Origin of the sequence: Actinomycetospora sp. CA-053990 (genome assembly GCF_050948445.1) — a bacterium.
Taxonomy (GTDB): Bacteria; Actinomycetota; Actinomycetes; order Mycobacteriales; family Pseudonocardiaceae; genus Actinomycetospora; species Actinomycetospora callitridis.
The window spans coordinates 4,308,757-4,422,073 of the sequence record NZ_CP192043.1; the positions used below are offsets into that span (position 1 = coordinate 4,308,757).

At 74.2% G+C, this 113,317-nt stretch carries 108 protein-coding genes, 2 tRNA genes, 1 pseudogene and 1 riboswitch (2 of these 112 running past the window's edge); of the genes and pseudogenes, 57 read left to right on the top strand and 54 right to left on the bottom strand.

Annotated features, from left to right (window positions below):
• The 3 genes and pseudogenes from ACQPYN_RS22170 to ACQPYN_RS22180 form a co-directional block, all read right to left on the bottom strand.
• Nucleotides 1-994, bottom strand: partial view of a GTPase domain-containing protein gene (locus ACQPYN_RS22170; RefSeq protein WP_433027725.1) — the 5' portion only. Its footprint begins 323 nt before the window's first position; 994 of the gene's 1,317 nt are visible here — the first part of the coding sequence; its start codon is at nt 992-994; its stop codon lies beyond the left edge, outside the window.
• A gap of 41 nt (nt 995-1,035) precedes the next feature.
• Nucleotides 1,036-1,494 (bottom strand): annotated as a pseudogene (locus tag ACQPYN_RS22175) (dynamin family protein); the annotation flags it as partial.
• 95 nt (nt 1,495-1,589) lie between these two features.
• The gene (locus ACQPYN_RS22180) at nt 1,590-2,849 is read right to left on the bottom strand and encodes an IniB N-terminal domain-containing protein (protein ID WP_433027728.1); all 1,260 of its coding nucleotides are present in this window, start codon (nt 2,847-2,849) and stop codon (nt 1,590-1,592) included.
• 263 nt (nt 2,850-3,112) lie between these two features.
• Here ACQPYN_RS22180 and ACQPYN_RS22185 point away from each other — a divergent pair, with 263 nt between their 5' ends.
• From ACQPYN_RS22185 to ACQPYN_RS22205, 5 genes are all read left to right on the top strand, one after another.
• Nucleotides 3,113-5,008, top strand: a complete 1,896-nt coding sequence (locus ACQPYN_RS22185; RefSeq protein ID WP_433027731.1) for an Hsp70 family protein — start codon at nt 3,113-3,115, stop codon at nt 5,006-5,008.
• Nucleotides 5,005-6,507, top strand: coding sequence for a helix-turn-helix transcriptional regulator (locus tag ACQPYN_RS22190; RefSeq protein ID WP_433027734.1), 1,503 nt, complete (start codon nt 5,005-5,007; stop codon nt 6,505-6,507). Before ACQPYN_RS22185 ends, ACQPYN_RS22190 begins: the two co-directional genes overlap by 4 nt.
• Nucleotides 6,508-6,626: 119 nt before the next feature.
• A complete protein-coding gene (locus ACQPYN_RS22195; RefSeq protein ID WP_433027737.1) occupies nt 6,627-6,968 on the top strand; it encodes a hypothetical protein in 342 nt (113 codons plus the stop codon).
• Nucleotides 6,968-7,978, top strand: coding sequence for a WXG100 family type VII secretion target (locus ACQPYN_RS22200; protein WP_433027740.1), 1,011 nt, complete (start codon nt 6,968-6,970; stop codon nt 7,976-7,978). Before ACQPYN_RS22195 ends, ACQPYN_RS22200 begins: the two co-directional genes overlap by 1 nt.
• The gene (locus tag ACQPYN_RS22205; protein ID WP_433027743.1) at nt 7,975-8,235 is read left to right on the top strand and encodes a hypothetical protein; all 261 of its coding nucleotides are present in this window, start codon (nt 7,975-7,977) and stop codon (nt 8,233-8,235) included. The genes ACQPYN_RS22200 and ACQPYN_RS22205 overlap by 4 nt, the downstream gene beginning before the upstream one ends.
• Nucleotides 8,236-8,459: 224 nt before the next feature.
• On the opposite strand, the gene hemW is transcribed toward ACQPYN_RS22205, so the two are convergent.
• Nucleotides 8,460-9,695: a radical SAM family heme chaperone HemW gene (gene hemW, locus ACQPYN_RS22210; protein WP_433027746.1), complete on the bottom strand. Its 1,236-nt coding sequence runs from the start codon at nt 9,693-9,695 to the stop codon at nt 8,460-8,462.
• Between the two features lie 109 nt (nt 9,696-9,804).
• Here hemW and ACQPYN_RS22215 point away from each other — a divergent pair, with 109 nt between their 5' ends.
• From ACQPYN_RS22215 to ACQPYN_RS22255, 9 genes are all read left to right on the top strand, one after another.
• Nucleotides 9,805-10,845 (top strand): hypothetical protein, encoded by a 1,041-nt coding sequence (locus tag ACQPYN_RS22215; RefSeq protein ID WP_433027749.1) that lies wholly within the window; start codon nt 9,805-9,807, stop codon nt 10,843-10,845.
• 136 nt (nt 10,846-10,981) lie between these two features.
• On the top strand, nt 10,982-11,065 hold the full coding sequence (locus ACQPYN_RS22220) for a putative leader peptide (RefSeq protein ID WP_378014923.1): 84 nt from the start codon (nt 10,982-10,984) through the stop codon (nt 11,063-11,065).
• Nucleotides 11,066-11,098: 33 nt separating this feature from the next.
• On the top strand, nt 11,099-12,427 hold the full coding sequence (locus tag ACQPYN_RS22225) for an MFS transporter (protein ID WP_433027752.1): 1,329 nt from the start codon (nt 11,099-11,101) through the stop codon (nt 12,425-12,427).
• Between the two features lie 7 nt (nt 12,428-12,434).
• Complete coding sequence (locus tag ACQPYN_RS22230; protein WP_433027755.1) at nt 12,435-13,586, top strand: LLM class flavin-dependent oxidoreductase; 1,152 nt, start codon at nt 12,435-12,437, stop codon at nt 13,584-13,586.
• Nucleotides 13,587-13,651: 65 nt separating this feature from the next.
• The gene (locus ACQPYN_RS22235; protein ID WP_420791816.1) at nt 13,652-13,735 is read left to right on the top strand and encodes a putative leader peptide; all 84 of its coding nucleotides are present in this window, start codon (nt 13,652-13,654) and stop codon (nt 13,733-13,735) included.
• 109 nt (nt 13,736-13,844) lie between these two features.
• A complete protein-coding gene (locus ACQPYN_RS22240) occupies nt 13,845-15,617 on the top strand; it encodes a nitrite/sulfite reductase (RefSeq protein WP_433027758.1) in 1,773 nt (590 codons plus the stop codon).
• 139 nt (nt 15,618-15,756) lie between these two features.
• Complete coding sequence (locus ACQPYN_RS22245; RefSeq protein ID WP_433027760.1) at nt 15,757-16,485, top strand: phosphoadenylyl-sulfate reductase; 729 nt, start codon at nt 15,757-15,759, stop codon at nt 16,483-16,485.
• On the top strand, nt 16,482-17,399 hold the full coding sequence (cysD, locus tag ACQPYN_RS22250; RefSeq protein WP_433027763.1) for a sulfate adenylyltransferase subunit CysD: 918 nt from the start codon (nt 16,482-16,484) through the stop codon (nt 17,397-17,399). The genes ACQPYN_RS22245 and cysD overlap by 4 nt, the downstream gene beginning before the upstream one ends.
• Nucleotides 17,399-18,667 carry a sulfate adenylyltransferase subunit 1 gene (locus ACQPYN_RS22255; protein WP_433027766.1) on the top strand — a complete coding sequence of 423 codons (1,269 nt, stop codon included), beginning with the start codon at nt 17,399-17,401 and terminating at the stop codon, nt 18,665-18,667. Before cysD ends, ACQPYN_RS22255 begins: the two co-directional genes overlap by 1 nt.
• A 63-nt stretch (nt 18,668-18,730) precedes the next feature.
• On the opposite strand, the gene ACQPYN_RS22260 is transcribed toward ACQPYN_RS22255, so the two are convergent.
• Complete coding sequence (locus ACQPYN_RS22260; RefSeq protein WP_433027769.1) at nt 18,731-19,219, bottom strand: beta-class carbonic anhydrase; 489 nt, start codon at nt 19,217-19,219, stop codon at nt 18,731-18,733.
• Nucleotides 19,220-19,697: 478 nt separating this feature from the next.
• Here ACQPYN_RS22260 and ACQPYN_RS22265 point away from each other — a divergent pair, with 478 nt between their 5' ends.
• Together ACQPYN_RS22265 and ACQPYN_RS22270 are read left to right on the top strand one after the other, a co-directional pair.
• On the top strand, nt 19,698-20,810 hold the full coding sequence (locus ACQPYN_RS22265; RefSeq protein ID WP_433038995.1) for an LLM class flavin-dependent oxidoreductase: 1,113 nt from the start codon (nt 19,698-19,700) through the stop codon (nt 20,808-20,810).
• Nucleotides 20,807-22,015 (top strand): acyl-CoA dehydrogenase family protein, encoded by a 1,209-nt coding sequence (locus tag ACQPYN_RS22270; protein ID WP_433027772.1) that lies wholly within the window; start codon nt 20,807-20,809, stop codon nt 22,013-22,015. Before ACQPYN_RS22265 ends, ACQPYN_RS22270 begins: the two co-directional genes overlap by 4 nt.
• Here the strand turns inward: ACQPYN_RS22270 and ACQPYN_RS22275 are convergent.
• Nucleotides 22,006-22,344 carry a cupin domain-containing protein gene (locus ACQPYN_RS22275; protein ID WP_274195731.1) on the bottom strand — a complete coding sequence of 113 codons (339 nt, stop codon included), beginning with the start codon at nt 22,342-22,344 and terminating at the stop codon, nt 22,006-22,008. The genes ACQPYN_RS22270 and ACQPYN_RS22275 overlap by 10 nt on opposite strands.
• 131 nt (nt 22,345-22,475) lie before the next feature.
• Nucleotides 22,476-23,099: an NADPH-dependent F420 reductase gene (locus ACQPYN_RS22280; RefSeq protein ID WP_433027776.1), complete on the bottom strand. Its 624-nt coding sequence runs from the start codon at nt 23,097-23,099 to the stop codon at nt 22,476-22,478.
• Between the two features lie 111 nt (nt 23,100-23,210).
• Between ACQPYN_RS22280 and ACQPYN_RS22285 the strand changes: the two genes are divergently transcribed.
• Nucleotides 23,211-23,780 (top strand): TetR/AcrR family transcriptional regulator, encoded by a 570-nt coding sequence (locus ACQPYN_RS22285; protein WP_433027779.1) that lies wholly within the window; start codon nt 23,211-23,213, stop codon nt 23,778-23,780.
• 43 nt (nt 23,781-23,823) lie between these two features.
• Here the strand turns inward: ACQPYN_RS22285 and ACQPYN_RS22290 are convergent, their stop codons facing one another.
• Nucleotides 23,824-24,555 carry an alpha/beta hydrolase gene (locus tag ACQPYN_RS22290; RefSeq protein WP_433027782.1) on the bottom strand — a complete coding sequence of 244 codons (732 nt, stop codon included), beginning with the start codon at nt 24,553-24,555 and terminating at the stop codon, nt 23,824-23,826.
• Between the two features lie 539 nt (nt 24,556-25,094).
• On the opposite strand from ACQPYN_RS22290, the gene ACQPYN_RS22295 reads away from it, so the two are divergent.
• Genes ACQPYN_RS22295 through ACQPYN_RS22305 form a run of 3 tightly spaced genes read left to right on the top strand, consistent with a single transcriptional unit; the run spans nt 25,095 to nt 28,347 of the window.
• Complete coding sequence (locus ACQPYN_RS22295; RefSeq protein ID WP_433027785.1) at nt 25,095-25,796, top strand: GNAT family N-acetyltransferase; 702 nt, start codon at nt 25,095-25,097, stop codon at nt 25,794-25,796.
• 12 nt (nt 25,797-25,808) lie between these two features.
• Nucleotides 25,809-26,954 carry an LLM class flavin-dependent oxidoreductase gene (locus ACQPYN_RS22300; protein WP_433027788.1) on the top strand — a complete coding sequence of 382 codons (1,146 nt, stop codon included), beginning with the start codon at nt 25,809-25,811 and terminating at the stop codon, nt 26,952-26,954.
• Nucleotides 26,955-26,964: 10 nt separating this feature from the next.
• Nucleotides 26,965-28,347: an NtaA/DmoA family FMN-dependent monooxygenase gene (locus ACQPYN_RS22305; RefSeq protein WP_433027791.1), complete on the top strand. Its 1,383-nt coding sequence runs from the start codon at nt 26,965-26,967 to the stop codon at nt 28,345-28,347.
• A gap of 46 nt (nt 28,348-28,393) precedes the next feature.
• Here the strand turns inward: ACQPYN_RS22305 and ACQPYN_RS22310 are convergent, their stop codons facing one another.
• Together ACQPYN_RS22310 and ACQPYN_RS22315 are read right to left on the bottom strand one after the other, a co-directional pair.
• Nucleotides 28,394-28,576, bottom strand: coding sequence for a hypothetical protein (locus ACQPYN_RS22310; RefSeq protein ID WP_433027794.1), 183 nt, complete (start codon nt 28,574-28,576; stop codon nt 28,394-28,396).
• Entirely contained in the window at nt 28,573-29,289 is a 717-nt protein-coding gene (locus ACQPYN_RS22315) for an NAD-dependent epimerase/dehydratase family protein (RefSeq protein WP_433038997.1), read from the bottom strand. The genes ACQPYN_RS22310 and ACQPYN_RS22315 overlap by 4 nt, the downstream gene beginning before the upstream one ends.
• A gap of 321 nt (nt 29,290-29,610) precedes the next feature.
• Between ACQPYN_RS22315 and ACQPYN_RS22320 the strand changes: the two genes are divergently transcribed.
• The 7 genes from ACQPYN_RS22320 (at nt 29,611) to ACQPYN_RS22350 (ending at nt 35,497) form a co-directional block, all read left to right on the top strand.
• Nucleotides 29,611-29,925: a hypothetical protein gene (locus ACQPYN_RS22320; protein WP_433027797.1), complete on the top strand. Its 315-nt coding sequence runs from the start codon at nt 29,611-29,613 to the stop codon at nt 29,923-29,925.
• A 60-nt stretch (nt 29,926-29,985) separates the two neighbouring features.
• Nucleotides 29,986-31,194 (top strand): trans-sulfuration enzyme family protein, encoded by a 1,209-nt coding sequence (locus ACQPYN_RS22325; protein WP_433027800.1) that lies wholly within the window; start codon nt 29,986-29,988, stop codon nt 31,192-31,194.
• Nucleotides 31,195-31,247: 53 nt separating this feature from the next.
• Nucleotides 31,248-31,328, top strand: a complete 81-nt coding sequence (locus ACQPYN_RS22330) for a putative leader peptide (RefSeq protein ID WP_420791817.1) — start codon at nt 31,248-31,250, stop codon at nt 31,326-31,328.
• 82 nt (nt 31,329-31,410) lie between these two features.
• Complete coding sequence (locus ACQPYN_RS22335) at nt 31,411-31,884, top strand: OsmC family protein (RefSeq protein ID WP_433027803.1); 474 nt, start codon at nt 31,411-31,413, stop codon at nt 31,882-31,884.
• Between the two features lie 119 nt (nt 31,885-32,003).
• On the top strand, nt 32,004-32,981 hold the full coding sequence (locus ACQPYN_RS22340; protein ID WP_433027806.1) for an isopenicillin N synthase family dioxygenase: 978 nt from the start codon (nt 32,004-32,006) through the stop codon (nt 32,979-32,981).
• A 341-nt stretch (nt 32,982-33,322) separates the two neighbouring features.
• Entirely contained in the window at nt 33,323-34,453 is a 1,131-nt protein-coding gene (locus ACQPYN_RS22345; protein WP_433027808.1) for an LLM class flavin-dependent oxidoreductase, read from the top strand.
• 48 nt (nt 34,454-34,501) lie between these two features.
• Nucleotides 34,502-35,497, top strand: coding sequence for a zinc-binding alcohol dehydrogenase family protein (locus ACQPYN_RS22350; protein WP_433039000.1), 996 nt, complete (start codon nt 34,502-34,504; stop codon nt 35,495-35,497).
• A gap of 91 nt (nt 35,498-35,588) precedes the next feature.
• On the opposite strand, the gene ACQPYN_RS22355 is transcribed toward ACQPYN_RS22350, so the two are convergent.
• The gene (locus tag ACQPYN_RS22355; RefSeq protein WP_433039002.1) at nt 35,589-36,773 is read right to left on the bottom strand and encodes an acyl-CoA dehydrogenase family protein; all 1,185 of its coding nucleotides are present in this window, start codon (nt 36,771-36,773) and stop codon (nt 35,589-35,591) included.
• A 184-nt stretch (nt 36,774-36,957) separates the two neighbouring features.
• Nucleotides 36,958-37,173 (bottom strand): hypothetical protein, encoded by a 216-nt coding sequence (locus ACQPYN_RS22360; protein WP_433027811.1) that lies wholly within the window; start codon nt 37,171-37,173, stop codon nt 36,958-36,960.
• 358 nt (nt 37,174-37,531) lie between these two features.
• On the opposite strand from ACQPYN_RS22360, the gene ACQPYN_RS22365 reads away from it, so the two are divergent.
• Nucleotides 37,532-38,314 carry an enoyl-CoA hydratase-related protein gene (locus ACQPYN_RS22365; RefSeq protein ID WP_433027813.1) on the top strand — a complete coding sequence of 261 codons (783 nt, stop codon included), beginning with the start codon at nt 37,532-37,534 and terminating at the stop codon, nt 38,312-38,314.
• 92 nt (nt 38,315-38,406) lie between these two features.
• Entirely contained in the window at nt 38,407-39,375 is a 969-nt protein-coding gene (locus ACQPYN_RS22370; protein ID WP_433027815.1) for a hypothetical protein, read from the top strand.
• 101 nt (nt 39,376-39,476) lie between these two features.
• Here ACQPYN_RS22370 and ACQPYN_RS22375 read toward each other — a convergent pair whose 3' ends face one another.
• The gene (locus ACQPYN_RS22375) at nt 39,477-39,701 is read right to left on the bottom strand and encodes a hypothetical protein (RefSeq protein WP_433027817.1); all 225 of its coding nucleotides are present in this window, start codon (nt 39,699-39,701) and stop codon (nt 39,477-39,479) included.
• A gap of 58 nt (nt 39,702-39,759) precedes the next feature.
• Nucleotides 39,760-40,500: an alpha/beta fold hydrolase gene (locus ACQPYN_RS22380; RefSeq protein WP_433027820.1), complete on the bottom strand. Its 741-nt coding sequence runs from the start codon at nt 40,498-40,500 to the stop codon at nt 39,760-39,762.
• A gap of 110 nt (nt 40,501-40,610) precedes the next feature.
• Between ACQPYN_RS22380 and ACQPYN_RS22385 the strand changes: the two genes are divergently transcribed.
• Entirely contained in the window at nt 40,611-41,576 is a 966-nt protein-coding gene (locus tag ACQPYN_RS22385; RefSeq protein WP_433027823.1) for a quinone oxidoreductase family protein, read from the top strand.
• Between the two features lie 49 nt (nt 41,577-41,625).
• Here ACQPYN_RS22385 and ACQPYN_RS22390 read toward each other — a convergent pair whose 3' ends face one another.
• The 3 genes from ACQPYN_RS22390 to lepA form a co-directional block, all read right to left on the bottom strand.
• Nucleotides 41,626-43,587 carry an FAD/NAD(P)-binding protein gene (locus ACQPYN_RS22390; RefSeq protein ID WP_433027826.1) on the bottom strand — a complete coding sequence of 654 codons (1,962 nt, stop codon included), beginning with the start codon at nt 43,585-43,587 and terminating at the stop codon, nt 41,626-41,628.
• Nucleotides 43,588-43,704: 117 nt separating this feature from the next.
• Nucleotides 43,705-45,663 (bottom strand): DEAD/DEAH box helicase, encoded by a 1,959-nt coding sequence (locus tag ACQPYN_RS22395; RefSeq protein WP_433027829.1) that lies wholly within the window; start codon nt 45,661-45,663, stop codon nt 43,705-43,707.
• A 145-nt stretch (nt 45,664-45,808) separates the two neighbouring features.
• Nucleotides 45,809-47,719, bottom strand: a complete 1,911-nt coding sequence (gene lepA, locus ACQPYN_RS22400; RefSeq protein WP_433039004.1) for a translation elongation factor 4 — start codon at nt 47,717-47,719, stop codon at nt 45,809-45,811.
• A gap of 180 nt (nt 47,720-47,899) precedes the next feature.
• On the opposite strand from lepA, the gene rpsT reads away from it, so the two are divergent.
• Nucleotides 47,900-48,193, top strand: coding sequence for a 30S ribosomal protein S20 (rpsT, locus tag ACQPYN_RS22405; RefSeq protein WP_433027832.1), 294 nt, complete (start codon nt 47,900-47,902; stop codon nt 48,191-48,193).
• A 162-nt stretch (nt 48,194-48,355) separates the two neighbouring features.
• On the opposite strand, the gene holA is transcribed toward rpsT, so the two are convergent.
• The gene (gene holA / locus ACQPYN_RS22410; protein ID WP_433027834.1) at nt 48,356-49,387 is read right to left on the bottom strand and encodes a DNA polymerase III subunit delta; all 1,032 of its coding nucleotides are present in this window, start codon (nt 49,385-49,387) and stop codon (nt 48,356-48,358) included.
• A 156-nt stretch (nt 49,388-49,543) separates the two neighbouring features.
• Nucleotides 49,544-49,659: riboswitch (SAM riboswitch) on the top strand.
• Between the two features lie 14 nt (nt 49,660-49,673).
• On the opposite strand from holA, the gene thrC reads away from it, so the two are divergent.
• On the top strand, nt 49,674-50,933 hold the full coding sequence (gene thrC, locus ACQPYN_RS22415; protein ID WP_433027837.1) for a threonine synthase: 1,260 nt from the start codon (nt 49,674-49,676) through the stop codon (nt 50,931-50,933).
• A 115-nt stretch (nt 50,934-51,048) separates the two neighbouring features.
• Here the strand turns inward: thrC and ACQPYN_RS22420 are convergent, their stop codons facing one another.
• The 6 genes from ACQPYN_RS22420 to rsfS all read right to left on the bottom strand — a co-directional run bounded on the left by ACQPYN_RS22420 (nt 51,049) and on the right by rsfS (nt 56,397).
• On the bottom strand, nt 51,049-53,340 hold the full coding sequence (locus tag ACQPYN_RS22420; RefSeq protein WP_433027840.1) for a ComEC/Rec2 family competence protein: 2,292 nt from the start codon (nt 53,338-53,340) through the stop codon (nt 51,049-51,051).
• 118 nt (nt 53,341-53,458) lie between these two features.
• Nucleotides 53,459-54,379 carry a helix-hairpin-helix domain-containing protein gene (locus tag ACQPYN_RS22425; RefSeq protein ID WP_433027843.1) on the bottom strand — a complete coding sequence of 307 codons (921 nt, stop codon included), beginning with the start codon at nt 54,377-54,379 and terminating at the stop codon, nt 53,459-53,461.
• 278 nt (nt 54,380-54,657) lie between these two features.
• Nucleotides 54,658-54,975, bottom strand: a complete 318-nt coding sequence (locus ACQPYN_RS22430) for a hypothetical protein (RefSeq protein WP_433027845.1) — start codon at nt 54,973-54,975, stop codon at nt 54,658-54,660.
• On the bottom strand, nt 54,942-55,388 hold the full coding sequence (locus ACQPYN_RS22435; RefSeq protein WP_433027848.1) for a hypothetical protein: 447 nt from the start codon (nt 55,386-55,388) through the stop codon (nt 54,942-54,944). Before ACQPYN_RS22435 ends, ACQPYN_RS22430 begins: the two co-directional genes overlap by 34 nt.
• Nucleotides 55,385-56,002 (bottom strand): histidine phosphatase family protein, encoded by a 618-nt coding sequence (locus ACQPYN_RS22440; protein ID WP_433027851.1) that lies wholly within the window; start codon nt 56,000-56,002, stop codon nt 55,385-55,387. The genes ACQPYN_RS22435 and ACQPYN_RS22440 overlap by 4 nt, the downstream gene beginning before the upstream one ends.
• On the bottom strand, nt 55,999-56,397 hold the full coding sequence (rsfS, locus tag ACQPYN_RS22445; RefSeq protein WP_433027854.1) for a ribosome silencing factor: 399 nt from the start codon (nt 56,395-56,397) through the stop codon (nt 55,999-56,001). The genes ACQPYN_RS22440 and rsfS overlap by 4 nt, the downstream gene beginning before the upstream one ends.
• A gap of 112 nt (nt 56,398-56,509) precedes the next feature.
• On the opposite strand from rsfS, the gene ACQPYN_RS22450 reads away from it, so the two are divergent.
• Complete coding sequence (locus ACQPYN_RS22450) at nt 56,510-57,667, top strand: FIST signal transduction protein (protein WP_433027857.1); 1,158 nt, start codon at nt 56,510-56,512, stop codon at nt 57,665-57,667.
• Between the two features lie 48 nt (nt 57,668-57,715).
• Complete coding sequence (locus ACQPYN_RS22455) at nt 57,716-58,177, top strand: TIGR03618 family F420-dependent PPOX class oxidoreductase (protein ID WP_433027860.1); 462 nt, start codon at nt 57,716-57,718, stop codon at nt 58,175-58,177.
• A gap of 6 nt (nt 58,178-58,183) precedes the next feature.
• Here the strand turns inward: ACQPYN_RS22455 and ACQPYN_RS22460 are convergent, their stop codons facing one another.
• From ACQPYN_RS22460 to ACQPYN_RS22480, 5 genes are all read right to left on the bottom strand, one after another.
• A complete protein-coding gene (locus ACQPYN_RS22460) occupies nt 58,184-59,230 on the bottom strand; it encodes a hypothetical protein (RefSeq protein ID WP_433027863.1) in 1,047 nt (348 codons plus the stop codon).
• Nucleotides 59,227-60,513: a DUF6777 domain-containing protein gene (locus ACQPYN_RS22465; RefSeq protein WP_433027866.1), complete on the bottom strand. Its 1,287-nt coding sequence runs from the start codon at nt 60,511-60,513 to the stop codon at nt 59,227-59,229. Before ACQPYN_RS22465 ends, ACQPYN_RS22460 begins: the two co-directional genes overlap by 4 nt.
• 144 nt (nt 60,514-60,657) lie before the next feature.
• The gene (gene nadD, locus ACQPYN_RS22470) at nt 60,658-61,293 is read right to left on the bottom strand and encodes a nicotinate-nucleotide adenylyltransferase (RefSeq protein ID WP_433027869.1); all 636 of its coding nucleotides are present in this window, start codon (nt 61,291-61,293) and stop codon (nt 60,658-60,660) included.
• Nucleotides 61,294-61,315: 22 nt separating this feature from the next.
• Nucleotides 61,316-62,776, bottom strand: a complete 1,461-nt coding sequence (locus ACQPYN_RS22475; RefSeq protein WP_274195759.1) for a vWA domain-containing protein — start codon at nt 62,774-62,776, stop codon at nt 61,316-61,318.
• Nucleotides 62,777-62,789: 13 nt separating this feature from the next.
• The gene (locus tag ACQPYN_RS22480; protein ID WP_433027873.1) at nt 62,790-63,680 is read right to left on the bottom strand and encodes an AAA family ATPase; all 891 of its coding nucleotides are present in this window, start codon (nt 63,678-63,680) and stop codon (nt 62,790-62,792) included.
• Nucleotides 63,681-63,921: 241 nt separating this feature from the next.
• Between ACQPYN_RS22480 and nhaA the strand changes: the two genes are divergently transcribed.
• The 8 genes from nhaA to ACQPYN_RS22520 all read left to right on the top strand — a co-directional run bounded on the left by nhaA (nt 63,922) and on the right by ACQPYN_RS22520 (nt 75,181).
• On the top strand, nt 63,922-65,805 hold the full coding sequence (gene nhaA / locus ACQPYN_RS22485; RefSeq protein ID WP_433027876.1) for a Na+/H+ antiporter NhaA: 1,884 nt from the start codon (nt 63,922-63,924) through the stop codon (nt 65,803-65,805).
• A 49-nt stretch (nt 65,806-65,854) separates the two neighbouring features.
• The gene (locus tag ACQPYN_RS22490; RefSeq protein WP_433027879.1) at nt 65,855-67,981 is read left to right on the top strand and encodes a RecQ family ATP-dependent DNA helicase; all 2,127 of its coding nucleotides are present in this window, start codon (nt 65,855-65,857) and stop codon (nt 67,979-67,981) included.
• 912 nt (nt 67,982-68,893) lie between these two features.
• Nucleotides 68,894-69,763, top strand: a complete 870-nt coding sequence (locus ACQPYN_RS22495; RefSeq protein ID WP_433027882.1) for a hypothetical protein — start codon at nt 68,894-68,896, stop codon at nt 69,761-69,763.
• A gap of 10 nt (nt 69,764-69,773) precedes the next feature.
• Nucleotides 69,774-70,667 (top strand): MOSC domain-containing protein, encoded by an 894-nt coding sequence (locus ACQPYN_RS22500; protein ID WP_433027885.1) that lies wholly within the window; start codon nt 69,774-69,776, stop codon nt 70,665-70,667.
• 30 nt (nt 70,668-70,697) lie between these two features.
• Nucleotides 70,698-72,206 (top strand): acyl-CoA synthetase, encoded by a 1,509-nt coding sequence (locus ACQPYN_RS22505; RefSeq protein ID WP_433027888.1) that lies wholly within the window; start codon nt 70,698-70,700, stop codon nt 72,204-72,206.
• Nucleotides 72,207-72,357: 151 nt separating this feature from the next.
• Nucleotides 72,358-72,921 carry a helix-hairpin-helix domain-containing protein gene (locus ACQPYN_RS22510; RefSeq protein ID WP_433027891.1) on the top strand — a complete coding sequence of 188 codons (564 nt, stop codon included), beginning with the start codon at nt 72,358-72,360 and terminating at the stop codon, nt 72,919-72,921.
• 50 nt (nt 72,922-72,971) lie between these two features.
• Nucleotides 72,972-73,430 carry an SRPBCC family protein gene (locus tag ACQPYN_RS22515; protein WP_433027894.1) on the top strand — a complete coding sequence of 153 codons (459 nt, stop codon included), beginning with the start codon at nt 72,972-72,974 and terminating at the stop codon, nt 73,428-73,430.
• Nucleotides 73,431-73,543: 113 nt separating this feature from the next.
• Complete coding sequence (locus tag ACQPYN_RS22520; protein WP_433027896.1) at nt 73,544-75,181, top strand: N-acetylmuramoyl-L-alanine amidase; 1,638 nt, start codon at nt 73,544-73,546, stop codon at nt 75,179-75,181.
• Between the two features lies 1 nt (nt 75,182).
• On the opposite strand, the gene ACQPYN_RS22525 is transcribed toward ACQPYN_RS22520, so the two are convergent.
• Complete coding sequence (locus tag ACQPYN_RS22525) at nt 75,183-76,478, bottom strand: aldehyde dehydrogenase family protein (protein WP_433027899.1); 1,296 nt, start codon at nt 76,476-76,478, stop codon at nt 75,183-75,185.
• Nucleotides 76,479-76,620: 142 nt separating this feature from the next.
• On the opposite strand from ACQPYN_RS22525, the gene ACQPYN_RS22530 reads away from it, so the two are divergent.
• Nucleotides 76,621-78,573: a DUF222 domain-containing protein gene (locus tag ACQPYN_RS22530; RefSeq protein WP_433027902.1), complete on the top strand. Its 1,953-nt coding sequence runs from the start codon at nt 76,621-76,623 to the stop codon at nt 78,571-78,573.
• Nucleotides 78,574-78,601: 28 nt separating this feature from the next.
• Here ACQPYN_RS22530 and proB read toward each other — a convergent pair whose 3' ends face one another.
• From proB to ACQPYN_RS22605, 15 genes are all read right to left on the bottom strand, one after another.
• Nucleotides 78,602-79,804, bottom strand: a complete 1,203-nt coding sequence (proB, locus tag ACQPYN_RS22535; protein WP_433027905.1) for a glutamate 5-kinase — start codon at nt 79,802-79,804, stop codon at nt 78,602-78,604.
• Complete coding sequence (obgE, locus tag ACQPYN_RS22540; RefSeq protein WP_433027908.1) at nt 79,801-81,321, bottom strand: GTPase ObgE; 1,521 nt, start codon at nt 81,319-81,321, stop codon at nt 79,801-79,803. The genes proB and obgE overlap by 4 nt, the downstream gene beginning before the upstream one ends.
• A gap of 102 nt (nt 81,322-81,423) precedes the next feature.
• Nucleotides 81,424-81,693, bottom strand: a complete 270-nt coding sequence (gene rpmA / locus ACQPYN_RS22545; protein ID WP_274195774.1) for a 50S ribosomal protein L27 — start codon at nt 81,691-81,693, stop codon at nt 81,424-81,426.
• A gap of 11 nt (nt 81,694-81,704) precedes the next feature.
• A complete protein-coding gene (gene rplU, locus ACQPYN_RS22550; protein WP_274195775.1) occupies nt 81,705-82,004 on the bottom strand; it encodes a 50S ribosomal protein L21 in 300 nt (99 codons plus the stop codon).
• Between the two features lie 177 nt (nt 82,005-82,181).
• Complete coding sequence (locus ACQPYN_RS22555; RefSeq protein WP_433027912.1) at nt 82,182-85,508, bottom strand: Rne/Rng family ribonuclease; 3,327 nt, start codon at nt 85,506-85,508, stop codon at nt 82,182-82,184.
• A 198-nt stretch (nt 85,509-85,706) separates the two neighbouring features.
• Nucleotides 85,707-86,507, bottom strand: a complete 801-nt coding sequence (locus ACQPYN_RS22560) for a TIGR03936 family radical SAM-associated protein (protein ID WP_433027915.1) — start codon at nt 86,505-86,507, stop codon at nt 85,707-85,709.
• Entirely contained in the window at nt 86,507-86,728 is a 222-nt protein-coding gene (locus ACQPYN_RS22565) for a hypothetical protein (RefSeq protein WP_433027918.1), read from the bottom strand. Before ACQPYN_RS22565 ends, ACQPYN_RS22560 begins: the two co-directional genes overlap by 1 nt.
• 305 nt (nt 86,729-87,033) lie before the next feature.
• Nucleotides 87,034-89,067, bottom strand: a complete 2,034-nt coding sequence (locus ACQPYN_RS22570) for a TIGR03960 family B12-binding radical SAM protein (RefSeq protein ID WP_433027921.1) — start codon at nt 89,065-89,067, stop codon at nt 87,034-87,036.
• Between the two features lie 22 nt (nt 89,068-89,089).
• On the bottom strand, nt 89,090-89,923 hold the full coding sequence (locus tag ACQPYN_RS22575) for a DUF559 domain-containing protein (protein ID WP_433027924.1): 834 nt from the start codon (nt 89,921-89,923) through the stop codon (nt 89,090-89,092).
• Nucleotides 89,924-90,092: 169 nt separating this feature from the next.
• Nucleotides 90,093-90,497, bottom strand: a complete 405-nt coding sequence (gene ndk, locus ACQPYN_RS22580) for a nucleoside-diphosphate kinase (protein WP_274187654.1) — start codon at nt 90,495-90,497, stop codon at nt 90,093-90,095.
• A gap of 53 nt (nt 90,498-90,550) precedes the next feature.
• Nucleotides 90,551-90,919 carry a DUF4233 domain-containing protein gene (locus ACQPYN_RS22585; RefSeq protein WP_433027927.1) on the bottom strand — a complete coding sequence of 123 codons (369 nt, stop codon included), beginning with the start codon at nt 90,917-90,919 and terminating at the stop codon, nt 90,551-90,553.
• A complete protein-coding gene (gene folC / locus ACQPYN_RS22590) occupies nt 90,916-92,394 on the bottom strand; it encodes a bifunctional tetrahydrofolate synthase/dihydrofolate synthase (RefSeq protein ID WP_433039006.1) in 1,479 nt (492 codons plus the stop codon). Before folC ends, ACQPYN_RS22585 begins: the two co-directional genes overlap by 4 nt.
• A gap of 137 nt (nt 92,395-92,531) precedes the next feature.
• Nucleotides 92,532-92,807, bottom strand: a complete 276-nt coding sequence (locus ACQPYN_RS22595; protein ID WP_274195782.1) for a DUF6457 domain-containing protein — start codon at nt 92,805-92,807, stop codon at nt 92,532-92,534.
• Nucleotides 92,808-92,820: 13 nt separating this feature from the next.
• Nucleotides 92,821-92,928 (bottom strand): MFS transporter small subunit, encoded by a 108-nt coding sequence (locus ACQPYN_RS22600; RefSeq protein WP_433027931.1) that lies wholly within the window; start codon nt 92,926-92,928, stop codon nt 92,821-92,823.
• Nucleotides 92,925-94,316, bottom strand: a complete 1,392-nt coding sequence (locus ACQPYN_RS22605) for an OFA family MFS transporter (protein ID WP_433027934.1) — start codon at nt 94,314-94,316, stop codon at nt 92,925-92,927. Before ACQPYN_RS22605 ends, ACQPYN_RS22600 begins: the two co-directional genes overlap by 4 nt.
• A gap of 104 nt (nt 94,317-94,420) precedes the next feature.
• On the opposite strand from ACQPYN_RS22605, the gene fdhD reads away from it, so the two are divergent.
• Nucleotides 94,421-95,269 carry a formate dehydrogenase accessory sulfurtransferase FdhD gene (gene fdhD, locus ACQPYN_RS22610; protein WP_433027937.1) on the top strand — a complete coding sequence of 283 codons (849 nt, stop codon included), beginning with the start codon at nt 94,421-94,423 and terminating at the stop codon, nt 95,267-95,269.
• Nucleotides 95,270-95,364: 95 nt separating this feature from the next.
• Nucleotides 95,365-96,291, top strand: coding sequence for an alpha/beta hydrolase (locus ACQPYN_RS22615; RefSeq protein WP_433027945.1), 927 nt, complete (start codon nt 95,365-95,367; stop codon nt 96,289-96,291).
• 45 nt (nt 96,292-96,336) lie between these two features.
• Here the strand turns inward: ACQPYN_RS22615 and clpX are convergent, their stop codons facing one another.
• From clpX to tig, 4 genes are all read right to left on the bottom strand, one after another.
• Nucleotides 96,337-97,623 carry an ATP-dependent Clp protease ATP-binding subunit ClpX gene (gene clpX / locus ACQPYN_RS22620; RefSeq protein ID WP_133828291.1) on the bottom strand — a complete coding sequence of 429 codons (1,287 nt, stop codon included), beginning with the start codon at nt 97,621-97,623 and terminating at the stop codon, nt 96,337-96,339.
• Nucleotides 97,624-97,893: 270 nt separating this feature from the next.
• Complete coding sequence (locus ACQPYN_RS22625) at nt 97,894-98,550, bottom strand: ATP-dependent Clp protease proteolytic subunit (protein ID WP_274195786.1); 657 nt, start codon at nt 98,548-98,550, stop codon at nt 97,894-97,896.
• An 11-nt stretch (nt 98,551-98,561) separates the two neighbouring features.
• Nucleotides 98,562-99,161 (bottom strand): ATP-dependent Clp protease proteolytic subunit, encoded by a 600-nt coding sequence (locus ACQPYN_RS22630; protein ID WP_274188001.1) that lies wholly within the window; start codon nt 99,159-99,161, stop codon nt 98,562-98,564.
• A gap of 184 nt (nt 99,162-99,345) precedes the next feature.
• Nucleotides 99,346-100,857, bottom strand: coding sequence for a trigger factor (gene tig / locus ACQPYN_RS22635; protein ID WP_433027950.1), 1,512 nt, complete (start codon nt 100,855-100,857; stop codon nt 99,346-99,348).
• Between the two features lie 597 nt (nt 100,858-101,454).
• On the opposite strand from tig, the gene ACQPYN_RS22640 reads away from it, so the two are divergent.
• Both ACQPYN_RS22640 and ACQPYN_RS22645 read left to right on the top strand, forming a co-directional pair.
• Nucleotides 101,455-102,258 (top strand): pentapeptide repeat-containing protein, encoded by an 804-nt coding sequence (locus ACQPYN_RS22640; protein WP_433027953.1) that lies wholly within the window; start codon nt 101,455-101,457, stop codon nt 102,256-102,258.
• Nucleotides 102,255-102,581, top strand: coding sequence for a YnfA family protein (locus ACQPYN_RS22645; RefSeq protein WP_274195789.1), 327 nt, complete (start codon nt 102,255-102,257; stop codon nt 102,579-102,581). Before ACQPYN_RS22640 ends, ACQPYN_RS22645 begins: the two co-directional genes overlap by 4 nt.
• On the opposite strand, the gene ACQPYN_RS22650 is transcribed toward ACQPYN_RS22645, so the two are convergent.
• The 4 genes from ACQPYN_RS22650 to ACQPYN_RS22665 all read right to left on the bottom strand — a co-directional run bounded on the left by ACQPYN_RS22650 (nt 102,562) and on the right by ACQPYN_RS22665 (nt 104,171).
• Entirely contained in the window at nt 102,562-102,939 is a 378-nt protein-coding gene (locus ACQPYN_RS22650) for a DUF4180 domain-containing protein (RefSeq protein WP_433027957.1), read from the bottom strand. The two genes, ACQPYN_RS22645 and ACQPYN_RS22650, sit on opposite strands and share 20 nt — an antisense overlap.
• A 40-nt stretch (nt 102,940-102,979) precedes the next feature.
• Nucleotides 102,980-103,381: a cupin domain-containing protein gene (locus ACQPYN_RS22655; RefSeq protein ID WP_274195791.1), complete on the bottom strand. Its 402-nt coding sequence runs from the start codon at nt 103,379-103,381 to the stop codon at nt 102,980-102,982.
• 115 nt (nt 103,382-103,496) lie between these two features.
• The gene (locus ACQPYN_RS22660; RefSeq protein ID WP_433027960.1) at nt 103,497-103,856 is read right to left on the bottom strand and encodes a VOC family protein; all 360 of its coding nucleotides are present in this window, start codon (nt 103,854-103,856) and stop codon (nt 103,497-103,499) included.
• Nucleotides 103,857-104,097: 241 nt separating this feature from the next.
• A tRNA-Pro gene (locus ACQPYN_RS22665) sits at nt 104,098-104,171 on the bottom strand.
• A 397-nt stretch (nt 104,172-104,568) separates the two neighbouring features.
• Between ACQPYN_RS22665 and ACQPYN_RS22670 the strand changes: the two genes are divergently transcribed.
• Together ACQPYN_RS22670 and ACQPYN_RS22675 are read left to right on the top strand one after the other, a co-directional pair.
• A tRNA-Gly gene (locus ACQPYN_RS22670) sits at nt 104,569-104,642 on the top strand.
• A 126-nt stretch (nt 104,643-104,768) separates the two neighbouring features.
• A complete protein-coding gene (locus ACQPYN_RS22675) occupies nt 104,769-105,095 on the top strand; it encodes a GYD domain-containing protein (RefSeq protein ID WP_433027963.1) in 327 nt (108 codons plus the stop codon).
• On the opposite strand, the gene ACQPYN_RS22680 is transcribed toward ACQPYN_RS22675, so the two are convergent.
• The gene (locus ACQPYN_RS22680) at nt 104,998-106,332 is read right to left on the bottom strand and encodes an MFS transporter (RefSeq protein WP_433027966.1); all 1,335 of its coding nucleotides are present in this window, start codon (nt 106,330-106,332) and stop codon (nt 104,998-105,000) included. The two genes, ACQPYN_RS22675 and ACQPYN_RS22680, sit on opposite strands and share 98 nt — an antisense overlap.
• A 72-nt stretch (nt 106,333-106,404) precedes the next feature.
• Here ACQPYN_RS22680 and ACQPYN_RS22685 point away from each other — a divergent pair, with 72 nt between their 5' ends.
• From ACQPYN_RS22685 to ACQPYN_RS22720, 8 genes are all read left to right on the top strand, one after another.
• A complete protein-coding gene (locus ACQPYN_RS22685; RefSeq protein ID WP_433027969.1) occupies nt 106,405-107,310 on the top strand; it encodes a LysR family transcriptional regulator in 906 nt (301 codons plus the stop codon).
• 37 nt (nt 107,311-107,347) lie between these two features.
• Complete coding sequence (locus ACQPYN_RS22690; RefSeq protein WP_433027971.1) at nt 107,348-107,890, top strand: hypothetical protein; 543 nt, start codon at nt 107,348-107,350, stop codon at nt 107,888-107,890.
• Between the two features lie 29 nt (nt 107,891-107,919).
• The gene (locus tag ACQPYN_RS22695) at nt 107,920-108,294 is read left to right on the top strand and encodes a VOC family protein (protein WP_433027974.1); all 375 of its coding nucleotides are present in this window, start codon (nt 107,920-107,922) and stop codon (nt 108,292-108,294) included.
• A gap of 115 nt (nt 108,295-108,409) precedes the next feature.
• Complete coding sequence (locus tag ACQPYN_RS22700) at nt 108,410-109,765, top strand: PP2C family protein-serine/threonine phosphatase (RefSeq protein WP_433027977.1); 1,356 nt, start codon at nt 108,410-108,412, stop codon at nt 109,763-109,765.
• A gap of 58 nt (nt 109,766-109,823) precedes the next feature.
• Nucleotides 109,824-110,384 carry a DinB family protein gene (locus tag ACQPYN_RS22705; protein WP_433027980.1) on the top strand — a complete coding sequence of 187 codons (561 nt, stop codon included), beginning with the start codon at nt 109,824-109,826 and terminating at the stop codon, nt 110,382-110,384.
• Between the two features lie 51 nt (nt 110,385-110,435).
• A complete protein-coding gene (locus ACQPYN_RS22710; RefSeq protein WP_433027983.1) occupies nt 110,436-111,968 on the top strand; it encodes a hypothetical protein in 1,533 nt (510 codons plus the stop codon).
• A 9-nt stretch (nt 111,969-111,977) separates the two neighbouring features.
• Entirely contained in the window at nt 111,978-112,886 is a 909-nt protein-coding gene (locus ACQPYN_RS22715; RefSeq protein WP_433027986.1) for an NADP-dependent oxidoreductase, read from the top strand.
• A 281-nt stretch (nt 112,887-113,167) separates the two neighbouring features.
• Nucleotides 113,168-113,317 carry the 5' portion of a hypothetical protein gene (locus ACQPYN_RS22720; RefSeq protein ID WP_433027989.1) on the top strand. Its footprint extends 123 nt past the window's final position, so the window shows 150 of its 273 coding nt (coding positions 1-150); it begins with the start codon at nt 113,168-113,170; its stop codon lies beyond the right edge, outside the window.

Genomic DNA, 113,317 nt, shown 5'->3' on the forward strand with positions numbered 1-113,317 from the left:
CGCCGAGGAGCACCCCGGCGCCGATCGAGAACGGGTTGATCAGCGCCATCCCCGAGAGCGTCGTGACCAGACCGACCATGAGCACACCGCCGTAGGACCCGCGCAGCCCCACGAGCAGGCCCTGCGTGAACTCGATGCGGTCCAGGTCCGGCGGGGCGAGCTCGGGGAGGGCGGAGAGCTCGGCGACGAAGCGCCCGGCCGGGACGGGCGCGGTCTCGTCGGTGCCGGCGGGGTCCGCGAAGTGCTCCGCCACCCGCTCGGCGAGCCACCACGTGCGCTCGCCCGCCCAGAGATAGGTGGTGGCGACGGCACGGCCGAGCTCCTCGGCGAGCCAGGGCTCGAACTGGTCCCAGACCTTGGCCGGATCGACCGTCTCCAGGGTCTCCTCCGCGGTCCGCAGCACCTGGCGCACGCGATCCCGCAGGTCCCACTCGATGTCGGCGGCCAGGTCGGCCACCCCGTCGGCGAGGGTCTGCTGCCAGCGCGCCGAGCGCTCCTTCGACGCGGCGGCGGACGCGGTCGCCTCGGCCAGGGCGGCGTCGAGCTCCTGGGCCCGCTCCGGGCCCTCGAGCGCGGCGAGCTCCGCGGCGGGGGCGGCGCGCAGGGTCGCCAGGACGCCCGCGACGTGCTCGCCGACCGCGCGCCCCGTGCGGACCCCGCCCGGCTCGACGACCCGCCGGCGCAGCAGGTCGCGCAGCACCGCGAGGCCGGAGGCGGTCTCGAGGTCGGCGTCCTCCCGCGCCCGGGCGTGGCGGTCCAGCTCGGCGGAGACGCCGACGACGTCCACGGCGAGCCCGCGCTCGGCGAGCAGCGCGGCGTCGAGGTCGCGGACCTCCCGCCAGGCGGGGTGGAGGTCGATGCGGGTGAGGGCCACGACCACGGTCGCGACGTGCGCCGACGCGGCCCGCAGCAGCTCGACCTCGCCCGCCGCGAGCTCGCGGGACGCGTCGCTGACGAGGACCACGGCGTCGGCCGCCGGCAGCTCGGCGAGCACCCCCGCCGCGGGCGCACCCCCGGCCCGCCCGCGCCGGGGGTGTCGATCAGCGTCAACCCCTCCGCGAGCAGCGGGCTCGGGCTGCCGATCTCCGCCTGCAGCCACGGCGCCTCGCCGGCGTCCTCGTCGCGGCCGGTGACGGCGCCGGCGAGCCGGGCCGTCGTCACCTCCTGGCGGCCCTGTGGCCCGACGAGCACCGTCGAGGGCTCCTCGGCGTGCGCCACCACCGTCGGCAGGGTCGTCGCGACGTCCGGGTGGACGGGGCAGACGTCGGCGGCGACGAGGGCGCCGACCAGGCTGCTCTTGCCCTGCTTGTAGTCGCCGACGACGAGCACCCGGGCGCCCGGGTCGAGCAGACGGCTCCCGTCCCGCGCCAGCGAGGCGGCGACGTCGGCGCGTCCGAGATCGCGGGCCGTGGCCACGGCGCGGTCGAGCACCGCGGCGGCCGAGCGCCGGGCGTCGCCGGGTGCGGGCCGCGTGGGTGTCGTCGTGATCGTCATGGGCTCCCCCGTCGTCGACGGGCGGTGCACGACCAGCTCGTGCACCGCCCGTCACCGAACAGCCTGCTGATACTACGCAGGGTCACAGACCACGATCAGGGGACGAGGTCGAGGTCCACGTCGACGTCCTCGACGTCCACGTCGATGAGGTCGCCGTCGACGATGTCGCCGGTGGAGACGTCGTCGTTGTCCTCGGTCACGTCGTTGTCCTCGGTCACGTCGTTGTCCTCGGAGACGTCGTTGTCCTCGGTCACGTCGTTGTCCTCGGTCACGTCGTTGTCCTCGGAGACGTCGTTGTCCTCCGTGACGTCGTTGTCCTCGGTGACGTCGTTGTCCTCGCTGTTGTCGACGTCGTTGTCTTCCGTGACGTCGTTGTCCTCCGTGACGTCGTTGTCCTCCGTCACGCTGTTGTCCTCGGTGACGTCGTTGTCCTCGGTCGTGTTGCCCGAGTCCGAGATCGTGACGTCGTTGTCCTCGTCGTTGTCCTCGGTGGTGTTGCCCGAGTCGGAGATGGTGACGTCGTCGTCGCTGGTCAGGTCGCCGTCGCCGCCCTCGACGAGCACGTCGCCCTCGCCCGCGGTCACGGCGGTGCCGCCGGTGGCGTCCCCGCCGACCGCCACCGCGCCGCCCGGACCGGCCGACAGGCCGCCGCCGACCGCCGTGCCCTCGCCGAGGACCGCGGTGCCGTCGTCGACCACCTGGTTGCCGTCGCCGACGATCGCGCCGTCGCCGGTGACGACGGTGCCCTCGATGTCGTCGCCGGCCGCGACGGCGCCCTCCCCGGAGGCGACGGTCGGGCTCAGGTCGAAGTCCTGGATGACGTCGCCGCCGGCCCAGATGTTCTGGTCGATGACCTGGTTGAGCACCGTGTCGTGGCTGTCGAAGTGGTAGGTCGTCGTCGCGACGGACAGGTGGGCAACCACGCGGTCGATCTCCGTGACCGGCGCTCCCCCGCCACCGGGCCCGCCGTGGCCGCCACCGTGCCCGCCGCCGTGCCCTCCGCCGTGCCCGCCGTCGGACCAGCTCCCGGCCCACGCACCGGCGCCGGCCCCGGCCCACGCCGCGGCGCCGTCGAAGCCGCCGCCGTCGTGGTCCCCGTGATGACCGTGGTGACCGTGGTGGCCGCCGTCGATCGTCCCGGCGCGGGCGTCCTCGTCGTAGCGGGCGGCGATCGCGGCCGGCGCGTGGTCCATCACCAGCGGCACGGCGTCGCGGACGTCGGCGAGCGTGAGGTCGTCGAGGCCGGCGGCCTGCAGCGAACAGGTCGGGTCGGCCAGGAACTCGGCCCGCGCCACGGGGTCACGGAAGAGGTCGAGCAGGAACTGCAGCAGCGTCTTGGCTTCGGTGACGGGCATCGGGCACCTCCGTGGTCGTCCGGACCGTTCGTCCGGTGCCGCCGAAACGTAGGAAGCGCCGGCGCTCCGGGGAGCGGGGATCGGCCCGCATCCCGGGCGGGGGCCCCGGGGGTGATCCCCCACTGGGCCGTCGGGGGCACGGGGCACCGGGACGAGGGGAGGGACATCCACCCCCCGTGTAGGGGACGCGGACTAGGTGTTAGGCCGAACGCCGCATAACCTCCGCCCATCTGCACGTTCGGTACATGCGTACTGAGCGCTGGGTGACTGGATGGGGGGCGGCCATGACCTACGACCTGGGCATCGATCTCGGAACGACCTCGACGGCGGCGGCGGTCCTGCGCGACGGCGGGACGCACCCGGAGGCGGTGGCCCTCGGGGGTCGCCTCGCGGTGGTCCCGTCGGTCGTCTACCGGGGGGCGGACGGGACGGTCCTCGTCGGGGAGAGCGCCGAGCGCCGCGCGGGCGACGAGCCGGACCGCGTGGTCCGCGAGGTGAAGCGACGGCTCGGTGACGACGTCCCGCCCGTGGTGGGCGGCGAGCCGTGGCCGGCCGAGGAGATCGCCGCGGTGATCGTCGCGTGGGTGCTGGCGCGGGTCGCCGAGCGGGAGGGCGGACCGGCGCGCCGGGTGGTGGTCACCCGGCCCGCGACCTGGGGCGACTTCCGCTGCGACCGGCTGCGCGCCGCCCTGGCGGCGGCCGGGCTCGCCGAGGTGGAGCTCCTCGCCGAGCCCCACGCCGCCGTGCTCGGGCACGCCGCGCTGCGGAAGCCCGTGACGGTCGGCGCCGGCGGACCGGACGCCGGGGTGACGACGGCCGTGTACGACCTCGGCGGCGGGACCTTCGACGCTGCGGTCGCGCGCCGGGCACCCGACGGCACCGTCACCCTGCTCGGCCCGGCCCGCGGGCTCGACCGGGTCGGCGGGATCGACTTCGACGAGGCGGTGCTCGCGCACGTCCGCGCGGAGGTGGCCGACCAGCTCGCCGCGCTCGACCCGCACGACCCCGAGACCTGGCAGGCCCTGCACCGGCTGCGCCGCGAGTGCGTCGAGGCCAAGGAGGCGCTCTCGGCCGACACCGAGGTGACCGTCCCCGTCGTCCTGCCGACGGGCCGGCGCTCGGTGCGGCTCGGCCGCGCCGACTTCGAGGCGCACATCCGCGACGCGGTGGCGGCGACCGTCGAGGAGTTCCTCGTGACGCTCGCCGACGCCGACGTCGCCCCCCACGAGCTCGACCACGTCCTGCTGGCCGGCGGCTCGTCGACCATTCCGCTGGTCGGGCGCATGCTCACCGAGGCCCTCGGGCGCCCGGTGTCCGCCGACGCGGACCCCCTGACCGTCGTCGCGCTCGGTGCCGCCGTGGCCGCCCGGGCGTCGGCGGGCGGCGCGGACGACCCCGAACCCGCCCCGGTGCGAGGCCCCCAGCGGCCCCCGGCGACCGTGACCGGCCTGTTCGAGGACCTGCCCGAGTCCGAGGACGTCGATCCCCCGCGCGGTCGCGGACTGCGCCGGGCGCTGGTGGCGTCGGTGGTGATGGCCGCGGTCGTGGCCGTCGCGGTGACCGTGCCGCTCCCGCTGGACGACGCCGTCGGCGACTCGGTCCGGGGCGCGGTGCGCGACGCGTTCGGGGCGCCGGAGGCGGCGCTCACGGTGCCGCCGACCGCCCCGGTGCCGGCCTTCGCGCCGTCGCCCGCCGTGGCGCCCCCGACCGTCGTCGCCCGGCCGCTGAGCGCCGCGACGCCGCTCGCCCCCGCGGGCGGGCCGGTCCCGGCCGCCGCGGTTCCCGCGATCGGTGCGCCCGCGGGCACTCCCGCCGGCGCTCCGGCCAGCGCTCCTGCTTCTGCGACCGGTACGGCTCCGTCGGGCGCTCCGTCCGCGGCCGCGGCGCGGCCCGCGTCGGCGTCCCCGACCGCGGTCGCGGCCACCCCCGCCGCCAGCGAGACGGCGTCCGACAGTCCCGCGGACCCCCCAGTCGAGCCCACGTCCGAGCCCACGTCCGCATCCACCGAGCCCGAGCCCACCGGGTCCACCGCGCCGCCGGTCGAGCAGTCCGCCGAGGAGACGCCCGAGCCGGCCGACCCACCCGCCGAGGCGCAGACCGAGGACGGGTCGGGCGGGGACACCGCCCCCGCCGAGGAACCCGCCGGGGAGCCGGCATGAGCGCGCCGCCGCTCGCGGACGCGACCACCCGGTCCGCCGCCGACGCCGCCGAGGACGCCGCTCGCGAGGGCGATCTCGACACCGCGCTGCGCACCGCCGACGCGGCGCTGCGCGACCGGTCCGACCCCGACCGGCAGGCGCGCGCGGCCGAGGTCCTCGCCGCCGTGCTCCCCCATCGCGGGCTCCTCGCCCGCAGCGTGGAGCTGCACCGCTGGCTCGCGCGCCGGCGTCCCGCCTGCGCGCCCGAGGCCGCGGTGGCCCTGCTCGGCGTGGGGGCGCTCGACGAGGCGACCGCCGCCGTCGACACCCCCGACGACGACGCCCCGTGCCTCGCCGGCGCCGCCGACACCCTCACCGCACGGGGCGTGATGGCGTCCGTCACCGGCGACTCGTCCGCGTCGCTCTCGCTGCTCAGCCGGGCGGCCGCGGCGCAGGCGGTGTGCGACCGGCCGGAGGTCCGCGGGGACACGCCCGCCGCGCTCGGGGCCCTGGTCGCCCTGCACCGCGGGGAGCCGGAGCTCGCCGGCCCCCTGCTCGACCGGGCGCTCGCCCTCGACCTGGGCGGGCCCGCCCACCGTCGTCGCCACCTGCTGCTGCGCGCCTGGTGCGCGCTGGCCACCGGCGACGGGACCGCGGCCCGGACCCTGCGCGCCCGCGCCGGGGAGACCGGCTCCGAGGTCGTCGAACCCCGCGACGAGCTGGTCGCGGTCGCCCTCGACGTCGCTCTCGCCCGCCGGGCCGGCGACGTCCGCGGCCTGCTCGACCTGTGGGCGCGCGCCCGCGAGGCGCTCGTGCGCCACCCCGTCGACCTCTACGTCCTGCTACCGGTCGGGGAGCTCGCGCTGGCCGCGGCCCGGCTCGGCGAGCAGGGCTGGGTGGCGCCGCACCTCGAGGAGGGCGCCGCCCTGCTCGAGGCCCTCGGGTCGCCGGCGCTGTGGGGCACGCCGTGGCACTGGTACGGCCTGCAGTACGCGATCGCGACGGAGCAGCCCGACCTCGCCACGGGTCACGCCGACGCCCTCGCCGCCGCCGCGCTCTCGAGCCACCAGGCCGTCGCCCCGGCCCGCGCCGCCGGGGTGTGGTTGCGCGTGCTCGCCGGGGAGGTCGACCCCGACGAGGTCACCGCCGCAGCGACGGGGCTGCGGGCCGCGGGCCTCGGATGGGACGGGTCGCGCCTGGCCGGCGAGGCGGCGCTGCGCACCACCGACCGCCGCGCGATCTCGGCCCTCCTGGCCTGCGCGCGCGACCTGAACCCCGCCACCGAGCCCGCCGTCGACGACGCCACCCCGGACCTCCCGACGCCCCGGGTCGCCCTGACCGAGCGCGAACGGGAGGTCGCCGCCCTGGTCGTCGAGGGCCTGACCTACCGGGAGATCGGCGCGAGGCTGTTCCTGTCGGCCAAGACCGTCGAGCACCACGTGGCCCGCCTGCGCCACCGGCTCGGGTCGGCGACGCGCAGCGAGCTCTTCGGCGACCTGCGCGCGGCCCTGGGTCGCTGAGACACGACTTCGGTGGCGAGACCCGCGCTCAGCGCGGGATTCGGCACCGAGGTCGTCGTCGGCCGGGCGGATTCACCGAAAGCCCACGAGCGGGGCCTCCGGATTGCGAGCATGACCGCGTGCCGGAGGGTGTCGAGGTCGGGCCCGAGGACCTGCGTCGAGGTGCCGGCCTGCTGCGCGACGACGCCGGGCGGGTGGACGAGGCAGGCGGTCGGCTCACGGCCGCCGCCGCGGCCACAGCGAGTACCGCCGGCGACGGACCGCTGGCGGGGGCCGCCGACGCCTTCGCCGCGCGCCTCGAGGCCCTGCTGCGCGCGGTCATGAGCCGCGTGCTCGAGAGCGCGGATGCCCTGGACGCCGCGAGCGCGCAGTACCGGGACGGGGACCGCGCGGCGGCGACCGATCTCGGGGGTGACGAGGCTCCCCCGATCCTCCTGCCCGGCCTCGAGCCGCCGCGCTGATGCCGCTGGCCGGAGAACCCGAGGCCCTGCTCGCGAGCGCCGAGCAGATGGCCGGCGTGGCCCGCACGCTCGACGCGGTTCGCGGCGAGCTGGTGGCGCACGCCCGCTCGATCACGGCGGGCTGGACGGGCCTCGCTGCGCCGCAGGCCGCGACACGGATCGAGGGCGACGCCGAGGAGCTCCGCCGGGCCGTGGACGCCGTCGCGGGCGTCGTCGGCCCTCTACGGACCTACGCCGACGAGCTGCGCACCGCGCAGCGCGAGTTCGACCTCGGCGAGCAGCAGCGCTCGCAGCCGGCGACCGTTCCCGCAGGGCTCGCCGCGATGACGTCAGCCGCGGAGCGGGCCCTCGCGGCGAACGAGGCGGCCGCCCGGGTCTTCGAGGCCGCCCTCGCCGTCCCCGCGACCACTCCCCAGACGGGCGGCGGGGCTGGACTCGGCGCCGCGCTGGCCGAGGGCGGGAACCTCGCCGCGTCCCTCGGCAGCGCCGTTCTCCACCATCCCGGCTCGACCTTCGCGGTCGCGGGCGGAGGTGTCATCGCGACACTCAGCGCCGCCGGTGTGCTGGGCGGCACCGCCGCGACGGCCACCGGGGTCGGCTCCCCGGTCGGGGTGCCCCTGACCGCGGCCTCCGTCGCGGGTGTCGCGGTCGGCGCCGGGCTCGCGGGTGCGGGCGCCGTCGACCTGACCCAGCACGCCCTCGGCGACGACCGCGTCACCCCGTTCCGGGTGGACGCCGACGCGGGCGTCGTCGCTCCCTTCGACCCGCCCGGGGAGATCTCGGGGATGACGCGTCACGCCGAGGAACGCGCCGCCGGCCGCGACGGCGGCACCGGTGTCTCGGGCGAGGCGATGGCCGACGCGATCGCGAACCCGACCGAGGAGCCCTCCTATCAGTCGCACAACCGCACCTACGTCTACCGGGGTCGCGACGCCGAGGTCGTCCTCAACGAGGAGGGTCGGGTCGTGACGACGTGGGCGACGTCGTCCCGAGGCTGGAGGAACCGATGAGTGCTCTCGACCGCCTGGACACCGCCACCGCGGACACCCTGCGGCTCGTCCTGGGTCGGCGGGCACCGGACGTCCTGAAGGCCCTGGCGGAGACGGAAGACCCGCCGACCGAGCTCCGCGAGCGCGTGGGGCGCGCCATGCAGATCGAGTTCAGCGGCGAGGTCTCGGGACCGGACTGGGAGCCGTCGCCCCACGGGGTGCGCGTCGACGACGCCCTCGGGTGGTTCTACGCGAGCTTCCCGGTCGAGCGGCCCTAAGTGGAGACACGACTTCGGTGACGAGACCCGCGCTCAGCGCGGGATTCGGCACCGAGGTCGGCGGCAGGGCGGATTCACCGAAAGCCCACGAGCGGGGCTCTCCGGATTGCGAGCATGACCACCGCCGCGGGCCTTCCCTCCTCCGACCCGCCGACCAAGACCTCGGGATGCTTCGGTTTCCGAAGCTTCCGGTGCGGACGAGTCGAGTTCCCGGGGTGTGGTCCTCACGCCCCCGCCAGCGAGATCGCGACCCCGTCGGCGAGCAGCCGCCCCCGCCGCGTGAGCACCGCCCGCCCCCCGGCCCAGGCGTCGGGGGCGAGCAGACCCTCGCGGGCGGCCTGCTCACCGGCAGCCCGGCCCGGGTCGTCGAGGGCCTCCGCGGCCAGGCCGTCCACCGTGCGGAGCTCGAGCAGCACCTGCTCGAGGTGGGCCTCCTCCGGCGTGACGCGCTCGCGGGCCTCGGCGGGCGAGCGCCCCTCGGCGAGCGTGGCCGAGTAGCGCGCGGGGTGGCGCACGTTCCACCAGCGCGTGCCGCCGACGTGGGAGTGCGCGCCCGGTCCGGCTCCCCACCAGTCGCCGCCGCCCCAGTAGATCTGGTTGTGGCGGCAGCGGGCGTCGGTCGAGCGCGCCCAGTTCGACACCTCGTACCAGCCGAACCCCGCGGCGCCGAGCGTGTCGTCGACGATCTCGTAGCGGTCGGCGAGGACGTCGTCGTCGGGCATCGGCAGCTCGCCGCGCGCCACCCGGCGGGCCAGTGCGGTGCCCTCCTCGACGATCAGGGAGTACGCCGACACGTGGTCGGCGCCGGAGGCCAGCACGGCGTCCAGGGAGCGGCGCAGGTCGGCGTCGGTCTCGGTCGGCGTGCCGTAGATGAGGTCGAGGTTGACGTGCCCGATCCCCGCGTCGAGCGCCTCCCCCACGACCCGCGCCGCCGCGCCGGGCGTGTGCCGGCGGTCGAGGACGGCGAGCACGTGGTCGACGTCGGACTGCATGCCCAGCGACAGGCGGGTGTAGCCGGCGTCGGTGATCGCGGCGAGGAGCTCGGGGGTCGTCGACTCGGGGTTGGCCTCGGTGGTCACCTCCGCGCCGCGCCGCAGGCCGAACGAGCCGCGGACGGCCTCGAGCACCGCGACCAGGCCCTCCGCGCCGAGCAGCGAGGGCGTGCCGCCGCCGAGGAAGACGGTGTCGGCGGCCGGAGGCGTCCCGAGCACCCGGGCGGCCAGGTCGAGCTCGCGGCGCAGGCCCTCCAGCCACGAGGCGGGCGAGGCGGGGTCGTCGGACGACGTCAACCCCAGGTCGGATGCCGTGTACGTGTTGAAGTCGCAGTAGCCGCACCGGGTCGCGCAGAACGGGACGTGCACGTAGATCCCGAAGGGTCGCGTGCCGAGCCCCGTGAGCGACGACGCCGGCAGGGCGCCGTCGGGGGGCGCCGGCTCACCGGACGGGGGGACGGAAGGCACGGATCCAGTGTGCCCGTCCCCCGGGGCGCGACCGTCCGGCGCAATCAGTAGTCCCGTCGCACACGTGCCGTAGTCGCCGTCGACGATCACGCCACTAGCGTCCGACGGCATGCCGAGAGGGCTCCGCATGGCGCTGACCTGCACCGTCGCCGTCGTCGCCCTGGTGGGGTGCGGCGCACCGTCGGCGGGTCCGCCGCCACCGTCGGCCACGGTGCCGACCGACGGCGGAGGCCTGTTCCGCGGCGCGCAGCCGTGGACCGCGGACGCCTCGGGGGCGCCCGCCTCGGAGCGCAGCGCCGCGATGGTCACCGCGCTGAACGACGCGGGCGGCTGGGGCAACGGGAACGTCCTGCAGATCGACTTCGCGATGCCGGTGCTCATCGCCGGTCCGGACACGCCCCGGATGACCGTGAACCCCGACGCCGACTACTGCTTCGGCGGGGTGGACTGCGACCCGGTGCCCGCCGAGATGCCGGTGCCTCCCGGCGCCCATCTCGAGGGCTCGCAGGCCCTGACCTGCGACGCCGCGAACGAGGACTGCCACCTGCTCGTCGCCGACCCCGCGGAGCGCCGTCTCTACGAGATCTACCAGGGCACGCAGGCAGGCGAGGGTCTGACCGCCGGCGGCTTCTTCGTCTGGGACCTCGACCGGACCTACACCGACGAGCTGCGCGGCCCGCAGTGCACGAGCGCCGACGCGGCGGGCTTCCCGATCGCCGCGATGACCCCCACCGCCGACGAGGTGGCGGCCGGCCGGATCGACCACGCGCTGCGCTTCATCCTGCCCAACGACCGGATGAAGGCCGACGTCTACGTCCCGCCCGCCACCCACGCCGGCGGGCCGGAGAACACGAACCCCGACGCCCCGCCCTACGGCGTCCACCTGCGCCTGCGCCCCGACGTCGACGTGTCGTCCTACACGCCGCAGCAGCGCGTGGTGATCACCGCGCTCCAGACCCACGGCATGTACCTCGCCGACGGCGGCGAGATCGCGCTGACCTTCGCCGACGACCGCACGAGCACGGCGAAGTGGGCCGACCTGGGCATCGACGCGCAGAGCTTCGCGGGCCTGCCGGTCGACGCGTTCGAGGTGATCGACCACGGGCCCGAGGTCCCGGTCACCTACGAGTGCGTGCGCTCCGACCGCTGAGCGAATGCGGGGCGCTACGGACACTCAACGTCTGCGACGCCACGCCGCTGACACCCACGTCCACCCCGATGCGGCGAAGGTCACCGGACGAGCAGTTCCGGTGGAGACCCCGGCGCCCGGATGGCACGGTTTTCGGATGCCCGCGTTCCGCCCGTTCCTCGTGGCCCGTCGCCACGTCGACCTCGGCCGGCTCGCGAGCGCCCTCTGCCGCGCGGGCTGATCACCGCCCGCCGCACCGGAGCAGAGGACCCCCATGACCACGTCCGCCGCTGTCACGCGTCCCGTCGACGGTCCCGACACCAGTCCGCGCACCGTCCTGATCGCGTCGCTGATCGGCACCACGATCGAGTGGTACGACTTCTTCCTGTTCGCCACGGCCGCGGGGATCGTCTTCCCGCAGCTGTTCTACGGGAGCCAAGAAGGAGGCGGACAGAGCGACCCGACCGTCGCGACGCTGCTCTCCTTCGCCACCTTCGCGATCGGCTTCGTCGCCCGGCCGATCGGCGGCCTGATCTTCGGGCACATCGGCGACCGCGTCGGCCGGCGCGAGACGCTGATCGTGACGATGGCGCTGACGGGGATCGCGACCGCCGCGATCGGCGTCCTGCCGACGTACGCCGCAATCGGGGTCGCCGCCCCGATCCTGCTCGTCGTCCTGAGGGTCATCCAGGGCATCGCCATCGGCGGCGAGTGGGGCGGCGCGGTGCTCATGGCCGTCGAGTACGCCCCGAACGGCAAGCGCGGGCTCTACGGCGCGACCCCGCAGATCGGCCTGGGCCTCGGGCTCGCGCTCGGCACCGGGGTGTTCGCCCTGCTCGGGCTCGTCATGGACGACGCGGCCTTCCTGTCCTGGGGCTGGCGGGTCGCGTTCATCGCGAGCCTCGTGCTCGTCGCCGTCGGCCTCGTCGTGCGCCTCGCGGTGATGGAGACGCCCGCGTTCCGCCGCATGCAGGCCGCCGCCGAGGTCTCGCGCGTCCCCGCCGTCGACGTCCTGCGCGACCCGCCGTCGCGGCGCAACCTCGGCTGGACGCTGCTCGCCCGCTGGGCCGAGGGCGCGTCGTTCAACACGTGGGGCGTCTTCGTCCTGACCTACACGGTGGCGACGCTGAAGATGCCGCGCACCGAGGTGCTCGTCGCGGTCACGGTCGCCGCGATCGTCAGCGCGATGGTCGTCCCGCTGGCCGGGGCATGGGGCGACCGGATCGGGCGCGGGAAGGTCTTCGCCGTCGGGTGCGTGATCCTCGTCGTCGGCGTCTTCCCCGCGTTCGCCCTGCTCGGGACGGGGTCGATCGTTGCGGTCACCGCGGTGCTGATCGTGATGCTCGGGTTCTCCTACGGCCTGGCCAGCGGTGCCGAGTCGACGCTGTTCGCCGAGGTCTTCCCCACCCGCACCCGCTACACGGGCATGTCCCTGGCCTTCCAGGGCGGCGGGATCTACGCCTCCGGCCTGACCCCGCTGATCCTCACCTCGCTGCTCGCCGCCGGCGGCGGCACGCCGTGGCTCGCCGCCGGGTACCTCGCGCTGGCCGGGGTCGTCAGCGCGGTCGCCGCCCTGCGCGCGACGCCCCTCGAGACGCTCTAGGAGAGTCATGAGCCTCACCGCCCACTGGTTCCTGCCCACCTACGGCGACTCGCGCGGCCTCGTCGGCGGCGGCCACGGCGTCGCCACCCGGGCGGCCGACGCCGTGCGCCCCGCCGAGATCGGCTACCTCGCGCAGATCGCCCGTGCCGCCGAGACCGTCGGCTTCGAGGGCGCCCTGACGCCCACCGGGGCCTGGTGCGAGGACGCCTGGCTCACCACGGCGATGCTCGTCGCCGAGTCCGAGCGGCTGAAGTTCCTCGTCGCGTTCCGGCCCGGGGTCCTGTCCCCCACGCTCGCCGCGCAGCAGGCGGCGACGTTCCAGCGGCACTCGCAGGGCCGGCTGCTGCTCAACGTCGTCACCGGCGGCGAGCCGTCCGAGCAGCGCGCCTACGGCGACTACCTCGGCAAGGACGACCGCTACACCCGCACCGGGGAGTTCCTCGACGTCGTGCGCCGGCTCTGGGCCGGCGAGACGGTGACGCTGCACGGCGAGCAGATCCACGTCGACTTCGCGGCGCTGACCCGCGTGCCCGATCCCGTGCCGCCGGTCTACTTCGGCGGCTCGTCCCCGAAGGCCGGCGAGGTCGCCGCGCAGCACGTCGACGTCTACCTGACCTGGGGCGAGCCCCCCGAGCAGGTGCGCGAGAAGGTCGAGTGGATCCGCGGGCTGGCCGCCGCGCAGGGCCGCGAGGTCCGCTTCGGCATCCGCCTCCACGTGATCACCCGCGACACCTCCGACGCGGCGTGGGCGCAGGCCGAGCAGTACCTGGCCGGCATCCCCGACTCGATGATCTCCGAGGTGCAGGCGGGCCTCTCGCAGAGCGAGTCCGAGGGTCAGAAGCGCATGCGCGCGCTGCACTCCGGGGGCTCGAAGACCGCCGCGGACCTCGAGGTCTCCCCCAACCTGTGGGCGGGTGTGGGCCTGGTGCGCGGCGGCGCGGGGACCGCGCTGGTCGGCAGCCACACCGAGGTGGCCGACCGGATCCAGGAGTACCACGACCTCGGCATCACCGAGTTCGTGCTGTCCGGCCACCCCCACCTCGAGGAGGCGTACTGGGTCGGCGAGGGCGTCCTGCCCGAGCTCGGCCGGCGCGGACTGTGGAGCCACCCCGCCGGTGAGCAGGAGAAGGCCCCGGCCGCCATCCCCTTCGCGCAGTAGCGGCAGGAGGGCTGGGCCGAAGGTCACGTGGAGAAAGACCCCCTCCTCGTGGCAGTCTGGAGCTCGTGCGCGCGACCGGACTGCTCCTCGTGAGCCGACGCCACGTCGACCTCGTGCGCCTCGCGAGCTCCCTCTGCCGGGCTCACTGAGCGCGAAGCACCGCCACCACATCCCAGCGGGTCCCGCGCGCCACCGCATCGAGGGCCACCTCGTCATGCCCGTGCGCGCCCGTGCACCACCCCGGAGGAACCCCGACCCATGGCTGACGCCCCCTCGTCCGAGAACGCCACGACCTCGGAGGAGTCGTACGCGGAGACCACTCCGCTGCGTCACCCCGGGGCCACCGAGGACGCCCCGCCGAAGCCCAAGCCCACGCGAGCGCGCAAGGGCAAGGCGGAGGGCCAGTGGGCGCTGGGCTACCGCGAGCCGCTGAACAAGAACGAGCAGTCCAAGAAGGACGACCACCCGCTGAACGTGCGGGCGCGCATCGAGAACATCTACGCCCATCGCGGCTTCGACTCGATCGACCCGGCCGACCTGCGCGGGCGCTTCCGCTGGATGGGGCTCTACACCCAGCGCGCCGAGGGCTTCCCGGGCACCGACACCGGGCACGTCGACGAGGAGGAGCTCGACGCGCCCCACTTCATGCTGCGGGTGCGCGTCGACGGCGGCGGCCTGACCACCGAGCAGCTGCGCGTCATCGGCGAGATCTCCCAGACCTTCGCCCGCGACACCGCCGACGTCACCGACCGCGAGAACATCCAGCTGCACTGGATCCGCGTCGAGGACATGCCGGAGATCTGGCGCCGGCTGGAGGCCGTGGACCTCTACACCACCGAGGCCTGCGGCGACTGCCCCCGTGTCATCCTCGGCTCGCCGGTGGCGGGCATCAGCGCCGACGAGGTCATCGACGGCACGCCGGCGATCGACGAGATCGTCGAGCGCTTCATCGGCGACCGCTCGCTCGCGAACCTGCCCCGCAAGTTCAAGACCTCGATCTCCGGCCAGCAGGACGTCGCCCACGAGGTCAACGACGTCGCCTTCGTCGGGGTGGACCACCCCGAGCACGGCCCGGGCTTCGACGTGCACGTCGGCGGCGGGCTCTCCACCAACCCCAAACTCGCCGTGCGCCTCGGCGCGTGGGTGCCGCTCGACGAGGTCGCCGACGTCTGGCACGCCGTGGTGGAGGTCTTCCGCGACTACGGCTACCGCCGCCTGCGCACCCGCGCACGCATCAAGTTCCTCATCGCCGACTGGGGCCCCGAGAAGTTCCGCCAGGTCATGGAGGACGAGTACCTGGGCCGGAAGATGCTCGACGGCCCGGCGCCGGAGGCGATCGCCGGCACGATCGACCACATCGGCATCCACGACCAGACCGACGGCAACCACTACGTCGGCGTGGCCCCGCCGGCCGGCCGCACCAGCGGCTCGACGCTCGTCGGCGTCGCGAAGGCCGCCGAGGAGGCGGGGTCGGGCCGCGTGCGGCTCACGCCGTACCAGAAGATCCTCGTGCTGGACGTGCCCTCCGACAAGCTCGACGGGCTCACCGCCGCGCTCGACCACCTCGGCCTCCCGGCCCGCCCGACGCCGTGGCGCCGGGCGACGATGGCGTGCACCGGCCTGGAGTTCTGCAAGCTCGCGTTCGTCGACACCAAGAACCGTGCGGGCGAGCTCGTCGAGGAGCTCGACCGGCGTCTCGCCGACGTCCAGGACTCCCTCGAGCACCCGGTGTCGATCCACCTCAACGGCTGCCCGAACTCCTGCGCGCGGGTCCAGGTCGCCGACATCGGGCTCAAGGGCCAGATCGTCAACGACGCCGAGGGCAACCCGGCCGCGGGCTTCCAGGTGCACCTCGGCGGCGGGCTCGGCCTCGACGCCGGCTTCGGCCGCAAGCTGCGCGGCCACAAGGTCCTCTCCGCGGAGCTCGGCGACTACGTCGAGCGCGTCGTGCGCGCCTACGCCGAGCAGCACGAGTCCGGCGAGCGCTTCGCCCAGTGGGTCGTCCGGGCGGAAGAGGGACAGCTGACATGAGGTTGGCCCTCCAGTACTGCCCCTACTGCGGCGAGCAGGACCTCCGTCCTCGGGAAGAACCTGCGGGCGCCTGGGAGTGCGCCGACTGCCGCAGCACCTTCGTCGTCACCCCGGTACCGGCTCCGGCGAGAGGATCCGCATGACCACCACGACAGGCACGCGGGACGATCTGCGCGCTGAGGCACTCGCCGCCGGCGAGCGCTTCGCGGCCCGCGAGGGCACGGTGGACCACGAGGACCTGACCCGCGAGATCCTCGCCTGGGCCGCCGAGACGTTCGGCGAGGGCCTCATCGTCGCCTCGAACATGCAGGACGCCGTGCTCGTCGAGCTGGGTGCCGCCGCCCGTCCGGGTGTCGACGTGCTGTTCCTCGAGACCGGCTACCACTTCGCCGAGACCCTGGGGACCCGCGACGCCGTGGCGCAGACCTACGGCGTCACCATCGTGCAGGCCGAGCCCGAGCTGACGGTCGCCGAGCAGGACGCGACGTACGGCAAGGATCTCTTCAACGTCGATCCCGGCGCGTGCTGCAACATGCGCAAGGTCGAGCCGCTGCGCAAGACGCTGGCGCGCTACGACGCCTGGGTCACCGGCGTCCGCCGCGTCGAGGCGCCGACCCGCGCGGCGACGCCCCTGGTGACGTGGGACGAGCGCCACGACCTCGTCAAGATCAACCCGATCGCCCACTGGACCGACGAGCAGATGGACGCCTACATCCGCGAGCACGCGGTGCTCGTGAACCCGCTGGTCGAGGCGGGCTACCCCTCGATCGGCTGTGCGCCCTGCACCGCCAAGCCTGCCCCGGGCGCCGACCCGCGCAGCGGGCGCTGGGCGGGCTTCTCCAAGACCGAGTGCGGGCTGCACGGATGACCGCCGCCGCGGTGGAGACGCTCCACACCGACCAGCTCGACGCCCTCGAGTCCGAGGCGATCCACATCATGCGCGAGGTCGCGGGCGAGTTCGACCGCCCGGTGATCCTCTTCTCCGGCGGCAAGGACTCCATGCTGCTGGTGCACCTCGCGCGCAAGGCGTTCTGGCCCGCGCCGATCCCGTTCCCCGTGCTGCACGTGGACACCGGGCACAACTTCGTCGAGGTCATCGCGTTCCGGGACGCCGTCGTCGAGCGCTACGGGCTCGAGCTCGAGGTCGCGCGCGTCCAGGACTACATCGACGACGGGCGGCTCGAGGAGCGCGCCGACGGCACGCGCAACCCGCTGCAGACCACGCCGCTGCTCGACGCCATCGCCGAGCACCGCCACGACGCGGTCTTCGGCGGCGGGCGACGCGACGAGGAGCGGGCGCGCGCCAAGGAGCGCGTGTTCAGCCTGCGCAACGCCTTCGGCCAGTGGGAGCCGTCGCGCCAGCGGCCCGAGCTGTGGAACCTCTACAACGGGCGCCACAAGCCGGCCGAGCACGTGCGCGTGTTCCCGCTGTCGAACTTCACCGAGCTCGACGTCTGGCGCTACATCGCGCGCGAGGGCATCGAGCTCCCGTCGATCTACTACGCGCACACGCGCGAGGTGTTCTCCCGCGACGGGATGTGGCTGACCTCCGGCCCGTGGTTCGGGCCCCGCGACGACGAGGAGGTCGTCGCGAAGACCGTGCGCTACCGCACGGTCGGCGACGGCTCCTGCACCGGCGCCGTGGAGTCGGACGCGTCGACGCTCGACGAGGTGCTGGACGAGGTCCGCGAGAGCCGGTTGACCGAGCGTGGCGCCACGCGAGCCGACGACCGTCTCTCGGAGGCCGCCATGGAGGACCGCAAGCGAGAGGGCTACTTCTGATGCCGGACCTGCTCAAGCTCGCCACTGCGGGCAGCGTCGACGACGGCAAGTCGACGCTGGTCGGACGTCTGCTCTACGACACCAAGTCGGTGCTCGCCGACCAGATGGAGGCCGTCGAGCGCGCCACGCAGGGTGGCGGGGACCCTGACCTGTCGCTGCTGGTCGACGGGCTGCGCTCGGAGCGCGAGCAGGGCATCACGATCGACGTCGCCTACCGCTACTTCGCCACGCCGAACCGTTCGTTCGTCCTGGCCGACACTCCCGGCCACGTCCAGTACACGCGCAACACGGTCACCGGCGCGTCCACCGCGGCGCTCGCCGTGCTGCTGGTGGACGCCCGCGCCGGGATCGTCGAGCAGACCCGCCGGCACGTCGCGGTGATGGGCCTGCTGCGCGTCCCGCGCCTGGTGCTCGCGGTCAACAAGATGGACCTGGTCGACCACGACGAGAACACCTACTGGCGCATCGCCAAGGAGTTCGTCGGGCTCACCGAGGCCCTCGGCTACGCCGACGAGGATGTCGTGGCGATCCCGCTGTCGGCGAAGAAGGGCGACAACGTCGTCCTGCGCTCGGAGAACACGCCCTGGTACGAGGGCCCGACGCTGCTCGAGCACCTCGAGTCGGTGCCGGTCGTCGGCGCCGACCACTCCGCGCCGCTGCGCTTCCCGGTGCAGTACGTCGTGCGCCCCCGCACCGAGTCCCACCCCGACTACCGCGGCTACGCCGGCCTCGTCGCCGCGGGCACGGTGCGCCCCGGCGACGAGGTGATGGTCCTGCCCGACGGGCAGCGGACCCGGGTCGAGGGCATCGACACCTTCGACGGCGAGCTCGACGCCGCCCACGACGGTCAGAGCGTCGTCCTGCGCCTCGCCGACGACCTCGGAATCGCCCGCGGCGCCGTCATCGCCGCGCCGGGCGCACCGGAGCCGGTCACCGAGTTCGACGCGACGCTCGCCTGGCTGCACGAGAAGCCGCTCAAGCCCGGAGCGCGCCTGCTGCTCAAGCACGGGACGCGCACGGTGCAGGCGATCGTGAGCGCGGTGACCCACCGGCTCGACACCGAGACCCTGACGCTCGACGAGGACCCCGGCGAGCTGGCGATCAACGACATGGGCCAGGTGTCGCTGACGGTGTCCGAACCCCTGCCGCTCGACGACTACGACGTCGTCGCCGCCACCGGGTCGTTCCTGCTCGTCGACCCCCAGGCCGGCGACACGCTCGGGGCCGGCCTCGTCGGGCGCCCGCTCGTGGCGGCCGCGTTCGACTAGGTGCGCTGACGCGCATGTGAGCACTTCGGAGTGCCAGGGCACTCCGAAGTGCTCACATGACCGCTAGGTCACCTCGTTGAGCTTCCCCGTCGCGACGTCGAGGACGAAGCCGCGCACCGAGCCCTTGTTCTTGACGAAGGGGCTGTCGGTGATGCGCTTGATCGAGTCGCGGACGTCGCCCTCGACGTCGGGGAAGGCGTTGGCCGTCCACGTCGGGCGCTCACCGGCCTCCTGCTCGAGGATCCCGGCGAACTGCTCGTCGGTGAAGGTCACCATGCCGCAGTCGGTGTGGTGGATCAGCACGATCTCCTCGGTGCCGAGGAGGTGCTGGCTGATCGCGAGCGAGCGGATCGTGTCGTCGGTGACGACGCCGCCCGCGTTGCGGATGACGTGCGAGTCGCCCTCGGACAGGCCCAGCGCGCCGTAGGGGTTCACGCGGGCGTCCATGCAGGCCACGACGGCGGTCCTGCGCGCGGGCGGCAGGGGCAGCTCGCCGGGGAAGTTGGCGACGTAGGTCTCGTTGTTCTTCAGGTACTCGTCGGTGACGGACACCGGGTCCTCCGCAGGCTGGATCGATTCTGACGACACTCGGCAGCGCTGTGCGGCCGCGGAGCGGCTCGATCCCTACGGGGGACGGGCGCTCACGCGGCCCGTCGACACCACTGATCGAACTCCTGCCCGCGCCGGCTCGGCCAGAACGGCTCGAGGGCGCGGGGACTCATGCGCACATCTCACCGCAGGCATCCGTCCGGCCGCAACGAGGGCCGTGATGTCGGGCTCTCCGCACCTCGAAGAGGCCCACCACGTCGGCGAGGGCGTCCTGCCCGAGCTCGCGCGACGCGGGGTGCCGGCGCGGCCCCGAGCACCTCGCACGGGAGATCACGGGCGCGTGGTCCCCGTGCACGGACCCTCGCGGGTGGATGGAGTGCCCCTGATCTCCGCGAGGACTTCTGCAGGCCCGCGGGCTGCTCGACCGACGGATCGCGGGGTAGCCGGGGTGCGCCAGCACCGCGTTCGAGGAGGAGCCCGCATGGGCGTCGAGTTCATCGGCCAGATCAGCACCCAGTTCGCCTCGGAGATCCACCCATCCTCGGGCCCGGCGATCGACCCGGACTTCGTCCGCCGCTTCGTCGGCGCCCACGAGGACGCCGGGTTCGACAAGGTGCTGGTCGGGCACAGCGCGTCGTCCGCCGACGGGCTGCAGGTCGCGGCCTTCGCCGCGGCGCACTCGGAGCGTCTCGGGTACCTCGTCGCCCACCGGCCCGGCTTCATGGCCCCGACGATGGCCGCGCGCGCCTTCGCGACGCTCGACCGGTTCTCGGGCGGGCGCGTCGCCGTGCACACCGTCTCCGGCGGCAGCGAGGCCGACCAGGCCCGCGACGGCGACCACCTCGACAAGGAGGGGCGCTACCGCCGCACCGACGAGTACCTCGAGGTCATGGAGCGCACCTGGACCGCAGAGGAGCCCTTCGACCACCGGGGCGAGTTCTACGACGTCGCCGACGTGAACGCGGTGCCGCGACCCGTGCAGCAGCCGCGCATCCCGATCTACTTCGGCGGCTCGTCGGCGGCGGCCTACCGGGTCGGCGGCAAGCACGCCGACGTCTTCGCCCTGTGGGGCGAGCCGCTGGCCGAGACCGCCGAGCAGATCGCCGCCGTGCACGAGGCCGCGCGCGCCGCGGGCCGGGCGACGATGCCCCGGATCAGCGTCTCCTTCCGCCCGATCCTCGGCGCCACGGAGGAGCAGGCCTGGGAGCGCGCCCACGACGTCCTCGACCGCATCGTCGCCGCCGACGGGGGCGGCGGGTCCTTCACCGGGCGCACGACCCACCGGCAGGGCCACGAGACCACCCGCACCAACGCCGGCTCCCAGCGCCTGCTCGCCGCGGCCGAGCGGGGCGAGCGGCACGACCGCGCGCTGTGGACCCCGACGGCGGTCGCGTCTGGAGCCGCCGGGAACTCGACCGCGCTCGTCGGCACGCCGGAGACGGTCGCCGCGGCGCTGCTGGACTACGTCGACATCGGCGCCACGACGTTCCTCCTGCGGGGGTACGACCCGCTCGACGACGTCGCCGACTACGGCCGGCGGCTGCTCCCCCTCGTGCGCGAGGAGCTGGCCCGGCGCGAGAGGGTCCCGGCGTGACGACGCCCTCCCCGGCCGTGAGCGCCGCGGCCCGCTCCCCCGAGGTCCGCGCGCTCCTCGCCGGGATCGCGGAGGGTGCCGCGGAGCGCGAGCGCCGCGACGAGAGCCCGTTCGCGCAGGTCGAGGCCGTCGCGAAGGCGGGGCTGGGCGCGTTGTCGCTGCCCGTCGACGAGGGCGGGCAGGGCGCGTCGGTGCGCGAGCTCCTGGCCTTCGTCATCGACCTCGCCGAGGCCGACCCGATCGTCGCCCACGTCCTGCGCACCCACTACAGCCAGGTACTCGGGTTCCTGCGCAGCCCGGACCGTGACGTGCGGCGCCGCTGGCTCGACCGGGTCCGCGCCGGGACGGTGCTCGGCAACGCGATCTCGGAGACCGGTCCGTCCGCGGCCGGTGGCCACGAGTACGACACCCGCCTCGACGAGGTCGACGGGCGCCTCGTGCTCAACGGCACGAAGTACTACAGCACCGGGACCCTCTACGCGGACTGGATCGCCGTCGCGGCCCGCGTCGAGGGCGACCTGGTGGCGACCGTGATGGTCCCGGCCGACCGCGCGGGCATCTCGGTGGTCGACGACTGGGACGGGATGGGGCAGAGCCGCACCGGCACGGGCACGACGACGTTCACCGACGTCGTGGTCGACCCCGACGACGTCCTGTCGCGGCGCCCGCGCCTCGAGCCGCGGGCCCCCGGCGACGTGGCGTTCCTGCAGCTCTACCTGCACGCGCTGGTCGCGGGCATCCTGCGCTCGGTGGTCACCGACGCGACCGCGGTGGTGCGCTCGCGCAGCCGCACGTTCGAGCACGCGCCCGCTCCCCGCGCCGTCGACGACCCGATCCTGCACGAGAAGGTCGGCACCCTGGCCGCCACGGCGTGGATCGCCGAGTCGGCGGTGCTCGCCGCGGCCGACGCCGTCCAGGCCGCGATGGACGCGGCGGCGCGCGGCGAGCCGACCGACGAGCTGCGCACCGCCGCGGCGCTGGCCCACTGCGCCGTGAAGATCCACCTGGACCCGGCGTCGCTCGGGGCCGCGTCGGACCTCTTCGACGTCGGCGGCGCCTCGGCGTCGAGCCGCGCCCGCAACCTCGACCGGCACTGGCGCAACCTGCGCACGCTCACCCTGCACAACCCGGCGTCGTACAAGGCCGCCGCGATCGGGCGTCACCTCGTCACCGGCGAGCCGCTGCCGGTGAACGGCTACTTCTGACCGAGCTTCGCCACCGTCAGCAGCACGACCGCGTCCTCCACCGCCTCGAGCCGGTGGCGTTCGTCGGGGACGACGAGCAGGTCGCCCCGGCGCCCGTCCCAGGAGTCCTTGTCCGACACGAGCCGGACGCGGCCGCTCAGGACGACGAGGGTCGCCTCGCCGGGGTTCTCGTGCTCGCCGAGCTGGCGGCCCTCGGTCAGCGCGATCACGGTCTGGCGCATGACGTTCGAGTGCCCGCCCACGACGGTGTGGGCGGCACGGCCCGCGGTGCTCGCGCGTGCGGCCGTGAGCTGCTGGCGGGCCATGGCGTCGAGGGAGAGCTTCAGCATGGTCGTCCTCGTCCCGGCTGTGGTGGTGGACGACCATGCTCGCTGCTCCGAGCCCTCATGAGCGAACTTTGGGCCTATCGGCCCAGAGTTCGCTCACGGAGTCGGGAGGCGGCGGCGACGGGGCGGGCTGCTCAGCCGGTGACTTCGACGACGCCGAGAGCGAAGTCCCCGTGGCCCACCCCGGTGCCGGCGAGACCCACCGTGACCACACCCAGTCCTTCCAGCCAGTGCGCCATCGTCAGGCCGCCGACGTCGAGGGGGCGCAGCCCGAGGCTCTCGACGAAGGCCGCCACGCTCGCCTTCGCCTGACCACCGTCGCCGGCGATGAAGACGTCGGGTCGACCCTTCTCCAGGACCCCGCGGAAGATGGTGTTGAACGCCTTCACCACGCCGGCGCCGGCCGGCGCCACCTTCGCGGCCTCCTGCGCGATCGAGGTCTCCTCGCCGTGGCTCAGCCCGTCGAACGTGGCGTTGAAGGGGTTGCTGATGTCGACGATGACCTTGCCCGCGAGGGCATCCCCGTACTCGACGACGACCGGGACGACCCCGTCGTACAACAGCGCCGTGATGACGATGTCCCCGGTCGGGACGGCGCCCCACTTCCCCGCCGTCGCGCCCCTGCCGAGACCCTCGGCCAGGTCGTCGGCCTTGGACTGGTCGCGGCCCATGACCTCGACGGTGTTGCCACCCGCGACCGCCAGCGTGCCGATGGTCCGGGCCATGTTCCCCGTCCCGAGGATGGTGATGCTGCCCATGGAGTGCCCTCTTCCTATGTACACCGATCTGTTTCCGCAACGTAGGTGACGGCTGGCCCGGAGCGCAAGCTAGGTAAACCGATGCGTACCGAGCGGGGCTACGATAGGGGCATGACGGAGCCGGAGAAGGGCCCCCGGGGCCTGCGCCGCGGCCGGGGCGCACGCGAGCGGATCCTCAGCGCGTCGCAGCAGCTGTTCCGTGATCAGGGCATCAGCCGCACCGGCATGGACCAGCTCTCGGCGGTGGCCCAGGTGTCCAAGCGGACGGCCTACCAGCACTTCACCAGCAAGGACGAGCTCGTCGCCGAGTACCTGCGCCGATTCGATCCCGAGGTCATGCCCGGGGTGTTCGACCGCACCGACCTCACGCCCCGCGAACGGCTCCTCGCGGCCTTCGACATGCCCGCGTCCACGCCCCTGTGCCCCTACATCGCGGCGGCCGTCGAGCTCCACGACCCCGAGCACCCCGCGTCCCGGTACGCCCGCGACTACAAGATCGCGATCGCCGCGCGGCTCACCGAGACCGCCCGCGAGGCCGGCGCCGCCGACCCCGAGAAGCTCGGCGAACAACTGGCGCTCCTGCTCGACGGCGCCTCGGCCCGCACCCGGGTCCTCGACAGTGAATCCTTCTCCACCGCCGCCGCGATCGCTGCCGTCCTCATCGACGACGCCATCCCGTAGGCCGGGACGCGGCGTCCCTGGCGACATGACGTCCGGCGACTCGTCAGGTCAGGTGCCGGACGAAGAAGCGATTCGCGTCGTCCCCCTCGAACGCCGGGACGCCGGTGTGCCCGCCCGTGTTGGCGTGCAGCGTCTTCTCCTCGGCTCCGAGGGCGTCGAACAGGTCCAGGGCCATTTGCCGGTCGTTCCCCTCGTCGTCCCACTGCAGCAGGACGAGCAGCGGGACGGCGACCTGCCGGGCCTCCTCGACGACGGCGCGGGGCACGTAGCTCCCGGCGAACAGGACGGCGGCCGCGATGCGGGGCTCGACCACCGCCAAGCGGACGCCGATGGAGATCACGCCTCCCGCGAGCCCGACCGGGCCGCGGATCTCGGGCAGTGCCAGCAGGGCGTCGAGAGCGGCCCGCCATTCCGGGACCGCCTGCTCGACGAGCGGGAGGACGAGCCGGTCGACGATCTCGTCGTCGACCGGTTCCCCTGCCGCCACCGCCCGGCGCAGGTCAGCGCGGGCCTCGTCGGCGGTGGCGGAGCGGGGCCGGTCTCCGCTACCGGGGAGTTCGAGGGTGGCTGCGGCGAAGCCCTCCGCGGCGCAGTGCCGGGCCCGGGCCACCAGCCGCGGGTACATCGCGCGGAGTCCGCCGGGGTGGCCGAGCAGGATCAGCGGGGCCGGTGCGGACATGGATGCGGGCGTCCAGAGGATGCCGGGGATGTCGCCGAGGACGAACTCGCGCTCGAGGACGCCGTCGTCGAAGCGTTGTTCGGTGGTGAATCGCATGGTCGTGCCTCTCGGGAGTGCGCGCGGACGGCGCTCCCGGACGACCTATCGCCCGACCGTGACCCCGGAGGGGAGCACCCACGTCGAAACGTTCACGGGTCCCACCTCCTCGTCCTCTCGCACGGCGTCCGGAAGGTAGCAGGGTCCGGCCGTCACGAGGGGCACCTTCCGCAGCCCGAACGACGAGTTGATCATGTGCAACGTGCCCGTCGTCCCCGTCGACGTTCCGGCGAAGGGCGCCCGCCGCCCCTCTATCCGCCCGACGGTGCCCTTCGCGCGGATACCCGGAGAATGCGGTCAGACCCGGCACCTTGATCCCCCGCCGGTGAGGAGAGCGGGCCCTCCGCGCACCGCCCACGCCTCGGCGAGGAACTCGTGGCTGCCGGACGCGGCGTCTCGGAACCCTTCCCGACAGTCGTCGGATCGCTTCGAAAACCGAAGCATCTCCATCAGGGGAGATGACGGGCGGAGGCGGCGCCGGGACCCGTTCTGCTCACGGGTCCCGGAATGAGGTCCGGGACGGGGCGGTTGTGCTCGAGGTGGCACCCGCAGCGACAGGACCGCTCGACGACCCCGTGCGGGCCGCCCTGCTCGGTCCGCACGCGCACCTCGCGCAGCGCCGCGGGCGAGCGATCCGCTACGAGCCCGACGTCTCCCCCTTCCTCGCCGAACCGCACGGCGCCGCGGAGTGGGACGACGTCGCCGTGCTGGTCGGCGACGGACGCTCGGTGATCCCGGCGTTCGCGCCCCTCGACCCACCCGATCCCCTCGAGATCGGGATGTTCCTGCCCGGCGTGCAGATGGTGGGCGACGCCGTCGTCGGCCGTCCGGACCCCGAGGCCGTCCACCTCGGCCCCGACGACGTCCCAGCGATGCTCGCCCTCGTCGCGCGCACGCGCCCTGGGCCGTTCGGGAGCCGCACCGTCGAGATGGGCACCTACCTGGGCGTCGTCGAGGACGGCGTGCTCATCGCCATGGCGGGTGAGCGCCTCCACCCTCCCGGGTACACCGAGATCAGCGCGGTCTGCACGGACGCGGACCACCGCGGGCGGGGCCTCGCGACCCGGCTCGTCCTCGCGGTCGCGGCCGGCATCCGCGCCCGCGGCGAGGTCCCGTTCCTGCACGCCGCGGCGGACAACACCACCGCGATCCGGCTCTACGAGCACCTCGGGTTCCGGCTGCGCGCCCGGCCGGACTTCGTGGCGCTCACCGCCCCGAGCGACGTCGCCGCCCGGGCCTGAGACAGGAGGACCATGACCTTCCACCTCGCGGTCGCCCTCGACGGCACCGGCTGGCACCCCGCGTCCTGGCGTGAACCCGGCGCCCGCGCCGACGAACTGCTGACCGCGGGCTTCTGGGTCGACCAGGTCCGCGAGGCCGAGGCCGGGCTCGCCGACCTCGTCACGTTCGAGGACGCCTTCGCCCTGCCCGGCAGCGAGCGCGCCGACCGCGTCCAGGGCCGCGTCGACGCGGTGATGACCGCGCTGCGCGTCGGGCCCGTCACCTCGCACATCGGGCTGGTCCCGACGGTGATCGCGACCCACACCGAGCCGTTCCACGTGTCCACGCAGATCGCGACGCTGGACTGGGTGACCTCTGGGCGGGCCGGGCAGCGGATCAAGGTGTCGTCGGACCCTGCCGAGTACGCGCTGTTCGGCCGCCGCGATCCGGAGGACCGCGAGTCGCTCTTCGGCGAGGCCGCCGACCACGTCGAGGTCCAGCGGCGGCTGTGGGACTCGTGGGAGGACGACGCCGAGATCCGCGACGCCGCGACCGGCCGGTTCATCGACCGCGACAAGCTGCACTACATCGACTTCGAGGGCGCGCACTTCTCCGTGCGCGGCCCGTCGATCACGCCACGCCCGCCGCAGGGCCAGCCGGTGGTCACCGCGCTCGCGCACGTCGACACCGCGTACCGGCTCGCCGCCCGCAGCGCCGACGTCGTGTTCGTGACCCCCGACGGCACCGGCCGCGACGGCCCGACGGGGGACGCAGCGTCGATCCTCGCCGAGGTCCGGGCGGCCGAGGGCGCGACCGACCGCACGACCCCGCTGCACGTGTTCGGTGACATGCTCGTGCTGCTCGACGACACCGCCGACGCCGCCCGCGAGCGCCTCCGCCGCCTCGACGCCGCCGACGGCACGGAGCTGCGCAGCGACGCCCGCATCCTCGCCGGCACCGCCGCCGACGTCGCCGACGTCCTCGCGTCGTGGCAGGACGCGGGCCTGACCGGCGCCCGGCTGCGCCCCGCCGTCGCCGCCCACGACCTGCCGCGCATCACCCGCGAGCTCGTGCCCGAGCTGCAGCGCCGCGGCCTGCACCGCACCGCGTACGACGCCGACACGCTGCGGGGCCTGCTGGGCCTCGCGCACCCCGCCGACCGCTACGCCACGGCCTGAGGAGGACCCCGTGCCCAAGCAGATCCACCTCGCCGCCCACTTCCCCGGCGTCAACAACACGACGGTCTGGAGCGACCCGGCGGCCGGCAGCCACATCGCCTTCGAGTCCTTCCGGCACTTCGCGCAGACCGCGGAGCGCGCGAAGTTCGACTTCCTCTTCCTCGCCGAGGGCCTGCGCCTGCGCGAGCAGGGCGGCAAGATCTACGACCTCGACGTCGTCGGGCGCCCCGACAACGTCTCGATCCTCATGGCGATGGCCGCGGTCACCGAGCGGATCGGCCTCGCGGGCACGGTGAACTCCACGTTCAACGAGCCGCTCGACGTCGCCCGCAAGCTCGCCTCGCTCGACCACCTCTCCGGCGGCCGCGCCGCGTGGAACGTCGTCACCAGCTGGGACGAGTTCACCGGCGAGAACTTCCGCCGCGGCGGCTACCTCCCGAAGGACAAGCGCTACCTGCGCGCGCAGGAGTTCCTCGAGACCGCGAAGGCGCTGTGGGACGCCTGGGACGTCGACGAGGTGCTCGCCGACGCGGCCTCGGGGCGCTACCTGCGCCACGGCGACGCCGGCCGCTTCGAGGTGCACTCCGACCAGTTCGACATCACGGGACGGTTCGCCACCCCCCGGAGCCCCCAGGGCCACCCGGTGATCATCCAGGCCGGCGACTCCGAGGAGGGTCGCGAGTTCGCCGCGGCGAGCGCCGACGCGATCTTCACCCGCCACGCGGAGCTGGAGGCGGGCAAGGAGTTCTACGCCGACGTGAAGGGGCGCCTGGCGAAGTTCGGACGTCGCCACGAGGACCTCAAGATCCTGCCGGCCGCGACGTTCGTCCTCGGCGCCACCGAGGAGGAGGCGGCGGAGAACGCGCGCCAGGTGCAGTACCAGCAGGTGGGCCCGCAGACCGCGATCGCCTTCGCCGAGCAGATCTGGAACCGCGACCTCTCCGACGTCGACCCCGACGGTCCGGTGCCGTCGTTCGACCCGAAGACCGAGGACGACGTCGACAGCGGCGCGCACATCTCGAAGGGCCGCGCGAGCGTGCGCATGTACAAGGACCCGGTCGCGATCGCGAACGAGTGGCGCGAGCTCGGCGAGCGCGAGGGCCTGTCGCTGCGGGAGGTCGTGATCCGCAAGAACGGGCGCCACACGTTCGTCGGCACGCCGCAGCGGGTCGCCGACACCATCGACGAGTTCGTGCAGTCCGACGCGAGCGACGGCTTCGTCCTCGTCCCGCACGTCACCCCGGGCGGGCTGGACGTGTTCGCCGACGAGGTCGTGCCGCTGCTGCAGGAGAAGGGCTCGTTCCGCACCGAGTACGAGGGCACGACGCTGCGCGAGCACCTCGGCCTGCAGCCCTCGCCCACCACGACCGCCCGGGCGGAGGCGCGCGCCTGATGCTCCGCACGTGAGTGATTCGGGTCGTCCCGACGACCCGGATCACTCACGTGCCGGAGGCATCGAGCCAGTCGCGGTAGGCCGCCACCGCGGCGGTGAACTCCACCCGTGGGGCCCACCCGAGGTCGCGGGCGGCCGCGGACAGGTCGAGCGCGCCCGGCCAGCGGGACGCGGCGATCGGGTCGGGCGGGTCGAGCTCGGCGCGCACCCGGGGCTCCACGTCCGTCACGGCGGCGACCATCTCGGCGGCCGTGCGCACACGGTCGCCCGCGACGTTGTACGCCCCGACCGCGTCCGGCGCGTGCACGGCCGCGAGCAGCGCGTCGGCGGCGTCGTCGACGGAGACGAACTGCTGGGGTGCGTCGGTGGGGATCCCGACCCGGTGGTGCGGCCCGCGGCCGCGTCGAGCAGCAGGTCCCGGATCAGGCAGTCGGTCTGCCGGCGCGGGCCGAACACCGCGACCAGGCGCAGCGACGCGGTGGAGATCCCGTAGCGGTGCCGGTAGGCCTCGACGAGCTGCTCCCCGGCAGCCTTCGTGGCCGCGTAGACGTTCGCCGGGTGCAGCGGGGTCTCCTCGGTCACCCTTCGCGCGGCGCTGCGGCCGTAGGCGGCGATCGACGAGCAGAACACCACCCGCGGCACCCCGTGCCGGCGCACGGCCTCCAGCACCGCCGCGGTGCCGGCAACGTTGACCTCGACCACGCGCGCCGGGTCGTCGGCGGCCACCATCGGCCCCGACACACCGCCGGCGTGCACCACCGCCGTGGGGCCTTCGGCGGCGACCACCCGCTCGACCGCCGCCGGGTCGAGCAGGTCGCACTCGACCTGGTCGACCCCGTCGAACGACCACCGGTCCCGGTCCACCGGGACGACCCCGACGCCCGCCGCCTCGAGCCGACGCCGCACCGCGTGCCCGACCAACCCGGCCGATCCCGTGACCATCACCCGCACGAGCAGAGGATCCGGGTGATCCCCTCCGACGTCCAGGTCGGGCCCGCGCCGGTCACTCAGGCCTCGCGCTCGGCGACCTCCCGGCTGTCCGTTCGGCGGGTGGTGATCGGCGTCCGGTCGTGCAAGGCTGAATGCGTGAACGGGACCGGACCGGGTGTGCTGCTGGTCCGCCGTTTCTTCCTCGACCTGCTCCGGATCGTGACGAGCGGCTGTCGCGCGCACCTGCGCCGCTGACCCTCTTCCCCGGTGGGCGCGGCGCGGTGTCGCGCCCGCCGACCACCGCGCCGTGCTCCGACCACTCCCGGAGCCGTCATGACCACGATCCCGCCCGTCGCCGCCACCCGCCCGGTGCCCCGGCGCCGGCCGACCACCACCGCGCGCCGGCCCTCCCCGCTCGCCCGCACCGTCGAGCAGGCCATCACCCGCATCGACGGCGTCGCCGCGGGCCTCGACCACCCCGCCCGCTCCGCGCTCGACCGCCAGCTGCGGGCCGCGCTCTCCCGCCACGTCGCGCAGACCGGCGAGGGTGCGGCCGCGGTGCGGGTGGCGTGCGCCCACCTCGCCGCCGGCGACCTGGAGTGGGCCTACCTCGCGCTGCTGACGGCCCGCGACGACCTCCGTCCGTGAGTGTTCCGGGTCGTCCCGGCGACCCGGAACACTCACGTGGCCGCAGGCCATAATCGCCGCGTGGCCGACCCCCGCCCGGACAAGGAACGCCCCGAGTCTCTGGGTTTCGCGACGCAGGCCGTGCACGCCGGCAACGCCATCGACGCCGGCAGCGGCGCGATCCGCACGCCGCTGGTGATGGCGAACTCCTACGCGCTGCCCGAGGACCCCTCGGAGCTGTCGTGGTCGGGGTTCGACGTACCGCTCTACACGCGCAACACCGGCGCCAACCAGCGCGCGCTGCAGCAGAAGCTCGCCCACCTCGAGCAGGGCGAGGACGCCGTCGTGCTCGCGTCGGGGGTCGCGGCGCTGCACGGGGTGTTCTTCACGTTCCTGCGCACCGGCGACCACGCGGTGGTCTCCGACGTCACGTACGAGGCGTCGTGGCGGCTCTTCGCCGACATCCTCCCGGCCCGCTACGGCATCGAGGCGACGTTCGTCGACACCAGCGACCCCGAGGCCGTGCGCGCGGCGATGCGGCCGACGACGCGGCTCGTGCACACCGAGGTGATCGCCAACCCGACGACGCGGGTGTGCGACGTCGCCGCGATCGCGGAGGTCGCGCACGAGGGCGGTGCGCTGCTGTCGGTCGACTCGACGTTCACCCCGCCCCCGCTCTACCGCCCGCTCGCCGACGGCGCGGACCTCGTCGTCCACTCGCTGACCAAGGTCATCAACGGACACGGCGACGCCATGGGCGGGGCGGTGGTCGGGGCCCGCGAGCACATCGACGCGATCCGCGCCGAGGCGATGGTCGACGTCGGCGGCGTGGTGTCGCCCTTCAACGCGTGGCTCATCGCGCGCGGGGCGATCACCCTGCCGCTGCGGCTGCGCCAGCACCTCGCGTCGGCCCAGCGGGTCGCGGAGTTCCTCGCCGGCCACCCCGCCGTCGCCTACGTCGCCTACCCGGGGCTCGCCGGTCATCCGCAGCACGAGCTCGCGACGCGGGTGCTCGGCGGGCGCGGGTACGGCTGGATGCTCGCCTTCGCCCTCGACGGGGACGCCGACCTGCAGAACCGCTTCGTCGCCGACCTGCGCGTCGTCACCTCGGCGGTCTCGCTCGGCCACGACGAGAGCCTGATCGTGCACGTCGGGACGACCGGGGCACGGGCCGCGCACTGGCCCGAGGAGTTCCGGCGCTACGGGCACCTGCGGTTCTCCGTGGGCCTGGAGGACCCCGACGACCTGATCGCCGACCTCGACGCCGCGCTGACCACGGTCCGTGGGTGACCGAGCCCGCTGGGTACTGGTCCGGTTGTGTGCCATCGGGTAGGAAGGTGATCGTGGGCTTCGGTGGCGGATTGGTGCGACGTCTCCACGTCGACCTCTGCCGGCTCGCGACGTGCACCTGTCGTCGCGGCTGAGCTGCTCGCGTCTCTCCCCTCTTCTCACGCCCGGCCGTCCCGCGCGTCCGGGCGCTCCCCCACGCCTCCAGAGAGGTCCCCGATGGCTGTTCGTCCCAAGGAATCCGTCGTCCCGTTCGCCGTGCACGGCGAGGGCACCGGCGTCGCGCAGGAGCTGACCGCCGGCGGTCACGTCTTCACCACCGACGCCTACCCCGCCTTCGGCGGTGCCGACGAGGCCCCCAGCCCGCTCTTCTACGCCCTCGGCTCGCTGACCTCGTGCAACCAGGTCACCGCCGCCCTCGTCGCCAAGGACCTGGGCATCCAGCTCGGGAAGTGGACCTTCGACATCCAGGGCGACCTCGACACCGCCGTGCTCGTCGGCGGCGCCGAGGGCAACGCGAACTTCGACAGGGTCGAGGTGCGCGCCACCGTCGAGACCGACGCCAGCGACGAGCAGTTCGCCACGCTGATCTCCGAGACCGCGCGCCGCTGCCCCGTGACCCAGCTCTTCCAGCGCTCGGGCCTGGAGTTCGAGAACAACTGGACCCGCGCGGAGCTCCCCGCGGCGGTCTGACCGGCCCCCGGGATTCGGGACGAACGCGCCGTTCGCTGCGTCTAACGCAGCGAACGGCGCGTTCGCTTCTCGACGACAGCACGGTGCGGCCGCCCATGCCGGTGCGGGAGCCTGGGACGGTGACCGGTCTCCCCGTCCTCGACCTCACTCGCTTCCGCTCCCCCGAGCGGGACGCGTTCCTCGACGACCTGCGCCGCGCGGCGCGCGACGTCGGCTTCTTCACCGTCGTCGGCCACGGGATCGCGCCGGAGCTGACGGCGCGCCTCGACGAGGAGGTGCGGCGGTTCTTCGCGCTGCCGCTGGAGCAGCGCCTCGCCATCGAGAACACCGCCTCGCCGCACTTCCGCGGCTACAGCCGGGTCGGCACGGAGCGCACCGGCGGCGAGGCCGACCAGCGCGAGCAGATCGACGTCGGGCCCGAGCGGTCGCCGGTCACCGGGGAGGCGCGGTACTGGGGCCTCGTCGGACCGAACCAGTGGCCGCCGGCGCAGCCCGCGCTGCGCGACGCCGTGCTCGCCTGGCAGGACGAGGCGCTGCGGGTGAGCCGGGAGATTCTCCGCGCGCTGGCGGCGTCGCTGGGCCAGCCCGAGGACCACTTCGACCGTTGGTTCGACGACGAGTCGCACCTGCACCTCAAGGTCGTCCACTACCCGGGCGGGGCGTCGACCGGGCAGGGCGTGGGGGCACACAAGGACTACGGGTTCCTCGCGCTGCTGCACCAGGACGACGTCGGCGGCCTGCAGGTGCAGGTGCCGGGCACCGACGAGTGGCTCGACGCCGCGCCCGTGCCGGACGGCTACGTCGTCAACATCGGCGAGATGCTCGAGGTCGCGACGCGCGGCTACCTCACCGCCACCCGCCACCGCGTCGCGAGCCCGCCGCCGGGCGTCGACCGCTACTCGGTGCCCTTCTTCCTCGGCCCGCGCCTCGACGCCGTCGTCGAGCCGGTGGACCTGCCGCCGGAGCTCGCCGCCGAGACCAGCGCGTGGGACCCGAACGACGACCCCGACAACCCCCTGCTCGCCGACTACGGCGAGAACGCGCTGGTCGGCTGGCTGCGCTCGCACCCGACCGTCGCCGCGCGGTACTGGAGCTGAGCGCCGGCCTCCCTTCCGCGCGAAGGGCACCTTGAGCCGGCTAGAGCGGCGAGGGGCGCCCTTCGCCGAACGCGCACGCGCACGAAGGGCACGTTCCGCATGATCGGCATCGGGAACCGGCTGCGGAACGTGCCCGTCGTGAGGCCCGGCACCTCGGCCGTCGCCATGCGACGTCGGTCTCGTCGGGCCCCGTTGACCCCCGCGAGATGCGGGAGGAGCGTGGCGGACGTGGTCCTCCTCGTGTCGCGTCGGCACGTCGACCTCGGTCGGACGGCCTCGGCGCTCTGAGACGGCGGCTCCCCCGCCGCCCGTCGCCGACCCTCCGCGAGAGAGAGACCACCATGCCCGTCGAGTTCCTCGGCATCGCCGCCACCAACGACGGTTCGGAGATCGGGGCCCGCAGCGGCCCCGCCTTCGACCCCGACTACACGCTGCGCCTCGCGCGCGCCCACCGCGACCACGGTTGGGACCGCGTGCTCACCGCCTACTCGTCCGGCAGCCCGGACCCCGCGCAGGCCGCGACGTACATCCTCGACCACGTCGACGACCTGCAGCTGCTCGTCGCGCACCGCCCGAACCTGTCGATCCCGACCTTCGCGGCGAAGACGTTCGCGACCGTGGACCAGATCGGCGGCGGGCGGGTCACCGTCCACGTCATCACCGGCGGCAACCAGCACGAGCAGGCCCGCGAGGGCGACCGTCTGAGCAAGGACGACCGCTACGTCCGCACCCGCGAGTACATGCAGATCCTCAAGCGGGCCTGGACGGAGACGACGCCCTGGGACTTCGCCGGCGAGCACTACGCCTTCGAGGACTTCGTCCTCGACGTCCGCGCGCGCCAGGAGCCGCGGATCCGGCTGTCGTTCGGCGGGTCGAGCGACGCGGCGTACGCCGTCGGCGGCGCGGAGGCCGACATCTACGCCCTCTGGGGCGAGCCGCTGGCCGACACCGCGCAGCAGATCGCGACCGTGCACGCCGCCGCCCGGGCGGCCGGGCGCACGGAGATGCCGCGGATCCAGGTCGCGTTCCGCCCGATCCTCGGCGTCACCGAGGAGGCGGCGTGGGAGAAGGCCTACGCCACCGTCGCGCGCATCGAGGAGCGCACGCAGGGCGGCACGAAGCCGCTGACCAACCGTCACCGCCTGCAGGACCCGGAGAACGCGGGCTCGCAGCGGCTCCTCGCGGTGGCCGAGCGGGGCGAGCGCTTCGACCGCGCGCTGTGGACCGTCACCGCGAAGGCCACCGGCGGGGGCGGCAACTCCACCGCGCTCGTCGGCACCCCCGAGACCGTCGCCGCCGCCCTGCTCGACTACTGGGACCTCGGCGTCGACATCCTCTCGGCCCGCGGCTACGACCTGCTCGCCGACGCCGAGGAGTTCGGCCGCGAGGTGATCCCGCTCGTCCGCGAGGGGGTGGCGCGGCGCGAGGCCGAGGGACGCCCGCGCGGGATCGGGACGCTCACCGCGGCCTGAGGTTCGCGGCAACCACCCCCGCGCGGCAGGATCATCGTCGTGGCGAGGATGCGTGCCGTCGTGCTCGACGGGCCCGGTGACCTGACCGCGCTGCAGCTGCGCGACCTGACCGTCCCCGAGCCCGAGCCCGGGCAGGTCCTGATCTCGGTGAAGGCCTTCGGGCTCAACCGGTCCGAGCTGCACACCCGCCTCGGCCTCGCCGAGGGCGTGACGTTCCCGCGGGTGCCCGGCATCGAGGCCACCGGGGTCGTCGCCGTCTGCCCGGGCGGCGAGTTCGTCCCCGGCCAGCAGGTCGTCGCGATGATGGGCGGGATGGGCCGCACGTTCGACGGCGGCTACGCCGAGTACACCTGCGTGCCGGCGGCCCAGGTCACCGCCTTCTACAGCGACCTCGACTGGGCCACGCTCGGCGCGGTCCCGGAGATGCTCCAGACCGCGCACGGCGCGCTCACCGACGGGCTCGACGTGCGGCCCGGCCAGTCGCTGCTCGTGCGGGGCGGGACGTCGTCGGTCGGCATGACCGCCGCGGTGCTCGCCAGGTCACGGGGGCTCACCGTGCTCGCGACCACCCGCGACGCGGCCAAGGGCGATCGGCTCCGCGCGCTCGGGGTCGACCACGTGCTGGTCGACGATGGTGACGTCGCCCGCCAGGTGCGCGACGTGCTCGGCGACGGTGTCGACACCGCGCTCGAGCTCGTCGGCACCCCGACCCTGCCGGACACCCTGCGCGCCACGCGCCGCCACGGCGTCGTCTGCTTCGCGGGCATGCTGTCGAACCGGTGGACGGTGCCGGACTTCTACCCCATCGAGTACCTGCCCCGCGGGGTCCGGCTCACCGCGTACGGCGGGGACGCGAGCGACCTGCCGGCCGCGGTGCTGCAGCAGTTCCTCGACGACGTCGCGGCCGGCCGCGCCACCGTGCCGCTCGGCCAGGTCTTCCCGCTCGAACGCATCCGCGACGCCCACGCGATCATGGAGGCCGACCGCGCGACCGGGAAGCTCGTCGGGCTCCCCCGCATCCTGCGCTGGCGTTCCCGCTCGTGAGTCCCCGCCCCGTAGGTCGGGACGAACGCGCCGTTCGCTGCCTCTAGCGCAGCGAACGGCGCGTTCGCTCCAACTCCGCAGGCAAGCCGCGTCAGCTGTACCAGGTCGGCTCGGGGAGCTCGTCGGTCAGGACGAACCGGCCGACCTCGCGGCGCTTGTACGCCACGGGGTCGTGCAGGGTGTGGGTCCGCACGTTGCGCCAGAAGCGGTCGAAGCGCAACGAGGACGCGGTGGAACGGGCGCCGGTGGCCTCGAAGATGCCGCTCGTGATCTCGAGCGCCACCTCCGTGGCGCGCGCCTTGACGGCCGCGACGCGCACCTCGTGCTCCCCACGCGCCCGCTCGGTGACCGCGTCGGGCTCGCGGTGGATCGGCAGGGCCTCCTGCGCCACGGCGTCGGCCAGCGCCTCGACCGCCCACAGCTTGGCCGTGTAGTCGCCGTAGAGGTCGATCACGTACGGCTCGTCGACCGCGCTCGAGTGCCCGCCGTGCAGCCACGGCCGCGTCGTCGTGCGCGTGTACGCGGCGGCCTCGTCGAGCGCTCCGCGGGCGATGCCGAGGTAGAAGCTGACGAAGACGAGCTGGATCACCGGCACGTTGAGGGTGTTGTAGACGCGCGGGGTGAAGACCTTGTCGCGGAATCCGGCGGCCTCCGCCCAGGAGACGCGCACGCCGTCGAGCGTCACGCTGCCCGACTCGGTGAGGCGCTGGCCGATGTTGTCCCAGTCGTCGTGGAACGTGATCGCGGGCTGCTCCGACGGCACGATCGCGAAGACGTGGGTGTCGGTGCCCTCGACCACGCCCTCCAGCACGGTGACGTCGGAGACCCGGCTGCCGGTCGAGAACGACTTGTGACCCGTGAAAGTGATCTCGTCGCCCTCCTCGCGGATGACGACGTCCGAGTCGCGGGGGTTCACCGCGCCACCGAAGAACCACTGCTGCCGCGTCGCCTCGGCCTCGACGTGGGCGATCTGCTCGGGCGTGCCCACCAGGCGCGCGGCCCAGAACCAGAGCAGGTGGTAGCCCAGGAGCTGGCCGATCGAGCCGTCGCCGGCGGCCACCTCCCGGATCACGCGGTAGGCGGTGGGCCACTCCTGCCCGCCGCCGCCGTGCTCGACGGGGCCGAGCAGCGTGACGAGGCCGGAGTCCTTGAGCAGGGCGACCTCGGCGTACGGGGTCTTCCCGGCGGCGTCACGCTCGGCCGCGTCGGCGGCCAGGACGGTGCGCACGAGGCGCGCCCGCTCGAGCCACTCGGCCTCGGTGCGCGGGGTGGGCAGGGTGCTGAAGTCGGGGGCGGTGGTCGGGCGGTCGGTCGTCTGGCGGTCGAGCGTGCTGGTCACGGTTTCTCCTCGATCACGGGGTTCGGGTGGGTCGGCGAGGAGGTCCGACAGGCCTGGGCGAACACCCGCCCGTGGTCGATGTGCCGGCGCCGCGTGAACGGGGCCGGCGCGGACGGCGGGGTCACCGCCGGGTGGGCAGGGGGTGGCGGCGCAGGTCGTCGCGCAGGCGCGCGAGCGCCGTGGCGACCTCGGCCGCGATGCGCTCGGCGTCGCGGTCCCAGTGCTCCGCTCCGGCGCCGTCGCGGGTCACCTCACGCCGGACGAGGCCGTCGAGGTCGGTCAGGAGCTCGGCGACAGCGGCGCCGCGAGGGGTGAAACGGGGGATGACGGTGGCCATGCGGGGTTCCTCCGGTGGACCTCGGCGGGCGCGGTCGGGGCGCACGGCGAGGAGGTGTGGACCAGGGCGAGCAGCGGCGCGCGACGACACAGGTCGTCGAGCAGGCGCCTACAGATGGCCCGGAAGGGCGTCATGTCGACTCCGACGAGCAGGAGGGCGGCACCCGGGATCACCCGGGCGGTGCTCATGCGGTCAGGGTCGACAGATCGCGGCGGAGGTCCGGCAGAGATCGACATGACGGCGCCACGCGTGCCACACGGTGGTCGGCGCCTCGGTCACGGACGGGACGGTACGCATGGCCGACACCCCGGCGCCACCACCGTGTGAGCGAGATCGGTCGGCTGCCACAGTGACGGACATGGACGACGAACTGGTGCACCTCGAGGTCACGGGCGGCACGGCGACGATCACGCTCGACTCGCCGCGCAACCGCAACGCGCTCTCCGCGCAGGTCCGCCGGGAGCTCTCCGCCCACCTGGAGGCCGCGACCCTCGACGAGTCGGTCCGCGTGATCGTCCTGACGCACACCGGGACCGTGTTCTGCTCGGGGATGGATCTGCGCGAGTCGCGCGGCGCGGGGTCCGACGACCAGGGCGTCAACGAGTTCCCCGCGATCCTCAGCACGCTCTGGACGTCGGACACGCCCGTGATCGCCCGTGTCGCGGGACCGGCACGCGCCGGTGGCGTCGGACTCGTCGCCGCCTGCGACATCGCGGTGGCCGTGCGCGAGGCGACCTTCGCGTTCACCGAGGTCCGCATCGGTGTCGTCCCCGCCGTGATCTCGTCGGTGGTGCTCCCCCGACTGCTCCCCCGCGCCGGCAGCGAGCTGATGCTCACCGGCGAGACGTTCGACGCCACGCGCGCCGAGGCGGTCGGCCTGATCAACTCCGCGGTCGACGCCGACGGTCTCGATGCCGAGGTCGCCCGCTACGCCGACATGCTCGCCCGGGGCGGGCCCCGCGCCCTCGCGGCCACGAAGGCGCTCCTGCGTCGCGACCGCGGGGAGCACCTGCAGCAGGATCTCGAGGCGATGCTCGGGCTCTCGGCCGAGTTCTTCGCCTCCGAGGAGGGCCAGGAGGGCATGGCCGCGTTCGCGGAGAAGCGGGCGCCGTCCTGGGTGCCGGACCCGACCGCCGGATGATCCTTTCGTGATGCGATCGTGACTCCGGTACATCTCCTGGTCGTGGCGATACGGCCGATGACGGAGGTACGTACCGCCGGGGGGAGCACACGATGGGGATCAGGACGTCACGGCTGGCGCTGCCGGTGGTGCTCGCGGGGCTGATGGCGGGCCTGCTGTTCGCGCCGCAGGCGGCAGCGGGTCCGGCAGCGGGTCCGGCAGTGGGCCCGGGCGCGGGCGGGCTGCGCGCCGCCCCCGTCGTGCCGGTGGACACCACCGCGGGCTACCTCGTCTACGACCGCACGGCCCGCCGGATCGTCGCCCAGTCCGCGGCGACCACACGGTTCCGGTCGGCGTCGCTGGTCAAGCTGCTCATCGCGCTCGACTACCTGCAGGGCCGCACGAGTGTCTCGGCCGCGGACCAGAAGATGCTGGACTCGATGCTGCGCTCCAGCGACGACGCCGCGGCGAGCACGCTGTGGGTGCGTCGTGGCTACGAGCAGGTCGTCGTCCGGATGGTGCGGCTGATCGGGCTCGTCGACACCGCGCCGCCGACCGACCGGCGCTACTGGGGCTACACGGCGGTCAGCGCCGCCGACGTCGTCCGGATCTACAACTACCTCCTGGACCGCGCCACGCCCTTCGCACGCAACCTCATCCTCGGCGACCTCGAGCGCTCCACGCAGTGCGCGGTCGACGGGTTCGACCAGTCCTTCGGCATCCCCCGCGCCGTCTCCGGGACCCGCGCGGTGAAACAGGGCTGGTCGGGCTACGGATCGGCGCCGGCGCGGCCGTGCGTCGAGGGACGCGTGACGAGCCCGCCCGACCCGGCGTCGCGCCAGGCGGCCGAGGAGGCCCCGCAGGCCATGGCGGACAGCCGCCCGACCGCCCTCGCGGCGCCGGCACTCGACCTCTCGCGGCGCGCCATGCACACCAGCGGCCTCGTCGACTCCCGGCGGCGCGTGGTCGTGGTGCTGACCCTGAGCCCGAAGACCAAGAGCTTCGAGGCCCAGTCGTCGACGATCACCAGCATCACGCGCACGCTGCGCGACGAGGCCGCCGCGACGGCCGCGCGGCGCTGATCCGCCGCCGACCTCGTCAGACGAGGTTGACGACGACCACCAGCACGATCAGGGCCAGCAGGGTGGCCGTGACCCAGATCCGCGCAGCCCGGCGGTCCACCTCAGGCCTCGGGCGCGGTCGTGGCCTCGGCGCGCCGCCGCTCACGGCGCTCCTGGGCCTCCAGGCGGGCGGCGACCGAGCGCTCGACGACCGTGTCGATGATCGCCGCCGCGCCCCAGCACACGGGGCCCACGACGGCGACGACGAGGACGACCTGGACGGCGAAGTCGAGCTGGGTCAGCCACAGCTCGACGCCGTCCCACCAGGTCGCGACGGCACGCAGCACGCCGTCGACGGTACGCGGGGCGCCGCGGCCCCGGTCCGTCACCCATCGGTCAGGGGGCTCAGGGGGCGAGGAAGTCCTCGAGCAGGGGCGCGACGAGGTCGACGCGGCTGATCAGCTCGGTGTGCTTCGTCCGGGGCAGGACCGCGAGGCCGGCGTCGGGGATGGCATCGGCCATCGCCACGGCGGCGTCCACCCGGACGAAGTCGTGATCGCCGATGATCAGCAACGTCGGCGCCGTGACGCGCGCGAGGTCCGCGGCGGTCCAGTTCTCCTCCGCGGTGACGATCGGGTCCAGTTTCGCGACCACGGTCTCGAAGGTGCTCAGGCCGTACCGCTCGTACTCGGCGAACATGGCCCCGAACTCCGCCTCGGTGGGCATGCGGGTGGACGTCGCGTACTGCGAGGGGTCGTGGATCTCGTCGTGGTAGTCGTCCTTGCGCCGGTGGACGGCGCCGAGCACCAACCGGTCGACGCGCTCGGGATGGCGCACGGCGATCTCGAGGGCCACGAGCCCACCCCAGCTGAACCCGAGCACGTCGGCACGCTCGAGGCCGAGGTGGTCGAGCACCCCGACGACGTCGGCGGCCTGGTTGGCGAGGGTGATGTCACGCTCGACGTCGGCGGTGCGCCCGTGCCCCTGGAGCTCGATCGGGATGACGCGCCGGTGCGGGGTCAGGCGCGGCATGAGCGCGCCGAAGCTGAGGTCCAGCGTCATCATCCCGCCGTGCAGCAGCACCAGCGGCGAGCCGGTCCCGTGGTCCTCGTAGTAGACGTCGATGCCGGGCAGCGGGGCGTACACGGGTCCTCCAGGAGGTTCTCGGTTCGTTTCGGGGCTCTCACCGGTGGAACTGCGCCCGCGCGCCGAACTCATCGGGCATCCGGCGAGTCGTCCCGGATAGGTTGCGGGGCATGTTCGCGGTCTACGCCTCCGAGCCCAACGCCGACGACCCGATCGCCTCCCTCGTGGTGGGCGAGCGGCCCGATCCCGACGTCCCCGAGGGCTGGGTACGGGTCAAGGTCGAGGCGGCGAGCCTCAACATGCACGACCTCTGGACCCTACGGGGCGTCGGGATCAAGGAGGACCAGTTCCCGATGATCCTCGGCTGTGACGGCGCCGGGACGCTCGACGACGGCACGCCCGTCGTCCTGCACTCGCTGATGGGCGACCCGGACTGGAAGGACGACGAGACCCTCGACCCGAAGCGCAAGATGCTCACCGAGTGGGCGCAGGGCAGCTTCGCCGACTACGTCGTCGTCCCGAAGCGCAACGCGCTCCCCCGCCCGGAGGGCATGACCGCCTCCACGGGCGCGGTCATGGGGACGGCCTGGCTCACCGCCTACCGGATGCTGTTCACGAAGTCCGGTCTGCGCGGCGGGCAGACGATGCTCGTGCAGGGCGCCTCCGGCGGCGTCTCGACGGCGCTGATCCAGCTCGGGCGCGCCGCCGGCATGCAGGTGTGGGTCACCGGCCGCTCCGACGAGAAGCGCGAGCTGGCCCTGCGTCTCGGCGCGCACCAGGTCTTCGAGTCGAACGCGAAGCTCCCGGGCAAGGTCCAGGCGGTGTTCGAGACCGTCGGTGAGGCCACCTGGAAGCACTCGCTGCGCGCGCTCGTCCCTGGCGGCACGATCGTCTGCTCCGGCGCGACCTCGGGCAACGCGCCCAGCGCGGACCTCGCCCAGGTCTTCTTCCTGCAGAAGAACGTCGTCGGCTCGACGATGGGCACGCTCGCCGAGCTCCGCGACCTGCTCGAGTTCGTCGCGGCCACCGGGATCGTCCCGGAGATCGGCCAGGAGATCCCGATGGCCGACGCGAAGGACGGGTTCCAGGCGATGCTCGACGGCGTCACGGCCGGCAAGATCGTCTTCACCCGCTGACCCCATGTGAGCGATCTTCACGGCTATAGCCGTGAAGATCGCTCACGGGTCAGGCGGAGAGGCGGCCCTCGGCAGGCGCGGACTCGGCGAGCTGGGTGAGCACCGCGCGGGCGAGGGCGTCGTTGGCCCGGAAGCTCAGCGCGTTGGTGTTCGGGCGCGTGAACGCCCCCGGCAGGCGGACGTTGGTGTGCGGCCCGATCGCGAAGCGGCACGGGTCGGGCCGGCCCTCGGCGTCGACGAGGCGGAAGTCCGAGGTGCGCACCCGGACGAGGCCGGTGTTGTGCAGGGTGACCGCGGCGCCGGAGTGCGCGACCGCCGCGTCGGCGGCGTGCACGGCCGTCCCCGAGTCGGCGTGCTCCTCACGCAGGGTCTCCTCGTCGAGCAGCCCCTCGGCGTGGAGCCCCGCGAGCATCGGGTCGTCGCTGCGGCTCACGCTCGGGGACGACAGGCGCGCCTCGACGAACGTCCGCGCGGTGACCGCGACGCGGTCCAGCGAGGCGCTGGTGGCCCGGAAGCCGCCGTCGACGGGGTCCACCTGCACGCCCGCGCCGAGGAACACGACGTAGCCCGCGCGGGAGAGCGCGAGCAGCTGGCGCAGCCGCGGGCCGGGCGGGCCGCTCGCCAGCGAGCTGAAGAAGTTCTGCCACCAGGCGAGGTCCTGGGCCCGCGAGCGCGGCGTCAGGGCGGGCGTGCCCGCGAGCTCCGCGACCTGCGCGAACACCGACAGCAGGCCGACGAACGCCCCGAGCTCGGCGGTGTAGCGGTCGTCGACGTGGCGGGCGAGGTCGTCGAGCACGTAGGACCGCAGGCGCTCCTGCAGGCTCGGGAGGTCCGGCGCGCTGACGTCGTCGAGGGGACGGTCCATGCGCTCGAAGTCGAGGCGGTCGGAGGGGTCGGGCACGAAGCCGGCGACCAGCTCGTGCATCGCCGGCGTGTACCAGTCGAGCGCGGCGAAGCGCAGGGCGAAGTCGTCCCACACACCGCGCACGCGGTCGGGGTGGCCGGCGAAGAGCTCGTGGTAGTACGCCCAGCCGACCTCCTTGGCCATGAGCGGCCACACGTCGCGGCGCAGGTCGACCGATCCGCGACGGACGAACCCGGCGATCTCGTCCGGGCCGAGGAACCGCGGCAGCGGAGGGCGCGGTCCGCGCAGCGCGTACTCGGTCTTGGCGTGGTACGGCACCCCGCGTCCCGACCCGACGTGCACGACGGGCTCGCGACCGGAGGGCTCGTAGTCGAGCGTGCCGTCGCCGCGGTCGTGGAAGCGGCCGCCGCGGCCCTCGAAGAGCAGGACCATGAGGTCGATGAACGCGAGGCCCATCCCGCGCGCGATCACCGTCTCCCCCGACGGGATGCGGTCGAGGTCGGAGTCGGTGGTCTGCTCGGGCGGGAAGTAGCGCAGGCCGTGCTCGTCGGCGTGCGCCGCGAGCGCGGCCTCGGCCTCGGTCGGCGCCGCGTCGAGGTGGCCCGACGCGAGCACGAGGACGTCGGCGGGAAGCTCACCGCCACCGTCGAGCAGCACGACGTCCGGGGCACCGCGTCGTAGCCCGACCGCCCGGGTGCGGTGGCGGTGCACGCGGACCTGCGGCGGGAGGGTGGCGAGCACGCGGCGCAGCACGAAGTCGAGGTAGTGGCTCTGCAGGCGCCGGGTGGCGAACGTCGCCGGCCCGAGCGCGCGCAGCTCGTCACCGACGGGCCCGTCCGGCACCGACTCGCCGTCGAGCTCACCGTCGCGGACCGCCACGGCCCAGTCGTAGAGGGACGGACCGGGCACGATCGGGCCCTCGCAGCGCACGCTGTCGTCGGTGAACATCGTGACGTCGGCGGCCATGGAGTTCATCCACAGCAGCGCCGACTGGTCCTCACGCCAGATGCGTCCCGCGCCGTCCGGGTAGGGGTCGACGAGGTGGACGTCGAGATCCTCGACGAACTCGGGCGCGCTCGCCGCGAGGCGTTCGAGCACACCGGTCCCGCGAGGTCCGCCCCCGACGATCACCACCGACCGCGTCATGACGCTCCCTCCGCGTGCGTCCACGGTAGGTCCGCGCCCGGGGCCCGGCCACTCTGCGATCGCCGCGTGTGAGCGCTCGCACGTGCCTGCGCACGCACGAGCGCTCAGCGCGGAATCTCAGCGGCGGGGGCGGCTCGGGCGCGAGGACGGGCTGGCCGCCTCGGCGCCCGACGCGCGGCGCAGGCCCATCGGGCGGCCCGCGACGCGGGCGCGCTGCAGGCGCTTGACCACGTGCCCCGGCACGTCGGCCGGGAGCTCGACCAGCGTGTGGTCGGGCCGGATGTCGATGTGGCCGATGTGCTGGGAGTCGAGGCCGGCCTCGTTGGCGATGGCGCCGACGATCGCACCGGGACGCACCCGCTGGTTGTGGCCGACGTCGATCCGGTAGGTGTCGGTGCCCGAGCCGACGGTCCACTCGGGCGCCTTGCCGCTGCGGCCCTGGCCGCGGTCCGGCTTGCCGCCACCCTCACGCGGGCTGCGCTTCTCGCCGCGCGGCGGCGCGACGGGCAGGTCCTCGACGAGCAGGGGCTTGGTGCCCTGCACCATCTTGGCCAGCGCGGCGGCCAGCTCGAGGGGGTCGGCACCGGTCTCGGCGACGTAGTCGCCGACGATGCCGCGGAAGACGTCGAGCGGGTCGCCGCCGGTGACGGTGCCCTCGAGCGTGCCGGTGATGCGCTCGGCGAAGCGGCGCTTGCGCACCGCGTTCACCTCGTCGGTGCCCGGCACCGACATCTCCTCGGCCTTCTGCTTCGTGGCCGACTCGATCATGCGCATCGTGCGGATCTGGCCGCGGGTGACGAACGAGATCGCCTCGCCGCTGCGCCCGGCCCGCCCCGTGCGCCCGATGCGGTGCACGTAGGACTCGGAGTCCGGCGGCAGGTCGTGGTTGACGACCAGGGAGATCCGGTCGACGTCGAGCCCGCGGGCGGCGACGTCGGTGGCGACGAGGACGTCGATCTCACCGGAGCGCAGACCGTTGATGGTCTTCTCGCGCTGCGGCTGCGACAGGTCGCCGGAGATCGCCACCGCCGAGAACCCGCGCCGGTTGAGGGCGTCGGTGACGTCGGTGGTGTTCTGGCGGGTGCGCACGAACACCAGCGCGGCGTCGAAGTCCTCGACCTGCAGGATGCGCGCGAGCGCGTCCGCCTTCTGGCGCTCGGGCAGCACGACGTAGCGCTGACGGGTGTTGATGCCCGTCTGCGTCTTCGACTTGATCGACACCTCGGCCGGCGAGTTCAGGTGCCGGCGCGAGACCTCGCGGATGGCGCCGGGCATGGTCGCCGAGAACAGCGCCACCTGACGGTCGGCGGGCAGCAGCTCGAAGATGGCCTCGACCTCTTCGAGGAAGCCCATCTGCAGCATCTCGTCGGCCTCGTCGAGCACGAAGTGCGCGACGCCGGACAGGTCGAGGGTGCGCTTCTCGAGGTGGTCGGCGATGCGACCGGGGGTGCCGACGACGATCTGGCCGCCGCGGCGCAGCCCGTGGAGCTGCGGGCCGTAGGGCGCGCCGCCGTAGAGCTGGACGACGCTGAGCCCGGGGACGCCGGCGCCGAGGCGCTCGATGGCCTCGGCGACCTGGATCGCCAGCTCGCGGGTGGGCGTGATGACGAGGGCCTGCACGCGCCGCTGCGCCGGGTCGATCGCCGAGAGCATCGGCAGCGCGAACGCGGCGGTCTTGCCGGTGCCGGTCTGCGCGAGGCCGAGCACGTCGCGGCCCGACAGCAGCAGCGGGATGGTCTCGGTCTGGATCGGGGTCGGGGTGTCGAACCCGGACTCGACGAGGGTGGGGAGCAGGCGCTCCGCGACACCGAGCGCGGCGAACCCGGTGGCGGGCTCGTCGGCGGTGACCGGCTCGTCGGAGGCGGCGGTCGCGTCGGCGGTCGCGTCGTCGGTGGCGTCCGCGGTGGCCTCGTCGGGCGCGTCGACGGTCGGCTCCTCGGAGCCGGTGTCGTCGGGGGTCTCGGCGACGGGGGCGTCCTCGGCGGACGTCGCGTCCGCGGGGCTCTCGTCGGTGGAGTGGGAGATCACGTCGACGAGCTCGACGTCGTGATCGGACAGGACAGCAGCGTTGGTCACAGATCTCTTTCAGGAAGGGTACGGCGGACACGTGAGCTGTCCGCGGACCCGGTGACACGCAGGGTCCTTCCCAGGCCGACAGCTCGGCGCTGATAACCAGTCTACGCGAGCGGTTGTTCCCCGCCGATCACCGGCGTCGTCCGGGCTACTTCTTCTTGGCCTTGTCCACCGCGTTCTGGTCGGTGGACAGCGCCGCGACGAAGGCCTCCTGCGGGACGTCGACGCGGCCGATCGTCTTCATCCGCTTCTTGCCCTCCTTCTGCTTCTCGAGCAGCTTGCGCTTGCGGGTGATGTCCCCGCCGTAGCACTTGGAGAGCACGTCCTTGCGGATCGCGCGGATCGTCTCGCGCGCGATGATCTTCGCGCCGATGGCGGCCTGGATCGGCACCTCGAACTGCTGGCGCGGGATGAGCTCGCGCAGCTTCGTGGCCATCGAGTTGCCGTACGCGTAGGCGGCGTCGCGGTGCACGATCGCGGAGAACGCGTCCACCGGCTCGCCCTGCAGCAGGATGTCGACCTTCACCAGGTCGGCGGCCTGCTCGCCGGCGGGCTCGTAGTTCAGCGACGCGTAGCCGCGGGTGCGCGATTTCAGGATGTCGAAGAAGTCGAAGATGATCTCGGCGAGCGGCATCGTGTAGCGCAGCTCGACGCGGCTGTCGGACAGGTAGTCCATGCCCTCGAGCTGGCCGCGCCGCGACTGGCAGAGCTCCATGATCGGGCCCACGAAGTCCGACGGCGCCAGCACCGAGACCTTGGTGATCGGCTCGTAGATCGTCGCGACCTTGCCCTCGGGCCAGTCGGCGGGGTTGGTCACCTCGGCCTCGGAGCCGTCGTCCAGCTCCAGGCGGTAGACGGTGTTGGGCGCGGTGGAGATCAGCTCGAGCCCGTACTCGCGCTCGAGACGGTCGCGGGTGATCTCCAGGTGCAGCAGGCCGAGGAAGCCGCAGCGGAAACCGAAGCCCAGCGCCGCCGACGTCTCGGGCTCGTAGGACAGGGCGGCGTCGTTGAGGCGCAGCCGGTCGAGCGCGTCGCGCAGCAGCGGGTAGTCGGTGCCGTCGATCGGATAGAGCCCGGAGTAGACCATCGGCTGCGGGTCGCGGTAGCCGCCGAGCGGCTCCTTCGCGCCCTTGCGCTCCCACGTGACCGTGTCGCCGACCCGGGACTGGCGCACGTCCTTCACGCCGGTCATGAGGTAGCCGACCTCACCGACGCCCAGGCCCTGGCAGGGCTTCTGGTCCGGCGAGATGATCCCGACCTCGAGCAGCTCGTGCACCGCGTTGGTGGACATCATGCGGATGCGCTCGCGCGGGGTGATCTTGCCGTCGACGACGCGGATGTAGGTGACGACGCCGCGGTAGGTGTCGTAGACCGAGTCGAAGATCATCGCGCGGGCCGGGGCGTCGGCGTCGCCCACGGGTGCGGGCACCCGGTGGACCACCGAGTCGAGCACCGCGGGGACGCCGTCACCGGTCTTGGCGCTGATCCGCAGGATGCTGTCGGGGTCGCAGCCGATGAGGTGGGCGATCTCGGCGGCGTAGCGCTCGGGGTCGGCGGCCGGCAGGTCGATCTTGTTCAGCACCGGGATGATCTCGAGGTCGTGCTCCATGGCCAGGTACAGGTTGGCCAGGGTCTGCGCCTCGATGCCCTGCGCGGCGTCGACCAGCAGGATCGCGCCCTCGCACGCGGCGAGCGAACGGCTGACCTCGTAGGTGAAGTCGACGTGGCCCGGGGTGTCGATGAGGTGCAGGACGTGGTCGCGCATCTCGCCGTCCGGGCCGGCGGCGCACCAGGGCAGGCGCACGTTCTGCGCCTTGATCGTGATGCCGCGCTCGCGCTCGATGTCCATGCGGTCGAGGTACTGGGCGCGGTAGGCCCGGTCCCCCAGCACGCCGGTCATCTGCAGCATGCGGTCGGCCAGCGTCGACTTGCCGTGGTCGATGTGGGCGATGATGCAGAAGTTGCGGATACGGTCCGGCGGCGTGAACGTCTCGTCGGCGTAGCCCTTCGTGCCCGGCCGTCCGGGGTTGCTCGCGGACTGCTGGGTGGTCTGGGTCAACGGGATCCTCACGTCTCGCACGGTCGGGCTCGCCCACCATCGTCCCACGACGGCGCTCCGGGGCCGGTCGGCGGAGCGTCGAGGTGAGGTTGGTAATCTGGGCGGCACTGCGTGGTGCGGTCGAGCGCCCCCGCGCGCTCCCGTGCACAGAACTCCGACGGACGAAGGTTCGAACACCCCGTGGCGAACATCAAGCAGCAGGTCAAGCGCAACCGCAAGAACGAGGAAGCGCGCCAGAAGAACAAGGCGGTCAAGTCGCGCATCAAGACCGCGATCCGCCGCTACCGCGAGGCCACCGAGGCCGGCGACGTCGACCTCGCCGGCGAGCGCCGCCGCGAGGCCGGCCGGCTGCTCGACAAGGCCGTCAGCAAGGGCGTCATCCACAAGAACCAGGCGGCGAACAAGAAGTCGCGCATGGCCCACCGCGCCGAGCGCTTCACGGTGGACGCCAAGGCGGGCAAGACCCCGGCCTGAGCCACCTCGCACGTCACAGAGCCCGTCCCCGGTCCGCCGGGGGCGGGCTCTCGTCGTGGGTGGGGGTCGTCGTGGCCGGGGTGGCACGGACCCCGTGCAAGCCCTGCGGCCACGCTGGCGCTGGGTGACAGGAAAGCCGCGTCGATCACGAGCGTGGCGAGCTCAGCGCCGCGAGCTCCCGCGGGCGGCGAGGACCTGCTCGACGGCGTACTCCAGGGCGTAGGCCGGGTCGGCGGCGGCGCCCTTGACGTCCGCGTTGAGGTCGGCCACGACGCCCATCGCCCGCGTCAGCCCCTCGTCGCCCCAGCCTCGACCCTGACCCTGGGCCTTGCGCACCTTCCACGGCGGCATCTTGAGCGCCGACGCCATGGCGTACGGGTCGCCGCGGCCGGCGGCGTTGACGCGCGCCACGGTGCGCACGGCATCGGCGAGGGCGTCGGCCAGCAGGACATGAGGCACGCCGGTCTCCAGCGCCCAGCGCAGCGACTCGAGGGCCGCCGTCCGGTCCCCGGTGATGGCCCGCTCGGCGACCGCGAACCCCGTGACCTCGGCGCGGCCCCGGTGGAAGGCGCGCACGGCGTCGGCGTCGACCTGACCGCCGGAGTCCGACACGAGCTGCGACGCGGCCGCGGCCAGCTCACGCAGGTCGGAGCCGACCGCGTCCATGAGCAGCCCGAGCGCGTCGCCGGTCATCCGTCCGCCGGCCTGGCGGACCTCGCTGCGCACGAAGTCGGCGCGCTGGTCGTCGGAGAGCCCCGCCGCCGAGGCCTCCGTGGCCCCGGCGCCGCGCAGGCCCTCGAGCAGCGCGTCCCCCTTCGCACCGCCCCCCTTGCCGCCCTTCGCGGGCTTCCGCGCCTTGCCGCCCTTGGGCGGGCCGCGGTGCACGACGACGAGCGTCACGCCGTCGCTCGGGGCGCGGGCGTAGTCGAGCAGCAGCGTGGTGACCTCGGCGCTCGCGTCGTGGGCGTTCTCGATCACGACGACCCGCGACTCGGCGAACAGCGACGGGCTCACGAGCTCGCCCAGCACGCCCGCGGTGATCTCGCCGACCGGGAGGTGCGCCACCTCGACCGCGGGGTCGGCCTCGCGGGCCGCGGTGACCGCCCGCGCCACGGCCCGCTCGACCAGCAGCGACTCGTCGCCGACGACGAGGTGCAACGGCGCGGTGACCTCGGGCGCGGTCGTGGGGCTCACGGACCGATCGTGTCACGGGGGTCCGACGGCTCCGGGTCGTGCTGTCGTGCCGGCCGCCGTGAGGGACGTCTCGCCTGGGCGCGCTCGGTGGTCGAGGTGTGACCCGTGCCGTAATGTGCTCCGCCGGGCGTCCAGGGGCGCTCGACAACCGAATACGGCTCATCCAGAGGGGTAGAGGGAACGGCCCGACGACACCCCGGCAACCGGCGCAGCGCGCTCCGCTCGCAGCGATCACGGTGCCAATTCCGACCCGTTCGCGGGGAAGATGAGGAAGGATTTTCCTTTCATGACGCTCACCGCCCAGCCGACGACGACGTCGTTCGATCTCGGCCCGGCCACCGCTCTCGCCTGTCGCGCCTGCGGCCACCGCATGGACCTCGCCGCCGAGTTCGCCTGCCCGCAGTGCTTCGGGCCCCTCGAGATCGCCTACGACTTCGGCACGGTCACCCGCGAGGACATCGAGCGCGGTCCCCGCAGCATCTGGCGCTACAAGTCGCTGCTGCCGGTGCCCACCACCGTCGAGTCGCACCCGAACATGGACCCGGGCTGCACCCGCCTGCTGCGCGCCGACCGTCTCGGCGCCGAGCTCGGCATCCGCAACCTGTGGGTCAAGGACGACACCGGCAACCCGACGCACTCCTTCAAGGACCGCGTCGTCGCCGTCGCCCTCGCCGCCGCCCGCGAGCTGGGCTTCACCACGCTCGCCTGCCCGTCGACCGGAAACCTCGCCAACGCCACGGCCGCCGCCGCGGCCCGCGCGGGCTGGGACTCGGTCGTGCTGATCCCCGCGTCGCTCGAGCGCGCCAAGATCCTCATGACCGCGGTGTACGACACCAACCTGCTGGCCTGCGAGGGCACGTACGACGACGTCAACCGCCTGGCCACGGAGCTCGCCTTCGACCAGGAGGACTGGGCGTTCGTCAACGTCAACGTCCGGCCCTACTACGCCGAGGGCTCGAAGACCCTCGGCTACGAGGTCGCCGAGCAGCTGGGCTGGCGCATCCCCGCGCAGACGGTCATCCCGATCGCCTCGGGCTCGCAGCTGACCAAGGTGGACAAGGCCTACGGCGAGCTGATCTCGCTCGGGCTCGTCGACGACGCCGAGTACAAGGTGTTCGGCGCCCAGGCCGCCGGCTGCTCGCCGGTGTCCACCGCCTTCCGCGAGGGCACCGACGTCGTGCGCCCGCAGAAGCCGGACACGATCGCCCGGTCGCTGGCGATCGGGAACCCGGCCGACGGGCCGTACGTGCTCGACGCCGTGCGCCGGTGCGGCGGCTCGATCTCCGACGTCACCGACGAGGAGGTCCGCGACGGCATCCGGCTGCTCGCCCGCACCGAGGGCGTGTTCGCCGAGACCGCCGGCGGCGTCACCGTGGCCAACGCCAAGAAGATGGTGGAGTCCGGCGACCTCGACCCGGACGCCGACACCGTCCTGCTCATCACCGGCGACGGACTGAAGACCCTCGACGCCATCGAGCACCAGGTGGGCCCCAAGGCGACGATCCCGGCGACGTCCACGGCGGTCCGCGAGGCGCTGGGGCTGTAGCTCCGCTCCGCGAGGGGCACGCTGCGCAGTTCCGACGGGCCCGTCCGCCTGCCGGACGTGCCCCTCGCGCCGGGGTCGTCGTCGCGTCGGACCGTGTCCTCAGGACACGGTCGTCTCACCGTCGCCTCGGGTCGGGGCGCGGATCGCCGCGGGCGACGACGACGGGGCCGGCGCGCGGGTCGGCGCCGACGGCCACGGCCAGGTCACCGGACTCGTCGGTGCGCCGGACGAGGGCGCCGCTGCCGGCGAGCAGGCCCATCACGCCCGGGTTCGGGTGGCCGTAGGTGTTGCCGCGCCCGACGCTGACCAGCGCCAGCGAGGCCCGCGCCGCGGTGAGGAAGGTCGGCAGCGACGACCGCGAGCCGTGGTGCGGCACCTTCAGGATCTCCGCATGCAGGTCGCCGGCCGTCCCGAGCAGGGACGACTGGGCCGATCTCTCCGCGTCGCCGGGCAGGAGGACGCGCCCGACGGGGGTGTGCGCCCGGAGCACCACCGACGTGTCGTTCACCGCGCTCCCGTCCTCGCCGTCGACGTGGGCGACGGTGCGGACAGGACCGAGCACCTCGAGCATCAGGCCGGGCCAGCGCAGGACGGTCCCGCGCCCGAGCCCGACCAGGGGCGCGCGGGCGGGCGCGGTCCGGCGGGTGACCTGCGCCAGGGTGTCGGCGGGCTCGCGCGCCGGCCCGAGCGCGACGCCACCCACCGCCCGGCCCGCGAGCGCCCCGGCCAGACCACCGACGTGGTCGGCGTGCAGGTGCGTCAGCACCACGAGGGCCAGCGACCGGACGCCGAGGCGGGCGAGGCAGCCGTCGATCGCGCCCGCGTCGGGGCCGACGTCGACGAGGACCGCCCGGCCCGGTTCGCCGGTGGCGAGCACCAGGGCGTCGCCCTGACCGACGTCGCACGCCACGAGCGACCACCGCGCGGGCGGCCACCCGGGCGGCACGACCCGAGTGGGCACGAGCACCAGCAGCGCGCCGACCAGCACCGCCGCCACCACCGCACGGAGCCGACGCCACCGCAGCGCCGCCCCGACGAGCACGACCACGGCGGCGAGGGCGAGCGCGCCCGGCACCCCGCCCGGCCACGCCAGCGTCGCGCCCTGGACGGCCGCGCACCGTCGGGCCGCCCACACCAGCCACGACACCCCCGGCCCCGCGAGCCACACGAGCGCCTCGGCGCCCCCGGCCCACCACGGCGCGACCGCGGCGGCCAGTACGCCGAGCACCGTCACCGGCGCGATCACCGGCGCGGCGAGCAGGTTGGCGACGACCGCGACGAGGCTGACCTCGCCGGACAGGCCGGCGATCACCGGCGCGGTGACGACGTGTGCGGCGACGGGCACCGCGAGCGCCTCCGCGATCCCGGGCGGCACCCCGCGGGCCCGCCACCGCGCGACCATCCCGGGCGCGAGCAGCACGAGCGCCCCGGTGGCGAGCACCGACAGCGCGAACCCGGGATCGGTGGCGAGCCCGGGGTCGACGAGCAGCAGGACGATCACCGCCGCGCAGAGCGCCGGCACCACCGACCGTCGGCGTCCCACCGCGAGCGCGAGCACCGTGACCCCGCCCATCGCCGCCGCCCGCAGGACGCTGGGGGACGGCCGGACGAGGACGACGAAGCCGGCGAGCGCCAGGGCCGCCAGCACCGCCGCGGTGCGCGGACCGGCCCGGGCGAGGCGCGCGAGCAGCAGCACGGCGCCGCAGATGATCGCGACGTTGGTGCCCGACACCGCCGTGAGGTGGGTGAGGCCTGCGGTGCGGAAGTCGTCGGCGAGCCCCGGCGAGACGCCCGAGGTGTCGCCGACCACGAGGCCCGGGAGCAGGCCCGCCGGGTCCTCGGCGAGCACGGCGCGGGCGGCGTCGCGGAGCCCGCCCCGCAGGTCGCCCGCGACCCGCTGGACCCGCGGCACCGGCCCGACCTCCCCGGGCGGCCCGCGGACCTGCAGCACCGCGACGGTGAGGTCCGCGCGGTCGGGCGGACCGAGCCGGCCCCGGGCGCTGACGACCTGCCCCGGCAGCAGCCCCGCCCAGTCCTCGGCGGGCGCGAGGAGCACCACGCGGCCCCCGGCGCGCCACGGCACGCCCGCCCCGACCTGCCCGCCCAGCAGCTCGCCCCGCACCACCACCCGGCCGGGCCCCGGCACCGTCGACCGGACCGGACGCGGGTCGGCGGTCACCACGACGTCGAGCCGCGCCGACACCCCGTTCCCGGTGGCCGGCCGCAGCGGGTGGCTCGCGACGGCGAAGGCGCCGAGCCCGGCCACCAGCCCGACCGCCGCCGCGCACCCGCCGGTCGCGACGACCACCGCGCGCAGCCCGGGCCGGGACCCGGCGAGCGCGGGTCGTCGCGCGGCGACCACGACCGCCGTGGTGCCGGCGAGGACCAGCACCAACGCGGCCCCCACCCGGCGGTCAGCGCGGCGATCGCGACGCCCCAGGACGTGAGCGCCGCGGGCACGAGGCGCAGGTCGGGCGGCGGCGGCTGCTCCGGCTCACCGGGCGTCGGTGGAGGCCGCCGGTCGCTCACACCGAGACCAGGTCGCGCAGGGTCGCGAAGCGCGCGTCGCCGATGCCGCTGACCTCCTGCAGCTGCTCCACGGCCGCGAACCGCCCGTTCTGCGTCCGCCACTCGAGGATCCGCTGCGCGGTGACCGGGCCGACGCCGGGCAGCTGATCGAGCTGCTCGAGGGTGGCGGTGTTGAGGTCCACCCGCCCGCCGGGGGCGCCGCCCGCTCCCCCCGACCCGCCAGCCGACCCGGGCGCGGCCCCGCCCGCGGCAGCTCCCGCCGGCGGCGTCACCGGCGTCGGCACGCCGACGACCACCTGCTCGCCGTCGGTGACGCGCGCGGCGAGGTTGAGCCCGGTGAGGTCGGCGTCAGGTGTCGCACCGCCGGCGGCGTCCACGGCGTCGCCCACCCGGCTGCCGGGGGCGAGCCGCACCAGCCCGGGCCGGGCGACGCGCCCGGACACCGAGACCACGAGCGGCCCGGTGTCCGCGGGCGCCGCCACGGGCAGCACCGGGCCCGCCGGCGGAGCTCCCGCGACCAGGGGCAACGACGGCACCGGCTCCGGTACCGGGCGCTCCGCCCACACGCCCACGGCCGCGACCACCGCCGCCACGGCCGCCACCGCGGCGAGGGCGAGCGCACCCGTCCGGCCCGGGTCCCAGCGCGCGCCGGCCCAGGAGGCGGGCAGCCACCGCGCCACCCATCGCTGCGCCCGTCGGCCGCGCTCGGGCGGGTCCCAGGCGCTGCCGGCGCGGGCCGCCCGCGGCGGGTCGTCGTCCTCGTCGTCCCACCACTCGGGCTCGGGGTCGGCGGCGGGCCGCGAGCCGCCGACCGGCACCCGGAGCCGCGCGGCCGGCGTCCCCGGCGGCGCGCCCGGCCATCCGACCCGCACCGGAGCGTCGTCACCGAGTGCGCCGAGATCGTCGGGCTCGCCCACCTCGACGTCCTCCGGCCCGCCCCACCCCGCCGCCGAGGAGCGCTCGCGGAACCCCTCGAGGAGCGGAGCCGGGTGCGGGCGCCGCCGGTGGCGGGCGCGGACGGGTAGCGCATGCCCGGGACGCTAGGAACGCGCCGGCGGTCCGGGACAGCACGCGGGAGCCGCCTGGGGACGACGGGACGGGGTGGGGACGGACGCCGGTCACGACGGGCGCGCTCCACACCCGCCCGGCCCACGGCGCTCGACCCGTCGGACCGCGGCCGCCTCGAGCGGCGGCCTCAGCCCCGGTCGGCCAGGGCCTTCTCCACCGTGCGGCCCACCGCGTCCCCCACGGCCGCGTGCGCCGCCCAGCCCCAGTGGATGCCGTCGGGGTTGCCGTGGCCGCGCAGGACGTGGTCGGCCACCAGGGGCGCCGGGTCGACGAGGGCGACTCCGCGCCGGGACGCCCACGTGGTGAGCGCGGCGACGTGCCGCTCCCGCCCGGCGTGCACGCCGCCGTAGGCCGGCGCCCGGTGCACCGCGGGCAGCATCCCGACGACGGGCAGGCCCGGGATCAGCGTCGTCACGGCGACGCGCAGGCGCTCGAGATGCCGCACGGTCTCCCCGGCGGCAGCGCCACCGGTCCGGCGGCACCGAGCAGGCGCGCCGCCCGCGGCGTCAGCCACCCGTGCGCGTCACGGACGGCCCGCCTCAGCGGGGCCGGACGCAGCGCCGGGATCGTCTCGCGCAGCGCCGTCGGCACCGGCGAGGGCAGCGTGTCCATGCCCCCGACCCCGAGGACCACCGCGTCCGCGTGCCGCAGCGACGCCCAGATCCGCGGGTCGCCGACCATCGCGCGCCATGCGTGCCGGGCAGTCCACCCGAGGCCGGCGTGCAGCTCGGCCCGCCCGTCCACCACCGACGCGGCGACGTGCGGCCACAGCCGCGGCTCGTCGGCCGGCTCGGCCCGGTCGGGCCCGTGGAACGACAGCGAGTCGGCGATCACCACGAGCACCGGGCCGGAGCTCACGTCGCCGCCAGGCCCCAGGCCCGCAGGCGCCACCGGTCGAACCGCTGCTCCAGCACGGCCCACGCGCAGTTGTGCAACGGCTGCAACGAGTGCCACGCCGACACCGGCCACCCGAGCGTCGAGGCCGTCAGCGCGCTGATCGTGCCGCCGTGCGCCACGACCATCGCGGTCTGCCGCTCGTCGGTGTCGGCCAGCTCGTCGACCAGCTCGGCAAGCACCGGGAGGGCGCGCTCGGCCACCTCGACGCGGGACTCCCCGCCGGGCGGCGCCCACTCCGGGTCGCTGCCCCACGAGGCGAGCCCGCCGGGCCAGCCGGCCTCGACCTCGCCGCCGGTCAGGCCCTCCCAGTCGCCCAGCGCCGTCTCGCGCAGCCGCCCGTCGGGACGCGGGACGAGACCGGCCTCCTTGGCGATCGCGTCGGCCGTGCGCCAGGCGCGGACCTGGTCGGACGCCACGAGCAGCACCGGCTCGTACGTCGCCAGCACCGGCGCCGCGGCCAGGGCCTGGGCGCGGCCGGTGTCGTCGAGGTCGGGGTCGAGACGACCCTGCATCCTGCTCTCGGCGTTCCAGGTGGTCCGACCGTGCCGGACCAGGACCAGCCGGTGCAGGCTCACTCGCCGGCGGCGGTCTGGTCGCGGGGCGGGCCGTACACCTCGTCCGGCAACGTCAGCATCGGGCAGTCCTTCCACAGCCTCTCGAGGCCGTAGAACTCCCGCTCGTCACCGTGGAACACGTGGACGACGACGTCGCCGAAGTCGAGGAGCACCCAGCGGGCCTCCTGCGTGCCCTCGCGCCGCACGGGCTTGGCGTCGAGCGCGCGCAGCTTCTCCTCGACGTTGTCGACCACGGCCTGCACCTGGCGCTCGTTGGGCGCCGACGCGATGACGAAGCAGTCGGTGAGGGGAAGCCGCTCGGACACGTCGATGGCGACGACGTCCTGGGCGAGCTTGTCGGCAGCGGCGAGTGCGGCGGTCTCGGCCAGACGGCGCGCGCGATCGGTGGCGGGCACGAAACCCTTCGAGGTCGTGGAGCGGGGGCGTACCGATCCTACTCGACGCCGCTGGAGGCCTCGTCGCCGTCGCGGGACCGCGCCCCGGCGGGTCGCCGCGCATACTGGGGCGATGCCGGATTTCGGGGACGGGCTGGCCCAGGGAGCCGATCTCGTGGCCGCCGCCGAGGACGCCGTCGCGCAGGCCACCGCTCCGCTGGGGGGTCGGCGGCCCGACCTGCTCGCCGTCTTCGTGTGCCACCCCGACCCCGACGAGATCGGGCGCGCCGGGGCGCGGGCGATGGAGGTGGCCGGGGCACGGGTGGCCGTCGGCTGCAGCGCCGGCGGCGTGATCGGCGACGGCCGGGGCGTCGAGGCCCGGCCCGCGGTCGCCGTCTGGGCCGCCGCCCTGCCGGACGCGACGCTGACCCCGTTCCGCCTCGACGCGAGCCGCACCGAGACCGGCCTCGTCGTCGGCGGCATGCCGAAGGACGCCGGCGCCGACGAGGTCGGCCTCCTGCTCGCCGACCCGTACACCTTCCCCATCCAGGGCTTCGTCGAGCAGTCGGCCGAGGTCCTGGGCGGCCTGCCCCTCGTCGGCGGCCTCGCCTCCGGCCCGGGAGGTGCGGGCGGGACGCGGCTGTTCCTCGACGGCGTCGTCCACGAGCGCGGCGTCGTCGGTGTCACGATCGGTGGCGACGTCCGGGTGCGCACCCTGGTCAGCCAGGGCTGCCGGCCGATCGGGCCGACCATGACGGTGACGGCCGCCGAGGGCCCGCACCTGAAGGGGCTCGCGGGCACGCCGGCCTACACGAAGCTCGAGGAGATCGTCCGCGGCCTCGAGGAGGCCGATCAGCAGATGGTCGCCCGGGGCCTGCACCTCGGCATCGCGATGAACGAGTACGCCGACGACCACCGGCAGGGCGACTTCCTCATCCGCGGCGTGGTCGGCGCCGACCCGGAGCAGGGCTCCATCACCGTCGGCGACGTCGTCGAGGTGGGCCGCACCGTGCGGTTCCAGGTGCGCGACGCCAGCAGCGCCGACGCCGATCTCGACTGGCTCATGAGCCGCTTCCGCGGCGAGGGCGCGACGGCCGGCGCGCTGCTGTTCTCGTGCAACGGGCGGGGACGGGCGATGTTCCCGGACGCCGACCACGACGTCGACGCGGTGCGCCGCGGCCTCGCTCCCGAGGGCGTCGCGGGGTTCTTCGCCGCCGGCGAGATCGGGCCCGTCGCCTCCCGCAACCACCTCCATGCGTTCACCGCGTCGGTGCTCGCCTTCGGGGACTGAGGGCGGAAACCGGGGGTCGCTGCGACGCCGCGGCGGGGCTCTCCTACCGTGGTCGCGCCCACCACCGCCCGCCCGGAGGACCACGAGCGCCCGATGAGCCTCGCGTACCCGCAGGCCGAGCCCCTCCCGGAGGACGTCGTGTCCCTCCTGAGGGGCCCGAACCGCTGTGTGGTCGCGACGGTCATGCCCGACGGGTCGCCGGAGACCACGGAGACCTGGGTGGACACCGACGGCACCCACATCGTGATCAACTCGGTGGAGGGCTTCCAGAAGGTCGCCAACGTGCGGCGCGACCCGCGCATCTCCGTCGCGGTCGCCGACGCGGGTCGCCCGCAGCGCTACGTCACGCTGCGCGGCCGGGTCGTCGAGGTGACGCCGCAGGGCGCGGCCGAGCACATCGAGGCGCTGTCGCGTCGCTACCTCGGCGGTCCGTACCACTGGAACGACGGCCCGGGACACGCGCGCCGCATCCTGCGCATCGCACCCACGGCCGTGCACCGCCCGGGCTGATCCCGCCTAGCGGTGCACCGCGGTGCCCTCGCTGCCGCCGCTTCGGGCCAGCCACTTGGCGAAGCAGTCGTCCGCGCCGAAGCCCTGGCGGTCGCACCACGAGTTGGCCGCGCCCGCCGAGGACGACGGCGTCGCGAGCACCGTGACCCAGTAGTCGTCGCCGCCGAACACCGGCCAGTCGCCCGACCACAGCAGGCGCGCCCCGGGATGGCGGGCCCGGAGCTGCTCGTGCTCGGCGAGGATCGCCGCCGCGTCGTCGCTGCGTCCCGAGGCCACGGTGCCCGCCCGCTTGGACGACAGCTGCGGCACCCAGGCGTTCTCGACGGCCGCGAGCGCGGCCGCGTCGGAGCGGGCGAGACGTTCCAGCTCCGCCGCGGGGTCGACGGGCGCACTCGCGGCGGGCGCGACCGGCGACGACGTCGTGACGGGTGCCGCCTCCCCGGACGCCGCGAAGGGCGACCGGGCCGAGAGCCCGAAGAGCTCGGGGCGCACGAGCCCCACGCCGAGTCCGACGAGCAGCACGACGAGCACCGCCACCGCCGCGATCAGCCAGCCGTTCGATCCCCGCCGTCGCGGCGGCGGGCCCATCGAGGGCTCCGGCGGCCACGGACCCCACACCACCGGTGGGACCGGGCGCGGCGGGAGGGCCGGGAGCGCCGCCTGCGGGAGGGTCCGCGGGCCCTCGGCGCCCCACCGGGCGAAGCTCCCCGGGGCGTCGGCCCACTCCCGGCGCACCTCGGCGGGGAGCGGGATCCCCGTCCTGGGGGTGACCGGGTCCGTGATCGCTCCGGGTGCTCCGTGGGGCCCGCTGAGCGGGTCCGCAGGAGCAGTCGGGGCGATCATCGCTCGCCGAGGGGTGAGGATCGTGAGCGCGTGCCGGGTGGGCGGGGCCTGCTCGGTCTCCTCACCGACCTCCTCCGACGGCGTCACCGGCTCCGACGCCGGCCGCTGGTGCGGCACGACGACCGACGGCGGCAGGGTCAACGGCCCGGTCGGGGGGTCGACGGCGACGTCCGCCGGGGCCTCGTCCTCGGGCTGACGGTGGCGGCTCACGACGAGGTCGAGGTGAGCGTGCAGGCAGGGCTGCTCAGGGACGTCAACGTCGTGGTCGAGGGGCCCGGCAGATCGAAGGTCGTGCTCCCCGCCGAGGTCGTGAGGCTCAGGGTCCCCGCGCTCGCGCTGTACGTCCCGGACACGGCGCCGCTGAGCTGGCCGCCCGAGCCGAAGGCGACGGTCCCCGGGCCGAAGGGGCACTCCGAGCCCGCCGTCCAGGTGGTGCCGGCGAGCGCCGCCCCGGCGCTGGATGTCGACGGGGTCGTCGTGGTGGTCGACGACTCCGGGCTGGTGGACGTGGTGGTCGACGACCCGGGGCTGGTGGACGTCCCGGGACCGGTGTCCCCCGGGGGGACACCCGTGGCGTCTTCCCCGCCGGCGGCCGGAGCGACGACGTCCGGGGCCGAGCCGCTGCGGTCCTCCGCGCCGTCCTGGGTGCCCGCGCCGGCCGCCTCGTCGCTCTCCTGCTGCTCCCGGTCCTCGGGGAAGGCCGCGTGGACGTTCACGTTGATCACGTCCCGCTCGCCGTCCGTACCCCGCGGGCGGTCGTGGCCGCGCCCGGTGTGGACGTCGATGATCGTGTAGTCGTTCGTCACTGTCGTCGTCTGGTGGTTGATGATCGTGACCGAGTTCGAGGTGAACGAGGTCCACCGCGGGCCGACGTAGGCGACGGTGCTGAAGGACTGCGGAGCCGTCAGCGGGTTGCCGCAGAAGCACCGGGTGACGGGGTTGCCGTACGGGTCGACGAGCACCGCCGTGCCGGCCTGGAGCACCGCGGGCCAGGACGTGACGCTGCCGTCGCTCCAGCCGTGGTTGGTGACGTAGGTGTCGGAGCGCAGGACCACCGAGGTCAGCCCGTCGACGTAGCTCGAGATCGTCGACGACGACCCGTCACGCAGGCCGAGGACCGACGCCCAGCCTGCGGCGCGGTCGGGGTGCGCGCCCAGGTAGCGGGTGAGCTGGGAGCGGTCGCACGACGCGTCGTCGCCGGTACCGCCGTAGAGGCCCGGGGTCGTGCCGGAGTGCCGTCCGCCGGTGTTCGCGACTGGCCGGACGTCGGGGACGTCGGAGCCGACGCTGTCCATGAACGGGTTGGCGCCCGCGGTGGCCACCGGCTCGAGGGCGACCTCGGCCGGCGCGCCCATCTCGCGGGCGACGATCACCCCGCCGAGGGCGGCCACGAGCATCCCGAGGACGACGATCAGCGCGATCATCCCGCGGGACGGACCCCGCGCCGGCAGCGGCGGAGCCTGCGGGACGACGGGTTGCGGCGGCGTCAGCACCGAGATCACTCCCCCCGAGCGGCCGGGCCCCGACCGGGCTCGACCTTCGAGGAGATCTCGGGGAACAGACACAGTGCGTTAGTCGGCGCGCGGCACCGTCACTCGTCCGTGGGTGGGATCGACACCGAACGGTCCAGCCGAGGGCTACTCAGAGGACACGTGCTCCGTCGGTCCGAGCACCGAACCTTCACCTCGCCGGCGGTACAACCCGCGCTTGGCGATGTACTGCACGACGCCGTCGGGCACGAGGTACCAGACCGGTTCGCCGGCGGCGACGCGCTCGCGGCAGGCCGTCGAGGAGATCGCCATGGCCGGCACCTCGAGCAGGCTCACCGAGCCGCTCGGGAGGTGGCCGTCGTCGAGGTCGAACCCGGGCCGCGTGACCCCCACGAAGTGCGCGAGCCGGAACATCTCCTCGGCGCGGTGCCACGACAGGATCTGCTCGAGCGCGTCGGCGCCCGTGATGAAGAAGAGCTCGTCGTCCGGGAAGATCGTCGCGAGGTCCTGGAGGGTGTCGACGGTGTAGGTCGGCCCGTCGCGGTCGACGTCGACGCGGCTGACGGTGAAGCGCGGGTTCGAGGCCGTGGCGACGACGGTCATGAGGTAGCGGTCCTCGGCGGCGCTGACCGACTCGCTCGTCTTGCGGTAGGGCTGCCCCGTCGGGACGAACACGACCTCGTCGAGCGCGAAGCGGACCTGGGCCTCGCTGGCCGCGACGAGGTGCCCGTGGTGCACGGGGTCGAAGGTGCCGCCCATGACCCCGATCCGGCGTTGTCCCACCCGGTCAGCCTAGTGATCTCGACTAGACCGGCAGGAGCCCGGAGACGACCCCCGCGAGCTGGGCCGCCGTCCGGCACTCGTGCATCGGCACGACCTGGCCGTAGCGGCGGGCCGCGGAGTCGCCGGTCCCCCACTGCGCCTGTGGCTCGGGGTTGAGCCAGTGCACGTGACGGGAGCGCTCGGCGAGGTCGCCGAGGACCGCGAGGTTCGGGTCGCGGTAGTTGGTGCGGCCGTCGCCCAGCAGCAGCAGCGACGTGCGCGGGCCGACGACGTCCGGCCAGCCCTCGCGGAAGCGCCCGAGCGCCGAGCCGTAGTCGCTGTGCCCGTCGAAGGCGATGAGGCCCGGGCGTGCGGTGATCTCGGCCATCACGCCGCCGAGGTCCGACCCCGGCCCGAACAGGTCGGTGACCTCGACGCACCCGTCCACGAAGCAGAAGATCCGGATGCGGGAGAACTGCTCGCGCAGGGCCTGGACCAGCATCATCGTGAAGTGGCTGAACCCCGCCACCGACCCCGAGACGTCGCAGAACAGCACCAGCTCGGGGCGCCCCGGACGCGGGCGCCGGTACGCCGGGCGCATCGGCACGCCGCCGGTGGACATCGAGCGGCGCAGGGTGCGGCGCAGGTCGATCGGGCCGCGCCGCGCCCGACGGCGCCGGGCCGCGAGCCGCGACGCGAGGTGCCGGGCGAGCGGGGCGACGCGGCGGCGCAGGTCGGCGAGCTGCTCGGAGTTGGCGGTCAGGAAGTCGACGCGGTCGCCCTGCTTCGGGACGCCGGTGCGCGCCGCCGCCTCACGCCCGCGGACCTCCGCGCCCCGCCGGCGGGCCTCGTCGGTGACCATGCGGCGGAACGACGCGATCCGGTCCCGCACCTCGCGGCGCGAGACCTCCTCGGCGAACGGGCTGTCCCACGCCGCGTCCGCCCCGCCGCGCAGGTCGGCCAGCACGCGCGCCAGCAGCGTCTCGGGACGGACCGCGTTGAGCGCCTGGTACGCCGACCAGGTGGACGGCTGTCCCCCACCACCCTGGCCGCGGTCGCCTCCCCCGCCACCCTGGCCCTGCCCCTGACCGCCCTGGCCCTTCCCCACCGCGCCCAGCCCGTCGACGATCGCGCGCGCCAGCTCGGCCATCGCGGCGGTGTCACCGTCACGCAGCAGCCCGGCGAGCAGGTCGCGCAGCGCCTCGACGTCGACCGACCCGTCCTCGGCGTAGGGCAGCGCGACCTCGCCGAGCGCCGCGCCCTGCCCGAGCGGGAACCACAGGTCGAAGAGGGCGTCGAACACCGCGCGCTGCCCCGAGCGGCGCAGCATCGCCGCCGCGAGGCCCTCACGCAGCTGTTCGCGGCGCAGCAGGTCCAGCTCGGAGATCACCGCCGCGGCGTCCACCGACTCCCCCGGCCCCACGGCGATCCCCGCCCGCCGCAGCGCCCCGACGAAGTCGACCAGGTGGGCGGGCAGGCCGCCGTGCACGACGGGAGAGGCCATCGGTTCAGCCCCTTCAGTTCAGACGGAGCTCGGCGACGGCCCGCTCGGTGTCGGACTGGTGCTTGAGGACGACGCCGAGCGTCGCGCGCACCGTCGCGTCGTCGACCGTGTCGAGCCCGAGGGCCAGCAGCGTGCGCCCCCAGTCGATCGTCTCGGACACCGACGGCGCCTTGCGGAGCTGGATGCTGCGCAGCACCCCGACGATGCGGACGAGCTCCTCGGCGAGCGCCTCGGGCAGCTGCGGCACGCGGGTGAGCACGATGCGCCGCTCGAGCTCGGCGTCGGGGAAGTCGAGGTGCAGGTAGAGGCACCGGCGCTTGAGCGCCTCGGAGAGCTCGCGGGTGGCGTTCGAGGTCAGGAGGGTGAACGGGCGCTGTGCGGCCACCACGGTGCCGAGCTCGGGGACGGTGACCTGGAAGTCGCCGAGCACCTCCAGCAGCAGCCCCTCGACCTCGACGTCGGCCTTGTCGGTCTCGTCGACGAGCAGGACGGTCGGGTCGGTGCGCCGGATCGCGGTGAGCAGCGGGCGCGGGAGCAGGAACTCCTCGGAGAAGACGTCGTCGCGCGTGGAGTCCCACGCCTCGCCCTGGCTCGCGGTGATGCGCAGCAGCTGCTTGGCGTGGTTCCACTCGTAGAGCGCGCGCGCCTCGTCGATGCCCTCGTAGCACTGCAGGCGCACCAGGCCGCTGCCCGTCGCCTCGGCCACCGCACGCGCCAGCTCCGTCTTGCCCACGCCCGCGGGGCCCTCGACGAGCAGCGGCTTGCCGAGGCGGTCGGCGAGGAAGACGGTGGTCGCGACGGCCGTGGAGGCGATGTAGCCGACGTCGGCGAGCCGGGTGGCGACGTCGTCGACGGAGTCGAACAGGGCCTTCTGGGCCTTCTCGCCGACCGGCTCGGTGCTCACGCCCCGGCATCCTGCCCGGTGATCGGGCGCTTGTCCCGGCGTGGTGACGCGATGGCCATCGGTCGTCGTGGACGGGACCCACGGTCGCCCGGCGTAGGTATCCTCGGCGTCCGAACCGTCCCGTTCCCCGCGCGGCGCCCGCGTCCCCGGTCCGCGAGGGCAGCACGGGCGACCGCCGGTCGGTCAGCGACGACGCGCCCGGCAGCCGGAACCGTGCTGCTCCCCAGGAGGACCGGGCCCCATGGCCGACATGACGACGACCCGCCCGTCCCCGTGGCAGGGCGTGCTCGACCGCATCGAGGCCGCCCGTCGCGGCGACTCGAGCGAGTCGCTGGCCGCCGTCTTCGTCCTGGCGGCGACCGTGCTCGCGCTGGTCTGGGCCAACTCCCCCTGGGGCTGGACCTACGACGCGTTCTGGGACATCCAGCTCGCGATCACGGTCGGCGACACGGGCATCGACCTCGACCTGCAGCACTGGGTCAACGACGGCCTGATGGCGCTCTTCTTCTTCGTCATCGGGCTCGAGGTCAAGCGTGAGTTCGCGATGGGCGAGCTGCGCGACCGGTCGAAGGCGGCGGTCCCGCTCGCGGCGGCCGTCGCGGGCCTCGTCCTGCCGGCGCTGCTGTACCTGCTGCTCAACCCGTCGGGACCGGCCGCGTCCGCGTGGGGCGTCGTGATCTCCACCGACACCGCGTTCCTGCTCGGCGCGCTCGCCGTGGTCGGGCCAGGGCGGGCCGAGCGCCTGCGCATCTTCCTGCTGACGCTCGCCGTCGCCGACGACGTCGGCGCGCTGGCGGTCATCGCCGTCGTCTACACCGACGATCTGTCCCTCGTGCCGCTCACGGTGGGTGTGCTGGGACTGCTCGCGATCTGGCAGCTGAAGCGCCTGCGGGTGTGGCGCGGGGGCGGCTACCTGATCGTCTCGCTCATCACCTGGGTGGCCTTCTACGAGTCCGGTGTGCACGCCACCCTCGCCGGGGTCCTCATCGCCCTGCTGCTGCCCGTCTACCCGCCCAAGCGCGCACTGGTGGAACGGGCCGCCGCGCTCACCAGGGCGTTCCGGCAGTCGCCGAACCCCGAGTACGCGCGCTCGGCGCGGCTCGGGCTGGAGCGGGCGGTGTCGGTCAACGAACGGCTCATGCGGCTCTACCAGCCCTACACCGCGTTCATCATCGTGCCGGTGTTCGCGCTGGCCAACGCCGGCGTGCCCCTCACCGCGGAGACGCTGCGGGCGTCCCTCACCTCCCCGTTGACGTGGGGCGTCGTGCTCGGCCTCGTCCTCGGCAAGTTCGTGGGCATCACCGGGGCCACGGCCCTGTTCGCGCGCCTGCGCCCCGGCAGCCTCGCTCCGGGACTCCGGATCCCGCAGGTGGCGGGCGGCGCGGCGCTGTCGGGGATCGGGTTCACGATCTCGCTGTTCATCGTCGACCTCGCGCTGGACGACGAGCCCCTGCTCGCCGACGAGGCGCGCGTCGGCGTGCTGGCGGCGTCGGTGATCGCGCTCGTGCTGGGCTCCGGGGTCTTCCGCATCGGGGCGCGGCTCGGGCTCGAGCCCGAGGAGCCGTCCATGGAGCTGCTGCGGCCCGTGGACCCGCACCGCGACCACATCCGCGGCCCGGTCGACGCGCCGCTGACGATCGTCGAGTACGGCGACTTCGAGTGCCCGTTCTGCAGCAAGGCCACCGGCAGCATCCGGCAGGTCCGGGCGCACTTCGGCGACGACGTGCGCTACGTGTTCCGGCACATGCCGCTCGACGACTACCACCCCGACGCCCGCTCCGCCGCCGAGGTCTCCGAGGCCGCCTCGAGGCAGGGCCGGTTCTGGGACGTGCACGACGCCTTCTTCGCGCACAACGACGCCCTCGGACGCGAGGACCTGCTGCGCTACTGCGCCGACCTCGGTCTCGACGTCGACCGCATCGAGGAGGATCTCCGGGACGGCGACGCGCAGAACCGCGTGGCCGACGACGAGATCGACGCCCGCACCAGCGAGCTGCCGGGGACCCCGACGTTCTACCTCGGCGCGAACGGCTCGCCGCCGGTGCGCCACATCGGTCCCTACGACGCCGACACCCTGATCGCCGAGCTGACGCGTCAGCGCGAGGAGGCGCCCGACCCGGTGTGAGGCGCAAGGCACCACCCGGCCTGTCGGACCCGTCGTCCACCATGGAGCCATGACCGTCGCGACCGAGTCCGATCTGCGCGCCGACGCCGAGGCCACGCTGCAGCGCCTGGCCGGGCCCGACGCCGCGCTGCGCGAGGACCAGTGGTCGGCGATCCACGCGCTGGTGGCCGAGGGCCGGCGGGCGCTGGTGGTGCAGCGCACCGGGTGGGGCAAGTCGGCGGTCTACTTCGTGGCCACCGCGCTGCTGCGGGCGCGCGGGAAGGGGCCGACGGTGATCGTGAGCCCGCTGCTCGCGCTCATGCGCAACCAGATCGAGGCGGCCAACCGCGCCGGCATCCACGCGGTCACGGTCAACTCCGCCAACACCGACGACTGGTCACTGGTCTACGGCCAGGTCCAGTCCGGCGAGGTCGACGTCCTGCTCGTCAGCCCCGAGCGCCTGAACAACCCCGAGTTCCGCGATCAGGTGCTGCCCGAGCTCTCGCGCACCGCCGGGATGCTCGTCGTCGACGAGGCGCACTGCATCTCCGACTGGGGGCACGACTTCCGGCCCGACTACCGGCGGCTGCGCACGCTCATCTCCGAGCTGCCCGACGGCGTGCCCGTGCTCGCCACCACGGCGACGGCGAACGACCGCGTCACCACCGACGTGGCCGATCAGCTCGGGGTCTCCGGCCACGGCGACGGCGCGCTGGTGCTGCGCGGCGAGCTCGACCGGGAGTCGCTGCGTCTCGGGGTGCTCCCGCTGCCCAAGGGCGCCGACCGCTTCGCCTGGCTCGCGCAGCACCTCGACGACCTGCCGGGCTCGGGCATCGTCTACACGCTGACGGTCTCGGCCGCCGACGAGCTGGCCGCGTTCCTGCGCGAGCGCGGGCACCCCGTCGCCGCCTACACCGGCAAGACCGACCCGGCCGAGCGCGAGCGCGCCGAGGACGACCTGCTGGCCAACCGCGTCAAGGCGCTGGTCGCGACGTCGGCGCTGGGGATGGGCTTCGACAAGCCCGACCTCGGGTTCGTCGTCCACCTCGGGGCCCCGCAGTCCCCCGTCGCCTACTACCAGCAGATCGGACGTGCCGGCCGTGGCGTCGAGCGCGCCGAGGTGCTGCTGCTCCCCGGCCCCGAGGACCGCGACATCTGGGCCTACTTCGCCTCGCTGGCGTTCCCCGCCGAGCCCCAGGTCAGGGTCGCGCTGAGCGTGCTCGGCGACGCCGGCCGCCCGATGTCCACGGCCGCGCTCGAGCCGCGCGTGGAGCTCTCCCGCGGCCGGCTGGAGATGATGCTCAAGGTCCTCGACACCGACGGCGCCGTCCGCCGCGTGAAGGGCGGCTGGGAGGCCACCGGGCAGCCGTGGGAGTACGACGGCGCCCGCTACACCGGCCTCGCGAAGGCCCGGCGCGCCGAGCAGCAGGCCATGCTCGACTACATCGCCACCGACGGCTGCCGCATGGAGTTCCTGCGCCGCCAGCTCGACGACCCCGGCGCGACGCCGTGCGGGCGCTGCGACAACTGCACCGGCCGGCACGCGGACCCCACGATCGGCGAGGACGTCCGCGTGCAGGCGCAGGCGACGCTCGACCGGCCGGGGGTACCGCTCGCGCCGCGCAAGCAGTGGCCCAGCGGCATGGACGCCCTCGACGTCCCGCTCAAGGGCAAGATCAAGCCCGAGGAGGCGGCCGAGGACGGGCGCGCGATCGGGCGGCTCACCGACGTCGGGTGGGGCCCGCGCCTGCGGCCGCTGCTGCAGGGGGACGACCTCGTGCCCGACGCGCTGGTCGACGCGGCCGTGGAGGTCCTCAAGGGCTGGGACTGGGCGCAGCGGCCGGCCGGGATCGTGTGGCTGCCCAGCCGCGGGCGTCCGGCGCTCGTCGAGAGCTTCGCCCAGCGCATCGCCTCGATCGGCCGGCTGCCGCTCCTCGGCGCGCTGGCCGACAGCGCCCCGCCGCGCTATTTCGATCCCGAGGACGACAGCGAGCCGGAGCCGCCGAACTCCGCACAGCGCCTGGCCGAGGTGTACGGGCGGCTCTCGGTGCCGGCCGGCCTCGACCTCGGCGCGGGCCCCGTCCTGCTGATCGACGACGTCGCCGACTCGGGGTGGACGCTCACCGTCGCAGCGATGCTCCTGCGCCGGGCCGGGGCGCCCGGCGTGCTCCCGTTCGTGCTGGCCACCACCGGCTGAGCCTGTCGGTGCCGGGCTCGAGGAGGGGTCTGGCACCCTGCCCGGGGACACGGTCGCACCGCGCACGAGGGGGACGATGACCGCCGGGACGACGGTCGGTGAGCGCACCGAGCACCCCGTCGAAGGAGACCTGCGCCCCGAGGGCCCGCCCCGGGCGCCGGTCGTCGGCCGCGGGATCCGGCTGCTGCTCGCCGTCGGGGTCGCCCTGCTCGTGGGCGCGGGGCTGCTCGCCCGGCTGGGACTGGTGGGCGGGGACGCCATCGGCGCCGCGGACAACGGCGACGCCATCCGCCTGTACTGCGTCGCCGGGCTCGTGCCCGACACCTCCGACCGCGCCGCCCCGGGCCACGGGGTCGCCGTCACCGAGTACCGCACCGGCGGCCCCGGCTGTCCCCGCGAGGCGCCCACCTCCTCGGCCGGGCTGGTGCTGCAGGCGACCGTCGCGGTCACCACCGCCCTCGACGCCACGCCCCCGGCCCCGGACGGCTCCGACCGCTTCTCGCTGGAGTGGCTGGCCGCGGTCTACGTCGGTCTGCTCGCTGGTGGAGCGGGCGTCGCCGCCCTCGCCGCCACGTCCGCCCCTTCCCTGGCCGGCCGGCGAGCCGGACGGGTCGCCCCGGTCCTGCTCGCGGTGGTCGTGCCACCCCTGCTCCCGCTGCTCGCCGTCCCGTGGTGGTCCCGGTTCCTGGTCTCCTCCTTCAGCGAGTCGGCCGGCCTGCTCGGGGCGGCCTGGATGGCGTGGGGCCTGCTGACGGTCGCCGTCACCCGCCCGACCGATCGGGGCGCGCGGGCGGCGGCCCTCGGCCTGATCGCGCTGGGCGGGGTCGTCGCCGCCACGGGCAAGCCGGGGTTCCTGCCCGTCGGGCTCGTGGCGGTGGCGGTCTGCGCGGTCGTCACGATCGGTACCCGGCGGTGGTGGCGCCGGGCGCCGGGATCGCCGTCGCCCTGCTCGCCGTCGCCGTCGCCGCGCCCGCGGTGCTCTCGGGCATCGCCGCCCAGGACGCGGCCTACGACAAGGTCAACGCCCACAACCTCGCGTTCACCGCGGTGCTCCCCGAGTCGGGGCCGGCGGCGACGGCCGCGCTCGGCCTGCGCCCCGAGGCGTTCCGGCAGGCCGGCCAGCACTTCTACCTCGACGGCGGGCGCAGCGTGCCGGGGTGGGCGGAGACGGTGGGCGCGCGGCCCGACGAGCTGCGCTCCGCGGCGCGCCTGTGGGTGGCGCAGCACCCGCTCGTGCTGGCCCGGATGGTGCACCGGGGCCTCGTCGCCACCCTGCGGCCCCACATCCCCTACCTCGCGAGCGAGACGGGCGGGCCGCGCACGGTCAGCGGCTCCGTCCCCCGGCCCTCCTACCCCGAGGGCTCGCAGCTGATGGGCCCGACGTTCGTCTACTTCGACGGGCTGCCCGGGCGCTGGGTGCCCCCGACGGTCGTCGTCCTGGCCCTCCTGGCCGCGGCGCTGGCGCTGATCGCTTCCCGTGTCCCGCGCCTGGCGGCCGCGACGACCCCCACGGCCCGGGGGCTCGCGCTCGCTGCCGGCGCGCTCGCCGTCACCGCGCTCGGGATCGTGCTCGTCGCGGTGCTCGGCGACGGGTACTGCGAGCTCGCCAAGCACGTGTGGCTCGGCTCGTACCTGCTCGTCGTCACGGCTGCGACGCTGGTCGCGGGCGGTGTGGCCGCGGGCGCCGGGTGGCTCGGCGCCGAGGGGTTCCCAGAGGTCGGACAAGACGATCGGACGGACCCGACCGCGCGGCCGGTTCCCGACGGCGCCGCCGGGTGGTAACCACTCCGGTGTGACCATCGCCGCTCTGTACCGCTACCCCGTCAAGTCGATGCTCGGAGAGTCCCTGTCGCGCGCCACGTTCGACGAGCGGGGGGTGCTGGGCGACCGCGCCTACGCCGTCCTCGACGTCGAGACCGGCATCGTCGCCAGCGCCAAGGTCCCGAAGCGCTGGGCGACGCTGCTCGAGTTCTCGGCGGCGTTCGCCGGCGAGCCCGTGGCCGGGGAAGCGGCCCCGCCCGTGGTCATCACGTTCCCCGACGGGTCCACGCGCCGCAGCGACGACGCCGACATCGACCAGGCGCTCTCGGACGTGCTCGGCCGCGAGGTCAAGCTGATCACCACGCCGCCGGACGGCGTGGCGTTCGAGGAGCTCTGGGTCGACATCGACGGCATCGAGCGCGCCGAGCTGGGCCCCGAGCACATCATCGAGGCGACCACCAAGCGCCAGGAGGACACCGGCGAGGCGATCAGCCACTTCGACGTCGCCGCCTTCGCCCCGCCCGGCCGCTTCTACGACCTCGCGGCGCTGCACGTCGTCACCGAGTCGACCCTCGCGCGGCTGCGTGAGCTGGCGCCGGAGAGCGAGTTCGACGTGCGCCGCTACCGGCCGAACGTCGTCCTCGCCGACACCCCGCCCGGCTTCGTCGAGAACGACTGGCCCGGGCAGGAGATGACGCTCGGCGACGACGTCCGGGTCGCGTACACGTTCCAGACCATGCGGTGCGTCATGACGACGATGGCCCAGGGGGACCTCCCCGAGGACCGCAACACCCTGCGCACGGTCGCGAAGAACAACCGCATCCAGATCGACAAGCCCGAGGTGGCCGGGAAGTGGGCGTGCGCCGGCGTCTACGCCGACGTCGCCGCGGGCGGCGAGGTCGCCGTCGGCGACGCGCACGCCTGACCGGCCCCGCGTCGTCGAGGAGGACACCCCGTGGATCCCCGTTCGAGCACGGTCGACGGGGTGCTGGCGCGCAGCGCGCGCCGCACCCCCGACCGTGTCGCCCTGCACTTCGCCGACCGGACGTGGACCTACCGGGAGCTCGACGACGCCGTCACCCGCGCCGCGGGCTACCTCGGCGAGCTCGGTGTGTCCGCCGGTGACCGCGTCGCCGCCTACGGGCGCAACTCCGACGCCTACCTGCTCGCCTTCCTGGGGTGCGCCCGGCTCGGCGCGGTCCACGTGCCGATCAACTACGCCCTCACGGGCGAGGAGCTCGGCTATCTGGTCGAGCAGTCGGGCAGCCGCCTGCTGCTCCTCGACCCGGCGCTGGCCGGCCCCGTCGACGCGCTGGAGAGCCAGCCGAAGCAGGTGGTCCCGCTGCGCGACGCGGCGGGCTCCCTGCTGGAGCGCGCCCGCACCGGCGAGCTCCCGGAGCTGACCAGCACCGTCGCCGACACCGACCTCGTCCAGCTGCTCTACACGTCGGGCACGACGTCGCGGCCCAAGGGCGCGATGATGACCCACCGCGCGCTGGTGCACGAGTACGTCTCGTGCGTGCACGCGATGGCGATGGGCGACGGGGACGACCCGCTGCACCCGATGCCGCTGTACCACTCGGCGGGCATGCACTGCTTCCTCATGCCCTACCTGATGGTCGGCGCGGTCAACCACCTCATGGAGGCGCCCGACATCCCGGAGATCCTGCGCCGGGTCGAGGACGACCGGCTGGGGGCGCTGTTCCTGGCCCCGACGGTGTGGGTGCCGCTGGCCAACCACCAGGACTTCGGCACGCGGGACCTCTCGAGCCTGCGCAAGGCGTTCTACGGCGCGTCGATCATGCCCGGCCCGGTGCTCGCCCGGCTGCGTGAGCACCTGCCGGGGCTCGCGGTCTACAACTGCTTCGGGCAGTCGGAGATCGGCCCGCTCGCCACCGTGCTGCAGCCCGAGGAGCACGACGAGCGCCCGGAGTCGTGCGGTCGTCCGGTGCTGTTCGTCGAGCTCCGGGTGATCGACGACCAGGGCGACGACGTCGAGCCCGGAGGCACCGGCGAGGTCGTCTACCGCTCGCCGCAGCTCTGCGAGGGCTACTGGGACAAGCCCGAGGAGACCGCCGAGGCCTTCCGCGACGGCTGGTTCCACTCCGGCGACCTGGTGCGCATCGACGACCAGGGCTACATCACCGTCGTCGACCGCATCAAGGACGTGATCAACACCGGCGGTGTGCTCGTGGCGTCGCGCGAGGTCGAGGACGCGCTCTACACCCACGAGGCCGTCGCCGAGGCCGCGGTGATCGGGGTGCCCGACGAGCGCTGGATCGAGGCGGTGGCGGCGTTCGTGGTGCTCAAGGGCGAGGTGTCGTCCGAGGAGCTGATCGCGCACGCCCGCGGGCGGCTCGCGGGCTACAAGACCCCGAAGAGCATCCACGTCGTGGACGAGCTGCCCCGCAACCAGTCGGGGAAGCTGCTCAAGCGGGTCCTGCGCGACCAGGTGCCGTCCTGAGCGGCCCGCGGGTGTCCGGCCCGCCACCGGAGTCCGAGCGGCGCGGGAACTGGTTCACCCGCGGCGGCTGGTGGTTCATCGTCCACCTGCTCGGCGCCGGGCTCCTGCTCCCGGTACCGCTGGCCTCCGCCGCCGTCCGGACCCGGCGGCCGTGGCACGTGGTCGCCGCGGTCGGCTCGCTCGTCCTCGTGATCGCGACGTTCGTGTTCGTCGGCGCGGCGGACCGCGGTCCCGACGGCTCCACGACCGGCCTGTTCGCGACCCTCTCCTCGATGAGCATCCTCACGCTCCTCGTCGGCGGGCTGGCCACGCTGATCGTGGTCCGGCATCAGGTGTTCGGTCCCCGGGCCCGGCCCACCGGCTGGGACCGCCCGCTGCCGGACCCGGCCGTCGCCGCCGCGCTCGCGGCGCGCGGTCGTCGCGACGAGGCCCGCCGTCTCGCCGCCCAGGACCCCTGCTGGCCCACGAGCTGCGCGTCGGGCGCCCGGACCTGCCGCGCTCCTACGACGACGGCGGGCTCGTCGACCTCAACGCCGCGCCGGCCCAAGCCATCGCCCGCACCTGCGGGATCGCGCCGGAGCACGCCGGGCGCATCGTCGCGTGCCGCTCCGCGGCGGGCCGATTCGCCTCCGTCGAGGACGTGTTCGTCTGGGCGGACCTGCCCTACGAGATCTGGGACCACGTCCGCGACCGAGCCGTGGTGCTCGGGCGCTGATCGCCTGTGGTTACGGTGCGGCGCAGCCGAACCGGACCGAGGAGTGGGCGATGCAGGACGCGGTGACCGAGCACATCCGGGCGTCGCCGGAGACGGTGTGGGAGCTGGTCTCGGACGTCACGCAGACGCACCGCTATAGCGAGGAGACCTTCGAGGCCGAGTGGCTCGACGGCGCGACCGGGCCGGCGGTGGGCACGCGCTTCCGCGGGCACGTGCACCGCAACGGCCGGGGCCCGACCTACTGGTCGACCTGCCGGATCACCGCGTGCAAGCCGGGTCGCGAGTTCGGGTTCGAGGTGCTGGTCGGCGGACGCTCGATCAACAACTGGCACTACCGGTTCCAGCCCAAGGACGACGGCACCGACGTCACCGAGTCGTTCCGCCTCACCCCGAGCATCGGGACGCGGCTCTACTGGACGATGGCCGGCTGGGCGCGCGGGCGGACCAACCGGGCGAACATGCGGGCGACGCTGCAGAAGATCAAGGCGATCGCCGAGTCCGGGGGCTGATCAGCCGCCCCGTATCTCCCGGACCCCCGGCGCGTTCTCCCTGTGGACGACCGATCGGGGGGATCGTGGGCCGTAGGACGCGGGCTGTAGGGCGTGGGGTGGGTGCGGGGCTCGTGGCTCCGCTCGCGGCGGTGCTGGTGGCGACGGGGGTGCCGGCGTCGGCCGCCCCGTCGATCCCGATGGCGATCGGCATGGCGCCACCGCCGGCCCAGACCGAGGACGTCGAGCCCGCCCGGCTCCCGACCGCGGCGGCGACGCCGTCGCAGGTGGAGGACGAGCAGCTCACCACCCCGAGCCCCTCCCCCGACTCGGGCGGCGCACGGCAGGCCACGAGCCCCGATCCGCTCAAGCTCGTCGCGGTGACCTGGACCGGGCCGACACCGCAGCTCATCGAGCTGCGCAGCCGCCTCGCCACCGGGCTGTTCGGGCCGTGGACGCGGGTCGACCCGGTCGACACCGAGCGCGACGGGCGGCGCGCCGCCTCGACCGGCACCGAGCCGATCTGGGTGGCCGACAGCAAGGAGGTCCAGGTCCGGGCGAGCACCGACGGGCAGCCGGTGACCCAGCGGGTGGCGCTCACCTCGATCGACCCCGGGACCGGCAGCAACGACGCCCGGATCGCCGCCGCGGCCGTCACCCCCGGCGGGGCGACGGGCAGCCCGAGCAGCCCGGCCGTGGTGACCCGCGCGCAGTGGGGCGCCGACGAGCGCCTGATGACGTGGACACCGGAGTACACGCCCACCGTGCGCGCGGTGACCATCCACCACACCGCGGGCACGAACGCCTACTCGGCCGCCGAGTCCGCGGCCATCGTCCGGGGGATCTACACCTACCACGCCCGCACCCAGGGCTGGGGCGACATCGGCTACAACGTCCTCGTCGACCGGTACGGGACGGTGTTCGAGGGGCGGGCCGGCGGTCTGGCCCGCTCGGTGATCGCCGCGCACGCCGGCGGGTTCAACCGCGAGACCTTCGGCATCGGGATGATGGGCGACTTCACCTCGGTCGCCCCGCCGGCCGCCACCATCGAGGCGACGGCGCAGCTCGCGGCGTACAAGCTGGGCGGGCTCTACCGCGACCCGAACGCCACGGTCACGCTGACCAGCGCCGGGGGCGGCACGTCGCGCTACCCGAAGGGCCGCGCGGTGACGCTGCCGACCGTGTTCGCGCACCGCGACGTCGGCGCCACCGAGTGCCCCGGCAACACCGGCATCCGCTCCATGCCGACCATCCGCTCGCGCACCGCGGCACTCGTCGGCAACCTCGCCACCTACCCGATCCGCCAGAAGTGGCTGGCGCAGCGCAGCGTGCTCGCCGAGCCGTCGGTGGTCGAGAGCCCGACGTCGAGGTCGGCGCGCGTGACCCGGTTCTCCGGGAGCAACGGCGCGGTCTACTGGTCGAGCGCCACCGGGGCCTGGTCGGTGCAGGGCGTCATCAACTCCCGCTACGACGCGCTGGGCGCCGCGGGCTCGGTGCTCGGCCTGCCGCGGACCGACGAGAAGGCCACCCCGGACGGGCGCGGGCGCTACAACCAGTTCCAGTCCGGCGTCGTGTACTGGACCTCGGCGACGGGGGCCTGGCCCGTGCGGGGCCCGATCCTCACGCGCTGGGCGCAGCTGGGCTCCGAGCGGTCGAGCCTCGGCTATCCGAAGGGCGACCAGTTCGCGGTCACCGGCGGGGTGCGCCAGGACTTCGAGCGCGGCTACCTGCGCCTCAACACGAGCTCCGGGGCCGTGACCACGAACGCCTGAGCTACTCGGGGTGCCCGATCGCGGTCGACGCGGGGACCACGACGTACTGGCGCAGGCAGAGGTCGGTGAAGACCACGGGGCCGCGGGGGCCGGGGACGTGGTCGACGTTGATGCCGGTCTCCGGGACGCGGCGCAGCTTGACGCCGTCGAGCAGGCGGGTGGTGGCGTTCCAGAACGCGCCGGTGCCGGCGTAGGTGTCGAGGAACTCCCGCGCCGAGGCCTCGTCGGAGGTCACGATCGTCGCCGCGAGCCCCGACGTCTCGCGGTTGGCGGTGGTGGCCGCGTGCGCCGGGCCGTCCACGGGCGCCAGGGTCACCGTCGCCTCGTTCCCGTCGTCGAGCGCCCACTCGTGCCCGAGCGCGTGCTCGTGCGGGGGCAGCGAGGCGCGCAGGCCGTGGCCCTCGAGGAGCGCGACCAGGCCCGGGACGAGCTCGTCCCAGCGGTGGCGGTCGACGAGCAGGAGGTTGAGGCGGTTGCAGACGCCGAGCCGGTCGATCGACGAGGTCACGAGCGTGTGCGCGAGCTCGAGGGGCGCGGCACGGTCGACGTAGAGCACGCCGCCGCCGTCGGCGTGGGCGAGCGTGCGCACCCCGTGCTGGGCGGCCTCGAGGCCGAGCGAGCGCGTCGTGTCGCCGGAGCCGCGCAGGATGACCAGCGGGATCAGGCCCGGGCGGCGCACCAGCTCGACGGCGCACTCGCGGCGCGCGTCGGTGACGAGCACGACGGAGTCGGGGTCCAGGCCCGCGCCGGCGAGCGCGGGGGCGACGACGGCCTCCATCAGCGCGGTGGCCGACGCGAGCGCCGCGCCGCCGGTGCGCAGGACGCCCGCGTTGCGCGACTTCAGCAGCTGGGAGGCGACGTCGACGACGACGTTGGGGCGCGCCTCGAAGTTCGCCCCGATCACGCCGACGGGCCGGCGGCGTTCGATCAGGCGCAGCCCGTCCGGGCGCTCCTCGAGGACGGTGTCGATCTCCGGCGTCGGGATGTCGGCGAGCTCGACCAGCGACTGGGCCATGCCCTCGAGGCGCGCGCGGTCGAGGCGCAGGCGGTCGACGAGCGCCGAGGTGGTCCCTGCGCCCTCGGCGGCCTCGACGTCCGCGGCGTTCGCCTCGAGCACGGTGTCGGCGGCCTCGACGAGCAGCCTCGCCATGCCGCGCAGCGCGGTCGCGACCTCGTGATCGGTCGCGGCCGCCATCCGCGGGGCGGCTGCGGCGGCACGGCGGCCGCAGTCGGTGACGATCTCGGTGGGCGTGCGCTGCGTGGTCGCGGTCGGGGTGGTCGCGGTCGGGCTCGTCACGCCCGCCATTGTGCCCACCCCGCGTCCCCCCAGGGGCCCTGGCTCTGGAGCAGATAATCGTGACCGTTCCGTGACCTCGCGAGGGGCCCGGGAGCCCTTCGAGAGGCCGCCACTGTCGGGGGTCGCCTCTAGCGTCGTTCCCGTGAGCATCGACCAGGACGTCCGGTCCGGCCTCGCGGCCGAGCTGGACGCGCTCGCGCCCGGCGTGGGGCTGGTCGACGCCCTGGAGCGGCTGTCGCCGGCGGCGCTGGCCGGTGAGGACCTGGCGTCCTACGTCCGGGCGTGCGCACGGGCCCAGAGCCAGGCCGCGGCGGGCTTCCTGGAGGCCATCCACCACCTGGGTCGCGCGCAGGCGGGCCGCACCGACCGCCGCCCGGAGATCGACGAGTTCTCCGGCGACGAGGTCTCCGCGATCCTGGGCTGGTCGCGCACGATGTCCGGCCGCAAGCTCGACCTGGCCGACGACCTGTTCGGTCGGCTGCCCGAGGTCGGCGACGCACTCCGCACCGGGTGGCTGGACGAGCCCAAGGCGCAGCGGTTCTGCGAGTGGACGCGCGACCTCGCCGACGACCACGCCCGCCACGTCTGCTCCGAGCTCCTGCCAGAGGCCCCCGAGCTGCCGGTGGGCGAGCTCATCCGGCGCATCGAGGAGACCGCGGCCGCGATCGATCCGGAGTGGGCGAAGCGACGCCAGAAGCGCGCCGAGAGGAACGCCCGGGTGATCCTCTCGCCCAACCCGTCGGGCACGGCCACCCTGTCGATCTGCGACGTCAACGCCGTCGACGGCCTGTCGATGCGCGACCGGGTCGACGCCCTCGCCGCCGCGGTGCGCGGGATGGGAGTGCTGATCCCGATCGGCACCCTGCGCGCCGCGGTGGCCGCGCGGCTGCTCGACGGCTCCCTGGCGGGCCTCGACGACCGGAACGTCGCCCTCACGCTGGCCGCGGAGTACCGCGACCCGCCGCCTCCCGAGCCCGACGGCGGCCCGGGCTCGCCCGAGGACGGGCCCGACGACTCCAGGCCCGACGACTCCGGGCTCGACGACTCCGGGCCTGACGATGGGCCGGACGAACACGGCCCCGACGAACCCAGCCCCGACGCCGCAGGTCCGGCCGACGGCGAGGCGCCGACGCAGGGCGTCCTCGACCTCCGGGACCTTCCCGAGCACGACCACCTTCCGCCGATGCTCGACGGGCCCGAGCCCGGCCCGGGGCGCGTGCGGAGCGGGACCTCGGAGCTCCGCCTGCGGCTCTCGACGGCCCTCGGGCTCGACCGGCTCCCGGGCACGGTCCCCGGATACGGCACCGTGCTCGCCGACGACGCCCGCGCCCTGCTCCGACGCCATCGCCGCGGCGAGTGGCGGGTCGTGCTCACCGACGACGGCGGCCGCCTCCAGCAGGTTCTGCTCGCCCGGCGACGACCCCGCCCCCGCGGCCCGTGCCCACCACAGCGCCCCGGGGACGAGCCGTGCACCGCCATCGTCGAGCTCCAGGTCCCGACGACGGTGCTGGCCGCCCTGAATCCTCACGAGCACGGAGCCTGGGCTCCGCTGCTCGCCGAGCTCCAGCAGCGGCTCCCCGAGGTCACCTCGCGCCTCGGCCACCCGCCCCGGCAGCTGACCGGCGATCCCGCACGCCGACGCCCGCGCGCCGAGATCGACCGCTGGGTCCGGGTCCGCGACCGGCACTGCGTCGCGCCCGGCTGCCGGCGTCCCGCGCACAAGGCCGACCTCGACCACACCGTCGACCACGCCCTGGGCGGTCCGACCTCGCCCTGGAACCTCGGCGTCTGGGACCGCCACCACCACCGCGCGAAACACCACGGCGGCTGGCGGGTCCGGCAACCGACACCGGGTCGCTTCGAGATCCGCACCCGCGCGGGCGTCCACCACACGACCCTGCCCAAGAGGATCCTGGAGCCGCTCCCCCGGCCCCGCCCTTCAGCGCGGCCTCGGCCCCTGCCGGACGAGGGCTGGAGCGAGGACGATCCCGGCTGGCGGCAGCGGTTCCTCCGCAGGACGGGCTCGGGCACCACCACCCACACCCCCGCGATCCCGCCGGCGGTGCACGCCGCGGACGACCCGCCGCCCTTCTGACGCGGGGCAGCGCCGCGTTGGGAACGCGTCAGCTCGAGGGACTGGTGGCCGCAGGATCGCTGGCCGCGGGATCAGCGGCGGCAGGGTCGGTAGGCGCGGCATCGGTAGGCGCGGGCTCGGGAACCGCGACCGTCGCACCGACCGGCACCAGGTCGTCCGCGTGCACGACCTCCCGCCGGTGCTCCGGCGCCAGGTCCTCACTGGACCGCCCGGAGATCTCCGGGAGCTCCTCGGCGTCGAAGGCGACGACCCCGCGGGCGACGACGTCCCCCCGCGGGTCGACGAGGTCGACGACGTCGCCGGCCTCGAAATCACCGTCCGAGCCCACGATCCCGGCCGCGAGCAGGGAGCGCCGGCGCCCGACCACGGCCTTCACCGCGCCGGCGTCGAGGTGCAGCCGCCCGCGCGTGCCCGCCATGTGGCGCAACCAGAAGCGCCGGGCCGACAGTCGCGGGCCGTGGGGCGCGAACACCGTCCCGACCTCGGCACCGTCGAGCGCGGCCGGGGCGTCCGCGGCCGCGGCGACGAGGACCGGCACCCCGGCACCGCTGGCGAGGTCCGCCGCGGCGAGCTTGGAGGCCATTCCGCCCGTGCCCAGGGAGGACGTCTTGCCGACGCGCACGCCGGCGAGGTCGGCGCCGCCCGTGACCTCCCGGACCAGCGTGGCTCCGGGGTCGCGCGGGTCGGCGTCGTAGACCCCGGCGACGTCACTGAGCAGCACCAGCGCGTCGGCCGAGATCACGTGGGCAACCAACGCCGCCAGCCGGTCGTTGTCCCCGAAACGGATCTCGTCGGTGGCCACGGTGTCGTTCTCGTTGACCACCGGGACGACACCGAGCCCGAGCAGGCGCTCGAAGGTGCGCTGGGCGTTGCGGTAGGGCTGGCGACGCACGACGTCGTGGGAGGTGAGCAGGACCTGCCCCACGGTGCGGCCGTGGCGGGCGAAGGCCTCGGCGTAGGCGCGGGTGAGGTGCAGCTGCCCGACGCCCGCGGCAGCCTGCTGCGTTGCGAGGTCCCGGGGCCGGCGCGGCAGGCCGAGCGGACGCAGGCCCGCCGCGATCGCCCCGGACGAGACGAGCACGACCTGGGTGCCGGCCGCGCGGGCGGCCACGGCGTCGACGAGCGCGTCGAGGCGCCCCACGTCGAGCCCGCCGTCGACCGACGTCAGCGACGTCGACCCGATCTTCACCACCAACCGCCGCGCCCCCGCGACGGCCTCGCGGGCAGTCATCGATCGTCGGCGCGGAGGTCGGCGGGCACGTCCTCGTAGTCCTCGTGCCACGGCGCGATGCCGAGCTCGTCGTCGTCGCGGTGGCGGCGGCGCTCGTCGCGGGCCGCGCGGCGCTCGGCCGCGGACGCCCGGTCGACGTTGTCGATGCCCTCGAGGCGGGGGTCGGTGCCGCGGTTGCCGCGCATCGCCGCCACGCCGGCCGGCGTCGAGGGCTCCCAGTCGAAGGTGTTGACGCCGATCGTCACCATGTCGCCGGGCACCGCCCCGGCCTCCGCGAGGGCCTCCTCGACCCCGAGACGGGCGAGCCGGTCGGCGAGGTAGCCGACGGCCTCGTCGTTGGTGAAGTCGGTCTGCCGCACCCAGCGCTCGGGCTTCTCGCCCTGGACGAGCCAGGATTGCTTTTCTTGGCCATCCTCGGGGTCGCGGCCGACCGTGAAGCCGGTGTCGTCGACGGCGGTGGGGCGCAGGACGACGCGCGGGGCGGTCGAGGGGGCGGCGGTGGCGCGGGCCTCGTCGACGGCCGCGGCCATCTTGTAGGCCAGCTCCTGCAGGCCGGCGTGGCTCGCGGTGGAGATCTCCACGACCGGCCAGCCGAACTCGGCGACCTCCGCGCGCACCATCTCCGCGAGGTCGGCGGCGTCCGGCACGTCGATCTTGTTGAGGGCGACGATCCGGGGGCGCGCGGCGAGGTCGGTGCCCAGCGCCGGGGTGTAGGCGGCGAGCTCGGCCTCGAGCGCGCGGATGTCGGACACCGGGTCGCGATCGGCCTCGAACGTCGCGCAGTCCACGACGTGCACGAGCACCGAGCAGCGCTCGATGTGGCGCAGGAAGTCCAGCCCCAGGCCCTTGCCCTCGCTGGCGCCGGGGATGAGGCCCGGGACGTCGGCGACCGTGTAGGTGCTGCCGCCCGCCGAGACCACCCCGAGGTTGGGCGCCAGCGTGGTGAACGGGTAGTCGGCGATCTTCGGCTTGGCCGCGCTGATGGCGCTGACCAGCGACGACTTGCCCGCGCTAGGGTAGCCGACCAGCCCGACGTCGGCCATCGAGCGCAGCTCGAGCACGAGGTCGCGCGACTCCCCCGGCTCGCCGAGCAGGGCGAAGCCCGGGGCCTTGCGCGACGGCCCGGCCAGCGCGGCGTTGCCGAGCCCCCCGCGACCGCCGCGGACCGCGACGAGCCGGGTGCCGATGCCGGTGAGGTCGCCGACGACTTCGCCGTCGGTGTTGAGCACGACCGTCCCCTCGGGCACGGCGAGCTCGATGTCCTCGGCGTTGGCGCCGTGACGGAAGCTCCCCATGCCCGGCTTCCCGTTGCCGGCCACCGCGTGGGGCCGGTGGTGGAAGTCGAGCAGCGTGTGGACACCGGGATCGACCACCAGCACGACGTCCCCGCCGCGCCCGCCGTTGCCGCCGTCCGGCCCTCCGAGGGGCACGAACTTCTCCCGGCGGATCGACGCGCACCCGTGGCCGCCGCTCCCCGCCGTGACGTGCAGCGTCACGTGGTCGACGAACCGGGCCATCGGGTGTGCGGTGTCCTTCCGGAGGCAGGGGTGGAGACGAACGAAAGGGGCGGGTCCGAGAGTCCCGGACCCACCCCTGACGGTACTGCTGCTACACGGTGCTCAGGCGGAGACGGTCTCTTCCACCGGCACGATGTTGACGTTCTTGCGACCGCGCTTCGTCCCGAAGGTGACGGCGCCCGGGATGAGGGCGAACAGCGTGTCGTCGCCGCCGCGGCCGACACCGACGCCCGGGTGGAACTTGGTGCCGCGCTGGCGGACGAGGATCTCGCCGGCCTTGACGACCTGGCCGCCGTAACGCTTGACGCCGAGCATCTGGGCGTTCGAGTCGCGACCGTTGCGGGAGCTGGACGCACCCTTCTTGTGAGCCATTCCTGCTCCCCTTACTTCGAGATGTCGGTGACCTCGAGGCGGCTGTAGCGCTGGCGATGGCCGACGCGCCGCTTGTACCCGGTCTTGTTCTTGTACTTCAGGATCTTGATCTTCGGGCCCTTGTGCTCCCCGACGATGCTGCCGGAGATGCTGACCTTCTCGAGGTCGGACGCCGAGCTGAGGACGGTGCTGCCGTCGACGAGCAGGACCGGCTGGAGGTCCACTGTGTCACCGTCGAGGAGCTCCACGTCGATGACGTCGCCGACCGCGACCTTGTACTGCTTGCCGCCGGTCTTCACGATCGCGTACATCTTCCGCGTGGACTCCTGTCTGGCGTGGGGTTCCGGTCCCGGCGCGCGTCCCGTACGGGGCGGGCGCGGCGCGCCGGTGCCGCGGGCAGCGACCCGGCGGGCACCGATCTCCTAGGGTACCCGCCCGGCCTCCGCGGGCCGGACCCCGGGTGGGGCCCGACCGTCCGCGGGTGGTGCTCAGTCGCTCGATCCGCCGACCGGCGGACCGGCCGGACGCGACGCCGCCCGGCGACGACGCGGTCGCGCCGAGCCGCTCCCGGTGGGGACCACCGCGGGCTCGGGCGTCGTGTCGTCCTCGGGCTCCGCCGGGCTGCCGGCCGGGGTGATGACGGTGTCGCCCCCGTGGCCGTTGCCGTTCCCGTTGCCGGTCGCGGCCCCGATGGCGCCCGTGACGCGCGGCACGGACGAGGCGGCGGGCTCCGGGGTCGTCCCGTTGCCGCCCGGCACGTGTTCGGCGAGGTCCGCCTCCAGGGCGACCTCGGCCTCGACGGCCTCGTGGATCGCCTCCTCGACGTCCTCGGTCTCGGCCGCCGCCGGGAGGTCCGCCTCGGCGGGTGCCTCGTCGGTCTCCTCGACGCTCCCCGCGCCCGGGCTCGCCTCGGCCAGCCCGGCCTCGAGGGTCACCTCGGTCTCCTCGGCGCCCTCCACGGGCACCGCGGCCGTTTCGGGGCTCTCGGCCGTCCCCGAGTCGGAGGTGTCGGAGGTGTCGACGGTCTCGACGAGGTCGGTGACCGTCTCGTCGGTGTCCGTGTCGTCGTCGTCCCGGCCGGCGGTCAGACCGCTGGCCGCGGCCACGACGGCCGGCGACGCGCCCTCGGAGCGCTCGGCGCGGCGCCCGCGACGACCCCGGCGCGAGGACGAGCCCCCGCCGGTGCCGCTCGCGGCCTTGTCGCCGGAGCCGTTCTTGTCTCCCGAGCCGTTCTTCTCCGCGGAGCCGGCCTTCTCGCCGCCGTTGCCCCCGCCGTTGCCGCCGCCCTGCTCCCCCATGACCGGCTCGGACGAGACGATGACGCCCCGGCCCCGGCAGTGCTCACAGGTGGTCGAGAACTCGTCGAGCAGGCCCTGCCCGACGCGCTTGCGGGTCATCTGCACGAGGCCGAGCGAAGTGACCTCGGAGACCTGGTGGCGGGTGCGGTCCCGGCCCAGGCACTCGGTGAGGCGCCGCAGCACGAGGTCGCGGTTCGACTCCAGCACCATGTCGATGAAGTCGATGACGATCATGCCGCCGATGTCGCGCAACCGGAGCTGGCGGACGATCTCCTCGGCGGCCTCGAGGTTGTTGCGGGTCACCGTCTCCTCGAGGTTGCCCCCGGAGCCGGTGAACTTGCCGGTGTTGACGTCGACGACCGTCATCGCCTCGGTGCGGTCGATGACCAGCGTGCCGCCCGAGGGCAGCCACACCTTGCGGTCGAGCGCCTTGATCAGCTGCTCGTCGATCCGGTACGCGGCGAACACGTCCTCAGGTCCGACGTGACGCGACAGGCGCCCCGCGAGTTCCGGGGCCACGTGCGACACGTAGCCCTCCAGCGTCTCCCACGCCCGCTCGCCAGAGACGACGAGCGAGGAGAAGTCCTCGTTGAACATGTCGCGCACGACACGGATGAGGAGGTCGGGCTCCTCGTAGACGAGGGTCGGGCCCTTCGAGTTCTTGTTGCCCGCGTCGGAGGCCGACTTGTCGATGGCCTCCCACTGCGCGGTCAGACGCCGGACGTCGCGCTCGAGGTCCTCCTCGCTGACGCCCTCGGCAGCCGTGCGGATGATCACGCCCGACTCGTCGGGGACGATCCGCTTGAGGATCTCCTTGAGGCGCTTGCGCTCGGTGTCGGGCAGCTTGCGGCTGATCCCGGTCGCGCCGCCGGCGGGCACGTAGACCAGGAAGCGGCCGGGCAGGCTGATCTGGGTGGTCAGGCGCGCGCCCTTGTGGCCCACCGGGTCCTTGGTGACCTGCACGAGCACCTGGTCGCCCGAGGACAGCGCCTGCTCGATCTTGCGCTGCTTGCCCTCGAGGCCGGAGGCGTCCCAGTTGACCTCACCGGCGTACAGGACGGCGTTGCGCCCGCGGCCGATGTCGACGAACGCGGCCTCCATCGACGGGAGCACGTTCTGCACCCGGCCGAGGTAGACGTTGCCGACCATCGAGTTCTGACCGTCGCCCGCGACGAAGTGCTCGACGAGCACCCCGTCCTCGAGCACCCCGATCTGGCTGCGGCCGGCGTGCTGGCGCACCACCATCGTGCGCTCGACCGCCTCGCGCCGGGCGAGGAACTCGGACTCGGACAGGATCGACGGCCGCCGGCGACCGGACTCGCGCCCGTCGCGGCGCCGCTGGCGCTTGGCCTCGAGGCGCGTCGAGCCCTTGACCCCGCGGATCTCGTCGTTCGAGGACTTGCCGCCCTCGGGCCGCTCGACGCGGTCGCGGACGTGGGTGACGGTGTTCGGCGGGTCCTCGACCTCGCCGTCGCCGTCGCCCTCCGAGGACCGGCGACGCCGCCGGCGCCGGCGGCGCGAGCCGCCCGACGAGCCGTCGGAGTCCTCGGACTCGCCGGAGTCGCTGTCCTCCTCGTCGTCGTCGCCCTCACCGGAACCGGAGTCCGACTCCGACTTCTCGGAGGAGTCCGTGCCCGCCTCGCCCTCGCCGTCGGCGGAGCCGTCGCCGGACTCGGCGTCGTCGGCACCGCCCCGACCGCGGCCGCGGCCGCGGCGCCCGCGACGACGGCGCCGGCGGCTGCCGTCCTCATCGTCGTCGTCGGAGTCGGAGGCGTCGGAGCTGTCAGCGGAGTCGGAGGCGTCGGAGGAGTCCGACGCGTCCGTGGCGTCGGTCGTCGGCGCCGTGTCGGCGGCGTCGGGGGACTCGTCGGCCCCCGAGCGACGACGGCGGCGGCGCGAGGGCCCGGCCGTCTCGGCCGCGACCTCACCGGAGTCCTCCGCCGCGGCGGCGGGGGCCTCCTCGTCCGTCGAGGCCGGGGTGTGGTCCCCCGTGGTCTCGGTCTCGGTGGACTCCCCGGGGGTGACCACACCGGTGGAGCGGCTGCCGCGACGGCGCCGGGCGCGCGTCGGGACGGCCTCCTCGGACGTCGAGTCGGGCGCCAGGAACATCGGTGCCGCGAAGGCCGGGGCACTGGCCGCCGCAGCGGCGGTGGGGGTGCCGGCGCCCAGGGTGAGCGGGGCCTCCGGCTCACCGGCCTCGTCGCCGGGCGGGGGCGTGAGGGCCGCGGCGGCCTCCGCGACCGGGTCGGCGACCGGGCCGCCGGGCGGCGGGAACAGGTCGTCCATCACCTGCGCCACGACGCCGCGGTCGACGCTGGACTGCGCGCTGCGCGCCCCCACGCCGATCCGGGCGAGCACGGCGAGGAGCTCGCGGCTCGAGGTGCCCACCACTCGGGCCAGGGCGTGCACGCGGACCTTGTCCGGGAGCGCGGCCAGGGCCTGCTCGTCGGGGCGTCCGGGTGCCACGGAATCCCCCGCGGCGGTGCTACCGCCGGACGGGGTGTCGGTGTCGGTCATCCATCTCCTTCGCCCCCGGGCGCGACCCGGGGGTCGCGGCCACACGGGGACCTCGCGTGGGCTCGCCGTGGCGGCCGCAGGGGACGGCCACCGACTGCGGCACGATTCGGCGGGTCGAGCCGGTGGGCCCGGGTGCCGTCGATCCGTGCGATTCGGCGATGTGTGTGCACCGCGGCCGACCGGGGACCTTCCGCGGGGCTACGCGGTGGATGCCGCGCGGTCCGTCGCGAACGGGTCGATCAGCTCCCCGCGCTCGTCGAGCCGACCCTGAGCCCTCCGGGTGGCCCTGACGGGTTCCGGGAACTCGAGGCCGGCGACGGCGCGGAGGGCACCGCACACGTCGTCGGGTCGTGCGGCCGGCGTGGTGTGCCGTACGACCGCCGTCAGTCTCCCACACGTCGCCGCTCGTGCACGGTCCTCCCGCTCCGGCGCCTCCGGTTCGTCCGTACGGGTGAGCGTCAGCCGCAGTTCGGCGACGGCCGTTCGCACGTCCAGCGGCTTCGGACCGTTCTTGGTGAGGCGCTCCACGATGACCTCGTCGGCGGCGTGGAACGCCGCGAGGGCCGGGGCGAGCAGCTCGTCGGGGACCCCCGGGGTCTCGATCTCCCAGTGGCTCGCGTCGATCCGGTCGGCGAGGGCGCCGGGCGAGGCGGGCACGACCTCGATCACCGAGAGCCCCTCGGGCAGCACGGCGTCCACCTCGCGGGCGACCACGAGCGGGTCGAGGTGCTCCGTCACGCCGATCTCGACGTACTCGGCGTCGCTCGCCGCGCCGGTGGGCGCCGCGCCGATCCAGGAGAGCCTCGGGTGCGGGCTGAAGCCGTGCGACAGGGCCACCGGCACCCCGGCCCTCCGCAGCGTCCACTCCATGGTGCGGGCGATGTCGCGGTGCGAGCTGAACCGCGCGCGGCCCCGCTTCGCGTAGCGCATCCGGAGCTTCTCGACGATCGGCGCCGAGGGGTGTGCCGCCTCGCCTGCCTTCGTCGTGCGGGTCGCCATCAGGTCGTCCCTCCGGTCGGTCCGTGGCCCCCGGTCGGGAGGACCACGATCTCGTCACCGGCCGGGCTGAACCCGGCCGCGCGGTAGAAGGCCGCCCCCGCCGGGGACGGCCGGAGCACGAGCCGCGCGAGCCCGCGGTCGCGGGCGTGGGCCACGGCGGCGCCCAGGAGCCGGCGCGGCACCCCGCGCGGCGCGGCACCCAGGGCGACGAGGCTGCCCACGTAGCCCCAGCGCTCCCCGGCCGCCCGGGCGCGGGCATGGCCGCGACCTCGGCGACGTCGAGGGAGCCGACGACGTCCCACGCAGTGCCGGACGGCACCTCCGCCACCCACACCGCGTGGTGCGAGAGCTCCGCGCGCCACCACGTCGCGAACCCGTGCTCGAAGCCGGGGTCGGCGCCCGGCCGGGCCCGGCCGCGCTGCTCGACCCAGGCCCGGCGCAGGGCGGCGACGGCGTCGCCGTCCGGGGCGCCCGCCCGGCGTACGCGTACCTCCGGTCCGTCGCTCACCGGTGTCCTGCCACGCGGTCAGACCCCGCGGTCGGCCGCGAGCGCGGGGTTGCGCACCGGCGTCGACCTGCGCTGCTCGACAGGCGTGATCGGCAGCGACACCCGTCCCTGGGGGGCCATCTGGATCTCGGTACCCATCGTCGGGCAGACGCCGCAGTCGAAGCACGGCGTCCAGCGGCAGTCGTCCTGCTCCTCGGAGTTCAGCGCGTCCTGCCAGTCGTCCCACAGCCAGCCCCGGTCCAGCCCGGAGTCGAGGTGGTCCCAGGGCAGGATCTCGTCGGCGCCGCGCTCGCGGGTGGTGAACCAGTGGAGGTCGACGCCCTCGAGCGCCGCCTCGGCTGCGGTGACCCACCGCTCGAACGAGAAGTGCTCGCTCCAGCCGTCGAACTGCTGGCCGTCGCGCCACGCCCGCTCGATGACCCGCCCGATCCGCCGGTCACCCCGGCTGAGCAGGCCTTCGATGAGGCTGGGCTGCCCGTCGTGGTAGCGCAGCCCGATGTTGCGGCCCAGCGAGCGGTCGCTGTTGATCGCCTCGCGCAGCTTGCGCAGACGGTTGTCGACGACGTCGGGAGCGGTCTGGGCGGCCCACTGGAACGGCGTGTGCGGCTTGGGCACGAACGCGCCGATCGACACCGTCGCCCGCACGTCGCCCCGGCCCGCGGCCTTGCGCCCGGCCCGGATGACCTCGTGGGCCATCGACGCGATCTGCAGCACGTCCTCGTCGGTCTCGGTGGGCAGACCGCACATGAAGTAGAGCTTCACCTGCCGCCAGCCGTGCTCGTAGGCGGTGGAGACCGTGGCGATGAGCTCCTCCTCGGAGACCATCTTGTTGATCACCTTGCGCAGTCGCTCGGACCCGCCCTCGGGCGCGAACGTCAGGCCGGACCGGCGGCCGCTGCGGGTGAGCTCCTCGGCGAGCGTCACGTTGAACGCGTCGACGCGCGTGCTCGGGAGCGAGAGGCCCGTGCCGGTGCCCTCGTAGCGGTCGGCCAGGTCCTTGGCGATGGTGCCGATGCCGGAGTGGTCGGCGCTCGAGAGCGAGAGCAGGCCCACCTCGTGGTAGCCCGAGTTCTGCAGACCCTGCTCCACCATCTCGCCGACGCCCTGCGGCGAGCGCTCGCGGACAGGCCGCGTGATCATCCCGGCCTGGCAGAAGCGGCAGCCGCGGGTGCAGCCGCGGAAGATCTCGACGCTCATGCGCTCGTGGACGGTCTCGGCCATCGGGACGAGCGGGGCCTTCGGGTACGGCCAGTCGTCGAGGTCGCTGGTGGTGCGCTTGTGGACGCGGTCGGGGGCGTGCGCGCTGGTCGGGGTGACCGCGGCGATCGTGCCGTCGTCGCCGTAGCGGACCTCGTAGAGGCCGGGCACGTAGACGCCCGGGACCGCGGCGAGGCGCTCGAGGGTCTCGCGCCGGGAGAGCCCCTCGGCCTTGACCGCCTTGACGACGTCGGTGATCTCGCCGACGACCTCCTCGCCGTCGCCCAGGGCCACGATGTCGACGAAGTCGGCGATCGGCTCCGGGTTGAACGCGGCGTGCCCGCCCGCGAGCACGATCGGGTGGCTCGTGTCCCGGTCGGCGGCGTGCAGCGGGATCCCGGCGAGGTCGAGGACCGAGAGCATGTTCGTGTAGCCGAGCTCGGTGGCGAAGCTGATGCCCAGCACGTCGAACGCGCCCACGGGGCGGTGCCCGTCGACGGTGAACTGCGGGACCCCGTGCTCGCGCATCAGCGCGGCGAGGTCCGGCCACACGGCGTAGGTGCGCTCGGCGAGGGCGTCGTCCCGCTCGTTGAGCACCTCGTAGAGGATCATCAGACCCTGGTTGGGCAGCCCTACCTCGTAGGCGTCGGGGTAGCACAACGCCCAGTGGACCGGCACCGCGTCCCACGGCTTGGTCCCCGCGTTGCGCTCGCCGCCGACGTACTGCACCGGCTTCTTCACCCGGGGCAGCAGCGGTTCCAGGCTCTCGAACACGGATTCGGCCACGGACCCAGGGTAACGAGGCCCCCGCCGGGCCCCGCCCACCCGCCATTCGGGCGCCGAGTGTGCGCCCATCATGATCAGGAGGCCTTGTCGATCATGATGCGCGCACGCTCGGCGCCCAGCCCCGGGCGAGCAGCGCCTCACGCACGCGGGCGACGACCCACTCGGGGCGTCGCAGCACCTGGCGTGCGGTCACCACGATCACCTCCCACCCCGCGCGCCGCAGCTCCTCCCGCCGGTCCAGGTCGCGACCGCGGCGGTCGTCGACGGCGTGGTCCCGGCCGTCGTACTCCAGGGCCACCCGGAACCCGACCCACGCCATGTCGAGGCGCGCGAGGAACCGGTACTCGTCGAACACCTCGTGCTGGAGCTCCGGGGCCGGCAGGCCGCCCAGGACGACGATCAGGCGCGTGCGGGTCTCCATCGGCGACTCGGAGCGCGGTTCCATGAGCTCCGCGACGCGGCGGACCCGCCGGACGCCGCGCGCGCCGGGACGGCGCCGGGCCATCTCCTCGAGATCGGCTCCGGTGAACCCGCCGGACCGACCCAACCCGTCGGCCGCGACGACGGCGTCGACGAGCCCGGTCCTGGTCGCCAGGTCGAACGCGGTCCTCAGGGGCGTCGTCACACGCACCCCGTCGACGTGGACGACATCCTCGTCCGCGACGTGCTGCCTGCGCACCACGAGCCCGGGCTCCGGGCGGATCTGGCGGTCGTGGACGGCCATCTCGACCGCGGGCTCCGGTCGCGGGACGACGTCGATCCCCTGGATCACGCACGCCGCCCACCCGGTGACCACCGCCGACCGACCGCCCCGGACCGCCGCCGCGAGGACCCGAGTCCGCGCGTCGTCCGACACGCCCGCCGCCACGTACGTGTCGGAGCCGACCCGGCGGAAGCCCGGCCCGGTGAGCACGCCCCAGGTCACACGTCCCGCACGGACCTCGTGCGAGCCCCGGAAGGGCCTGCCGCCGTCCACACGGAGTTCGACGCAGGAGAGCCCTCCACGGCTCCCTCGAGCGCCGAGAGTGCGCCCATCATGGTCGACAAGGCTCGTCGATCACGAAGGGCTCACACTCGAGGAACCGACGCTCCCGCTACCCGAACCAGAGCTTGATCTCGCGCTCGGCGGACTCGGGCGAGTCCGAGCCGTGCACGATGTTCGACCCGGTCTCCAGGGCGAGGTCGCCGCGGATCGACCCGGGGGCGGCCTTCTCGACGGGGTCGGTGCCGCCGGCGATCTGACGGAACGCCGCGATCGCGCGCGGGCCCTCGACGACCAGGGCGGCGACGGGCGCCGAGGTGATGAAGGAGATCAGCTCCTCGTAGAAGCCCTTGCCCTCGTGCTCGGCGTAGTGCTGCTCGGCGAGGCCGCGGTCGACGGTCTTGAGCTCCAGCGACACGAGGCGCAGGCCCTTGCGCTCGATGCGCGACACGACCTCCCCGACCAGGCCACGCTCCACGCCGTCGGGCTTGACCAGCACCAGGGTGCGCTCGCTCACTGCGAATCCTCTCTCGTGGACACCTACCGGTGCGCGAGCGTAACGAGCCGCCCTCAGGCCTCCCGGTCGGCCCAGAGCGCGTGGCGGCGCAGCACCTCGTGCCGCATCCACAGCATCCCGGCCCACACGAGGCAGAACACGAGGCCGAGGACGCCGAGGGACGGCGAGACGATCCAGCCCAGCGCCATCAGCACCTGCAGGCCCAGGGCCAGCGGCAGCCCCCACGGCCGCGAGAACCGGGCGATCGCGACGATCATCCCGACGGTCAGCACGACCACCCAGGCGATCTTCGCGGGCGTCAGGCCGCCCTCGACCTTGTCCATGACGAGCAGGGCGAGCGGGACGATGACGATCTCGAGGCTCAGGGCCGCGCTGGCCGGGCCGCGGAAGGCGCGCTTGGCCTCGGCGGCGTTCGTGCTCACGCCGGCTCCCGCCCCAGCAGCGTCCGGGCCTCGCCCGCGGCGACCACCGACCCGACGACCAGCACCCCCGCGCCCGCCATCGGGGCCTCGTCGTCGTCGGTCTCCTCCGCCAGCCCGATCGCGGTCTCCAGCGCGGCGTCCATGCGGGTCTCGACGACGACGCGGTCGGCACCGAAGAACCCGACCGCCAGGCTCCCGAGCTCGTCGGCGTCCATGGCCCGCGGCGACGACACCTGGGTGACGACGACCTCGTCGAGCACCGGCTCCAGCGCCGTGAGGATGCCCTCGGCGTCCTTGTCGCCCATCACCGCGACGACCCCGATGAGCCGGCGGAACGAGAACTCCTCGCGCACGGCCTTGGCCGTCGCCCGCGCCCCGTGGGGGTTGTGGGCAGCGTCGACCACGACGGTGGGGGCCGAGCGCAGGCGCTCCATCCGGCCCGGCACGCGTACCGAGGCGAAGGCCTCGCGCACCGCGGTGATGTCGAGCTTGCGCGACGCCCCGGCCCCGAAGAACGCCTCCACCGACGCCAGCGCCAGCGACGCGTTCGCCGCCTGGTGCTCGCCGAAGAGCGGGAGGTAGATGTCGTCGTACTCGCCGCCGAGACCCTGCAGGCGCAGCTGCTGCCCGCCGACGGCGATCTCGCGCGCGAGCACGCCGAACTCCATCCCGGAGCGCGCGACCTCGGCCTCGACCTCCACCGCCCGCTCGAGCAGCACCTTGGCGGCCTCGGGGGTCTGCTGGGCCATCAGCGCGACGGCGCCCGGCTTGATGACGCCGGCCTTCTCGGCGGCGATCCCGGCGATGTCCGAGCCGAGGTAGGCGACGTGGTCGACGTCCACCGGCGTGATCGCGGCGACCACGGCGTCGGCGACGTTCGTGGCGTCCCAGCTCCCGCCGAGCCCGACCTCGAGCACGGCGACGTCCACGGGGGCGTCGGCGAAGGCCGCGAACGCCATCCCGGTGAGCACCTCGAACTTGGAGAGCCGCGGGCCGTCGCCCTGCGCCCGGTCGACGATGCCGAGGAACGGCGCGATCTCCTGGTAGATCTCGACGTAGCGGCGGGCGCTGATCGGGGCGCCGTCGATCGCGATCCGCTCGGTGGCCCGCTGCAGGTGGGGGCTGGTGTAGCGCCCGGTGCGCGGACCGATGCGGGTGAGCAGCGCGTCGATCATCCGCGTGACCGAGCTCTTGCCGTTGGTGCCGGCGACGTGGATCGCCGGGTAGGAGCGCTGCGGGTCGCCCAGCACCTCGACGAGCGCCCGGATCCGGTCCAGGGACGGGGCGATCCTCGTCTCGGGCCAGCGCTCGTCGAGCTCGGCCTCGACGGCGCGCAGCGCGGCGAGCGACTCGGCGTCGTCGGGTTCGTGGCCGGGCGTCTCGCCGGTCGGCCCGGTGGTGACGCCCTGGCTCAGCGCGTCGGCGAGCGCGCCCCCGCCCGGGCCGGAGCCGGAGTCGTCCGCACCACCGGCCATGGCGAGGATCTGGGCGAGCTCGTCGGCGTCGCCGTCACCGGAGGCGTCCTGGTCCTGCCACTGGGTCGAGCTCCGCTTCGCTTCGTCTCCCGGGGAAACTCCGCCCCATCGGTCGTCGCTGGTCATCACCCACGATGCTACGGCTGGTCGTCGCCGCGGGCCCGCGCCGCCAGCCGGTCGGCGAAGCCCTGGGCGAGTTCCTGCTCCCCCGGGCCCGACCCCGCCGCCCGCCCGACCGCGAGGCCGAGCAGGTAGGCGGAGATCGGGGCGGCCGGGCGGGCGACGCCGTGGGCGACGTCCTTGGTCATGTCGAGCACGAGGGGCTGGACGTTCTCGGGGTCGACCAGCTCCCCGAGCTCGTCGATGCCGAGCTCGCGGACGACCTCGTCGATCCAGTCGGAGAGGGTGCTCATGCACCCCAGTCTTCTAGAAGAGGGCCCCGACGTTCTGCAGCAGCGACCACACGCCGTAGAGGAACGGGATCACGACCCAGGCCCACACGACGACGGTGAGCACGGTGCGTCCGGCGGTCATCGGGACACCTCCTGGTTGCGGTCGGACCCGGACCCGGACACCGCGGCGTCCTCGACGCCGCCGCGCTCCGAGTCGGGCACGAAGTACTTCGGGTCGACGGGACGGATGAGCTCGTTGGCGACGAACCCGATGGCCAGCAGCACGATCATGATCGTGAAGGACAGGGTGTACTTCGACGGGCCCGCGACGTCGCCCTGGGCCTCGACGACGGCGTTGACGATCAGCGGGCCGAGCACGCCCGCCGCCGACCACGCGGTCAGCAGGCGGCCGTGGATGGCGCCGACCTGGTAGGTGCCGAAGAGGTCCTTGAGGTACGCGGGCACCGTGGCGAACCCGGCACCGTAGAAGGAGAGGATCAGCATCGAGGCGATCAGGAAGAGCACCTTGTTGCCCTCGCCGAACAGCAGGATCACGAGGTAGAGCAGGGCGCCCACCCCGAGGTACATTCGGTAGATGTTCTTGCGCCCGATCACGTCCGAGGCCGACGACCAGATGAACCGGCCGAGCATGTTGGACAGCGAGAGGATCGACACGAACGCCCCGGCCGCCGCGGCGATGACCGGCGTCGGGCCGGAGGTGGCGAAGAAGTCCTGGTAGATCGGCTGGGCCTTCTCCAGGATGCCGATGCCCGCGGTGACGTTGAAGCACAGCACCACCCACAGGAACCAGAACTGCGGGAGCTTGATCGCCTGCGCGGCCGAGACGGCGGGGCCGGAGCCGGTGGCGCCGGGCGAGGCCTGCGGCGGGTTCGGGGGCTGCCAGTCGTCGGCCGGGACGCGCACGAGCAGCCAGCCGACCGACATGAAGATCGCGTAGCCGATTCCCATGACGAGGAACGTCTGCGACAGGCCCATCTGGGTGGTGCCGAAGGCGGCGAGGAGCGCCTTCTCGATCGGCTGCGCGATCAGCGCGCCGCCGCCGAAACCCATGATCGCGATGCCGGTGGCCATGCCCGGGCGGTCGGCGAACCACTTGATCAGCGTCGAGACCGGCGAGATGTAGCCGATGCCCAGCCCGATGCCGCCGACGAAGCCGTAGCCCACCACGACCAGCCAGAACTGGCCGATCGCGATGCCGCCCGCTGAGATCAGGAAGCCCGCGGAGAAGCACACGGTGGACACGAACATCGCCCAGCGCGGCCCGCGCCGCTCGACCATCGTGCCGCCGAACGCCGCCGAGAGACCGAGCATCACGATCGCGAGCTGGAAGGGCAGCGCCGTGGCCGTGCCCGAGAGGCCCAGCCCCGTGCCCAGCCCCGCCTTGAGCACGCTCCACGCGTACGCCTGCCCGATCGCGAGGTGGACCGCGAGGGCGGCGGGGGGAACGAGCCAGCGACTCCATCCCGGTGGTGCGACGATGGAGGAGCGGTCGAAGAATCCGCCGGCCATGGATGGCTCCTTTTCAACGACACCGTCCGGTGGGGGGCCGATACCCGATCGGGCGATGAGTCACACACCGAACACACACAGCGACGAAGTGGGAGGATCCGGGCATGGGACGCGTGACGGTGCGGCGCCCGGTGATGCGGATCGTCGACGGCGAGACCCGCCGTCGGCCCGACGTGCTGGCCGCCGAGGAGCCACTGGAGATCCGGGTCGACGGGCAGTCGCTCGCGGTGACCATGCGGACCCCGGGGCACGACGTCGAGCTGGCCCACGGCTTCCTGCTCACCGAGGGCGTGATCGGCGCCCGCGAGGACGTCTCGACCGCCCGCTACTGCGACTCGCTGGACGACGACGGCCGCAACACCTACAACGTCCTCGACATGGCGCTCGCGCCCGGCGTACCGGCGCCCGACGACTCGGTGGAGCGGCGCTTCTACACGACGTCCTCCTGCGGGGTGTGCGGCAAGGCGTCGCTGGACGCCGTGCGCACCCGCACCCGCTTCGCTCCCGGTGACGACACGCTGCGCCTGACCACCGAGGTCCTCGCCGGTCTCCCCGACACCCTGCGCGCCGCCCAGGCCGTCTTCGACAGCACCGGCGGGCTGCACGCCGCGGGTCTCTTCCGTGCCGACGGGACGCTGCTGGTGGCCCGCGAGGACGTCGGGCGCCACAACGCCGTCGACAAGGTCGTCGGGCACATGCTGCTCGAGGGCGGCGTGCCCGCGCGGGGCACCGTGCTCATGGTCTCCGGGCGCGCGTCGTTCGAGCTGACCCAGAAGGCCGTCATGGCCGGCATCCCGGCCCTCGCCGCCGTGTCGGCGCCGTCGTCCCTGGCCGTCGAGATGGCCCGCGAGTCCGGGATGACGCTCGTGGGCTTCCTGCGCGGCACCTCGATGAACGTCTACGCCGGCACCGAGCGGATCGTCACGCCGGACGCCTCGCCGGTGGGGGGCTGACGCTCCCACCCTCCCCCGGCACCGACCCGTACCGTGGCGCTGCGCAGCCGCCGTCCGAGTCCCGCGAGGCCGAGCCGAGGGGAGAACGCCCGACCATGCCGACCCGACGGCAGTTCCTCCTCGGCACCGCGGGAGCCGCCGGGGTCGCGGGCGCCGTCGGACTGGGCGGGCTGCTCGTCAACCAGGACAGCCCGGCCCCGCCGCCCCAGCGCATCCCGAACCCGCCGCGCCGGCCCACGCCGACCGACGCCGTCGCCACCGTCGACTGGGTCTTCTCCCCCGCCCGCGGGCGGAGGGTCCGGCTGGTCACCGTCCTCCCGCCGGGGGCCGACAGGGAGGGCCTGCCGGTCTGCGTGGGGCTCCACGGGCTGCGGGGCAACGCGCTGTGGTGGTCCGAGCCCGGCAACCGCGGCCTCCTGGGCGACGCGTGGGCGCGCGGGGTGCCGACGTTCGGGCTGATCGGTGTCGACGGCGGCGACAACTACTGGCACCCCTACAACGACGACGACGACCCCCTGCGCATGCTGCTCGAGGAGCTTCCCGGCTGGCTGCGGGAGCGGGGGCTCGCCACCCGGCCCGCGCCCGGCGACCTGCCCGGCGAGCCGGCGCTGGTCACGGGCATCTCGATGGGCGGAGCCGGCGCGTTCGTCTACGCCCGCGAGCGGAGGCGCCTGCTCCGGCCGGTGCGGGCGGTGTCGGCGGTCAGCCCCGGCCTGTTCACCGACTGGCGGGTGGCCTCGCGGCGCCCGTTCGCGGGACGGCGCGACTGGGAGGCCCACGACCCGCTGCGCTTCTTCCCCGAGCTCGCGGGCGTGCCCACCGGCGTGTGGTGCGGCGACCGCGACCCGTTCGTCGACGCCACCCGTCGCTACATCGCCCTCGCCCGGCCCGAGGTCGGGGCGGTGAGCCCGGGACGCCACGACGGCGTCTACTACGCGCGCGTGCTGCCGGACATGGCGACGTTCCTGGGCCGCCACGCCCGCGACAGGGTCGCCGGCGCGGCCGACCGCGGCGTGGGCTAGCCGGGCGTGGGCTCGCCGGCCCGGGCTGGGAGCCCGTCGGGCCGGTCAGGCCGACTTGTCGCGGCGCTCCCGGCGCGAGGGCTGGCGCGGGACGATCGTGGGGTTCACGTTCTCCTTGACCGTCTGCTCGGTCACCACGACCTTGGCGACGTCGTCTCGACCCGGGATGTCGTACATGACCGGGTTGAGGACCTCTTCCATGATCGCGCGGAGCCCGCGGGCACCGGTGCCGCGCAGGATCGCGAGATCGGCGATCGCCTCGAGCGCCTCGGGGGCGAACTCGAGCTCGACGCCGTCCATCTCGAAGAGCTTCTGGTACTGCTTCACCAGCGCGTTGCGCGGCTCGGTGAGGATCTGGACGAGGCTCGGCTGGTCGAGGTTCGACACCGACGCCACGATCGGCACGCGGCCGATGAACTCGGGGATGAGCCCGAACTTGATGAGGTCCTCGGGCAGCGTGTCGCCGAACGACTCCGCCGACTCCATCTCGGCCTTCGACCGGATGTCGGCGCCGAAGCCGAGGCCGCCCTTGCCCACGCGCTCGGCGATGATCTTCTCGAGACCCGCGAACGCGCCCGCCACGATGAACAGCACGTTCGTCGTGTCGATCTGGATGAACTCCTGGTGCGGGTGCTTGCGCCCGCCCTGCGGCGGGACCGAGGCGGTGGTGCCCTCGAGGATCTTCAGCAGGGCCTGCTGGACGCCCTCGCCGGAGACGTCCCGCGTGATCGACGGGTTCTCCGACTTCCGCGCGATCTTGTCGACCTCGTCGATGTAGATGATGCCGGTCTCGGCGCGCTTCACGTCGTAGTCGGCGGCCTGGATCAGCTTGAGGAGGATGTTCTCGACGTCCTCGCCGACGTAGCCGGCCTCCGTCAGCGCGGTGGCGTCGGCGATGGCGAACGGGACGTTCAGCAGCTTCGCCAGCGTCTGCGCGAGGTAGGTCTTGCCGCAGCCGGTGGGGCCGAGCATGAGGATGTTCGACTTCGCGAGCTCGACGACGTCCTCGTTGCGGGAGCCCTCGCGGTTCTTCTCGCCGGCCTGCACCCGCTTGTAGTGGTTGTAGACCGCGACGGAGAGCGTCTTCTTGGTGTCGTCCTGGCCGATCACGTACTGGTCGAGGAACTCGTGGATCTCGGTCGGCTTCGGCAGCTCGTCGAGCTTGACCTCACCGGCCTCGGCGAGCTCCTCCTCGATGATCTCGTTGCACAGGTCGATGCATTCATCGCAGATGTACACACCGGGGCCGGCGATGAGCTTCTTGACCTGCTTCTGGCTCTTCCCGCAGAAGGAGCACTTCAGCAGGTCCCCGCCGTCACCGATGCGTGCCATCGCAGCAGACCTGTTCCCTCCGGCACACCCGGTCGGTGCGCTCCGTCGTGGTTGACCGTACCTGCCCGCCCGGTCGGACGGGGAGGTTCGAGCCCGGTGGATCGTGCTGGTCGCGGGCCCGGAACCCGGTCCGCGGCTCGCGCCACGCGACGCTCCCGCGACGGGCGGTCGGCCCGCTGCGCTCGCGTGCGTCGAGGGCCGCCGGACCGCCCCGGACGCCCCGCCGCCGAGGCGGCGGGACGGGCCCGGGAGGTGCGTCGTGTGGGCGGCCTACGAGCGGGTCGCGGAGAGCTTCCGGCTCGCGACGACGTCGTCGATGAGCCCGTAGTCCTTGGCCTCGGGAGCCGTGAGGATCTTGTCGCGCTCGACGTCGGTGCGGACCTGCTCGGCACTCCGGTTGGTGTGCCGGGCCAGCGTCTCCTCCATGAGGCGGCGCATGCGCGAGATCTCGTTGGCCTGGATCTCGAGGTCGGACACCTGGCCGTAGAAGCCCTCGGTGGCCGGCTGGTGGATCATCACCCGCGCGTTCGGCACCGCGAGGCGCTTGCCCGGCGCGCCGGCGGCGAGGATGACCGCCGCCGCGGAGGCGGCCTGGCCGAGGCACACCGTCTGGATGTCGGGGCGCACGTACTGCATCGTGTCGTAGATCGCCATCAGCGCGGTGAACGATCCACCGGGCGAGTTGATGTACATCGTGATGTCGCGGTCCGGGTCGTTCGACTCCAGGAACAGCAGCTGCGCCATCACGTCGTTCGCCGACGCGTCGTCGATCTGCACCCCGAGGAAGATGATCCTTTCCTCGAAGAGCTTGTTGTAGGGGTTCGACTCCTTGACGCCGTAGCTCGTGCGCTCGACGAAGGAGGGGAGGATGTAGCGCGCCTGCGGCGAGGCCGGAGCCGTACCGCCGGGCACGTGGAGCTCACTCATCTGCGTCTCCTTCAGGACTGACCGTTGCCGTTGGTGCTCGGCTGGTCTGCCGACCGGGTCACCACGTGGTCGATGAAGCCGTACTCGAGGGCCTCGGCCGCGGAGAACCAGCGGTCGCGGTCGGAGTCCTCGGTGATGCGCTCGAAGGTCTGTCCGGTGTGCTCGGCGATCAGCTCCGCCATCTCGCGCTTGAGCTTGCGCATCGACTCCGCGCGGATCGTGATGTCCGATTCCGTGCCGCCGAGGCCGCCGGAGGGCTGGTGCATCATGATCTGCGCGTGCGGGAGCGCGAGGCGCTTGCCGCGCTGGCCGGCCGAGAGCAGGAACTGCCCCATCGACGCGGCGAGGCCCATCGCGACCGTCGACACGTCGGGCTCGATCCACTGCATGGTGTCGAAGATCGCCATCCCCGCGGACACCGACCCGCCGGGCGAGTTGATGTACAGCGTGATGTCGGACTTCGGGTCCTCGGCCGAGAGCAGCAGGAGCTGCGCCGAGATCTGGTTGGCGATCGTGTCGTTGACTTCCTGACCCAGGACGACGATGCGCTCCCGCAGGAGGCGCTCGTAGACCGAGTCGTTCAGCGTCATCGACCCGCCGGCGGAACGCATGACCGCCCCGGCGGGGTCGGAGAGGTGCTGGCTCACCTGTGTCCCTGCTTTCTCGTACTGAGGTATCGGTCTGGCGTCGGTCGGGCCCACCGACATCGACAGTAACCATCGCGACCGGCCGGACAGTCCGTGGAAGGCCCGTGTTCGCTCCTGGCCGATGGATGGCCCGGGCGACGGGTGCGGATCAGGCCCGCGTGGTGGAGTCGGGTGCGCCGACGACCTCGGTGTCCGCATCCGCGTCGGCCTCCACCTGCGAGGACGGCGACGCGGGGTCGCTGGCGTCGCTGTCGGCGTCGGCCACCTGGCTCGCGTCGTCGGTCGGACCGGCGGCGGCGTCGGCGCCCTCGGCCTCCGGGGCCTCCTCGTCGCCGGCCGCGCCGGTGCCGAAGAGCTCGGAGAGGTCGACCGGGTCGCCGTCGGGGCCGGTGATCGTGGCCGCCTGGACGACCGTGGCGAGCGCCTTGCCGCGACGGACGTCGGCGAAGACCGCACCGAGCTGGTTGGCCTGCTGCGCCTGCTGGATGTACTCCTCGGGGCTCACCCCGAAGCGCTGGGCCTGCATCATGATGCGTTCCATGAGCTCGTTCTGCTCCACCTGGACGTTCGCCTCGTCGGCGATCTTGTCCAGGAGCAGCTGCGTCTTCACCGCCTGCTCGGCGTTGGTGCGCAGCTCGGTGTCGAACTCCTCGCGGGTCTGACCCTGGGACTCGACGTACGAGTTGAGGCGCGCCTCGTCGTGGTCGAACTCGTGCACGGCCTCGTGGGCGCGGACGTCGACCTCGGACTGGACGACGGACTCGGGCAGCGGCACGTCGGCCTGCTCGAGGAGGGCGTCGAGCACGCGGTCGCGCGCCTGGCTGCCCTGCTCCATCTTCTTCACCCGGGCGAAACGGGTGCGCAGGTCGTCCTTGAGCTCGTCGAGCGTGTCGAACTCGCTGGCGAGCTGGGCGAACTCGTCGTCGGCCTCGGGGAGCTGGCGCTCCTTGACCTGCGAGACGGTGACCGTGACCTCGGACTCCTTGCCGGCGTGCTCACCGGCCACGAGCGTCGTCGTGAACTGCTTCGTGTCGCCGGAGCTCATGCCCTCGAGCGCCTCGTCGAGGCCCTCGATGAGCTGGCCGGAGCCGACCTCGTGGGACATGCCCGTGGTCTGCGCCTCCTCGACGGGCTCGCCGTCGACGGTGGCGGAGAGGTCGATGACGACGAAGTCGCCGCTCTTCGCGGGCCGCTCGACGCCGGTGAGCGTGCCGAAGCGCGCCTGCAGGCCCGTCAGCTGCTCGTCGACGTCGTCGTCGGTGACCTCGGCCGCGTCGACCGACACGGAGATGGACGAGTAGTCCGGCACCGTGATCTCGGGACGGATGTCGACCTCGGCGGTGAAGGCGAGCTTGTCGCCGTCCCCGATCTCGGTGACCTCGATGTCGGGCTGGCCCAGTGGCTGGACCTCGGCCTCCTCGACGGCCTCGCCGTACTTGGCGGGCACGGCCTCGTTGACGACCTCTTCGAGCACGACCCCACGACCGAGGCGCTGGTCGAGGATGCGGGCGGGCGCCTTCCCGGGCCGGAAGCCCGGGATGCGCACCTGCTGCGCGATCTTCTTGTAGGCCCGGTCGAAGTTGGGCTTGAGCTCGTCGAAGGGCACCTCGACGGCGAGTTTGACGCGCGTCGGCGACAGGTGCTCGACGGTGGACTTCACTGGTCGGTCTCCTCGGGGCAGGGCATCGTGCTGGTGTCCGGCCCGTACGGCAGGCGTACGGACCGGTCGGGTCCGTGGCGTGACGCGGGAGGCCGCCCTCACCGCTCACGGTCGAGGAGCACCGGAGAACCGGAGCCTGTACCTGCTTTGCGCGCCCGCCCGGGCGTGGCGGCGAGTCTAGACGTGACCCCCGACCGCGCGCCGTGGCGCCCGGTCCGCGGCGTGTGGCGGGCCACGTCCGCCGCCGATCTCCGCGCGGCGACCGCCGATCTCACGATCCCTCATCGACGTCCCCACCACCTCCGCGACGTGCGGACCGCCCGTCTCCCGCACCCGGCGACGCGTCGCTCGTCCGGCGGGCGACACGCCCGGAGATACCACCGTTCGGACCACAACGACCCTCCCCGACGCAGCGTCCGGCCCCCGCGGTCCGGGCTGGCACGGTGGTGGAGCCAGCCCCCGCCGGGGCCCCGCGACGAGGAGGAGCAGTGAGCCGGATGAAGAAGATCCGCGGCAGCATCGAGCGCGCGCTCGAGACCTTCGAGGTGCTCGCCGGCTACGGCACCAAGCGCCGCAAGCGCACCCGGCGCTGACGGTGTGAGCGGCGCGCCCGATCCGGAGCCGGCCCCGAGGTCGGCGGACTGCTCGCGGTGCCTGGCGCTGTGCTGCGTCGGGCCCGCGTTCGCCGCCTCGGCCGACTTCGCGATCGACAAGCCGGCGGGCACCCCGTGCCCGCACCTGCGCGCCGATCACGCGTGCGGCATCCACGCCCGGCTCCACGAGCGCGGCTTCCCGGGGTGCGTGACGTTCGACTGCTTCGGCGCCGGGCAGCAGGTCGTCGAGGTGACCTTCGGCGGCGCCGCCCGTCGTGAGCCCGCGATGTTCGCCGCGCTCGAGGTGCTGCGCCCGCTGCACGAGGTGCTCGCCCTGCTCGACGAGGCCGTCGCCTCCCCCGCCCACGGCCCCGCGCCCGCCGACCTGCGGGCCCGCGTCGAGGAGATGGTCACCCGGGACGCCGACGCGCTCGCCACCGTCGACGTGGGCGCCGTGCGGCGGGAGGCGGGCGCGGTCTTCGACGGTGTGGTGGCCGAGGCCCACGGGGGGCGGCGGGCTCGCGACCTGCGCGGCGCCGACCTCGTCGGCCAGGACCTGCGCCGGCGCGACCTGCGCGCCGCCCGGCTGCGCGGCGCCCTGCTCCTGGGCGCCGACCTGCGCGGCGTCGACCTCGACCGTGCCGAGCTGCTCGGCGCCGACCTGCGCGGGGCCGACGTCCGGGGTGCGCATCTCGCCGGCGCGCTGCTCCTGACCAACCCCCAGCTCGCCGCGGCCCGGGGCGACGCCGCGACGACCGTCCCGGCGCACCTGCGACGTCCGCCGCACTGGATATCGTCCGCGCCGTGACGCTCCGGTCGATCGGGCTGTTCCTGCTCGCGGCGGTCCTCGAGATCGGCGGGGCCTGGCTCGTCTGGCAGGCCCTGCGCGAGGGGCGGGCGTGGTGGTTCGCGGCGGTCGGCGTGCTCGCCCTCGGCCTCTACGGCTTCGTCGCCGCCTTCCAGCCCGACGCCGCGTTCGGCCGGGTGCTCGCCGCGTACGGCGGCGTCTTCGTCGCCGGGTCGCTCGCCTGGGGTGTGGTGCTCGACGGCTACCGGCCCGACCGCTACGACGTCCTCGGCGCCCTGATCTGCCTCGCCGGGGTCGGCGTGATCATGTACGCGCCCCGCTGAGGCGACGGTCCAGCTCCTCGAGGTCGTCGACGAACCACAGCTCGCGACCCTCGTTCGCCTCGCGCACCCAGTCGGCCACGGGACCCGACGGCTCGCCGTGGTGGTCCAGGGGCCCCACCACGACGAGACGCACGCGGTAGTTCACGAACTTCTGCACCACCGCCCCGGCCACCCCGCTCGCCAGACGCGTGAAGCCGGGGTCGAGCCGCGCGACCGGCACGGCGACGAGCTCGGCCTCCTCGCCGAAGGCGTCCCCGATGACGTCGAGGGCGCTCTGCTCGTCGCCGATCACCGGGCCGGTCTCGGCGAGGGCGAGGACCCGCACGCCGTGGCGCACGGACGTGGTGTTCGGGGACATGCCCCGACTCCACCAGGACCGGGCCCGGCGGGCGAGCGGTTTACATCGTCGGGGCGTCCGGGTCCGAGCCGTCGCCGACGAAGTGGATGTCGAACGGCTTGTTCGTGATGAACAGGAACGTGACGTCCTGGTCCTGCGTCGCCCCGTGCTGCATCACGCCGCCCTCGGGGAACCAGACGAAGCTCCCCGCCGGGTAGTCGCCCTGGTGGGTGTTGAGCACGCCCTCGAGGACGTACACGCCGTGGGCGCACGAGTGGCTGTGCCAGGGATTGGTGAAGCCGGCCCGGTAGACCATCTTCAGCACCATCATCCCGGTCTCCGGGTCGTCCACGAGCGGGACGTGCTCCAGGTTCGCCCCGATGAACTCCACCGGGAAGCCCTGCCAGGAGGCGGACGTGGTGTCGACGACGGTCAGCTCGACGGGCGTGCTCGGGGTGCTCACGGGGCCTCCAGGCGGGGTGCGGGGGTCGCCCGCCTCGCCGCGAGCAGGGTGCTCACGGTGCTCCGGCCGACCGGTGTCCACAAGGTCCGGTCGGCCGCCTCGGTGCGCGCGGGGGTCAGAGCGCCTGCAGGAACTCCAGGCGGTTGCCGAACGGGTCGTGCGCGTAGAAGCGCCGATGGCCGGGGAAGTCGCCGTCCCAGGTGACGTCCTGGCCGGTGGTCGCGACGCGGCGGGCGACCTCGTCGAGGTCCTCGACCACGATCCCGGGGTGGGCCTTGTGGGCCGGGCGGAAGTCCCCCTCGACGCCGAGGTGCAGCTCCACGCCGCCGGCGCGGAACCAGGCCCCGCCCCGGCCCGCCAGGACTGGGGGCTTCTCCACCTCGGTCATCCCGAGGACGCCGACGAAGAAGGCCCGTGCACGCTCCTCTTCCCCGGTGGGCATCGCGAGCTGCACGTGGTGGAGGCCGGTGAACACGCCGTCGAGTGTGCGCGGGTCAGCGGGAGCGCGGAGTCGATCGGACCTCCGCCGGCGGAGACCTGCCGCGAGCATGATCGCCCTGGGTGCTCCGGCGACCCCGTGAGATCGGGCCGGTGGAGCACCGGGAGCGATCACGGTCGGTGGAGACCACCCGTACGCCGGCGAGACATCGATCCGGGGAGCTCGGCGGGACCGGCCCCAAAGGGCGACCGCCGGGGTTCGTGCAGGTCACACACGGTCGGGGTGGCGGGATTCGAACCCACGGCCCCTCGCTCCCAAAGCGAGTGCGCTACCAAGCTGCGCTACACCCCGTGCGAGGGAGTCTAGGGGCGCGGGCCGCGGAGGCGACGGTGCCTCCCGGCCGCGTGCCGTGCGCGTCGCCGCGGCGACGCACCCGGTACCGAACGTCGTGACGGCTAGTCCAGACCGCGGACGATGTGCTCGTCGTCGATGCTGACGGTGTCCCTGATCTCCGTGTTCATCTCCGGCTCCTCTCCCGATTGCGTGCCGGTCTCCTCATCGTGTCGAGGAGTAGAGCCCTACCGGGGGGTATCGGTAAGAGGTCACGTTCTACTGATCGGTCAAGTCGATCGGTCAAGACCTGACCGTGGGACACGGGGCAACCTCGGGGTCCGCCGCCGCGGCGATCCCACCGGTCGGGGTGGTGGCGGGGCGTCCGCTACGGTGGGCTCGGGCCGAATGGCCCGCCGCGGGCGTAGCTCAATGGTAGAGCCCCAGTCTTCCAAACTGGCTACGCGGGTTCGATTCCCGTCGCCCGCTCCATACCTGATCGTGGCGTCCCCTGCTCCATTCGAGGACGTTGCTTGAGGCTCACCCTCCGGGCGTGTCACCCTTCGTGATTGGCGACGGAGTCCCCGCGGCGACGTCGTGGAGCCCGGAGGTCCGACCATGACGCTCTACCTGACCCGGTTCAGCTACACACCGGAGACCTGGGCGAGGTTGTCCGGGCAGCCGGAGGATCGACGCGAGGCTGCTCGCACCTACATCGAGGCGGCGGGCGGGAAGCTCCACGGCTTCTGGTACGCCCTGGGCGAGTACGACGGCTACAACCTCTGGGAAGCGCCGGACAACGTGTCGATGGCCGCGGTCGCCCTGGCGATCTCGGGTGGCGGGGCGCTCAGCAAGTACGAGACGACCGTGTTGCTGACGGTCGAGGAGACGATGCAGGCGATGGAGCGCGCCCAGGAGATCCGGTACCGCCCGCCGGGGGCGTGACGGGAGCTGGTCGGACTCTCGCGCGGCGGCCGTCGACGGTGGAGAGAACGATCATCAGCGCGGTGAGGACGAGGGCCCCGAGGGCGGTCGCCGACAGTGCCGTGTCGAGCGGGAGCACCGTCGTGAGGACCCCGACGAGCAGCGTCGGGAGTCCGGCGCCCAGGTAGAAGGCGGAGTAGACGGCCGCGGCCGTGCCGCTGGCTCGGTGTGGTGGGGCCATCGTGGCGACGACGGCCGTCGCCCCGCTGTAGAGCAGGCCGTTGGCCAGCCCCGCGAGGACGCAGGCCACCAGGACCGCGACGAGGGAGTCGACGCCGGGCGCGAGGACCACGAGCGAGACGGCCAGCACGATCAGGCCCACGAGGTGGGAGCGACGGGGTCCGAGTCGGATGACCGCGGGGACGGTCAGCGTCGAGCAGAGCAGCAGCGCCGCGGTGAGACCTCCGGACGCGAGCGGGTCGCTCAGCCCGAGGAAGCGGTCGGCGACCGAGGAGATGAGCCCGAGGAAGAGCCCGACCACGGCCCAGCCGAGGAACCCGTTCACGGCCGCGAGGACGAGGGCCCGCCGGACGGTGCGGGTCATGCCGGGGCCGCCGTCGGGGGCGTCGACCGACGTCCCGTCGTCGGTCGTGGCCCCGGGCCCGCGCACGCTGCCGAGCCCGACGAACACGACGGCGAGCAGCACCAGGTTCATACCGAAGGGCAGGAGGCCGGGACCCGGGCCGTACCCGGTGAGCGCACCCCCGAGGACGGGGCCCAGGCCCGTGCCCAGGATGAACACCGTCGCCGACACCAGGCCTGCGCGCACCTTGTCCGCGCCGCTGGTGGCGACCGCGACCCCGGCGCCGGTGATGACCGCGAGCGCGATGCCGTAGGCGACACGACCGACGATCAGCCAGGCGGTGCTCGTCGCGAGGGCCAGGGCGATCGACCCGACGGCGGCGATGGCGATGCCCCAGCGCATGACCCGCCGTGGGGAGAGTCGGTCCCCGAGGGGGCCGAGCAGGTAGACCGCGGGAACGCTGACCAGGGGGTACACCGCGTAGATGGCCGTCAACGTCACGTCGCTGAAGCCGAGCTGCGCCTGGTAGGCGGGGTAGAGCGGGCTCGGGATGCCGGCGCCGGCGGCGCCCAGGGCGAGCAGGGCGAGCGCCCATGCCCGTGCGGGCCGTGAGGGCGCCCGGAACGAGCTCCGCGAGGCCTCGGTCGTGGCTGACGGGGACGTGGCGGCGGTCATGACCACGACGATGCGGTGGCGCGGTTGTTAGCACCAGCGCACGTTTCTTCATCGAGCGCGTAGCATCGCTACATGATCGATCCGCGGTTGAGGACGCTGCAGCTGGTGGCCCACCACGGGTCGGTGAGCGCGGCGGCCAGGGCGTTGCACTTCACCTCGTCCGCGGTCTCCCAGCAGCTGCGCGGGCTCTCCGACGAGCTCGGGGTGGCGCTGGTGCGACAGATCGGGCGCCGCATGGAGCCCACGGCGGCCGGACACGTCCTGCTGCGCCACGCCGAGGCCTTGCACGCCCGCGCCGAGGTCGCGCGCGCGGAGCTGGCCGGCGCCGAGGACTCACCGGGCTCGATCGGCCTGTGCGGGTTCTCCACCGCGGCGACGAGGTTCCTCGTCCCCACGGCCGCCGCGCTGCGCGAACGCTTCCCCGACCTGGTGATCCAGGTCGTCGAGTCGGAGCCGGCACGCTGCATCGATCTGCTGCTCGCCGGCGACTGCGACCTCGCGCTGCTGGTGGTCGACGACCGTGTCCCGCCCGAGACCGACAAGCGCTTCGAGCAGCACCCCGTGCTCGACGACCCGATCGACCTCGCGGTCCCGGTCGGGCACCACCTCACCACCCGGTCCGAGGTGACCCTGCGCGACGCCGCGTCCGAGTCGTGGATCACCTGCCGTCCCGAGAGCGCCTATCACCGGCTCACGCTCGCCGCCTGCCAGGCCGCCGGCTTCCGCCCCACCGTCGCCCACTACGCCGACGAGTGGGCCACCGGCACCGCGCTGGTCGCCCACGGCTTCGGCATCTTCATGCTCCCCCGGCTGGCCCCGGTGCACCCCGGCACCGACGTGGTGCGCCTGCGTCTGAGCGGGACGGCGGCCCCCGTCCGGCGGATCGTGGCGGTGACCCGCGCGGGCGGGGCCGCCCAACCCGTCATCGGCCACGCCTTGACGTCGATCACGAGGGCGGCCGAGTCGATCTCCGGCTGAACTCGCGGGCCCGGCGGGCGCGACACAGACTGGACCCGTGGCGCGCAGCCGGGTCGGCAAGAGGACACGCCAGCTCCTCGTGTTCCTCCACGTCGCCATCAGCCTGGGGTGGATGGGCGCCGGGGCGGCCAACGTCGTGCTGGCCATGACGGCCGGCTACACGGCGAGCGCCGACGTCCGGCGCGTCTGCTACCAGATGATCGAGCAGATCGACGCCGTGCTGGTGATCCCCGGAGCCGTCGGGGCGCTGGTCAGCGGTCTGGTCCTCTCGGCGGTGACGCCGTGGGGGTTCACGCGGTACTGGTGGGTGCTGCTCAAGCTGGTGCTCACCGTGGCGGTGATCGTCTACAGCACCCTCGGCGTCGGCGTGTGGGTCGAGGAGAGCATCCAGGCCACGGCGGGTGCGGACGTCGAGAGCCCGGTGGCCGGCCCGCTCGCGTACGGCGCGCTGCTGAACATCGTCGCCTTCCTGCTGATGACCTGGGTGTCGGTGGCCAAGCCCTGGGGCACGACGCCCTGGGCCGTGGACCGGAAACGCGCCGGGCGCCGCGGCGCGAGGGCGGCCACCGCCCACGCGTGAGCTCGCGCGCCCTGCGCGACCATGGCCCCGTGATCGGTCTCGGAGCGTTCGTCCTCGGTACCCCGGACCCGGCGCGGCTCGCCACGTTCTACCGCGAGCTCCTGGGCTGGACGACCGTCGAGGGCGGCGACCCCACGTTCCTCCGCCTCCGCGCGCCCGAGCAGGAGCGGCCCGGCCTGAGCTTCCAGCTCGAGCCCGACCACGTCGCGCCCACCTGGCCGCCGCGGGCGGGGACGCAGCAGATGCAGGCGCACCTGGACCTGCTCGTCGACGACCTCGAGCACGAGGCCGCGCGCGCCGAGTCCCTCGGCGCCACCCGCGCGGAGCACCAACCGGCGGACGGGGTGGTCGTCCTGCGCGACCCCCACGGGCACCCGTTCTGCCTCTTCCTGCCCGGTCACTGACCGGGACGCGGAGGAGCACACCTCCACGAACGGGTGCACGCCGCCGGGACGAGGTCGGGCGATTTTCCCGGTCCCGTACGCTCGGTGACCGGGCGACGGGACAGGAGCCGATCTCATGAGCACCTCCCGATCGGCAGGGACGGCCGTCGTGGACCTCCCCGGCGCGCTCGGCTGCGGCGACCTCGCCGATCCCGCCCGGCTCGAGGCCCTCGCCGACGCAGGCCTGTCGGCCGCCCCGGACCCCGACATGGAGCTGTTCGCGGGCCGGGTCCGGCGCTGGCTCGGGGTGCCGATCGGCCTCGTCACCCTGGTGACGCCCGACGAGCAGGTCTTCCCGGGCGCGGCCGGGCTCCCGCCGGACCTCACGGAGCGCCGCCGCACCCCGTTGACCCACTCGTTCTGCAAGCACGTCGTGATGACGGCGCAGCCGCTGGTGGTGGAGGACGCCCGCGAGCACGAGCTCGTCGCGGACAACCCCGCGATCCGCGACCTCGGCGTGATCGCCTACGCCGGGATGCCGCTGACCGACGGTGCGGGCAACGTCCTCGGCTCGCTGTGCGCCGTCGACGTCGTGCCGCGCCGGTGGGACCCGGGACAGCTCGACGCGCTCGAGGACCTCGCCCGCATGTGCTCGGTCGCCCTGCGGCTGCGCCTGGCCACCGTCGACGCCGATCGCGAGCGCCAGCGGCGCGACGAGCTCGACGTCCGACTGCGCGAGCAGCTGCAGCACCGCACGACCGTGAACCACGTGCTGCAGCGGGCGATGCTCTCGACGCTGCCGCGCATCGAGGGCCTCGGGATGTCGGCGCACTACGCCCCGGCCGACAGCCGCGAGGACGTCGGGGGCGACTGGTACGACGTCACCCGCCTGCCGGCGACCTCGGGCACCACCACCGACGTCGTCCTGTCCGTCGGCGACATCGCCGGGCACAGCCTCTCGGCGGCCACCGAGATGGGCCAGGTGCGCTCGATGCTGCGCCAGGCCGCGTGGGACCGGCGCGGCGAGCCGCCGTCGGTCGTCGTCACCGCCTTCGAGGACGCGAACGCCGCCGTCGGTCCCCGGGCGCGCGGGACGCTCGTGGTCGCCCACCTGCGCCGGGAGTCCGACGGCACCTGGTCGATGGCGTGGAGCAACGCCGGTCACCCACCGCCGGTGCTGGTGGTGCCCGGGGGCGTCCCGCAGGCGCTCGGCGGGCCCGACCCGATGTTCGGGTTCCCCCACCTGCTCCCCGGCCACCGCCGCGACGACTGCGTGGCCGTCCCGGCGGGCTCGCTGGTGGTCCTGCACACCGACGGTCTCATCGAGCGCCGCGGCGAGGACCTCGACGTGGGGTCCGCCCGCCTGCTCGACGCCCTGCACCGGATGCGCGACGACGACGTCGCGAGGATGCCCGAGCGGCTCGTCGCCGAGCTCTCGCCCGGCGAGGACGACGTCGTAGCCCTCGCGGTCCGGGTGGGCGACGCGGGCTGACGCCGGGCTGTCGGGGTCGTCTCCTAGCGTGCGGGGTGCCGACCGCGGGGAGGGTCCGATGGCACTGGAGTGGAACGCGCTGCTGCGCGATCAGGTCGACTGGCTCTGGACGTACCAGTGGCGGGCGCGGCTGGACGGCCTCACCGACGAGCAGTACTTCTGGGAGCCCGCCCCCGGCGCCTGGAACGTGCGCCCCCGCGCGGAGGCGAGCACCGCCATGGCGGCCGGCACGGGCGACCTCGTGATCGACTTCGAGTTCCCGGCTCCGGAGCCGCCGCCGGTCACCACCATCGCGTGGCGCCTCGGGCACATCGTCGTCGGCGTCCTCGCGATGCGGGTGGCCGGCCACTTCGGGGGCCCGCCCGTCGACTACGGCAGCCACCGGTACGCCCCCACCGCGCAGGAGGCCGTCGCGCAGCTCGACGAGGCCTACGCCGCGTGGACGGCCGGGGTGCGCGGGCTCGGGGAGGCCGGGCTGGCCGAGCCGTGCGGACCCACCGAGGGCCCGTTCGCCGCCGAGCCGATGGGCGTGCTGGTGCTGCACATCAACCGCGAGCTGCTCCACCACGGCGCCGAGATCGCGCTGCTCATGGACCTGCACGACGCCCGGTCCGGCTGAGGCACGGCCCGACCCCGGTCGGCGCGGCCCCGGCTCCCCGGGACCGGCGCGGTGCTGCGGCATCATGGACGCCGATGGCCACCCGGACCGCGGACGCGACCGACACCCCTCGGCACCCGGTCCGGCCGCCGCGCCACCCCGCCGCGGCGCACGCCGCTGGCCGTCGGGGCCGGGCTCGCCGCGGCGCTGCTCGTGGTCCTCGCCGTGCGCCTGCCCACCGGCAGCCCGCTGGGCGTCGAGGACAACGGCGACGGCTACCGCCTCTACTGCGGCGCCGGCCTGGTGCCCGACACCCTCGACCGGTTCGCGAGCTGGCAGGACGGATGGGTCCGCACCTACGGCGTCGGCCCGCCGACCTGCGCGGACCCGGTGCCGTCCTCGGCGCTGGTGATCGCCCGGGCGACGACCTGGCTGAGCTCCGGGACCTGGTCGCCCACCGTGCTCGGCTGGACCTACGCCCTGCTGGTCGGCCTCGTCGTCGGTCTCGGCGCGTGGGCGGCGAGCGCGGCGGGTCGGCGTCAGGCGCTGGTCGTCGCCGTGCCCGTCCTCCCGCTGGCGGCCGCCACCTTCCCGCGCTTCTTCGTCTCCACCTACAGCGAGCCGGCCGGTCTGCTCGGCGCGGTCACGGTCGGCGGGGGCGTCGCGGCCGTCCTCGTGACCCGCCGCGAGCACCGCGCCGAGCGGATCGTCGCCCTCGTCCTGATGGCGGCCGGCGGGCTCGTCGCGACCACGGCGAAGGTCGCCTACATCCCCCTGCTCGCGGTGGCGGTGATCGTCTGCGCGGCCACGGCCCTCGGCACGCGGCATCTCCGGCGGGCCGGCCCCGCGCTGGCGCTCGCCACCGTGCTCCTCGCCGCCTACCCGGTGATCTCCGCGGTGGACCGCCAGCAGCAGTTCTACGACGCGGTGAACGCGCACGACCTCGTGTTCACGACGGTCCTGCTCGAGCTCGGTCCCTCCGCCGCGGGTGACCTCGGGCTGCCCCCGGAGGCGGTCACGCTCACGGGCAACGGCTACTTCAACGGACCACCGCGCCCGGACGGCGTCGCCTGGTGGGAGGGCGCGATCGTCCAGCGCCCCGACGAGACACGCGCCGCGGCCCTGCTCCTGCTCGCCGAGCACCCGGCCGCCGCCGCGCGCGCCGTCGGCGTGGGCCTGAAGGCCACGACGCTCGCCGACCTGACCTACCTCGACTCGGTCCCGGCGTCGCCGTCGAAGCTCTCGGCGCCCTCGGGCCACCCCGGCTGGTCGGGGGCCCGCCAGCCCGACCTCGCGCAGGTCCTCGAGAACACCCGACGGCCTCCGTGGGTGCCCAGCGCCCTGGTCCTGGTCGCGCTCGCGGCCGCCGCCACCGCCCGGTGGCAGGGCCCGGCGGGGCGCTGGTCGCTCGCCGCCGGTCTCGCCGCCGGGACGGCGCTGGCGTTGACCGTGGTGGCGGTCGCGGGCGACGGCTACTTCGAGGTGTTCAAGCACGTCTGGCTCGCGGCCTACCTGCTCGCGGTCTCGGGGCTCTGCCTGGCGGGCGCCGCCCTGACCGCCCTGGCCGTCCCCCTGATCGCCCGTCGGAGGCGCGCGCAGGGGTAGGAAGGGATCGTGCGCGCCTACGGATTCCTCGGTGTCGGTGGTCCTGACCAGGAGGCGTTCCTCGACGTCCCGGTGCCCGACCCCGGCCCGGGTGAGCTGCGGGTGCGCGTCCGGGCCGCCGGGGTGAACCCGGGCGACTTCCGGATGCGCCGCGGCGAGTACGGCACCGCCGGGCCCGCGGTGCTCGGGCGGGAGGTCGCCGGCACGGTCACCGCGATCGGTGAGGGCGTCAGCGGGTTCGCGGTCGGCGACGAGGTCTTCGGCGGCTGCCCCGGCATGGTCGGCGGCTGGGCCGAGCAGGCCCTCGTCACCGCCTCGTTCGCCGCGCACCGGCCCGCGACGGTGTCGCCGGAGGACGCCGCGGCGCTGCCGGTGGCCGCCGGCACCGCCTACGACGCGCTCACCACCCTCGCGCTGCCCGCGGGCGCCACGCTGCTCGTCAACGGCGCGGGTGGCGGCGTCGGCATCCCGACCGTCCAGCTCGCGCGGGCCCGCGGCCTGCGGGTGATCGGCACCGCGAGCGCCGGCAAGCGGGAGCTGCTCACCGAGCTCGGCGCGGTGCCCGTCACGGGCGGCGAGGGCGTCGCCGACCGCGTCCGCGCGGTCGCCCTCGACGGCGTCGACGGCGTGTTCGACCTCGTGGGCGGGGACGCCCTGCGCGCCGTCGCCCCGCTGGTCGACCCCGCGCGGCTGGCCTCGGTGGCCGACAAGCCGCTCGTGGCCGAGCTCGGCGGCGGCGACGTCCCGCGCGACCGCAGCACGGCCGTGCTCGACGCCCTCGCCGCGCTGGTGGCGAGCGGCGACCTCGACCCCTGGGTGCGCACGACACTGCCGTTCGCCCGCACCGGGGAGGCGCTCGCGCGCGTCGAGGACGGGCACGTCCTCGGCAAGGTCGTGGTCACGATGGACCCCGCCTGACCTCTCCCTGACCTCCCTCTGACCTCTCCGAGAAGGAGATGTCACGGTCCGCGAACCACACGCGTGCAGTTTCACCCCAACGAGTGGCGCATCACCCCGTCGAGCGTCCCGTGACTCCGATCGGCACGCGCGCCTCGTCCGTTCGGACGCCCTCCGAGGGCTGATCGTTTGACTGAGTTGCTGTTCAGTGAACGCACCCTCGATGAATCACCGCTCACCGGCTCGGGAGACTCCTGTCGATCCGCGATCACCGCGGTGACCGATCGAGAGGGGAATCCACCATGACCCGACTGCAGCGCCTCGTCGCCGCGACGGCCCTGGCCGGCGCCGGCAGCCTCGCCCTGTCCGGCGTGGCGAGCGCGAGCGAGTCGCACGGCCACGGGGACGAGGGGCACTCCACCCGGAGCGACCACAAGGGCCTCGTCGGCGGC

Excerpts from the sequence above, each read along its gene's own strand:
- ACQPYN_RS22625 (WP_274195786.1), bottom strand. The coding sequence starts at position 98,550 with ATGAGTGAGCTCCACGTGCCCGGCGGTACGGCTCCGGCCTCGCCGCAG.
- ACQPYN_RS22230 (WP_433027755.1), top strand. The coding sequence starts at position 12,435 with ATGAGCCTCACCGCCCACTGGTTCCTGCCCACCTACGGCGACTCGCGC.
- ACQPYN_RS22650 (WP_433027957.1), bottom strand. The coding sequence starts at position 102,939 with ATGTCCCCGAACACCACGTCCGTGCGCCACGGCGTGCGGGTCCTCGCC.
- ACQPYN_RS22450 (WP_433027857.1), top strand. The coding sequence starts at position 56,510 with ATGCCGGATTTCGGGGACGGGCTGGCCCAGGGAGCCGATCTCGTGGCC.
- ACQPYN_RS22225 (WP_433027752.1), top strand. The coding sequence starts at position 11,099 with ATGACCACGTCCGCCGCTGTCACGCGTCCCGTCGACGGTCCCGACACC.
- ACQPYN_RS22300 (WP_433027788.1), top strand. The coding sequence starts at position 25,809 with ATGACCTTCCACCTCGCGGTCGCCCTCGACGGCACCGGCTGGCACCCC.
- ACQPYN_RS22215 (WP_433027749.1), top strand. The coding sequence starts at position 9,805 with ATGCCGAGAGGGCTCCGCATGGCGCTGACCTGCACCGTCGCCGTCGTC.
- ACQPYN_RS22475 (WP_274195759.1), bottom strand. The coding sequence starts at position 62,776 with ATGGCCTCTCCCGTCGTGCACGGCGGCCTGCCCGCCCACCTGGTCGAC.
- ACQPYN_RS22675 (WP_433027963.1), top strand. The coding sequence starts at position 104,769 with ATGACGCTCTACCTGACCCGGTTCAGCTACACACCGGAGACCTGGGCG.
- ACQPYN_RS22335 (WP_433027803.1), top strand. The coding sequence starts at position 31,411 with ATGGCTGTTCGTCCCAAGGAATCCGTCGTCCCGTTCGCCGTGCACGGC.
- ACQPYN_RS22280 (WP_433027776.1), bottom strand. The coding sequence starts at position 23,099 with ATGGGCAGCATCACCATCCTCGGGACGGGGAACATGGCCCGGACCATC.
- ACQPYN_RS22615 (WP_433027945.1), top strand. The coding sequence starts at position 95,365 with ATGCCGACCCGACGGCAGTTCCTCCTCGGCACCGCGGGAGCCGCCGGG.
- proB (WP_433027905.1), bottom strand. The coding sequence starts at position 79,804 with ATGACTGCCCGCGAGGCCGTCGCGGGGGCGCGGCGGTTGGTGGTGAAG.
- ACQPYN_RS22245 (WP_433027760.1), top strand. The coding sequence starts at position 15,757 with ATGACCACCACGACAGGCACGCGGGACGATCTGCGCGCTGAGGCACTC.
- ACQPYN_RS22490 (WP_433027879.1), top strand. The coding sequence starts at position 65,855 with ATGACCGTCGCGACCGAGTCCGATCTGCGCGCCGACGCCGAGGCCACG.
- ACQPYN_RS22700 (WP_433027977.1), top strand. The coding sequence starts at position 108,410 with ATGAGCACCTCCCGATCGGCAGGGACGGCCGTCGTGGACCTCCCCGGC.
- ACQPYN_RS22705 (WP_433027980.1), top strand. The coding sequence starts at position 109,824 with ATGGCACTGGAGTGGAACGCGCTGCTGCGCGATCAGGTCGACTGGCTC.
- ACQPYN_RS22200 (WP_433027740.1), top strand. The coding sequence starts at position 6,968 with ATGCCGCTGGCCGGAGAACCCGAGGCCCTGCTCGCGAGCGCCGAGCAG.
- ACQPYN_RS22345 (WP_433027808.1), top strand. The coding sequence starts at position 33,323 with ATGCCCGTCGAGTTCCTCGGCATCGCCGCCACCAACGACGGTTCGGAG.
- ACQPYN_RS22555 (WP_433027912.1), bottom strand. The coding sequence starts at position 85,508 with ATGACCGACACCGACACCCCGTCCGGCGGTAGCACCGCCGCGGGGGAT.
- ACQPYN_RS22605 (WP_433027934.1), bottom strand. The coding sequence starts at position 94,316 with ATGGCCGGCGGATTCTTCGACCGCTCCTCCATCGTCGCACCACCGGGA.
- ACQPYN_RS22275 (WP_274195731.1), bottom strand. The coding sequence starts at position 22,344 with ATGCTGAAGCTCTCCCTCGACGCCATGGCCCGCCAGCAGCTCACGGCC.
- rplU (WP_274195775.1), bottom strand. The coding sequence starts at position 82,004 with ATGTACGCGATCGTGAAGACCGGCGGCAAGCAGTACAAGGTCGCGGTC.
- ACQPYN_RS22685 (WP_433027969.1), top strand. The coding sequence starts at position 106,405 with ATGATCGATCCGCGGTTGAGGACGCTGCAGCTGGTGGCCCACCACGGG.
- nhaA (WP_433027876.1), top strand. The coding sequence starts at position 63,922 with ATGGCCGACATGACGACGACCCGCCCGTCCCCGTGGCAGGGCGTGCTC.
- ACQPYN_RS22315 (WP_433038997.1), bottom strand. The coding sequence starts at position 29,289 with ATGGTCACGGGATCGGCCGGGTTGGTCGGGCACGCGGTGCGGCGTCGG.
- ACQPYN_RS22515 (WP_433027894.1), top strand. The coding sequence starts at position 72,972 with ATGCAGGACGCGGTGACCGAGCACATCCGGGCGTCGCCGGAGACGGTG.
- fdhD (WP_433027937.1), top strand. The coding sequence starts at position 94,421 with ATGGGACGCGTGACGGTGCGGCGCCCGGTGATGCGGATCGTCGACGGC.
- ACQPYN_RS22365 (WP_433027813.1), top strand. The coding sequence starts at position 37,532 with ATGGACGACGAACTGGTGCACCTCGAGGTCACGGGCGGCACGGCGACG.
- thrC (WP_433027837.1), top strand. The coding sequence starts at position 49,674 with ATGACGCTCACCGCCCAGCCGACGACGACGTCGTTCGATCTCGGCCCG.
- ACQPYN_RS22320 (WP_433027797.1), top strand. The coding sequence starts at position 29,611 with ATGACCACGATCCCGCCCGTCGCCGCCACCCGCCCGGTGCCCCGGCGC.
- ACQPYN_RS22190 (WP_433027734.1), top strand. The coding sequence starts at position 5,005 with ATGAGCGCGCCGCCGCTCGCGGACGCGACCACCCGGTCCGCCGCCGAC.
- ACQPYN_RS22630 (WP_274188001.1), bottom strand. The coding sequence starts at position 99,161 with ATGCGTTCCGCCGGCGGGTCGATGACGCTGAACGACTCGGTCTACGAG.
- ACQPYN_RS22370 (WP_433027815.1), top strand. The coding sequence starts at position 38,407 with ATGGGGATCAGGACGTCACGGCTGGCGCTGCCGGTGGTGCTCGCGGGG.
- ACQPYN_RS22205 (WP_433027743.1), top strand. The coding sequence starts at position 7,975 with ATGAGTGCTCTCGACCGCCTGGACACCGCCACCGCGGACACCCTGCGG.
- obgE (WP_433027908.1), bottom strand. The coding sequence starts at position 81,321 with ATGGCCCGGTTCGTCGACCACGTGACGCTGCACGTCACGGCGGGGAGC.
- ACQPYN_RS22560 (WP_433027915.1), bottom strand. The coding sequence starts at position 86,507 with ATGGCGACCCGCACGACGAAGGCAGGCGAGGCGGCACACCCCTCGGCG.
- ACQPYN_RS22220 (WP_378014923.1), top strand. The coding sequence starts at position 10,982 with ATGCCCGCGTTCCGCCCGTTCCTCGTGGCCCGTCGCCACGTCGACCTC.
- ACQPYN_RS22570 (WP_433027921.1), bottom strand. The coding sequence starts at position 89,067 with ATGGGCGCACACTCGGCGCCCGAATGGCGGGTGGGCGGGGCCCGGCGG.
- ACQPYN_RS22600 (WP_433027931.1), bottom strand. The coding sequence starts at position 92,928 with ATGACCGCCGGACGCACCGTGCTCACCGTCGTCGTGTGGGCCTGGGTC.
- ACQPYN_RS22350 (WP_433039000.1), top strand. The coding sequence starts at position 34,502 with ATGCGTGCCGTCGTGCTCGACGGGCCCGGTGACCTGACCGCGCTGCAG.
- folC (WP_433039006.1), bottom strand. The coding sequence starts at position 92,394 with ATGGCCGGTGGTGCGGACGACTCCGGCTCCGGCCCGGGCGGGGGCGCG.
- ACQPYN_RS22255 (WP_433027766.1), top strand. The coding sequence starts at position 17,399 with ATGCCGGACCTGCTCAAGCTCGCCACTGCGGGCAGCGTCGACGACGGC.
- clpX (WP_133828291.1), bottom strand. The coding sequence starts at position 97,623 with ATGGCACGCATCGGTGACGGCGGGGACCTGCTGAAGTGCTCCTTCTGC.
- ACQPYN_RS22680 (WP_433027966.1), bottom strand. The coding sequence starts at position 106,332 with ATGACCGCCGCCACGTCCCCGTCAGCCACGACCGAGGCCTCGCGGAGC.
- ACQPYN_RS22180 (WP_433027728.1), bottom strand. The coding sequence starts at position 2,849 with ATGCCCGTCACCGAAGCCAAGACGCTGCTGCAGTTCCTGCTCGACCTC.
- ACQPYN_RS22285 (WP_433027779.1), top strand. The coding sequence starts at position 23,211 with ATGACGGAGCCGGAGAAGGGCCCCCGGGGCCTGCGCCGCGGCCGGGGC.
- ACQPYN_RS22390 (WP_433027826.1), bottom strand. The coding sequence starts at position 43,587 with ATGACGCGGTCGGTGGTGATCGTCGGGGGCGGACCTCGCGGGACCGGT.
- rpmA (WP_274195774.1), bottom strand. The coding sequence starts at position 81,693 with ATGGCTCACAAGAAGGGTGCGTCCAGCTCCCGCAACGGTCGCGACTCG.
- ACQPYN_RS22595 (WP_274195782.1), bottom strand. The coding sequence starts at position 92,807 with ATGAGCACCCTCTCCGACTGGATCGACGAGGTCGTCCGCGAGCTCGGC.
- ACQPYN_RS22240 (WP_433027758.1), top strand. The coding sequence starts at position 13,845 with ATGGCTGACGCCCCCTCGTCCGAGAACGCCACGACCTCGGAGGAGTCG.
- ACQPYN_RS22385 (WP_433027823.1), top strand. The coding sequence starts at position 40,611 with ATGTTCGCGGTCTACGCCTCCGAGCCCAACGCCGACGACCCGATCGCC.
- ACQPYN_RS22265 (WP_433038995.1), top strand. The coding sequence starts at position 19,698 with ATGGGCGTCGAGTTCATCGGCCAGATCAGCACCCAGTTCGCCTCGGAG.
- ACQPYN_RS22290 (WP_433027782.1), bottom strand. The coding sequence starts at position 24,555 with ATGCGATTCACCACCGAACAACGCTTCGACGACGGCGTCCTCGAGCGC.
- ACQPYN_RS22360 (WP_433027811.1), bottom strand. The coding sequence starts at position 37,173 with ATGGCCACCGTCATCCCCCGTTTCACCCCTCGCGGCGCCGCTGTCGCC.
- cysD (WP_433027763.1), top strand. The coding sequence starts at position 16,482 with ATGACCGCCGCCGCGGTGGAGACGCTCCACACCGACCAGCTCGACGCC.